Source organism: Streptomyces sp. NPDC005202, from assembly GCF_040608235.1.
Lineage (GTDB): Bacteria > Actinomycetota > Actinomycetes > Streptomycetales > Streptomycetaceae > Streptomyces.
Genome location: NZ_JBEXHW010000001.1, coordinates 701,895 through 784,532, shown reverse-complemented (window position 1 = coordinate 784,532; position 82,638 = coordinate 701,895). Strand labels below are relative to the sequence as shown.

Sequence of the window (82,638 nt, the reverse complement as noted above, 5' to 3'; positions counted from 1 at the left end):
TGTTGGAAGCGTGAGAACTCCCATCATCCCAGGTCAGCAGGCACCTCTTCTCGTCTCCCCCCAAAAAAGTGCACCCGTCACGCGGTGGATCGAGGCTGAGGCGGCCGCCTGCTGCGTTCTTCGGGGCGCGCTTCCCGCGCGGCTGCTCTTACGCGCTTCGCGCACGGCTGCTCTCCGTTCCATGCTTCCGGCAGACGGACGTCCGCCCCGCGGCGCCGACGCAGGCCGTACGCCGCCGCTGACCTCCTCCTCGACGTGCGCCCGCGCGCTTCGCCCGCCGGATCGTGCGCCCTGCCTCGAGGGGCCGGCCCCGCGATAGTGGCCGTTCGTCCACGATCGGGGAGGCCATCGGTGGGGAAGAGACGCGGGCGAAGGGGCGAGGCGGACCGGCCCGAGGTGTCGGAGTCGGAGCGGCTGCTCTTCGGCGGCGCGCTGCGCTACGACATGGGCTGGAACCAGCACCGGTAGGCGTTCGTGGAACTGAACTTCCGCGGCATGGTGACGCGGCTGCCCGGACTGCTTGCCTCAGCTTCCGGCTCGCCTGGCAGGCCGACCGGCGCGCCGCGCGGACCGTGCTGGACGCCGAGGCGGGCCGGGGCGCCACGCAGGCGGTGAGCCTGCTCGCGGTGAACAGCGTGCTGGGCCGGGTGATCGCAGGCGGCGCCCTGGAGGACCGGCTGCGCGGCGCCGTCCCCGCGCTGGTCACCATGGCGGCGGTGATGCTGGTCGGCGCGCTGCTGCGGGCCGCGTCGACGGGTACGCGACGGGCCGCCTGGAGCCCAAGGTGGAGGGTGGCGACCGAGCTGTACCTGGAGCGGGCGGCGGCGGTGGAACTGGCCGCGATCGAGGACCACGCCTTCCACAAGTTGCTGGACACCGCGCAGTACGGCGCCTCCTCCGCCCGCCGGATGATCCAGTACGGCACGCGCGTGGTGAACGCGATGATCTCACTGGTCGCCGCGGCGGGCGTGCTCACCGTGCTGCACCCGGTACTGCTCCCGCTGCTGGTGACGATGACGCTGCCGAGCGCGTGGAGCGCGCTGACGAACGCCCGGCGCCGCTACGAGTCCTTCCACACCTGGGTGCAGCACGCCCGCGCGGGACACCTGCTCAGCGGTCTGCTCACCGAGCCTGCGGCCGCCCCGGAGATCCGCGTCCACGGCGTGGGCCCGTTCCTGCTGCGCCACTACCGGGCGATGTCGGAGACCGCGGAGGCGGAGTAGGCCCGGCTGTCCCGGCTCGTGGCCATTACGGGCCCGTTCGCGGCGGCCTGGACGGGCCTGGCGACCGTGGCGACGTACGCGACGCTCGGCGGGCTGCTGCTGGCCGGGGCGATGGCGCTGTCCGTGGCCGGGACGGCGGTGATCGCGATCCGCACCGGCTCCGCGAGCCTGGACACCCTCGTCCTGGAGGTCAACTCGCTCCACGAGGAGGCGCTCTTCGTGGGCGATCTGCACCGCCTGTACGGCGAGGCGGCCGAACGGGCGATCCCGGCCGGCGGGGAGCCGCTGCCGCAGGACCCGCGCGAGATCCGTTTCGAGAGCGTCACCTTCAGCTATCCGGGTGACTCGGCCCGTCCCGCCCTCAACGACGTGACCCTCACCATCCCGCTGGGCCGGATCGTGGCGCTCGTCGGCGAGAACGGCTCCGGCAAGACGACCCTGGTCAAGCTGCTCGCCGGGCTGTACACCCCGGACCGGGGCCGGATCCTGTGGGACGGCGTCGACGCGGCGAGAGCGGACCGGCACGCGCTCGCCGAGCGCATCGCGATGGTGGCGCAGGACTTCAAGCGCTGGCCGTTCACGGCGCGGGTCAACGTCGCGGTCGGCCGTTCGTCGGAGCCCCTCACCGAGGAGCGGGGCTGGCCACCGCGGTCGCCGAGGCGGGCGCGCAGGACGTGGTCGCGGACCTGCCGCGGGGCCTGGACACCCTGCTGGCGCGCAACTTCAGCGGCGGGCACGAGCTGTCCGGGGGCCAGTGGCAACGGCTCGGGTTCGCACGGGCCGCCTACCGGCGCGGCCGCATCCTGATCGTGGACGAGCAGACGGCGGCGCTCGACGCCCGCGCCGAGCTGGAGGTCTTCGAGCGGATCCGGGGGCTGGCCGGCAGCGGCCAGACGGTCGTCCTGATCACCCACCGGCTGGCGTCCGTGCGCCACGCCGACCTGGTGCACGTCCTAGACCAGGGCCGGCTCGTGGAGTCCGGCACGCCCGACGAGCTGCTGGCCACCGGCGGCCTCTACGCGGAGCTGTACGCGCTCCAGGCGGAGCAGTTCACGGCGAAGGTGCCCGCCCCGGAGACGGGCTGACCTTCCACGTCACGCAGCCGCGTCACTGCCGCTGTCGCCACCGCGGACGATCACCAGGAACGTGTCCGTCGCGAGATCCATCACGACCTCCGCGGGCAGGCCCTCCAGACGTCGCGCATGCGCGAACTCCTCCGCCGGCCACGACCCGCGCGGCCCGCCGGCGGGAAAGCGCTCGAGCACCGTTCGCCCGTTCACCCTGCACCTCCATGTAGCGCTGTACTCGTAGAGTTAAACGCCAACCAGGAGGTGAACGCCTCGGCAAGTGACAATACTGAGACGTAGTTGACACGCGTTCAACGCCGAGCGTGATAAGTACGTCACATTTTCCCACATTCCGATCACATTCCGCGTCAACCTGCCTACACCGCGCGTTCACTCCTCGTACTCGTCGTGGTACCGGATCCGCTCACTGCCCGCAGGGGCCCCGAGAGCCGACGCACGCCCCTTGGGTTCCTCCCACTCCTCCTGCCGCCCGAGCGCCGTCAGGTCCAGCAGGCTGGTGGTGGAGCCGAGACCGTCGAGGCCGCGTTCGTACGTCGAGTAGGTGTGGAAGACGCGGTCCCGCTCCCGCAGGAAGCAGCTGAGGCCCGGCCGCTCGACGAGCTCCCCGTCGCACTCCAGGGTCACCTCGAAGTCGCGGTTGAAGTCGCTGCCCGAAGAGGAGTACCAGGGCACTGCCCAGCCCATCCGCGCCTTGAACGGCAGGAGTTTCGTGTACGGCGCCCGGGACACGGCCGCGAACGAGGTGCCGCAGGCATGAAGATGGGCGAGATGCCCGATTTGATCGAGGAACGCGGAGCAACTGCGGCAGCCCGCGCACCACTCGGGCGCGAACATGAAGTGATAGACGACGAGCTGACTGCGCCCCTCGAAGAGGTCCGGCAGCGTGGCCTTGCCGTCGCCTCCCTCGAAGACATACTCCGTGTCGACCTCGACCATGGGCAGCCTGCGCCGCTCCGCGTTGAGCGCGTCACGCGCGCGCGTGGCCGCCTTCTCCTTGACCAGTAACTCCTCGCGCGCCGCGCGCCACTGTTCACGCGAGACGATCTCCGGCAGCGACATGGGCCCCTCCTGTGCGACGGTCCGTTCCAGGTGGTGACCGGCGGGAGGGAAGGAACTCACCGCGGAGTCACGAGAATTTTTCAGTACGTCACCGCGAGGGTGACCAGGCCGCGGGCGCGCAGGGAGGGCCGCCACCGCGGCTCACCCTCCGCGAGCGCCAGGTCCGGCACGTCGTGGGGGTGGTCGATGACGCCGTCCGCGGGATCCACGGGCCCGACCCTGAATTGGGCCTGTCAGGCCTGAAGAGGCCCGTCAGGTCTGAAGAGGGCCCGTCAGGTGTCGTACTCCTGGATGCGCCGGCCGTGGCTGCGGTCGACGAGCGCGGGCAGCCGCTCCCCCAGCTCCCGTACGACGGCGGGCACGTCGATCGTCAGCAGCTCGCGGTCGCGCATGAGGATCCGTCCGTCGACGATGGTGGTGCGGACGTCGGAGGCCCGGGCGCTGTGCACGAGGGTGGCGGCGAGGTCGTGGACGGGCTGGGTGTGCGGTCCGGTGAGGTCGACGAGGACGAGGTCGGCCCGGCGCCCGGGGCGATGCTGCCGACGCTCTCGCCCAGGCCGACCGCGCGGGCGCTCTGAAGAGTGGCGTGGTGCATGGCCTGACGGGAGGTCAGCCAACGGGGGTCGCCCTCGGTGGACTTCTGGATCAGGGAGGTCAGCGCCATCGCCTCGCACACGTCGAGGGAGTTGTTGGAGGCGGCGCCGCCCTTGCGAGCCCGACGGGGATACCGAGGGCGGTGAGGGCCCGGACGGGTGTGGTGGTGGGCCAGGCGAACTTGAGGTAGCCGCGGGGCGCGGTGGCGACGGCCGTACGACCGCCCGCTCGCCGCAGCACGGGCAGGTCGCGCTCGACGATGCCGGTGCCGTGGGCGATGAGCAGGTCGGTGTCGAGGAGCCCGGTGCGCTCCAGGACGTCGATGGGGGTGCGGCCGTGCCGGGCGAGGCTGATGTCGGTCTGGCCGCGGTTCTCGGCGGCGTGGATGTGCACGGGCAGTCCGTGTCGCGGGCGAGCTCGGCGGTGGCGGCGAGGTCGGCGTCGGTCACGGTGTAGGGAGCGTGCGGGGCGAGGGCGGTGGTGATGCGGCCGCCTGCGCCGCCGCGCCGCCGCAGCGCGAACTCCAGGGACTTCTCCCGCCCTTGAGGCCCCTGCGAGGAGAAGAAGGCCTCGCCGAAATGGGCCCGGATCCCGCACTCGGCGACGACGGCGGCGACGGCCTCCATGGCGAAGTAGTGGTCGGCGAAGCAGGTGACGCCCCCGCGGATCATCTCGGCGCAGGCGAGCCGGGCGCCCAACTCCACGTCCCTCTCGGTGAGGTTGGACTCGATCGGCCAGACGACGTCGTTGAACCACTCCTCGGTGGGCAGGTCCTCGGCCACCCCGCGCAGCGCGACCATCGGCGCATGGGTGTGACAGTTGATCAGACCGGGCAGGGCGACCTGGCCGCGGGCGTCGATCCGCTCGGCGGCGGGGAGGTCGGCGGCGGCGTCGGCACGGGTGACGCAGACCACGGCACCGTCCCGTACGACGACGGCCGCGTTCTCCCGGAACCCGATCCGCTTTTGATCGTCGTGCACGAGGACGGTGCATCCGGTGATGATGAGATCGGCGGGAGCGTGGCCCTCGGGAGACTGGCTCATCGCGCCAACGTACGACGCCGTCGTCGTACGGCGTGAGCCGAACCGCGCATCCCGTCGCGGCTCTGTCGCAGAGCGGGCCGGACGAGCACGCTGGCCTCACCACCGCCCGCCTTGGTGACGCCGACGGGTTTCCTGCCGCCGGACGACACCGGCGAAGCGCGCGTCCTGCGGGCGGTGATCGAGCAGGCCGACCTGCTCTGGGAGAGAAGCCGACACCTCCCCGGGTGCTCCACTCCTGCGGCAGCTGAGCCCGCCCCCGCTTCCTCAGGTGTGACCACCCACCTGCCGCACGGCGCGACCGAGCAGCGTCTCGGCCTCCGTGACCGCCCGGGTCAAGGTCGCGGGAGACGCCGTCAGACCGCTGAGGATCCCGTCGACCTCCCGCAGCCCCGCTCGGGCGATGAGGCCCTTGTCGTTGGTGGTCCACTCCCCTCGCGCGGCCAGCACCGCGTGCGCCGTCTGGGTCGCGGCGACGGCGATCGCACCCGCGACCAGGGTGAGGGATCCCTTCGGGGCATGGCCCGCCTTCGCATACGCGAGGGTGGCGGTGGCCGGACCGTACCAGCGCTCCGGCGCGGTCCGGCGCAGCTCCGGCGGGTAGGCGGCGGGCCGGCGCAGCTCCCCCCGCAGCACGCGGTTGATCGCGAGCTCCGCGACGACCAGGTAGCTGGGAATCCCGGCGAGATGGAAGAGCAGCGGCTCGATCCGGAAACGTCCCTCCTCCGCCTCGGCCCACTCGTGCTCGACGACGTCGAGATCCCGGTAGTGCACGTCGACACCGCGCCCGTCGATCGTCAGCCAGGCACCGCCGTTGAACACCCCGCCGCCCCACCCCCCGAGTTCGGAGACCTCGCCCTCCCAACCGAGGGCGCGAAGGTCGGCGGGGTCGAAGCGGCCGCGGTAGTAGACGGCCAGGTCCCAGTCGCTGTCGGGTCCGTGGGTGCCCTGGGCCCGCGAGCCGCCGAGGGCCACGGCCCGGACCCCGGGGAGGGCGGCGAGCCGGTCGGCGGTGGTGTCGAGGAAGGTCCGGTCGGAGAGGGACGGCACGGCTGCGGCTCCAGCGGGTCCGGTTGTGGGGGCGCTGGGAGCCTATGACTGCTCCGCCGGCGCCGCGACGAAATATTCGGATGCGTCCGCGACAGCGGACCCGGATGATCGGGAAGTTGCCCGCGTCCGTCCCAGGAGCCCGCATGATCCAGCGTGTCACCGTCCCCGGTCTCTTCCCGCCGCCCACGTACTCCCACGCCTCGGTCGTCGAGGCCGGGACGAAGCTGGCGTTTCTCGCTGGGTCCGTTCCGCTGACGCCGGCGGGAAACTGGTCGGTGAGGGCGATCCGGTGCGGCAGGCCGAGCAGGTGATCGCCCATCTGGAGGAGCAACTGCGGTCGGTCGGGGGCGACTTGGCGCATGTCGTGTCGACCGATGTGTACGTTGTGAGCAGTGAGCCCGCGGTGCTGTCCGCCGTCTGGGCCGTCGTCGAGGCGTCCGGGCTCAGTGCCGGGCCCCATGCGTCGACGTGGATCGGCGTGGCCTGCCTCGGCTACACGGGGCAGTTGGTGGAGATCACGGCGACGGCCGTCGTTCCGGAGGGGGCAACCTCGTGAGGGCGAGACAACGGTCACGCTGCGTCGGGCGGACGGCGCAGATGCCGGTGCCGCGGCCGATGTCTGGCTGCGGTCCTTCGCCGTCACGCTGCCCACCGTCGTTCGACCTCGCTCCGACGACGAGGTGCGGGACTACATCCGTGACGTGGTGGTGCCGTTGCAGGAGACCTGGGTCGCCGAGGCGGCGGACGGCGGCGGGATCGTGGGCGTGATGGTGCTTGACGGCGATCTGTTGTCCCAGCTCTACCTCGACCCCGACTGGCGCGGGCGCGGCATCGGCGACCGCTTCGTCGCGCTGGCCAAGGAGCGCAGTCCGCAGGGGCTCGCCCTGTGGACCTTCCAGGTCAACAAGCCCGCCCGCCGCTTCTACGAGCGGCACGGTTTCGTCGCCGTCGAGTACACGGACGGCAGCGGGAACGCGGAGCGAGAGCCGGATGCGCGGTATGTGTGGCGGCCGTGAGTCCCGTACCGGCGGCCCGGTGTCGGACTCGGACGGTCACCCCGCCGGACGCCCCCACTCCCGCCGCTTCGGCAACGGCTTTGCATAGCTGCCCGCCCGGCTGGTCGTCAGCCCCAGCGCCACCAGCGATTCCGCGAGCTTGATCCCCGCCGCCACCCCGTCGACGACCGGAATCCCCAGTTTCTCCCCCACCGCCCGCTGCAACCCCGTCATGCCGGCGCAGCCCAGAACCAGCACCTCCGCCCCGGCCTCCCGCGCCCGCTCGGCGGCCGCCAGGAACGCAGCCTCCGTGCGCTCGCTGTCACCGAGGTCGAGCACGCCGATGCCCGTGCCGACCACGGCGACGCAGTTCCGCCCCACCCCGGCGGTCTCCAGGCTGTCCTCGATCTGCCCGCACGACCGCTCCACCGTGGTGACGACCCCGTACCGCCGCCCCAGCAGGCATGCGAGATGCGCCGCGGCCTCCGTGATGTCGACGACCGGTACGTCCACCAGCTCCCGGACGCCTTCCCGCCCGTGCTCCCCGAACCCTGCCATGACCACGGCGTCGTACGGCGGCCCGGCGTACGTCCGCAGCGTGTCGAGGACGGCCGCCGCCGACAGGTAGCTGTCGAGCCAGCCCTCCGCGGACTCCGGGCCCCAGGCAGGGGTCAGCCCGGTCACGGTGGTGCCCGGAGCTGCGGCGGCCCGGGCACCTCGTACGATCTCCTCGGTCATCTCCTGCGTGGTGTTGCAGTTGGTGACGATGATCCGCACTCCGCTCAGACCTCCACGGGCTCGGGAACCGACCGGTCACTCCGGCACAGCGTCGCGTACAGCCCGGCCGCCAGTGCCGTTCCGAAGAACCACGAGTACGGGGCCACGTCGCTGAACGTCTTCACCAACGCGAGCACCGCCGCGACCGCCGCCGAGGGCAGGAACGCCCACAGTGCCTTGGGGTTGACGCCCTTGCGGTAGTGGTAGCGGGAGTCAGGCCGGGCGTTGAAGAGTTCGTCGACGTCGACGCGGCCACGCTTCACCCAGTAGTAGTCGACCATGATCACGCCGAACAGCGGGCCCAGGAAGGCGCCGAGGCCCCCGAGGAAGTAGTTGACGACCGTCGGGTTCGAGAAGAGGTTCCACGGCGTCACCACCAGCGCGGCCACCGTGCTGATCATGCCGCCGACCTTGAAGGTGATCTTCTGCGGCCAGACGTTGGCGAGGTCGTACGCCGGGGAGACGAAGTTGGCGACGATGTTGACGCCCATGGTGGCGACGGCGAAGGTCAGCGCGCCCACGACCAGCACCCAGGTGTTGCCGATCTCGGCGACGAGGTAGGCGGGGTCGGTGATCTCCTTGCCGAACACCTCGTAGGCACCCGCCGTGACGACGACCGACACGATCACGAAGGCCGTCGAGTTGATGGGCAGGCCCCAGAAGTTGCCGCGCCGGACAGTCTTGTAGTCGGGCGCGAAGCGGGAGAAGTCGCAGAAGTTGAGCATCAGCGTGCCGTAGGTGGCCAGCACCAGGCCGATCGCGCCGAACCACTGCCGCCACTGCTCGCCGACGGAGACCGGGTGCGGGGTCGTGGTGAGCGAGATGGTCCAGTCGGCCTTGGCCAGGACCCAGACCGCGAGCGCGATCATCACCAGCCAGATGGCGGGACCGCAGAAGTCCTGGAACTTCCGGACGGACTCCATGCCCCGGCTGATGATCAGTGCCTGGACCAGCCACAGGGCGATGAAGGACACCCACCCCAGCGCGTCCAGCCCCAGGAAGGAACTGTGCGTCCAGGAGTTCAGGCCCGGCCAGGCGGCCAGCAGCATCACGTTGACCGCGACGGAGGCGAGATAGGTCTGAATGCCGTACCACATGATGGCGATGACGGCCCTGATCAGCGCCGGGATGTTGGCACCCCAGACGCCGAAGGCGATGCGGCTGACGACCGGGAAGGGGACGCCGGTGCGCTGGCCGATGCGGCCCATCATGTTCATCCCGAGATAGATGATCACGAAGCCGACCAGCAGGGAGGTGAAGATCTGCCAGACGTTCATGCCGAGGAAGAGCAGTCCGGCGGCGAAGGTGTAGTTGCCGAGGTTGTGGACGTCGGACATCCACATCGCGAAGAGGTCGAAGACCTTCCAGCTGCGCTTCTGCGCAGGCGCGAGGTCATCGTTGGTGAGCCGGGGGTCGGGGACGAACGCGGCTGTGCCGGTGGCTTCGGCACGGTTGGCGAGGGACACGGGGGCCTCCCTGGACGAGGGGACGAAGGGGCCTTGCCGTACGGGCTCGGGTGCGGTTGCGGGCGGTTGCGGGCGTGTGGATACGGATGTGGGTCGCGACTGCGAGCGCGTTTGGTATACCAAACTGCGGCCATGGTGCCCCCGTCAAGACTTCCGACCGATATCCGTGCCGTTACGGCTCCGTAAAAGCCCCCTCGCGTCGGCGAAGATGGCTCCATGGCGAAGATCGAACTCCTCGGCGCGGTGCGCGAGCGGGTCCTGGCGACCCTGAGGCAGGACATCATCGCGGGCCGTCTGCGCCCCGGCGACCGGCTGGTGGAGCGGGAGCTGGCCGAGCGCTTCGGGGTCTCTCGCGTCCCGGTCCGGGAGGCGATCCGGGCCCTGGTCGCCGAGGGCTTCGTCCTCTTCGAGACCCCGCGCCGTACCGTCGTCCGCCGGCTCACCCCGACCGACGTCAAGGAACTCTTCGAGCTGCGCGAGGCGTTGGAGGTGTACGCGGCCGGGCTGGCCGCGTCACGGGCGACCGAGGAGGCCCTGGCCGAGCTGCGGGAGCTGCTTCAGGGCGCGGCGCGGGTCACCGAGGCCGGAGACGCCGAGACGATCACCGACATCAACACCCGCTTCCACGACCGCATCCTGGCCATGGCGGGCAACAGCCTGCTGATCTCGGTCATGGAACCGGTCGACGGCCGCCTGCGCTGGCTCACCCGGCAGAACGAGGAGTGGCCCCAACTTCTCATCGAGCACCGGGAGTTGTATGAGGCGATCGCCTCCGGCGACCCGGACCGGGCCCGTGCCCGCGCCCTCAGCCACGTGCAGGCCAACTACCGGTCGACGGTCCGGCATCTGTTCGGAGAAACCGGGGAGGCCCACCTCCCCTAGCTCCGGGCGTACTTGTCCGTCGCCGCCACCAGCGCCCCCACGACGCCCGGCGCTCCCGCGTCGTGCCCGGCCTCGTCGACCACGACCAACTCGCTGCCGGGCCAGGCGTGGTGGAGCCGCCAGACGATGCCGAGGAGGTTGCCGAAGTCGAGGCTGCCCTGGACGAGGGTGCCGGGAATGTCCTTGAGCAGGGGGGCGTCGCGGAGTACCACGCCCTCGTCATTGCCCTCGCCGAGGAAGTGGTCGTTGCCGAAGTAGTGCGTGACGGTGCGGGCGAAGCCCATGCGGAACACCGGGTCCTCGAAGCGCTCGACCGAGCGCGGCGGGGCGGGGATCGTCGCCGTCTCCCAATCTGTCCAGGCACGTGCCGCCCGCTCCCGCACCGCCGGGTCGAGCGACTCCATCAGCCGGTTGTACGCCGCCGCGAGGTTCCCGCCGCGCTCGCCCTCGGGCAGCTCGGCGAGGAACCGCTCGAAGGCCTCCGGGAAGATCCTCCCCACTCCCCTGGTCAGCAGGGTCACCTCGGGATTCGAGCCGGTGGCGACACCCGTCAGCACCAGCTCGGAGACGACACCGGGATGCGTCTCGGCGTACCGCAGCCCGAGCACCGACCCCCACGACACGCCCCACACCAGCCACCGCTCGATGCCCAGGTGCCGCCGCAGCAGCTCCAGGTCGGCCATCACATGCGCGGTCGTGTTGACGCTCATGTCGGTGTCGTACGCGCTCGCGTGCGGTGTGGAGCGCCCGCAGCCGCGCTGGTCGAGGAGCACGATCCGGTACGCGGCGAAGTCGCAGTAGCGCCGGTAGCGCGGGGTGCAGCCGGAGCCCGGCCCGCCGTGCAGCATCACCGCGGGCTTGCCGTGCGGATTTCCGCAGGTCTCCCAGTAGACGCGGTTGCCGTCGCCGACGTCGAGCATGCCGTGGTCGTAGGGTTCGATCTCCGGATACAGGCCCACCGGGGCACCGTAACCGGCGTACGACAGCTCCGTCGCCTCATTCTTGAAGATGCCGGTGCGGCGTGGGCGAAGGCGGGCCGAGGCCGGGGCACCGCCCAGCCCGCCTCAGCGAAGGCCGGCAGCGCCGCCTGCCAGCCGAAGGCGCCGAGGACCACCACCGCGCGCAGCGTGGGCCGCAGCAGCTTCAGCTCCTGCACCAGCCAGGGCCGACAGGTGTCGCGTTCCCCGGGCGTCGGCTTGTTGGCGGGCGGGGCGCAGTGCACGGGCGAGGTGACACGGACACCGTACAGTTCCATGCCGTCGTCGGAGGAGACGGAGGTGGGCTGCGAGGCGAGGCCCACGTCGTACAGCGCCTCGTACAGCACGTCGCCGGAGCGGTCGCCGGTGAACATGCGGCCGGTGCGGTTGCCGCCATGCGCGGCGGGGGCGAGTCCTACGATCAGCAGCCGGGCATCAGACGGCCCGAAGCCCGGCACCGGGCGGCCCCAGTACGTCCAGTCGGCGAAGGCGGCGCGCTTGGTGCGGGCCACCTCCTCGCGCCAGGCGACCAGACGCGGGCAGGCCCGGCAGTCCGCGATCCGCCGGTCGAGGGCGCCGAGGCTGCTGGTGTCCATGCCTCCACCGTATGCCGACGTGATGCCACCGCCGCGTGCCCGGTGAATGCCGCCCCCCAGCGCCACGAACACACAGATCGGCATCGAGAGAATGGCCACAGCTCCGCCCACAGCCCTGGGATGGCGGTGGCTGAGCGCCGTCGGACGGGGTGGCTGAGCACCGTAGGACGGGGATGGCTGAGCACGCACCGGCGGACGGAGGGCTGAGCACAGGCGGACGGGGGCTGAGCACCGGCCTGAAAATTCGCCGGGTTCGGCCAGTCCGGGGGACTAAGGTCGAGGACATGGCTTTGGAAGGTGACGAGGAGAAGGCCGGACAGCACTCCGACGAGGCAAGGACCGGCGACGGGACTGCTGCACAGGCCGTGGATCCGAAGGTCGCCGCCGCTGTGGCTGCCGCCGAGGCGGCCGCTCCCGCGAGCGGTGAGACCGTGCGGATCGACAGCTGGATCTGGTCGGTGCGCCTGGTCAAGACCCGCTCCATCGGCTCCGCCGCCTGCCGGGGCGGGCACGTCCGCATCAACGGCGAGCGGGTGAAGCCCGCCCACTCCGTGCGCGTCGGCGACGAGGTGCGCCTGCGGCACGAGGGCCGGGAGCGGATCGTCGTCGTGAAGCGCCTGATCCGCAAGCGCGTCGGCGCCCCCGTGGCCGCCCAGTGCTACATCGACAACTCCCCGCCGCCCCCGCCCCGCGAGGCCGTCGCCCCCCTCGGCATCCGCGACCGTGGCGCGGGCCGCCCCACCAAGCGGGACCGCCGCGAGCTCGAACGTCTGCAGGGCCTGGGCGGCCGCCCCGACGAACGGTGACGCCCCCACCGACCAGCCTCATGACACGCGCGACGGTGACGGCCCACAGCCCAGCCGCGGGACATTCGCGGCGGTGTCGCCCAGCAGCCCCGTAAGACACGGCGACGGTAACGGCCCAGCCGCCCGGCCACGGAACACGGCGGTGACGTCCGGTTCGGGCCCCGCGGCCCGCCGGGGCGTCACCGCCGCAGGTCGTCACCGCCGCCGGTCGTCACCGACCGGACGGTCATGCGGCCGCCACCGACGTCCGTGCGGCCGCTACCGACGTTTATGCGCGTGCGGCCGCTACCGACGTTCATGCGGCCGCCGCCGGACGGTCGTACGGTCACCCCCGTCGCCGTACCAGGCGCAGCAACTCCCCGTTGTGGCCCCGCCGGGCCCAGGCGATGAGGGCGAGCGGCACGATCAGGATGAGCGGTGTCGCGGCGTACTGTCCGTCGAAGACGGTGAGCTGGACGATGAACGCCCCCACCATCAGCGCGCTCAGCGCCATCGCCGCCACCGACTGCAGCACCGGGATCAGCAACGCCACGGCTCCGGCAAGTTCCAGGGCGCCGATGGTGTACATGCCCGTACTGCCCCAGCCGATCTTGTCGAAGGACTCGACGGCCGACGGGTGCGCGATCAGCTTGGGCAGCGCGCTCGCGATCCCGTAGAAAAGGGCGAGCAGCACCTGCACGGCGCGCAGTGCGATACGGGCGCGGCGGCCACGGGCGGACGCGGCGGGGGCAACCGGCGGGACGGAAGCAGTGGTCTCGGACATGGGGGTCTCCTGTGGGAAGCGGTCCCTGTTGCTGTCACAGAGGTAGACCGGCCCTCGCCGTGGAACTCATCGCCGACCGGCGGATTTCTACGCCTCCCCCTACTCCCTACTCCATCGGCACCACCCTCACCCAGGTCCCGTCCTGCGTCAGATACCTGTCCACTTTCAGCCCCGCCTCCGCCAGCGCCTCCTCGAACTGTTCCCTCGTCAGCGGCCGGGTAAGGAACGTCTGCGTCCAGGTCGCGTCCGGGAACACGTACTCCGCGCGCACCGAGTTAACCCCGTCCCCGACCGGCTCGGCCGACACGATCCGGACGGCGAAGCCACGAGGGTCGATCCGCTCGCGCGGCAGATTCGTGTGATAGTCCGCTCCCTCCCGCTGGATCAGCACGCAGCCGCCCTCAGCGACGTGCCGGGCGCAGGTGCGCAGCAGGCCTCGCCGCACCTCGACGTCGCCGGCGTGCACGAGGAACGACGCGAGCATCACGACGTCGAAGGTCTCCCCCAGGTCCAGGTGCTCGATCGGGCTGCATATCGTCCGCGCCCCATGCACCCGCTCCAGCATCTCCGGGGATTCGTCCACCGCCGTGACCGTGAAGCCGCGCTCCAGCAGCGGGTGGGTCACGCGGCCCACGCCGCAACCGAGCTCCAGGACGTGCGCACCGGCGGGCACGGCCGCGGCGATGATGTCCGGCTCGTTTCCGACGGGCAGCCGCGAGTACAGCTCGACCGCGCAACCGTCCGGCGTGATCGCCCCCGGTCCCGTCCCCTGATACCTCGCACGCCATTTCAGCTTCATGCCCGTCCAACGGCCCGCGTCCGCACGGCCGTTCCCACCCGGGACCGGTTCACCCGTCCGAGTGAGGATCGAGCGAAGACGACGGATGGGGACGGGGGTGGATGGGCGGGGGGAGGACGGGGGCGGGTGAGGACTGGTGAGCACTGGTGAGGACGGATTAGGACGGATTAGGACGGATGGGGACGGGCGGGGACGGGTGAGGACTGGTGAGGACGGATGGGAGGGCCGCCCGCCGCAGGTCAGTCCGGGGCCCTCCCCGGCCTACAGCGGGAACCAGCCGTGCCCGATGTACCAGTGGCCCCCGGCCCGCAGGTGATCTCCGACGGCCCGCTCCACGGAGGTGCGCCGGGGGAGGTTCTCCACCGGCAGGTCGGGATCGCCGAAGACGAACCGGACCGGTTCGGTGTCGGCTGGTTCGGTCTCCTCGCGGGCGACCCGGAAGCGCTCCTGGAACCGGACGATGTTGGACTCCCCCGGCAGATACCGCCGCAGCTGTGGGTCGAGCAGCCAGGAGTGGCAGAGAGCGGCCTCGTACCGCTCTTCCGGAAAGTGCCGGGCGAAGAAGTCCCGCGCCAGCTTCACGGACCGGTCGCAGGCGCCCGGCGACAAGGGCCCGAGGAAGTCGGGGACATGCAGGTTGAGGCAGCGGGCGCCCGGTGCCACGTCCAGCCCGGCCGTCGCGAGCAGTGGCGCCGTGCGCTCCTGGACCCGCGCCCGCTCGAACTGCAGCCGTCCCAGCTGGTAGAGCTCACCACGGAAGTGATGGACGAGCCACTGCGCGGCCTTCACCCCCGTGCTGCCGTACCGCCGGCGGTGCGCCGCCATGTTGCGTCCGAAGTCGGCGAGGGTACGCCGGGACACGTCGGCCGGAATGCCGCGCTCGCGGTGGTACGCGCGCGTGTACGGCAGCGCCGCGACGAAGACGTACAGGGCGAAGCTGCGGCCGAGCGCCGCCGGGGCCTCGGCGACCCGCTCGCCGAGCCGGGGCCCGGCACCGATCTCCCCGATGTCCCGCACCAGCTCCTCGACGCACTCCTCCAGGAGCCGCACGGCACCGTAGTCCGCCGTCAATGTCCGCCTGAGCCCCACCAGTTCGTTGATGTCCTCGTGGGGTACTGCGAGATCGAGCAGCACCTCGGGCAGCTCGTCGGCGTCAGGCAGCACGGCACGGTCCCCCCTTGGTGAACGTCCTCATCGAAGAGTACGTTGCAAGGAGGAGTAGTGATCGGCGATGCGTACGGGCAGTGAACCGACAACCGCGCGCAGTGCTCTGCGGGCGCGGTTCTGGCTGAGCGTGTGGGGGCTGATCTGGGCGCTCTTCGGTACGGTCGTGTTCGCGCTGGTCGGGCGGCCCGGGTGGGCGGCCGCCTGCGGACTGCTGTGGCTGGTGATCACCATCGACTTGGCGGTGATCGTCAGGCACCTACGGCAGGGCCCGCACTACCAGCCGGGCCGCGACGTCCCGCCGTACTGGCCACCGGAGCACCGAAAGCCGTAGACGGGGCCTCCTTCGCACGTCACCCCCGGCCGGGGCAGGCACTCAGGACTCGAAACCCCCGGCGGAGGCAGGCACTCAGGACTCGAAGCGCGCCCGCTTCAGGTACTGCGGGTTCGGATCCAGCGCGGCCGCCAGCCGGAAGTGGCGCCTGGCCTGGTCGGGGCGGCCCTGGCGCTCGTAGGTGCGGCCGAGCGCGAAGTGCGCGAACGCGTTGTCCGGCTCGCGCTCCAGGACGATGCTGAACTCCAGCTCGGCGGGTCGCAGTTGCGCGGCCGCGAAGAAGGCACGCGCACGCAGCAGGCGGGCGGCCGTGTTCTCCGGGTGCGCGGCGATGACCCCGTCGAGCAGCTTCACCGCGCCCCGCGGGTCCCGTGCGGCGAGCAGCTGCTCGGCGGCACGGAAGTGGATGACGTGCGTCTCCGGAGTACGTCCGGTCGAACCGCTGGTTTCGGGCACGGCAGAGTCCTTCCCTCACTGGGCGGATTCAACGCGCCGCGGGGGCACGGCTATTCCTGGCACAAGGACTCCCTTCCCGGCTCCGGCGGGGCGCAGCCATTCAAGGCCCCGGCCGGCGGCGGGCAGCTATGCCCGAGGCGCCCTGCGCGGCTCCTGGGCTCTGCGGACGAGCTCGGCCCAGACCTCCTTCACCCGCCGCCCGAGCTGGTCCAGCGGTACGTCGTTGTCGATGACGATGTCCGCGATCTCCAGGCGCTGCTCGCGTGTCGCCTGCGCGGCCATGCGCGCGCGTGCGTCCTCCTCGGTCATCCCGCGCAGCCGTACGAGCCGGTCGAGTTGGGTCTCGGGACTGGCGTCGACGACGATCACGAGGTCGTAGAGCGGTGCGAGGCCGTTCTCGGCGAGGAGCGGAACGTCGTGGACCACGACCGCGTCGTCGGGGGCGGCCGTTTCGAGTTCGCGGGAGCGGGCGCCCACCAGGGGATGCACGATCGAGTTGAGGACGGCCAGCTTCTCCGGCTCGGCGAAGACGATGGAGCCCAGCTTGGGCCGGTCCAGGCTGCCGTCCTCGGCGAGCACCTCCGGCCCGAAGGCCTCGACGACCGCCGCGAGGCCGGGCGTACCCGGGGCGACCACCTCGCGCGCGATGCGGTCGGCGTCGATCAGCACGGCCCCGCACTCGGCGAGCAGCCGCGACACCTCACTCTTGCCGGCTCCGATGCCGCCGGTCAGGCCCACGGACAGCATGACCGCGCCTCCACCTCACGAACCCCCGCCGGCGCGGGGACGGCTTGCCGACTCCGGTACCTCCGGTCACACCCACCGGGCCACCTCCGCGTCAGCGGAGACCGGCGGGGCGCGGCCGTCCGGCAGCCTATCGGATCAGTTGTCCCCTTCTCGCTCCGCCAGGAACCGTTCGAATTCGCGGCCGATCTCGTCCGCCGACGGGATCTCGACGGGCTCGGCAAGCATGTTGCCCCTGGTCTCCGCGCCCGCGGCGGCGTCGTACTGGTGCTCCAGGCCCTGGACGAGGGCCGTGAGTTCCTCGTCGCCCTCCCGGATCTGCCGGTCGATCTCCGTCTGCGTGCGGTGGGCGTCGGTGCGCAGGGAGTGGGCGATGCCCGGGAGGACCAGGCCGGTGGCCGCCGTGATGGCCTCCAGGACGGTCAGTGCCGCGTCCGGGTACGGGGAGCGGGCGATGTAGTGCGGGACGTGCGCGGCGACGCCCAGGACGTCGTGTCCGGCCTCCATCAGGCGGTACTCGAGGAGCGCCTCGGCGCTGCCGGGTACCTGCGCTTCCTCGAACGGGCTGCGGTGGCCCGGTACCAGGTCGGTGCGGTTGCCGTGCGGGGTCAGACCCACCGGGCGCGTGTGCGGAACGCCCATGGGGATGCCGTGGAAGTTGACCGACAGGCGTACGCCGAGCCGCTCGACGATCTGCCGTACGGCGGCGGCGAAGCGTTCCCACTCCACGTCGGGCTCGGGGCCGGACAGCAGCAGGAAGGGCGCGCCCGTGGCGTCCTGGACGAGGCGCACCTGGATGCCGGGCTCCTCGTATCCGGTCCAGCGGTCGCGCTGGAACGTCAGCAGCGGGCGCCGGGCGCGGTAGTCCACGAGCCGGTCGTGGTCGAAACGGGCGACGACCTGATGGGGCAGCGAGTCGAGGAGCCGGTCGACGATCTGGTCGCCGGTCTCACCCGCGTCGATGTATCCGTCGAAGTGGTAGAGCATGACAAGGCCGGCCGACTCCTGGGCGAGCGCCATGTCGACGACGGCCAGGCCCTTCGGTTCCCATGCGTACAAACCCTGCGGATCAAGCACTGTGACCGCTCCTCCTCGTGTTCGTAGTGAACAACGAGGTGCAAGGCGCGGGCATTCCCAACCCACGTCCTTTCACAGCCTCTTACTGGCTCAAAGGGCTCGGCACGCGCGCGTGCCGGGTGATCGCCGCGACGGGAACCTTGACGCGCTCATGCCCCTCACCTACCGTCCCTGAGGAACGCGTCGTTCACATCCCCGCCTTTGATTCATATATACGAACACTAGCGGCGCTCGACAACCGGGACACAGGAGGGCACCCCCCATGCGCAGGCGTACCCGCACGCTGCTCACCTCCCTGCTCACCGCGACCACGGCCACCGGCGGCCTGGTCCTGACGTCCACCGCGGCCCCGGCCGCGTCGGCGACCGGCGCCTCGGTGATCGAGGTCACCACCGCCGCACAGCTCAAGTCGGCCGTTGCCGCGGCCTCCCCCGGCGACACCATCCACCTGGCCGACGGCACGTACACCGGCAACTTCAAGGCGACCAGGGCGGGCACCTCCAGCGCCCGCATCACGCTCGTCGGCTCGTCGAAGGCGGTGCTCACCGCGAGCGGCGGCTACGGCCTGCACCTGAACGGGGCGTCGTACTGGACGGTCAGCGGGCTAACCGTGACCGGCGGCCAGAAGGGCATCATGGTCGACTCCGCGAAGGGCGTGGTGGTGGACGGCGTGAGCGTGCACGGCCTGGACATGGAGGGCGTGCACTTCCGCAACTCCAGCACGGACGGCGTGATCAGGAACTCGCGGATCTACGACACCGGGAACGACGGCCGGGTTTCATGGGCGAGGGCGTGTACGTGGGGACCGCGAACACGCTCTCCGACCGGAGCGACAACATCCAGATCCTCAACAACACCATCGGGCCCGACGTCGGGGGTGAGAACGTCGACATCAAGGAGGGCACGACCGGGGCGCGGATCGTCGGCAACACCTTCGACGGCAGCGGCCTCACCGGCGCCAACTATGACGACTCCTGGGTCGACGTGAAGGGCAACGACGTCCTCGTCGAGAACAACACCGGCAAGAACACCACGAACGACGGCTACCAGACCCACACCCAGCAGTCCGGCTGGGGCTGCGGCACGGTGTTCAAGGGCAACAAGTCGACTCTCACCGGCGCGACCGGCTCCAGCCGGCTGGCCATCGCCGTCACGAACTACAGCTCCGGCTGCAGGACCACGGTGTACAGCAGCAACACGGTGACGGGCGGCAAGGGCCTGACGAACATCACGGTGACGCCGTAGCGGAAATCCCCGAACGCCACAGCGGCCCGCATCCCGGCAAGGGATGCGGGCCGCTGTTATCGGCTAACGCCTGGCGGCGAGCATTCAGCTCTGGCCGCCAGCCAGCTTCTCGCGCAGGGCCGCCAGCGCCTCGTCCGACGCCAGGGCGCCGGAGTTGTCGCCGCCCTCGGAGGAGTACGAACCGCCGGACGCGGCTGGAGCGGCGGCCTCGCCACCCTCGGCAGCGGCAGCGGCGTCCGCCTCGCGGGACTTGATGACCTGCTGCTGGTGCGCCTCGAAGCGGGCCTGCGCCTCGGCGTACTGGCGCTCCCACTCCTCGCGCTGCTTCTCGTAGCCCGGCAGCCAGTCGTTGGTCTCCGGGTCGAAGCCCTCGGGGTAGATGTAGTTGCCCTGGTCGTCGTAGGACGCGGCCATGCCGTACAGGGTCGGGTCGAACTCGACCGACGCCGGGTCGGTACCGAAGGACTCGTTGGCCTGCTTGAGGGACAGCGAGATCCGGCGACGCTCCAGGTCGATGTCGATGACCTTGACGAAGATCTCGTCGTTGACCTGGACGACCTGCTCCGGGATCTCCACGTGGCGCTCGGCCAGCTCGGAGATGTGGACCAGACCCTCGATGCCCTCGTCCACGCGGACGAACGCACCGAACGGAACCAGCTTCGTGACCTTGCCGGGCACGACCTGGCCGATCTGGTGGGTGCGGGCGAACTGCTGCCACGGGTCTTCCTGGGTCGCCTTCAGCGACAGGGAGACACGCTCACGGTCCATGTCGACGTCGAGGACCTCGACGGTGACCTCCTGGCCCACCTCGACGACCTCGGACGGGTGGTCGATGTGCTTCCAGGACAGCTCGGAGACGTGGACCAGACCGTCGACGCCACCCAGGTCCACGAAGGCACCGAAGTTGACGATCGAGGAGACCACACCGGAGCGGACCTGACCCTTCTGCAGGGTCGTGAGGAACGTCTGGCGGACCTCGGACTGGGTCTGCTCCAGCCAGGCACGGCGGGACAGGACCACGTTGTTGCGGTTCTTGTCCAGCTCGATGATCTTGGCCTCGAGCTCCTTGCCGACGTACGGCTGAAGGTCGCGGACACGGCGCATCTCGACCAGAGAGGCCGGGAGGAAGCCGCGGAGGCCGATGTCGAGGATGAGACCACCCTTGACGACCTCGATGACGGTACCGGTAACGATGCCGTCCTCTTCCTTGATCTTCTCGATGGTGCCCCAGGCACGCTCGTACTGGGCGCGCTTCTTCGAGAGGATCAGGCGGCCTTCCTTGTCCTCCTTCTGGAGAACCAGGGCCTCGATCTCGTCGCCGACGGCGACGACCTCGTTCGGGTCGACGTCGTGCTTGATCGAGAGCTCGCGGCTCGGGATGACACCTTCGGTCTTGTAACCGATGTCGAGCAGGACCTCGTCCCGGTCGACCTTCACGATGACGCCGTCGACGATGTCGCCGTCGTTGAAGTACTTGATCGTCTCGTCGATCGCTGCGAGGAATGCTTCCTCGTTACCGATGTCGTTGACCGCTACCTGGGGGGTGGTTGCGGTGGTCTCGGTGCTGCTCGTCATGTGGAAAAGGGCTCCGGTACGGACATTGAAGTCGTAGGTACTGCTCACGCTGGAGCCCGTTTCGCTCTGCAGAAGCCGGACAGCCAAGGAAGCGCCGAACCGGAGCCGTGCCCTTGCGGGGCACTCCCGGGTCGACGCCTCGACAACCGAGGGGACATACAACAGATGCGAGCGCAGCCTGCTACGTCTGAGGTGCGCAGGCCCGCAGCGCAACTTGTAGCATACGGGGGCAGCCGAGCAGGGTCAATGCGCGAAGGCGCACACCCGGGGCGGATCGCCGCATACCCGGCACAAAACCTGTCTCTCAAGGCCACGCGGACCCCAGGCCGCCCCTGTGGCGACACCACCGGGGCGGGTTGGACGGAAGAGTACGACGAGGGAGCCGATCATCCAAGAGCCCGAACCGTTCGAGCCGGAAGCCACCCGACGTGAGGTCGGTGTCACGGAGAGCGCCCGGGCCAACCGGGGCTGGTGGGACCGGAACGCGGACGAGTACCAGACCGAGCACGGTACGTTCCTCGGCGACGACCGTTTCGTATGGGGCCCCGAGGGCCTGGACGAGGTGGAGGCGGAGCTGCTCGGCCCGTTGAAGGAGCTGAAGGGCAAGGACGTCCTGGAGATCGGCGCCGGTGCGGCGCAGTGCTCGCGCTGGCTGGCCGGGCAGGGGGCGCGCCCGGTTGCCCTGGACCTCTCCCACCGCCAGCTCCAGCACGCGCTGCGCATAGGCGGCTCCTTCCCGCTCGTCCAGGCGGACGCGGCCGCGCTGCCCTTCGCGGACGGCGCTTTCGACCTGGCGTGCTCGGCGTACGGAGCGCTGCCGTTCGTCGCCGACCCGCGGCTGGTGCTGCGGGAGGTGCACCGGGTGCTGCGGCCCGGCGGACGCTTCGTCTTCTCCGTGACGCATCCGATCCGCTGGGCGTTCCCCGACGAGCCCGGACCGGAGGGTCTGAGCGTCTCCGGCTCCTACTTCGACCGCACACCGTACGTGGAGCAGGACGAGGACGGCCGCGCGGTGTACGTGGAGCACCACCGGACGCTGGGCGACCGGGTGCGCGACGTCGTGGCGTCGGGCTTCCATCTGCTGGACCTGGTCGAGCCGGAGTGGCCGGCTTGGAACACCTCCGAGTGGGGCGGCTGGTCGCCACTGCGCGGGAACCTGATCCCCGGGACGGCGATCTTCGTCTGCGAACGGGACTGAGCGGCGGGCACACACGGGTGAAGCCTCTTGGGACGGAGCGGGCGGCACACGCGCGTGAAGGCTCTGGCTTGGGTACGCGCGCGTGACGCCTTGCTCGACGGGCGTACGACACTGAAGGGCGTGATCCGTTACGACGCCCTGGACAGCCTGCCCGTGCGCGGCGCCCTGCCCGCCCTGAACGACGCCCTCGAGGGCCACGGCACCGCCGTGCTGGTGGCGCCGCCCGGCACCGGCAAGACGACACTGGTGCCGCTGGCCCTGGCCGGGCTGCTGGGCGGGGGGCCGGCGCGGCGGGTGGTGGTGGCCGAGCCGCGGCGGATCGCGGCGCGGGCGGCGGCGCGGCGGATGGCGTGGCTGCTGGGTGAGAAGGTCGGCGAGAGCGTCGGCTACACCGTGCGCGGGGAGCGGGTCGTCGGGCGGCACGAGCGTGTGGAGGTCGTCACGACCGGTGTGCTGTTGCAGCGGCTGCAGCGGGACCAGGAGCTGGCGGGCGTCGACGTGGTCGTGCTCGACGAGTGTCACGAGCGGCATCTGGACGCCGACACCGTGGCCGCGTTCCTGTGGGACGTACGGGAGACGCTGCGGCCGGAGCTGCGGTTGGTGGCGGCCTCGGCGACCACCGACGCGGAGGGCTGGGCGCGGTTGCTCGGTGGGGCTCCGGTGGTCGAGGCGGAGGGTGCCTCGTACCCGGTGGAGGTGGTGTGGGCACCGCCGGTACGTCCCGTACGGCCGCCGCACGGGATGCGCGTGGATCCGGCGCTGCTGGCGCACGTGGCGTCGGTGGTGCGGCGGGCGCTGGCCGAGCGGGCGGGGGACGTGCTGTGTTTCCTGCCGGGCGTCGGTGAGATCTCGCGGGTCGCCGGGCAGTTGGGGGATCTCGGCGACGTGGAGGTGCTGCAGGTGCACGGGCGGGCGCCGGCGGCCGTGCAGGACGCGGTGCTGGCGCCCGGGGAACGACGCCGGGTCGTCCTTGCCACCTCCGTGGCCGAGTCCTCGGTGACGGTTCCCGGGGTGCGGGTGGTCGTGGACTCCGGGCTGGCGCGGGAGCCGCGGGTGGACCATGCGCGGGGGCTGAGCGCGCTGACGACGGTACGGGCCTCGCAGGCGGCCGGACGGCAGCGGGCGGGGCGCGCCGGGCGTGAGGGGCCGGGTGTGGTGTACCGGTGCTGGGCGGAGGCCGAGGACGCGCGTCTGCCGCGGTTCCCGGCACCGGAGATCAAGGTGGCCGACCTGACGTCGTTCGCTCTGCAGGCTGCCTGCTGGGGCGATCCTGACGCCTCCGGGCTGGCGTTGCTGGATCCGCCTCCGGGTGGGGCGATGGCGGCGGCGCGTGCTGTTCTGGCGGCGGTGGGGGCGGTGGACTCCGTCGGCAGGGTCACGGAACGGGGGGTACGTCTGGCTCGGCTGGGGGTGCACCCTCGGCTGGGGCGGGCCTTGCTCGATGCGGGTGCCTCCGGCGGGGCGGGCCGGGTTGCCGAGACTGTCGCACTGCTCAGTGAGGAGGCGCCGCGGGAGTACGGGGACGACTTGGCGTCGGCCTTGCGGGTTGTCCGGCGTGGGGGTGACGCCTACGTGGGGCGGTGGCGTGCGGAGGTTCGGCGGCTGCAGACCGTCGTCAGGGACATGTCCCACTCGCCCTCCCGTGGCTCCCTTTCGGCGGAGGCGGACGTCGAGTCGGCGGAGGCGGACGTCGAGGTCGGCTCCAGTGCCGTGGGTGGGCATGGGCCCCGTTTCCCGGCCCCGTCTGCCTCCGCCTCGAATTCGCCCGCGTCAGGCCCGTTCAGGGCGGGCGGTCGGGCGAGCACCGGGGAGGACGGCGTCGTCGGGCTTGTTGCCGCTCTCGCTTTTCCGGAGCGGGTCGCCAAGCTCGTCGGCGGGTCGTATCTCATGGTCTCCGGGACCCGGGCCGAGCTTGCGGAGGGGTCGGCTCTGCGGGGGGCGCCCTGGATTGCCGTCGCCGTGGCCGACCGGCCGATCGGCAAGGGGCACGCGCGGGTGCAGCTCGGGGCCGTCATCGACGAGGACGTCGCCCGGTTCGCGGCCGGGGCGCTGTACGAGGAGCGGGACGAGGTCCGGTGGGCGGACGGGGACGTCGTTGCACGGCATGTCGAGCGGCTCGGGGCCGTCGAGTTGGCGGTGCGGCCGCCGGCCGACCCCGACCCCGGTCTCGTACGTGACGCGCTCCTCGAAGGGCTTCGGCAGGAAGGATTCGGGCTGCTGCGGTGGTCCAAGGACGCCGAAGCACTGCGGCAGCGGCTGGCGTTTCTGCATCGGCACCTCGGGGAACCCTGGCCCGACGTCTCCGACGACGCGCTGCACGCGCGCGTGGAGGAGTGGTTGGAGCCCGAGCTCGGCCGGGCCGCGCGGCGTGGGGACCTGGCGCGGATCGACGCCGGGGAGGCGCTCGCCCGGCTGCTGCCCTGGGCCTCCGGTGACGCCGCCCGGCTGGACGAGCTCGCTCCGGAGCGGATCACCGTACCCAGTGGGTCCAGGATCCGGCTCGACTATGCGAATCCGGAGCAGCCGGTGCTCGCCGTGAAGTTGCAGGAGATGTTCGGACTGCAGGAGTCGCCTGTCGTCGCCGGAGTGCCCGTGCTCGTGCACCTGCTCTCTCCTGCCGGGCGACCCGCCGCCGTCACCGCCGACCTTGCCTCCTTCTGGAAGGACGGCTACAAGGGCGTGCGGGCCGAGCTGCGGGGGCGGTATCCGAAGCATCCATGGCCCGAGGACCCGGCGACCGCGGAACCGACCCGGCACACCAACGCCCGGCTCAGGCGCTGACCGGCTCCGGTTCCGTGCTCTGCGCCGGCGCCGGGCCGGCCGGGCGCCTGCTGCGCGCCTCCAGCCAGAGGGAGAGCGAGAGCAGCAGGGCCCCCAGCACGAGGAAGCCCCACGGCAGGTACGACGCCATCAGCAGGACCAGTTGGCGCCGGGACTTGACCAGGTTGACCGTGTGCCGGATGTAGTCCTCGCGCATCTTCACGTGGCCGGCGAACGCCGTCACCCTGTCCCGGCTGCCGAGCAGGGTGCTGCCGCGCAGTTCCTCCTTGTGGGTCTCCTCGCCGTAGACGGGGGCGCCGGTGACGGGCTCGACCCAGAACCTGCGGACCGTGGTGTACCAGCGCGTGGTGCCGGTCCTGGCGACCGACTCGGGGGTGATGCCCTTGACGGGCATGGCCTTGGGGAACGTGACCTTGGTCCAGGGGATGGTCTGCTCGAAGTAGTAGACGGTCAGTCCGCGGAAGTTCTGGGTGCCCCGATAGTGAATGGGGGCGGTGATGCGGGCCTGGGCGTCGAAGTACTCGTAGTCCCGCTTCTTGGTCAGGAACGGCCATTTGAACTCGATGCCCTGCCGCCGCACCGGGTCGCCGTCGACCATCTCGCCCGTGGCGTGGACCGGTTCCTGGGTGTGGGCGTCGAAGATGTAGCGCTCGGGGATCTTGGAGACCATTGTGCCGTCGGGGCCCCGGACGTAGGACAGGCCGTCCCAGACCACCACGTCCCGGCCCGCCGTCTTCTCGATCTTCTTCGAGGCCTCCACGTTGCCCTTGAGGGTCTGCACGATGGTGACGTTGGGGACCGTGCGTGCCTTCATGGTGCCGTAGTCGAGGAGGGTGGCGTTGTTCGCCTCCAGCACCATGTCCTGGTACTCGTTCGCGGGCACCTTGGCCAGGCGCGGGAAGGCGTACCAGCGCAGCAGCGGGGACAGCGCCGCGAAGAACACGGCGAAGGCGAGCAGGACCAGACTGGTCTTGCGGCGCATCTCGGCCTCCCTCCCGGACGGCGGTCAGGGGTGTGCGGGCACCGTCGTCAGCAGCGGCTCCGGGGACGTCCCGCCCTCCGGTGAGCCCATGGCGGTGATCGTCAGGATCAGGGCGAACGCGACGGCGAGACCGGTCGCGGCGGCGATCAGGGCGCGCATACGGCCTCCCGGCGGAGGGGAACGGGCTGGAGCTGATAGGTCGTCAGGTCCGGCACCGTAGCAACGGGCGGGCGAGATGAGAACACGTTGCACGCACAGACGAGGGCGCCTCTCCGCCGTCGGAGGCGGAGGGGCGCCCTGTGCGGTCGCGGTGCCTACGCGGAGGGGCTGGGCGACGGACTGGCCGAGGTGCCGGCCGCCGCGACCTTCAGTTCCACGGTCAGGGTGGCGCCGCCGGTGGTGTCGATGCGGAGCAGGAACGTGCCGGTGGCGTCGTCCGCGTACAGCTTCGGCAGCTTCAGCAGGCCCTTGGCGTCCGTCTGGAGGTCCTTCAGGGTCCGGACGGGCTTGCCGTCGGCGTCCTTGAAGTAGGGGCCCTTGTCGTTCTCGGTGGGGTCGTCGGCCGACTTGATGAGGGTGGCGGTAGCCGCGACCTTGTCCGCGACGGCGCCCTTGTAGGTGGCCTTGACCTCGACCTGGTCGGCGAACTCTCCGCCCGGGGTGCAGGTCAGCGGGGTGTCGCTGGTGCGGGTGAGGGTGTCGGCGGCGCGCGGGGTGACGGTGGCCGTGTAGTCGAGGCCGGCGAGCATACGGCCCACGACGAGGGCGCGGACGGTGAAGTCGCCCGTCTTCCCGCCCGCCTGGAGCGCGGGCGCGACGGCCACGCCCGAGCTGTCGGTGGCGACCGTGGCGACCTTCTCGCCGCCGGTGAAGGTGGCGTCGGTGTCGCCGACGATGGTGAACCGGATCCTGACCTTGCCGACGGCTCTGCCGGCCTTGGTCTCGGCGCGGGTGCTGATCTTCTGGGTGAAGGCGTCGCCGGCCATGGCGGTGAGCTTCGCGGTGCCCGCGTCCTCCAGGTGGTCCACCGTGTCGGTGCGAGTGGGAGGAGACGTCGGGGTCGGCGTGCCCGGTGTGGACGGCGGGGTCGGGCTGGGACTGGGACTCGTGGTGCCGCCGCCCGGCTTGGTGGGCTTGCCGGGCTTGGGGCTCGCCTTCGGCGTGGACGGCTTCGGCGACGGCTTGGGTTTCGCCCCGGCCGTGTCGTCGCTGCGGTCGGAGGGTAGCGTGCCGGTGCCGTCCGGGACCGAGTGGGTGCCCTTGCGGTAGTACTCCAGCCACGACAGGACCCTGTTCAGGTAGTCCTGCGAGTTGTTGTAGCTGAGGATCGCCCTGTTGAGGTCGGCCTGCACGGACAGGTCCCAGCCGTTGCGGCACAGGTAGTGGCCGGCGGCGAGGGCGGCGTCGTAGACGTTGTCGGGGTCCTTCTTGCCGTCGCCGTTGCCGTCACGGCCCGCCCACGCCCAGGTGGAGGGGATGAACTGCATGGGGCCGACCGCGCGGTCGTAGGTGCTGTCGCCGTCGTAGGCGCCGCCGTCGGTGTCGCCGATGTGGGCGAAGCCGTTGCCGTTGAGGACCGGGCCGAGGATCGGCGAGAGGGTGGTGCCGTTGGCATCGACACGGCCGCCGCGGGCCTGGCCCGACTCGACCTTGCCGATGGCGGCGAGGAGCTGCCAGGGCAGGTTGCAGCCCGGCTTGGAGGTCCGCAGCTCGGCCTCGGCCCTCTTGTAGGCGTCGAGGACGGTGGCGGGTATGCCTGCCTCGGCGGGACCCCGGGAGACCGGGGTATCGATGGTGGGCGACGGGCTGGGGCTGTTCAGCGGCGGCAGGTCCGTGTAGTACGGCGAGTTGCCGGTCGCGGTGCCGTCGGCGTTCGCATCGGGTACGGGCGTGGCACCGGTGGCGGCCTGTCTGCCGTGGTCGTCGACCGTCACCCCTGGAGCCTGGGAGGCGGAAAGGGCCGCGACCGCCGCTGCGGCCACGGCCGTGGTTGCCGCTCCTTTGCGCAGCCTCCTGCCGAAATGCGCCGCCATAGAGTGAACCCCTCCCGTGGACGCCCGAGCGTCCGTCTCTGTCTGTCCGTTCGCCCTGTTGTGACGGTTGACCCGTGGTGCTGGTTGCCCTCGTGGGGCTTTTCGGGTGGTCTGTTTCGCGCTTTTTCGCCCGTTCGACCCCATCGGCCGCCAGAGCGACCCAGGTGACCCTACGACAACTTCCTTTGCGCCGGGACCCGTTCGTGCCCGGTTTTCACCGGTTGGCCATGTGCGGTGGTGCGAGGTGCCGCGGGTTCGTATCCCGCATACTGAACGCCGGTGATCACCTCAGTCACCGGGCTCGGTCAACGTCCATCGGGGGGAGCCCAGTTGCCGTTCACTCTCAGCCATGCCGCGGCCGTGCTGCCCGCGGTGCGCGGTGACGGAACGGGGCGGGGCAGGCTGGTGCCGGCGGTCCTCGTGGCGGGTTCCTTCTCTCCCGACATGACCTACTACGCGGCGAGTGTGCTGCCCAGGGCGATGGAGTTCGGTACGGTCACGCACTCCTTCCGCGGGGTCTTCACGGTCGATGTGCTCGTCGCCTGGGTGCTGGTGGGCCTGTGGCTGCTGGTGCGCGAGCCGCTGGTGGCGCTGCTGCCGCGGGCCCGCCAGGGGCGGACGGCGGCACTGTCGCGCTGCGGGGCGCCACGCGCGCGCGTACGGCCGTCCTTGGCGCTGTGGTGGTACGTCTCCGCCGCGCTGGGCGCGCTGACGCATGTGGTGTGGGATGCGTTCACGCATCTCGACCGGTGGGGGATGCGGCTGTTTCCGGTCCTGGGCCGTCGGCTGGCGGGCACGCCGCTGTACTGGTACCTGCAGTACGGCGGTTCGGCGGTGGCGGCAGTGGTGATCGCCGGGTTCCTGATGTACGTGCTGCGGCGGGCGCCGGTGGGTGAGCCGGTGGGGGTTCCGTTGCTGTCGGGACGGGACCGGTGGTGGGCCGGGGCCGTGGTCGGGGGCTGCGCGCTGATGGGGGCGCTGCGGCGGGCCTCGGAGCGGTGGGTCCTGCGGGGGCCGGCGGCGCGGCCCTGGGAGCTGGTGCCGACGCTGTGCTTCGGAGCGGGCGCGGGGCTGGTGCTGGGGCTGCTGGTGTACGCCGTCGGGGTCAGGGTGTGGCGTCCGGCTCGGGTCCCTGGCGGTTCCGGCGGGGGTGCGGGTTCTGGCGGTTCCGGCGGGGGTGCGGGTCCTGGCAGTTCTGGCCGGGGTGCGGATCCTGGCAGTTCTGGCGGGGTCGGCGCGGAGGCGGGCCGCCCGGCCCGCCGGTGACGCTGGTCGCGGTCGAGACGAAGACGGTGACGGTGTGCACCCGGCCGGGCCGTGGGAGCCGGGTGAGGAGCAGCTCAAAACAGCCGCGGGCCAGGTCGGCCCACAGGCGCCGGGGGGTGTCTCGTCGCCGGGGGTGAGTCGGCGGCGGAGGTCGGCTGCGGTGCGGCGCAGGGTCGTCGCGAGGTCGGTGAGGATGCGGGCAGTGCTCGCGTCGGCCGCGAAGACCGGGACCGGCGGGGGCGGCGCGGAGGGGGCCACGTCGGCGTCTGCCTGGGCCACCTCCGGCCGGTGGTTGAGTATGCGTATACCCATGCCCGCATCTTGGCGGGCCGGGGTAGCCGGGGCTTTTCTGCGGGGGCCACGTGAGTGACGGGCCTCTGGGGCTGGCGGCGGCTTTTCTGCCGGGGCCACGCGCATGACAAGCCCCCGGACCTGGCGGCGGCTTTTCTGCCGGGGCCACGCGCATGACAAGCCCCCGGACCTGGCGGCGGCTTTTCTACGGGGCCACGCGCATGACAAGCCCCCGGCTCCTGGCGGCGGCTTTTCTACGGGGCCACGCGAGTGACAGACGCACCGGGGGCTGAGTGGAGGCTGTGCCGGCGGTTCGGTGGGTCGGGCTCCGGCCGGTTCGGCACCTCCCCCACGGTCTTGAGGGCGTGAGGGGCCCCCAGCCGCGCCGCAGGGGTTGCTCGCCGTTGCGGTGGAGACAATCGGTGCTGGTCGGCGCGGTGGGCGGCGTGCTACGGCGGGAGGGCTCCTGGAGCGACCGGCGCCGACAGGAACCCTCCGCCGCGCACCGTCGGAGGCTAGTGCGCTGCCGACTCCCAGTCCGGGCCCACGCCCACCGAGACGTCCAGGGGGGCCCTGAGGTGGACCGCGTTGGACATTTCGCGGCGGACGATCTCCTCGGCTGCCGCTCGCTCGCCGGGGGCGATTTCCAGGACGATTTCGTCGTGGACCTGAAGGAGCATGCGGGACTTGAGGCCGGCCTCGCGCAGGGCCCGGTCCACGTTCAGCATGGCGATCTTGACGATGTCCGCCGCCGTGCCCTGGATCGGTGCGTTGAGGGCCATCCGCTCGGCCATCTCGCGGCGCTGGCGGTTGTCGCTGTTCAGGTCGGGCAGGTAGCGACGGCGACCGAACAGGGTTTCGGTGTAGCCGGTGGCCCGCGCCTCGTCGACCACCCGGCGCAGGTAGTCCCGTACGCCGCCGAAGCGCTCGAAGTACGCGTCCATCAGGGCCCGCGCCTCGGCCGCCTCGATGTTCAGCTGCTGGGACAGGCCGAAGGCCGACAGCCCGTACGCCAGGCCGTACGACATCGCCTTGATCTTGCGGCGCATCTCCGCGTCCACCGCGGAGGGGTCGACCCCGAACACCTGCGAGGCCGCCGTCGTGTGCAGGTCCTCGCCGGAGGTGAACGCCTCGATCAGGCCCGCGTCCTCGGAGAGGTGGGCCATCACGCGCAGCTCGATCTGGCTGTAGTCCGCCGTCATCAACGACTCGAAGCCCTCGCCGACCACGAAGCCGCGGCGGATCGCCCGGCCCTCGTCGGTGCGGACCGGGATGTTCTGCAGGTTCGGGTCCGTCGACGACAGGCGGCCGGTTGCGGCGACCGTCTGATTGAACGTGGTGTGGATCCGGCCGTCCGCCGCGATGGTCTTGATCAGGCCCTCGACGGTGACGCGCAGCTTCGCCTGCTCGCGGTGGCGGAGCATGATCACCGGCAGCTCGTTGTCCGTCTGCGTGGCCAGCCACGCCAGGGCGTCGGCGTCGGTCGTGTATCCGGTCTTCGTCTTCTTCGTCTTCGGCAGGGCCAGCTCGCCGAAGAGGACCTCCTGGAGCTGCTTGGGCGAGCCGAGGTTGAACTCGTGCCCGGCCGCCGCGTGCGCCTCCTTCACGGCCTGCTGCACCGCGCCCGCGAACATCTGTTCCATGGCTTCCAGGTGCGACCGGTCGGCGGCGATGCCGTGCCGCTCCATGCGGGCCAGCAGGGCCGAGGTGGGCAGCTCCACGTCGCGCAGCAGCTCGGCGGCGCCGACATCCCGGAGACGGGCCTCGAAGGCCTCGCCCAGGTCGAGGATCGCGCGGGCCTGGATCATCAGGGCCTCGGCCTCGGCACCGTCGTCCGCGCCGAAGGCCAGCTGGCCGTCGGCCGCGGCGGCGGGGGCCAGCTCCCGGTGCAGGTACTCCAGAGACAGCGCGTCCAGGTCGAAGGAGCGGCGGCCCGGCTTGACCAGGTAGGCGGCGAGCGCGGTGTCCATGGTGACGCCCTCGACGCTCCAGCCGTGCTCGGCGAAGACCCGCATCGCTGCCTTGGCGTTGTGGAAGACCTTCGGCCTGGCCGGGTCGGCGAGCCAGGCCGCGAACGCGGTCTCGTCGGCCTCGTCCAGCTGGGACGGGTCGAACCAGGCGGCCGCCCCGCTGGGCGCGGCGAGCGCGACCTCGGCGACCGAGCCCGTGCCCAGCGCCCAGGCGTCGACCGTGGCGACACCGAGGGCCTGCGTACCGTGCTCGGCGAGCCACGGGGCCAGCTCGCCGGTGCCGAGCACCGTGCCGTCCAGCTCCACGCCGTCCGCCGCGATCGGGGTCGTCTCGGCCTCCTCGGCGCCCGGGTCGACGGCGAAGAGCCGCTCGCGCAGCGAGGGGTTGCGGATCTCCAAGGTGTCCAGGACCATCGCGACGGCCTTGCGGTCGTACGGAGCGCGCGCGAGGTCGGTGACCGACTTCGGCAGCTTCACGTTCCGCTCCAGCTCGGTGAGCCGTCGGTTGAGCTTGACCGCCTCCAGGTGGTCGCGCAGGTTCTGCCCGGCCTTGCCCTTGACCTCGTCGGCGCGCTCGACCAGCTCGGCGAACGAACCGAACTGGTTGATCCACTTCGCGGCCGTCTTCTCGCCGACGCCGGGGATGCCCGGGAGGTTGTCGGAGGGGTCGCCGCGCAGCGCCGCGAAGTCCGGGTACTGCGCCGGCGTCAACCCGTACTTCTCGACGACCTTCTCCGGGGTGAACCGGGTCAGCTCGGAGACGCCCTTCGTGGGGTACAGCACCGTCGTGTGCTCGGAGACCAGCTGGAAGGAGTCGCGGTCGCCGGTGACGATCAGCACCTCGAAGCCCTCGGCCTCGGCCTGGGTGGCGAGGGTGGCGATGACGTCGTCCGCCTCGTACCCCTCGACGGCGAAGCGCGGGGCGTGCATCGCGTCGAGCAGCTCGCCGATCAGCTCGACCTGGCCCTTGAACTCGTCGGGGGCCTTGGAGCGGTTCGCCTTGTACTCGGTGAACTCCTCGGAGCGCCAGGTCTTGCGGGAGACGTCGAACGCCACCGCGAAGTGCGTGGGCGCCTCGTCACGCAGGGTGTTGGCCAGCATCGACGCGAAGCCGTAGATCGCGTTCGTCGGCTGGCCCGTCGCGGTCGTGAAGTTCTCCGCGGGCAGCGCGAAGAACGCGCGGTAGGCCAGCGAATGCCCGTCCATGAGCATCAGCCGGGGACGGTCGCCGCCGGGTGTCTTGTCGGTCGTCTTCGATGCTGTTTCTGCCACGACCCCGATCCTGCCACGAGCCACTGACAGTCGGACCCGGCCTCTGCCGACGACCACCCTCCGTGCTGGGAGGCAGCGGCCACGGGGGGTGCCGATCGGTTGGGCCGGACCGCGCCGTCGGGGTCCGGCCCAGCCGGACCGCGCTGTCGTGGTCGCCCGCCGTCGCGGCCGGGAAGTTGTGCGGCGACGCAGAGTTGACCGTCCGCACGCATGCTGCCGCTGTCCGCCAGGCCCGGGCGGGATCATTGTCACTGCCACGTGCGAGGATCGGAGACGTACTTCACACACGCAGTCGAAGGGGAGCGCGCGCGATGGCCACGAAGCCGCCCAAGGGTGATCCGGTTCAGGACGCGCCGCAGGTCGCCGAGCCGAAACACGCTGCGGCGGGGCTGCCCGCCATCGGGCACACACTGCGGATCGCCCAGCAGCAGATGGGCGTGAAGCGCACCGTGCTGACGCTGCTGCACGTCAACCAGAAGGACGGCTTCGACTGCCCGGGCTGCGCCTGGCCGGAGCCGGACCACCGGCACAAGGCGGAGTTCTGCGAGAACGGCGCGAAGGCGGTCGCCGAGGAGGCCACCCTGCGCCGGGTCACCCCGGAGTTCTTCGCCGCGCACTCCGTTACCGACCTCGCCACCCGCAGCGGCTACTGGCTGGGCCAGCAGGGGCGGCTGACGCACCCCATGTATCTCCCCGAAGGGGGAGATCACTACGAGCCGGTCACCTGGGAGCGCGCCTTCGACATCATCGCCGAGGAGATCGCAGCCCTCGGCTCCCCCGACGAGGCCGTCTTCTACACCTCCGGCCGCACCAGCAACGAGGCCGCGTTCCTCTACCAGCTGTTCGCGCGGGAGCTCGGCACCAACAACCTGCCGGACTGCTCGAACATGTGCCACGAGTCGTCGGGCTCGGCCCTGTCCGAGACGATCGGCATCGGCAAGGGCAGCGTCCTGCTCGAGGACCTCTACAAGGCAGACCTGATCATCGTCGCCGGCCAGAACCCCGGCACCAACCACCCCCGCATGCTCTCCGCCCTGGAGAAGGCCAAGGCGAACGGCGCGCAGATCATCAGCGTCAACCCGCTGCCCGAGGCGGGCCTGGAGTGCTTCAAGAACCCGCAGACCCCTCAGGGCGTCCTCAGGGGCGCCGCCCTGACCGACCTGTTCCTGCAGATCCGCATCGGCGGCGACCAGGCCCTCTTCCGCCTCCTCAACAAGCTGATCATCGAGACGGAGGGCGCCGTCGACGAGGACTTCGTCCGCGAACACACCCACGGCTACGAGGAGTTCGCCAAGGCCGCCCGCGCCGCCGACTGGGACGAGACGCTCACCGCGACCGGGCTCACACGCGAGCAGATCGACCGCGCACTGAAGATGATCCTCGCCTCGCAGCGCACCATCGTGTGCTGGGCGATGGGCCTGACCCAGCACAAGCACGCCGTGCCCACCATCCGCGAGCTGGTCAACTTCCTCCTCCTGCGCGGCAACATCGGCCGCCCGGGCGCGGGCGTGTGCCCGGTGCGCGGTCACTCGAACGTGCAGGGCGACCGCACCATGGGCATCTTCGAACGCCCCGCCCCGGCTTTCCTGGACGCCCTGGAGAAGGAGTTCGGCTTCGCCCCGCCGCGCGAGCACGGCTACGACGTCGTCCGGGCCATCCGCGCGCTGCGCGACGGCGAGGCGAAGATCTTCTTCGCGATGGGCGGCAACTTCGTCTCCGCCTCCCCCGACACGGAGGTCACCGAGGCGGCCATGCGGCGGGCCCGGCTGACCGTGCACGTGTCGACCAAGCTCAACCGCTCGCACGTCGTCACGGGCGCGCGTGCCCTGATCCTGCCGACGCTCGGCCGCACCGAGCGGGACCTGCAGGTCGGCCCGGACGGGAAAAGGACAGCGCAGTTCGTCACGGTCGAGGACTCCATGGGCATGGTGCACGCCTCCCGCGGCCGCCTGGAGCCCGCGAGTCCGCACCTGCTGTCCGAGCCGGCCATCGTCTGCCGCCTGGCGCGCCGCGTGCTCGGCGAGGACAGCAAGGTGCCGTGGGAGGAGTTCGAGAAGGACTACGCCACGATCCGCGACCGCATCGCGCGCGTGATCCCCGGCTTCGAGGATTTCAACGCGCGCGTGGCCCGCCCCGGCGGCTTCGCGCTGCCGCACGCTCCCCGCGACGAGCGCCGCTTCCCGACGGCGACCGGCAAGGCCAACTTCACCGCCGCGCCGGTCGAGTACCCGGAGCTGCCCGAGGGGCGGCTGCTGCTGCAGACGCTGCGCTCGCACGACCAGTACAACACCACGATCTACGGACTCGACGACCGCTACCGCGGCATCAAGAACGGCCGCCGGGTGGTGCTGGTCAACCCCGAGGACGCGCGAGCCCTGGGGCTCGCCCACGGGTCGTACGTGGATCTCGTCAGCGAGTGGCGGGACGGGGTGGAGCGAAGGGCGGCCGGGTTCCGGGTCGTGCATTATCCGACGGCGCGGGGCTGCGCGGCCGCGTACTACCCGGAGACCAACGTCCTGGTTCCGCTGGACGCCACCGCCGACACCAGCAACACCCCGGCCAGCAAGTCCGTCGTCGTGCGTCTGGAACAATCGGCGACCGACTGAGCGTTTGCTCAGTCGAGCGCGACTGATCACGACGAACGGAGCAGGACCCGATGGGCGAGCAGCAGCACGTGAAGTTCCCGCAAGAGGTCATCGACGAGTACGCCGCGCTCGGCGTGGACCTGCAGGCTCTCTTCTCCGCAGGGCATCTCGGGACGCGGATGGGCGTGCAGATTCTTGAGGCGTCGGCGGAGCGGGTCGTCGGCACGATGCCGGTGGAGGGGAACACCCAGCCCTACGGGTTGCTGCACGGGGGCGCTTCCGCCGTGCTGGCCGAGACGCTGGGGTCCGTGGGGTCCATGCTGCACGGGGGGATCTCGAAGCTCGCGGTGGGCGTAGACCTGAACTGCACGCATCATCGGGGGGTGCGCTCCGGGCTGGTGACGGGGGTTGCCACGCCCGTACACCGGGGGCGGTCCACGGCCACGTACGAGATTGTGATCAGTGACGAGGAGGGGCGGCGGGTGTGCAGTGCACGGTTGACCTGCATGCTGCGTGACGTGACGCCCCGGGACGCAGGACAGGTCGGCACCGCCGGCTGACGCCGAGGGGGCAGCGCCTGCGGGGTGCCGCTGCGACGACCGGCGCCCGGCCGCCGGAACTGCCCGCGGCTGCACAGGACTCACCGCCGCCTTCCCCGCCCCTGCCCCCTCCCCCTACCGTTTCCCCATGAGGCTGCGGCCATGAGTGAGACCGGTCCTGTAGAACCCGTCAACTCCTCTGCAGGCGCAGGAAGTTACGAGATCATCGGCGTAGACGCCCGCGCCTGAGTGATCGCTGGTACGCACTGTCGTCCCGCACGCGGCGGACCGTTCTCGCCGGGACCGCCGCCCTCGCCGCCGCCGGCGCCGTCCTCCTGCCGCAGGCCCTGACAACCGACCGCCACCAGCCGCCCGCGCCCGCCCCCTGGCCCTGGAACGTCACTGCATGGCGGTACGTCGGGCTCGCCCAGCCCCTCGGCTCCCGTGCCACCAGCGGCGCCTTCCGCTTCGCGGTCTTTGTCGACAGCGGTCCGCCGGTCACCCAGAACGTCACCGGCGCCGCCTTCTCCGGGCTCACCGCCCGTGCCACCCCCGATCCGGTCTTCACCGTACGTACGGGGACAACTCGCAAGATCACCGTGGAAATAACCGTATCCGACTGTTTGGGACTGCCCCTGAATGCGGACCTGCCCTTTCTCGACGTAACGCTGCGTAACACGCGCGCAATACAGCACCACAGTTTCATCTTCGGCAGCGCGTACTCCCGGGACCTTTCCGCGCTCCTTCACGGCGCCTGCGACGGGGCTTCCGCCCGGCCGGGCCCACGGCCAAGCGGAAGTGCGAGTTCTCAAAATGTGGACTGAGGGGAAATTCCGCCAAACCGACCGAGAGTCCCCGGCGTCGAGGCTTCCCAACCAGCACGTCATAACAAGAAAGTCACAAGCGAGCTCGTGGCGATGCCCATGCCCACAGACCGGGCTTAGAGTCACGGCCAGTCACCGCTCCATCGGGAGTTCGGTACCAGCGCAGCACCTGCCGTCCCCCCACAGGGGCCGACGTGCCTGCTGAAAGGACTGATTGTGCGACAGCGTTCTTTGGTGATACTTACCTCCGTTCTCACCACCGGAGCTCTGACTCTCACCGCCTGCGGCTCCCGCGACAACAAGAGCGGCGACAGCGGGTCCGGCACCACGCTGACGATCGGTGTCGACGCCCCGCTGTCCGGCGAGAACTCCACCACCGGTCTCGGCATCCAGTACGGCGTCCAGATCGCCGTGGACGACGCCAACAAGAACAACTGGGTGCCCGGTGTCAAATTCAAGGTCAAGGCCCTGGACGACAAGGCGCAGCCCGCCACCGGCCAGTCCAACGCCACGGCCCTCGTCGGCGACAGCACCGTCGTCGGCGCCGTCGGCCCGCTGAACTCGGGCGTCGCCCAGTCGATGCAGCAGGTGTTCAACTCGGCCAACATGGTCGAGATCTCCCCGTCGAACACCAACCCCGAGCTGACCCAGGGCAAGAACTGGCAGACCACCAAGACGCGGCCGTACAAGTCGTACTTCCGCACCGCCACCACCGACGCCCTGCAGGGCGGCTTCGCGGCCGACTACGCCTACAACGGCCTCAAGAAGAAGAAGGCCTTCGTCGTTGACGACAAGCAGACCTACGGCGCCGGCCTGGCGAAGATCTTCAACTCCTCCTTCACCAAGCTCGGTGGCAAGGTGGCCGGCACCGACCACGTGAACACCGGCGACAAGGACTTCGGCTCCCTCGTCACCAAGATCAAGAACTCGGGCGCCGACATCCTCTACTACGGCGGCCAGTACGACGAGTCCGCGCTGATCACCAAGCAGCTCAAGGACGCCGGCGTCAAGATCCCGCTGTTCGGCGGCGACGGCATGTTCGCCTCCACCTACATCGAGACCGCCGGCAAGGCCTCCGAGGGCGACCTCGCCACCTCCGTCGGCGTCCCCGCGGACACCCTGCCCGCGGCCAAGCAGTTCATCCAGACGTACAAGTCCAAGGGCTACAAGGGCGACTACGCGGCCTACGGCGCATACGCCTACGACGCCGCCACCGCCATCATCAAGGCCGTGAAGGCCGTCAAGGACGCCAACGGCGGCAAGCTCCCCGGCGACATCAAGACGGACCTGCGGAGCAAGGTCGTCGACGAGGTCCAGAAGTCCAACTTCCAGGGCATCACCGGCAAGGTCTCCTTCGACCAGTACGGCGACACCCAGAACAAGCAGCTGACGGTCTACCAGGTCGAAAACGGCAAGTGGAAGGCTGTGAAGACCGGCACCTTCAACGGCTGATCCCCAGCCACCAGCACACCGCAGCACGGGCCGCGCGGAAGGAGGACCCCGACCGCGTGGCCCGTTTCCACACCCCATTCCGCACACCAGTGCACACGACCACCAGCGACATGGAGGCCACGCGGTGAACACCCTGCCGCAGCAGCTGGCCAACGGGCTGCTCCTAGGCTCGATGTACGGGCTGATCGCCATCGGCTACACGATGGTGTACGGCATCGTCCAGCTCATCAACTTCGCACACGGCGAGATCTTCATGACCGGCGCGTTCGGCGCGCTCACGGTCTACTTCTACATCCTCCCCGACGGCACCACGATGTGGGCGGCGGTGCCCCTGATGCTGGTCGGCGGCGGGATCGTCGCCGTCCTCGTAGCGGTAGGAGCGGAACGATTCGCCTACCGGCCACTGCGGCAAGCGCCGCGGCTGGCCCCCCTCATCACGGCCATCGGCCTCTCCCTGGCCCTCCAGGAGGTCGTCCGCAACTTCTACCCCGGCGCCGACAAGGCCCGCTCCTTCCCGAGCCTCGACACCACCCACGACATCGGCTCCGTCACCATCAAGGACGCCGACATCTTCCTGATCGTCGCCGCCGTCGTCTGCATGTCCACTCTCGCCTGGTTCGTCCGCAAGAGCCGCACCGGCCGCGCCATGCAGGCCACCGCGCAGGACCCCGACACCGCGCAGCTCATGGGCATCGACACCAACCGCATCATCGTCATCGCCTTCGCCATCGGCGGATTCTTCGCCGCCGTCGCAGCCCTGTCGTACGGCCTCAAGTACGGAAACATCGACTACCGCATGGGCTTCCTGATGGGCCTCAAGGCGTTCACCGCGGCCGTCCTCGGCGGCATCGGCAACATCTACGGCGCCATGCTCGGCGGCATCGTCCTCGGCATCGCCGAGACCCTCGCCTCCGCCTACATCGACGAGATCCCCGGCATGCAGCAGCTCGGCGGCCAGAGCTGGGCCAACGTCTGGGCCTTCTGTCTCCTCATCCTCGTGCTCCTCTTCAGGCCCCAGGGCCTGCTCGGCGAGCGCGTCGCGGACAGGGCGTGATCACATGACCGAGACGACCAAGACCCCCGCCACCCCACCCGCCAACGCCGTCCCCGCGCCCGCGCCGCGCGGCCTGCTTCCGCTCCCCCTGGCAGCGGCCCGCGCCCTCCTCCTCGCCGGCGGCACAGCCACCGCGGCGTCCACCTTCCTCGCCTGGACCTGGACATCCAAGTTCCCTGGCGACCTCACGGTCACCGGCTACCCCGGCGGCCTGCAGTGGCTCACCTTCACCGCCGGTGTCCTCACCGCCCTCCTCACCCTCGCCTCCTACGGCATCCGCGGCCTCGGCTGGCTCCTGCCCGCTCGCAACAACGCCCCGCTCTTCCTCACCGCCCTCGGCGGCTTCGGGGTCACCTGGTACACGATCATCTCGATCAGCGCCGAACTCGGCGGCCTCGCCAACCTCGAGCCGGGCGGCTGGGTCGCCGCCGTCGCCTCCGTCGTGCCCGTCATCGGCGCCCTCGCCCTCCCCGAGGAGAGCGCCGGCAAGACCAAGGAAACCCTCAAGGCGTACATCGCCAAGCCCGAGAACATCCCCGCCCCGCACACCGCGCCGGGCTGGGTCCAGCGACTCGTCATCACCGCCGTCACCCTCATCGGCCTCGGCGTCTTCACCTACGGCATCGACACCGAGTACGGCGAGCTCTTCATCGGCTACCTCATCGTCGTCATCTTCGCCGTCTGGGCCCTGCACACCGCCGGCCTCCTCGACCGGTTCTCCCGCCTCGTCGCCGCCAACCGCAGCTTCACGCTCGCCATGGGCTTCGTCGCGGCCATCCTCTTCCCCTTCACCCAGACCGACGACCACTACGCCAACATCGGCGTCAACATCCTCATCTTCGGCACCGTCGCCCTGGGCCTGAACATCGTCGTCGGCCTCGCCGGCCTCCTCGACCTCGGCTACGTCGCCTTCCTCGGCGTCGGCGCCTACACCGCCGCCCTGGTCTCCGGCTCCGAGTTCTCCAAGTTCTCCGGCGTCCAATTCCCCTTCTGGGCCGCCGCTCTCACCGGCGCCGCCGCCTCGCTCGTCTTCGGCGTCCTCATCGGCGCCCCGACCCTGCGACTGCGCGGCGACTACCTCGCCATCGTCACCCTCGGCTTCGGAGAGATCTTCCGTATCGCCGTCAACAACATGGACGGCGTCTCCGGCCCCGACATCACCAACGGCCCCAACGGCATCCCGTCCATCCCCGACCTGAACTTCTTCGGATTCAACTTCGGGGAGCCGCACGACCTCGGCGGCTTCACCATCGGCCGCTTCGCCAACTACTACCTCCTGATGGTCCTCGTCATGGCCATCGTCGTCATGGTCTACACCCGCGCCGCCGACTCCCGGATCGGCCGCTCCTGGATCGCCATCCGCGAGGACGAGACCGCCGCCACCGCCATGGGCATCAACGGCTTCCGCGTCAAGCTCATCGCCTTCGCCCTCGGCGCCACGCTGGCCGGCCTCGCCGGCACCGTCAGCGCCCACGTCACCTACAGCGTCGTGCCCAACCCGTACCAGTTCGCCGGCGCCGCACCGCCCAACTCGGCGTTCCTCCTCGCCGCCGTCGTCCTCGGCGGCATGGGCACCGTCGCCGGCCCGCTCCTCGGCGCCGCCCTGCTCTACCTCCTGCCCGAGAAGCTCGTCTTCCTCCAGGACAAGTCGCTCCTCGCCTTCGGCATCGCGCTCATCCTCCTGATGCGCTTCCGCCCCGAGGGCATCATCGCCAACCGCCGCCGCCAACTCGAATTCCACGAGACCGGCCAACTCGATGTACCAGAACAGACGACGCTGACCGACGAACCGGCCGTCACCAAGGCGGGGGCGTAAAGAACCATGACCACACCCGTACTCGAAGCCCGCGACGTCACCATGCGCTTCGGCGGCCTCACCGCCGTCCGCTCCGTCGACTTCACGGTCAACAGCGGCGAGATCGTCGGCCTCATCGGCCCCAACGGCGCCGGCAAGACCACCTTCTTCAACTGCCTGACGGGACTGTACGTCCCGACCGAGGGCACAGTCTCGTACAAGGGCCAGGTCCTGCCGCCGAAACCGCACCTGGTGACGAAGGCCGGCATCGCCCGCACCTTCCAGAACATCCGGCTCTTCGCCAACATGACGGTCCTCGAGAACGTCCTCGTCGGCCGCCACACCCGCACCAAGGAAGGCCTCTGGTCCGCCCTGCTGCGCGGCCCCGGCTTCAAGAAGGCCGAGAAAGCCAGCGAGGAACGGGCCATGGAACTCCTGGAGTTCATCGGCCTCGCCCACAAGCGGGACCACCTGGCGAGAAACCTTCCCTACGGCGAACAGCGCAAGCTCGAAATCGCGCGAGCGCTGGCCAGCGAACCCGGCCTGCTCCTGCTGGACGAACCCACGGCCGGCATGAACCCCCAGGAGACCCGGACCACCGAAGAACTGGTCTTCGCCATCCGCGACAAGGGCATCTCCGTCCTCGTGATCGAGCACGACATGCGGTTCATCTTCAACCTCTGCGACCGCGTCGCCGTCCTCGTCCAAGGCGAAAAACTCATCGAAGGCACCTCCGACGTCGTCCAGGCCGACGAACGCGTCATCGCCGCCTACCTCGGAGAGCCCTTCGAAGGCGACCCCGGCGAGGCCGAAGCCGCAGAGATCGCGGCCGCAGAGGTCGCCGCCGCGGAGAACGGCAACGCCGAACCCGAAACGGCCGAACCCGAAACGGCCGAATCCGGGACCGCCGAAACCGAAACGGCCGAAACCGGGACCGCCGAAACCAGGGCCGCAGCAGCACCCGCAGACGCGGAGAGCACCACCAGCACCAAGGGAGAAGCCCAGTGACCGCACTGCTCGAGGTCGAGGACCTCAGGGTCGCCTACGGCAAGATCGAAGCCGTCAAAGGCATCTCCTTCAGCGTCGAAGCAGGCCAGGTCGTCACCCTCATCGGCACCAACGGCGCCGGCAAGACCACAACCCTGCGCACCCTCTCGGGCCTGCTGAAGCCCACCGCCGGCAAGATCACCTTCGACGGCAAGCCGCTCAACGGCGTCGCCGCCCACAAGATCGTCTCCCTCGGACTCGCCCACTCCCCCGAGGGCCGGCACATCTTCCCCCGCCTCACCATCGCCGAGAACCTCCAGCTCGGCGCATTCCTCCGCAAGGACAAGGCGGGCATCGAAAAAGACATCCAGCGCGCCTACGACCTCTTCCCCATCCTCGGAGAACGCAGGAAGCAGGCCGCCGGCACCCTCTCGGGCGGCGAGCAGCAGATGCTCGCCATGGGCCGGGCCCTGATGTCCCAGCCCAAGCTGCTCATGCTCGACGAACCCTCGATGGGCCTCTCCCCGATCATGATGCAGAAGATCATGTCGACCATCGCCGAGCTCAAGTCCCAGGGCACCACCATCCTGCTCGTCGAACAGAACGCCCAGGCGGCGCTCTCCCTCGCCGACCAGGGACATGTCATGGAGGTCGGCAACATCGTCCTCTCCGGGACCGGGCAGGACCTGCTGCACGACGAGTCGGTACGGAAGGCGTACCTGGGCGAGGACTAGGTCCCTCATCTCGGATACGGACACGACGAGGCCCGCGCCGCTCATGGAGGGGACGCGGGCCTCGTCATACGTGGCATACGCGCGGTGGTGCTCAGCCCTTGTCAGCCTTCGGGCCCTTCGCAGCCTTCTTCTCCTCGCTGTCCTGAATGACCGCCTCCGCGACCTGCTGCATGGACATGCGGCGGTCCATCGACGTCTTCTGGATCCAGCGGAACGCGGCCGGCTCGGTCAGCCCGTACTCCGTCTGCAGGATCGACTTGGCCCGGTCAACAAGCTTCCGGGTCTTCAGCCGCTGAGTGAGGTCCGCGACCTCCTTCTCCAGTTCCTTCAGCTCCGTGAAGCGCGAGACGGCCATCTCGATCGCCGGAACGACGTCGCTCTTGCTGAACGGCTTCACCAGATACGCCATCGCACCGGCATCCCGGGCCCGTTCCACGAGGTCGCGCTGCGAGAAGGCGGTCAGCATCAGCACCGGGGCAATTCGCTCCTCGGCGATCTTCTCCGCCGCCGAGATGCCGTCGAGCTTCGGCATCTTCACGTCGAGAATGACCAGGTCCGGCTTGTGCTCACGGGCCAGCTCCACGGCCTGCTCACCGTCACCGGCCTCACCGACGACCGTGTACCCCTCCTCCTCCAGCATCTCTTTGAGGTCCAGCCGGATCAACGCCTCGTCCTCGGCGATGACGACACGGGTCGTCAGCGGAGGCACGTGCGACTTGTCGTCGTCGGACACGTCTGCGGGCTGGGGCGACTCGGCGGTCACGGGGGCGCTCCTTGTTCCGGGGCAGGCAAGTACTGCTCCCAAGAGCCTACCCAGCTGCGGTATGGTGGACGGGCAACGGGTCGGGGTAAACCTTCGATTCGTTGGGCCCCGGTAGTCCAATTGGCAGCAGACAATGGTCTCAAACACCATACAGTGTGGGTTCGAGTCCCACCCGGGGCACTTTTCCTTTGATTCCAAGGTCACTATCGGCAAGCGGATGTCCACATTCTCGTGAACATCCGCTTTTTGTGCGCATCGTCGCGATCAGTGACGCAGAGTGGCCGCATGAACTTCCATGGCACTGACGTGCGACAGAAGGCCCTCACCCTGCTACGCGACGGCACGAAGAACGCCGACGTGGCCCGGGAACTCAACGTGCCGCTGGGGGACAGTCGGCTACTGGAAGCACATGGACCGGGCGAAACGCGGGGAGTGTCCCGGCAGGCACGGCCCGAAGTGCCCCCGATGCGACGGGCGGAAGCTCGACGAGCCCGCGTACAGCTATTTGCTGGGTCTCTATCTCGGCGATGGCCACATCAGCCACTACTTCGAGCACCGCGTGCCCAACCTCATGATCACGTGTACGGAATCGTGGCCCGGCCTCATCGACGAGTGTGAGCAGGCTATGCGCGTCTTCCCCGACAACTCCGTGTGCCATGTCCGCAAGACCGGCTGCCGCAACGTGAAGGTCTACTCCAAACACCTGCACTGTCTGTTCCCCCAGCACGGCCCCGGCAAGAAGCACGAGCGCCTCATCGTCCTGGAGCCCTGGCAGCAGGAAATCGTCGATGCTCACCCCTGGGATTTCATCCGCGGCCTCATCCACTCGGACGGCTGCCGTATCACCAACTGGACGACTCGCCTCGTCGGCGGTGAGCGCAAGCGCTACGAATACCCCCGGTACTTCTTCACCAACACCTCGACCGACATCGTCCGGCTCTTCACGGACACCCTCGACAAGGTCGGCATCGAGTGGAAGCCGCTCAACCAGAGCCGTACCGCCGTGACCATTTCCGTTGCCCGCAAATCCTCCGTAGCCCTGCTGGACACCCACGTAGGCCCCAAGCGTTGAAAGGGCCCCCTCGCCACCGAGGGGCCCTACCCGAACCGAACCGCGTCCTACTTGGGCGTATCGTCCTCACCGATGTGGTGCACCCGCACCATGTTGGTCGAGCCGGGCACCCCGGGAGGGGAGCCCGCCGTGATCACCACGGTGTCGCCCCGCTCGCAGCGGCCGTACTTCAGCAGGAGCTCGTCGACCTGGTCGACCATCGCGTCGGTCGAGTCCACGTGCGGGCCCAGGAACGTCTCCACGCCCCACGTCATGCTGAGCTGGGAGCGCGTCGCCGGCTCGGGGGTGAAGGCGAGGAGGGGGATCGGGGAGCGGTAGCGGGAGAGGCGGCGGGCGGTGTCGCCCGACTGGGTGAAGGCGACCAGGAACTTCGCGCCGAGGAAGTCGCCCATTTCCGCCGCGGCCCTGGCGACCGCGCCGCCCTGGGTGCGGGGTTTGTTGCTTTCGGTGAGTGGGGGCAGGCCCTTGGCGAGGATGTCCTCCTCCGCCGCCTCGACGATGCGGGACATTGTCCGGACAGTCTCGACGGGGTACTTGCCGACGCTGGTCTCGCCCGACAGCATCACCGCGTCCGTGCCGTCGATCACCGCGTTGGCCACGTCGCTCGCCTCCGCCCTGGTCGGGCGGGAGTTGTCGATCATGGAGTCGAGCATTTGGGTGGCGACGATCACCGGCTTGGCGTTGCGCTTGGCGAGTTTGATGGCGCGCTTCTGGACGATGGGCACCTGTTCGAGCGGCATTTCCACGCCCAGGTCGCCGCGCGCGACCATGATGCCGTCGAAGGCGGCGACGATGTCGTTGATCGCGTCGACGGCCTGGGGTTTCTCGATCTTGGCGATGACGGGGAGGCGGCGGCCGTCGTCGTCCATGATGCGGTGGACGTCCTTGATGTCGCGGCCGCTGCGGACGAACGAGAGCGCGATGACGTCGAAGCCGGTGCGCAGCGCCCAGCGCAGGTCTTCCTCGTCCTTCTTGGAGAGGGCGGGGACCGACACCGCGACGCCGGGCAGGTTCAGGCCCTTGTGGTCGGAGACCATGCCGCCTTCGACGACCGTGGTGTGGACGCGGGGGCCGTCCACGGCGGTGACGTCCAGGCAGACTTTCCCGTCGTCGACGAGGATGCGTTCGCCGGGGGTGACGTCATCGGCGAGGCCGGTGTGGGTGGTTCCGCAGGTCTGGCGGTCGCCTTCGATGCCCTCTTCGACGGTGATGGTGAAGGTGTCGCCGCGTTCAAGGAGTACGGGTCCTTCGCGGAAGCGGCCGAGACGGATCTTCGGACCTTGAAGGTCGGCGAGGATTCCTACGCTGCGGCCGGTCTCGTCGGCTGCTTTGCGTACGCGCTGGTAGCGCTCCTCGTGTTCGGCGTAGCTGCCGTGGCTGAGGTTGAATCGGGCGACGTCCATTCCGGCCTCGACCAGTGCCTTGATCTGGTCGTACGAGTCGGTGGCGGGCCCCAGAGTACAGACGATCTTTGCTCGGCGCATGAAGTGAGCCTAGGCCTTACCGGTCGGTAGAGAATTGGTGCTGCGTGACTACTCAACAACCTTTGGGTAAAGGACGATTGACAACTGTTGAATTGTGCGGCGGCGTGCTCCGATGAGCATTAGAGGTGTCCGCATGCATTTCTCGGCCGGCGCATTGTCGGTCGGGGCATTTACAGGCGAGGTGGTGTCATGGTGAAGCGCGCGTTGACCTGTGCGTAGACGTGTTGCTTCTGGGGTTCGAGGTCGAGGGGGGCTGCCGTGTCCTCGGCTTCCGTCCCGTAGGCGGCCATGGGCCGCATGCGGCCGGCGGTCCGCTGGTAGGGCTCGGCGTTCTCGGCGCCTGTGTCGGCGAGCTCCACGAGTGCCGCGAGCGTGGTGCCGAGCGCTTCGGCGTACTCCCGTGCGCGCTGGACGGCCTCGCGTACTGCTTGCTGCCGCGCGTCCCTGTGGACGGGTGAGTCGGGGCGGAGGGCCCACCAGGGGCCGTCGACCCGGGTCAGCTCCAAGTCGGCGAGGCGTGTGGTCAGTTCGCCGAGTGCTGTGAAGTCGGAGAGTTCGGCGGTCACGTGCACCTGGCCGTGGTAGCTGCGGACGCGTTCGCCGCGGCCGCGCTGGGTCAGTTCGGGGGTGATGGAGAAGTGGCCGGTTTCCAGGCGCTCCACTGATGAGCCGTAGGACTTCACGAGGTCGAGGACGGCCGCATTGCGTCGGGTGAGGTCGTCGAGGGCGGAGCGGCGGTCCTTGCCGCGGGCGCTGACGGTGATGCCGATGCGGGCGATTTCGGGGTCGATTTCGAGGTGGGCTTCGCCGCGGACGGCGATGCGGGGGGCGTCGGGGGTGCCGTAGGGGACGGCGGGCCGGGGTTCCTCCGAGGCGGGTGAGGTCATACGTCCCACTCTGTCACCGGTGACCGGTTTTCCGCTCCTGCTGGTCACCAGATCGAAACCTGCGGGGTCTGTTGCGGCTCGTCATGACCAGGTCAGAATCTACGCGCGTCATTGACCTTTTCGCGAGGGGAACCAGACATGCCGTTGAACCGCCGGAAGTTCCTGAGGAAGTCCGCCGTGACCGGGGCGGGGGTCGCACTGGCCGGCGCGGCGGCGGCTCCGGCGGCGCAGGCCGCGGAGGCGAAGAAGCCCGCGAAGCCGGCCAAGCGGTACTCCCTGACCGTCATGGGCACGACCGACCTGCACGGGCGCGTCTTCAACTGGGACTACTTCAAGGACGCGGAGTACTCCGACAAGGCGGGCAACGCTCAGGGCCTGGCGCGGATCTCGACGCTGGTGAACCAGGTCCGCGAGGAGAAGGGCCGGTGCAACACGCTGCTGCTGGACGCGGGCGACACGATCCAGGGCACCCCGCTGACGTACTACTACGCGAAGGTGGACCCGATCACCGCCAAGGGTGGTCCGGTGCATCCGATGGCGCAGGCGATGAACGCGATCGGGTACGACGCGGCGGCGCTGGGCAACCACGAGTTCAACTACGGCATCGAGACGCTGCGGAGGTTCGAGGCGCAGTGCCACTTCCCGCTGCTGGGCGCGAACGCGCTGGACGCGAAGACGTTGAAGCCGGCCTTCCCGCCGTACTTCATCAAGAAGTTCCACGTGCCGGGCGCCCCGCCGGTGAAGGTCGCCGTCCTCGGTCTGACCAACCCGGGGATCGCGATCTGGGACAAGGCGTACGTTCAGGGGAAGCTGACCTTCCCAGGTCTGGAGGAGCAGGCCGCGAAGTGGGTGCCGAAGCTGCGCTCGATGGGTGCGGACGTGGTCGTGGTGTCGGCGCACTCGGGTACCTCCGGTACCTCGTCGTACGGTGACCAGCTGCCGTACGTGGAGGACGCGGCCGCGAACGTCGCCAGGCAGGTGCCGGGCATCGACGCGATCCTGGTGGGTCACGCGCACCTGGAGATCCCGGAGCTGAAGGTCACCAACGAGCACACCGGCAAGACGGTCGTGCTGTCGGAGCCGCTGTGCTACGCCGAGCGGCTCACCCTCTTCGACATCGAGCTGGTGTTCGCCAAGGGCCGGTGGGAGGTCGAGTCGGTCTCCGCCTCGCTGCGCAACTCGAACACCGTCGCGGACGACCCGAGGATCACCAGGCTGCTGACGGACGAGCATGCGCAGGTCGTGAAGTACGTCAACCAGGTCGTCGGCACCGCGACCCAGACCCTGACGACGGTCGAGGCCCGCTACAAGGACGCCCCGATCATCGACCTGATCACCAAGGTGCAGGAGGACGTGGTGAAGGCCGCGCTGGCGGGCACCGAGTACGCCTCGCTGCCGGTGATCGCGCAGGCCTCCCCGTTCTCCCGGACTTCACAGATCCCGGCCGGCGATGTGACGATCCGGGACCTGTCGAGCCTGTACGTGTACGACAACACGCTGGTCGCCAAGCTGATGACGGGCGCGCAGATCCGGGCGTACCTGGAGTACTCGGCGGAGTACTTCGTGCAGACGGCGGCCGACGCGGCGGTCGACGTGGAGAAGCTGACGAACGCGAACGGCCGCCCGGACTACAACTACGACTACGTGTCGGGCCTGGCGTACGACATCGACATCGCCCAGCCGGCCGGTTCGCGGATCAGGAACCTGACGTACAACGGTGCGGCGCTGGACGACGCGCAGCAGTTCGTGCTGGCGGTGAACAACTACCGTGCCAACGGCGGCGGTGCCTTCCCGTATGTCGCCTCGGCCAAGGAGCTGTGGTCGGAGTCGACGGAGATCCGTACCCGGATCGCGGAGTGGGTGACCGCGAAGGGTGTGCTGGACCCGAAGAACTTCGCGTCGGTGGACTGGAGGCTGACGCGGAACGGCACGCCGGTGTTCTAGGGGTCAGCGGTGACGGGTCGACGGCGTCGGCGAGGGTTTCTTCGCCTCGGCGTCGTCGACCTGGTTCGCGGTGCTCTCACCGCAGGTCGACGAGTGGGGTGAGTGTCTTCACCTGCCGGTTGGGCTGTGGCTCGAGTCCGAAGGTGGTGAAGGCCGTGCGGGTGGGCAGCGGGTAGGGCTCCTTGCCGGTGAGGGAGTTGAGGATGGTGGCGCTGCGCCAGGCGGCGAGGCCGAGGTCGGGGGCGCCGACGCCGTGGGTGTGGAGTTCGGCGTTCTGGACGTAGACGTGGCAGCCGGTGGTGGTGACGGACGGGTCGAGGACGAGGCGGAACTGTTCGTCGATGCGGGGGCGTTCGCTGTTGTCGCGACGCAGGTAGGGGTCGAGGCCGGCGAGGAGGCGGGTGAGGGGGCGTTCGCGGTAGCCGGTGGCGAGGACGACGGCGTCGGTGGTGAGACGGGTGCGGGTGCCCTGCTGGACGTGTTCGAGGTGGAGTTCGACCCTGGTGGTGGCGACGCGTCCGGCGGTACGGACGTGGACGCCGGGGGTGAGGACGGCGTCGGGCCAGCCGCCGTGCAGGGTGCGGCGGTAGAGCTCGTCGCGGATGGCAGCGATGGTGTCGGCGTCGATGCCCTTGTGGAGTTGCCACTGGGAGGTGACGAGCTGGTCGCGGACGGGTTCGGCGAGGGCGTGGAAGTAGCGGGTGTAGTCGGGGGTGAAGTGCTCCAGGCCGAGTTTTGAGTACTCCATGGGGGCGAAGGCTTCGGTGCGGCCGATCCAGTGGATCTTCTCCCGGCCGGCGGGGCGGTGGCGGAGCAGGTCGAGGAAGACCTCGGCGCCGGACTGTCCGGAGCCGACGACGGTGATGTGGTCGGCGGCCAGGAAGGCGTCGCGGTGGTCGAGGTAGCGGGCGGCGTGGACGACGGGGGCGCCGGGGGCCTCGAGGAGGGGTCTGAGCGGGTCGGGGACGTAGGGTTCGGTGCCGACGCCGAGGACGATGTTCTTCGTGCAGGTGCAGCCGCGGGCTTCGGCTTCGCCGTCGGCGTCGAGCTGGGTGAAGTCGACTTCGAATACGTCGCGTTCGGGGTTCCAGCGGACGGCGTCGACCTGGTGTCCGAAGTGCAGTGCGGGGAGGTTCTCGGACACCCAGCGGCAGTAGGCGTCGTACTCGGCACGCTGGATGTGGAAGCGTTCGGCGAAGTAGAAGGGGAAGAGCCGGTCGCGGGCCTTGAGGTAGTTGAGGAAGGTCCAGTCACTGGCGGGGTCGGCGAGGGTGACCAGGTCGGCGAGGAAGGGGACCTGGATGGTCGCGCCGTCGATGAGCAGGCCGGGGTGCCAGTCGAAGCCGGGGCGCTGTTCGTAGAAGACGGTGTCGAGTTCGGTGAGCGGGTGGGCGAGGGCGGCGAGGGAGAGGTTGAACGGTCCGATGCCGATGCCGACCAGGTCGCGGGGTGCTCCGGGTGCCTGGCGTGGGGGGTGGGGGGTCGGGCTCATCGGGGGGTGCTTCCTTCCACCAGTTTCAGGAGGGCGGCCAGGTCGTCGGGCCGGGTGTCGGGGTTGAGGAGGGTGGCCTTGAGCCAGAGCCGGTCGTCGAGGCGGGCGCGGCCGAGGACGGCGCAGCCTTCGGTGAGGAGTTTGCGGCGTACGGCGGCGACGGCGGCGTCGGGGGCGCCCGCGGGCCGGAAGAGGACCGTGCTGATGGTGGGCCGGTCGTAGAGCTCGAAGCCGGGGTGGTGGCGGATGAGGTCGGCGAACTCGCGGGCCACGGCGCAGACCTGGTCGACGAGGGCGCCGAGGCCGGAGCGGCCGAGGGTCTTGAGGGTGACGGCGATCTTGAGGATGTCGGGGCGGCGGGTGGTGCGCAGGGAGCGTCCGAGGAGGTCGGGAAGGCCTGCTTCGGTGTCGTCGTCGGCGTTGAGGTAGTCGGCGCGCTGGTGCAGGACGGCGAGGTCGCGGGGGTGACGGACGGCGAGGAGGCCGGCGGCGACCGGCTGCCAGCCGAGTTTGTGCAGGTCGAGGGTGACGGTGTGGGCGGCTTCGAGGCCGGTGAGCTTGTCGCGGTGCCGGTCGCTGAACAGCAGGCCTCCGCCGTGGGCGGCGTCGATGTGGAGGCGGGCGCCGTGGGCGGCGCACAGTCCGGCGATCTCGGGGAGCGGGTCGATGAGGCCGGCGTCGGTGGTGCCGGCGGTGGCGGCCACGACGAGGGAGCCGCGCGGACCGGAGATGTCGGTGAGGGCCTCGTGGAGGGCGGCGAGGTCGATGGTGCCGGCGGGGGCGGGGACGATCACGGGTTCGGGCAGGCCGAGCAGCCAGGCGGCGCGGGGCAGTGAGTGGTGGGCGTTGGTGCCGCAGACGAGGCGGACACCGCCGCGGTGGGCCTCGCGGGCGAGGAGCAGGGCGAGCTGGTTGGACTCGGTGCCGCCGGTGGTGACGACGGAGTCGGCCAGGCCTGTCTCGAGGGCGAGTTCGCGGGTGACGAGGGCTTCGAGTTCGGAGGCGGCGGGGGCCTGGTCCCAGGAGTCGAGGGAGGGGTTGAGGGCGCTTGCGGCGAGGTCGGCGGCGGTGGCGACGGCGAGGGGCGGGCAGTGCAGGTGGGCGGCGCACAGCGGGTCGGCGGGGTCGGCGGCGCCTTCGGCGAGGGCGTGGACGAGTTTGCGCAGGGCGTCCGGATCGCCCTGGTCGGGCAGGACGTCGCCCACCGCGTCCCGCATCCGGGCGGCGACCGCGTCGGGTCCGCCCGCGGGCAGTGGTCCCCCGCGTGCGCGCCGGCCGCTGTCCAGGGCGTCGAGCACCGTGTCGAGCAGGGGCCGCAGGGCGCCGGGGCCTTCGGGACCCGAGGCGAGGGGCGGAGTACTCATCGGCTGTCCTCCGGGGCGCGGGGCAGGGACTTCCACTGTGTACGCAGGGGGGTCCGACGCGCCCGGAAAGCTCAACGATCGGAACCCGAAAGGGGGTACTGCCGTGCGGGGAAAACGTGTTGGGGCACGCGCGAAGCGGGGACAGCTTCGGACGGATGGTGGATGCGTGGATGATCGACGTGCCCGGTGCACGGGTGAGGGTCCGGGAGCCCGCTCCTGAGGACGAGGCTGCGCTGCTGGCCCTGTTCGAGGCGGGTGAGGACTGGTTCGTGGCGGCGACGGGGCTGCCGTCGGCGCCGGGTGATGTGCAGAGCCTGTTCCATTCGCTGCCGGAGGGGGCGAGCCCGGAGGACAAGGTGCTCCTGGTCGTGGAACGGGACGACGGGGCCGTGGTGGGTCTGGTGGACGCCGTGCGGGACCATCCGGAGCCGGGTGCCGTGGAGGTGGGGATGTTCCTGCTGGCGCCCGAGGCGCCAGGTCGCGGTGTGGGGCGGGCGGTGGCTGAGGCGCTGCTGGCGCGTGCGGAGGGCGTGACGCGGGTGACGGCGACCGTCCCGCCCGGCTGGGAGCCGGGGAACGCTTCCTGCAGCGGCTCGGTTTCGCCGTGGAGGAGCCGTCGGCGGTGGGCACCGAGGTCGGCAACCGGCGGGCGGGGCCGCGTGAAGGGGCGGTGCGGCGGGCGGAGTTGCGGTTCGGCCCGCACCGCTGAGGACCACCCGCGGTACCGCTGGTGTGCCGGCTCGGCTCCGGAAGTCGTCCGCGTGGTCGATGGCCTGGATGTTCAGGAACAGCTCGGTCGCCCCTTGAAACGAGGCGGCCGGGTCGTCGGGATGGAACCGCACCAGCTCGGCCTGCTCAGGCAGGGCGGCCCGCCGCGGGTCGCGGGTCCGCGCCCGCACGGGCCGCCCTGCGGCGACGAGGCGGTCGACGAGGGCACGGCCGACGTTGCCGGTCGCGCCGGTCACGACGATCACGGGTTGCCTCCCGGAGCTGGGGCTGATCGTCCTTGGCCGCTCGAGCCCAGGAAGAACGATCGGCCTACCGCATCGTCGTCAGGGACCAGCCGTGCCCTACGTCCCGCCCCCCTACGCCTGCCTCACCCGCAGCGCCCGTGCCAGGTCGTCGAGTTGGTCGACGAGCTTGCGGCGCAGGGCGGGGATCGGGTTGGCGTCGCGCAGGCAGGCCTCGCCGAGGCGCAGGTTCTCGGCGTCGACGGCGTGGGCGGGGAAGGCCCAGCGGCCGGCGGCATCGGCGATGGCGGGCCCGCGGCGGGCGGCGACGGCGACCGCGTCCGGGTAGTAGCGCTGCACGTACGGCCGGACCAGGTCGGCCTGTTCGGGCTGCCAGAAGCCCTGGGCGGTGGCGGTGAACAGGTAGTTGGAGAGGTCGTCCGTGGCGAACATCGCCTCCCAGGCGCGGCGCTTGGCCTCCTCGTCGGGCAGGGCGGCGCGGCAGCGGGCGGCGCCCTCCTGGCCGGTGGCGCTCGGGTCGCGCTCCAGCTCGGCGGCGATGGCGGCCTCGTCGGTGGCGCCGAGGACGGCGAGGCGGGACAGGACGCGCCAGCGCAGCTCGGGGTCGAGTTCGGGGCCGCCGGGCACGGTGCCGTCGGCGAGCCACGCGGCGATGGTGTCGGGGTGGACGGCGACGTCGATGAAGTGGCGTACGGCGATCAGGCGCAGGCCGGGGTTGTCGCCGTCCTCGGTGCGGCGGATCAGGTCGCGGCACAGGGCGGCGAGGGTGGCGAGGGCGGCGGGCCGCTCCTCGGGCTTCAGGTAGCGGTCGGTGACGTGGGCGCGGGCGAAGGCGAGGACGCCCTCGACGACGGCGAGGTCGGTCTCGCGCGGCAGGTGGGCGCGGGCGGTCTCCAGGTAGGCGGAGGCGGGCAGTTCGCCGTCGCGGACGGCGTCGCGCAGGGCGTTCCACACGACCGCGCGGGTGAGCGGCTCGGGCAGGCCGGACAGCCCTGCGCGGAGGGTCTGGAAGGACGCGGGGTCGAAGCGGACCTTGGCGTAGGTGAGGTCGCCGTCGTTGAGCAGGAGCAGCGCGGGGCGCTTGCCGATGGGCAGGCCGTCGGTCTGCGGTACGTCCAGGTCGAGGCGTTCGCGCAGGACGAGGTGTCCCTCGTCGGCGAGGTCCTGGTCGTACAGGCCGACGGCGATGCGGTGCGGGCGGCTGCCGTCGCGTTCGACGGTGAGGGTGCAGGCGCCGTTGCCGCCGGGGGTGAGGCGCGGGGTGAGGGTGTCGACGCCGGTGGTGCGCAGCCAGGCGTCGGCCCAGGCGTGCACGTCGCGGTCGGTGGCGGCGGCGAGGGAGTCGATGAAGTCGGACAGGGTGGCGTTGGCGAACTTGTGGCGTGCGAAGTGGGTGTTGATGCCGGCGAGGAAGTCCTTCTCGCCGAGCCAGGTCACCAGCTGGCGCAGGGCGGAGGCGCCCTTGGCGTAGGAGATGCCGTCGAAGTTGAGCAGGGCGGAGGCGGTGTCGTCGACGGCCTCGGGCGCGACGGGGTGGGTGGACGGGCGCTGGTCGGCGTCGTAGCCCCAGGCCTTGCGGGCGACGCCGAAGTCGGTCCACGTGTCGGTGAAGCGGGTCGCCTCGGTGAGGGTCTGGTAGCCCATGTACTCGGCGAAGGACTCGTTCAGCCAGATGTCGTCCCACCACTTGAGGGTGACGAGGTCGCCGAACCACATGTGGGCCATCTCGTGGGCGATGACCATGGCGCGGGTCTGCCGCTCGGTGTCGGTGACGGCGGAGCGGTAGACGAACTCGTCGCGGAAGGTGACCAGGCCCGGGTTCTCCATGGCGCCGGCGTTGAACTCGGGGACGAAAGCCTGGTCGTAGGAGTCGAAGGGGTAGGGCTCCTCGAACTTCTCGTGGTAGCGGTCGAAGCACGCGCGCGTGACGTCGAGGATCTCGTCGGCGTCCGCGTCGAGGTGGGGGGCGAGCGAGCGGCGGCAGTGGATGCCGAAGGGCAGGCCGCGGTGCTCGGTGCGCACGGTGTGCCAGGGGCCGGCGGCGACGGCGACGAGGTAGGTGGAGATCCGCGGGGTGGGCGCGGCCTGCCAGCGGCCGTTGCCGAGGTGGTCGGTGATGCCGTTGGCGAGGACGGTCCAGCCCTCGGGGGCCTTGACGGACAGGTCGAAGACGGCCTTGAGGTCGGGCTGGTCGAAGGCGGCGAAGACGCGCTGCACGTCGTCCATGAACAGCTGTGTGTAGACGTAGGTCTCGCCGTCGGTGGGGTCGGTGAAGCGGTGCATGCCCTCGCCGGTGCGGGAGTAGCGCATGGAGGCGTCGATGCGCAGCTCGTGCTCGCCGGGGGTGAGGCCCTTCAGGGGCAGGCGGTTCTCGTCCAGGCTCTCCGGGTCGAGGGGCTGTCCGTCGAGGGTGGCGGAGCGCAGCTCGGCGGGCTTGAGCTCGACGAACGTGTCCGTGACGTCCTGGCCGGCGCGCACGGTGAACCGGATGACGGTCAGGGAGTCGAAGGTCTCGTCCCCGGCGGTCAGATCGAGTTCGATCGTGTAGCGGTGGACGTCGAGGAGCTGGGCACGGGTCTGCGCTTCGTCGCGCGTGAGTACGGACATGAACGCCATGCTGCCTGATGCCACTGACAGGGCACGAGGGGGTTTCGGTGGCGCGGGCTGGGTGCGGTCCTGCGCGGGCGCCGCCCGGTGGGCGTCGCGCTGCAGGGGCACCCGTGCGCCGGGGTGGGGCAGGGCGGGCAGGGCGGGCAGGGCGGGTGCCCGGCGGGTTCGGCGTGGTCGTCCACCCGAGCGCGCATTGCGCACACCTCCTCCACGAGCGCCTGGTGGTGTCGGTGGGCGTCGTAGAGGTGGCGGACCTTGGTGCGCAGCACCGAGGCGCTAACCGATGCGCCCGCCGGCTGACGGAAAGTGTCCGCCGTCTGACGGAAAGCGCTCGTCGGCTGACGGGCGGTGCACGGCGCAGCATGCCCCGCCCCCGCCCCGGTGACCCGCCCGGTGCGGATCGGCCGAGGTCAGGTCGTCGCCGGTGCCGCGCCGTTGCCGGCGTCCTCGGCGATGCGCTCGTGGTGGCGGATCACCTCGGCGATAATGAAATTCAGGAACTTCTCAGCGAACCCCGGGTCCAGCTTGGCGTCCTCGGCGAGGGCGCGCAGCCGCTCGATCTGACGGGCCTCGCGGGCCGGGTCGGCGGGCGGCAGCTGGTGGGCGGCCTTGAGGTGGCCGACCTGTTGGGTGCACTTGAACCGCTCGGCGAGCATGTGGACGACGGCCGCGTCGATGTTGTCGATGCTGTCGCGCAGCCGCGCGAGCTCCTTGCGGACGGCGGGGTCGACGTCACCGGTACCGGTGCTGCTGGTGGTCATGGGCGTCAACCCTACGGGGTGTGCGGGCGTTCGATCATGGGTGGACGGTCGGAACCGAGTATCCCGTTGCTCCAGGCGTCGGGGATGGCGCGGCCTGCTGGGCGCGGCCGCCTTCGAGGAGCTGGGCGGGGACCCGGGGCCTGCTGCGCCACGAGGTGACCGTCCCCGGGCCGCGGCAGCTGTTCCCGCTGGAGGTGCGCGGGCCCGTGGGATCTCGCGGTGGTGTACGTCGGCGGTGAGCGAGGTGGGGGCGCCACTTGCCCGGGGACGGCGCCGCGGGTCAATACAGCTGGCGGGTCAAATACCGCTGGCGGGTCAAATACCGCTGGCGGGCCACTACAGCCAGCGGGTCACTGCAGCTAGAGGGCGGCCGCCGCGCGAGCTATGTCGCTCGCGAAGGTGTCGACCTGGGTGTAGATGCCGGGCACGCCGGGGCGGGCGCAGCCGCGCCCCAGCTGACGATGCCGACCTCGGTCCAGGCGCCGGAGTCGTCCTTGCGGAGCATGGGGCCGCCGGAGTCGCCGGAGCAGGTGTCGACGCCGCCGCGCCGGTACCCGGCGCAGATCTCGTCCTTGGGGACCAGCCGGTTGCCGTAGTGCCGCTTGCACACGCTGTCGCTGACGTGAGGGAGGACGGCCTTGCGCAGTTTCGTCGTACCGGTGTGGGCGCTCTCGGTGCTGCCCCAGCCGGCTACGGTGAACATGCCGCGGTTGTAGCGGGAGCTGGTGGCGATCTCGAGTGTGGGCAGGTCGAGCGGCCGGGCGAGCTTGATCAGCGCCCAGTCCCTGCCTTTGTGGTGATAGCCGGGGGCCTGCTTGACCTTGGTCGACTTCACCTTGATCGCGGCGGAGGAGCCGAGGTCGGTGACGCCGGCGGTCACGGTGATCCCGCTGGTGCTGCCGGAGCCGTGGACGCAGTGCGGTCGCCGCGGTCAGGACGACGTCCTTCTGGTACAGGGCCCCGCCGCAGCCCATGGAGAGGTGGACGATGAACGGGAACTCGTTCTGCGCGGCGGGCGTTCCTCCCACGACGGGCGCGGGAGCGGCCTGGGCACCGGCGGGCTGGAGGCTTGCGACCGCGAGGGCGACTGCAGTAGCCGCCGCGGCTCTTCCGACCGGGGACAGAGGGCTTCATCCGGGCTCCGCGGCTCAACCTACGTCCTTTCGTGGGGGGTTGGGCGGTCGGAGTATGAAGATCGGGCCGTGCGCATGACAACGACGGATCTCACGCCCCGACCGGGAACTGGGCCAGCGAAAATCCGCTCACGTCCGCATAGAGTGGTAGGGAGTTCAGGGCGTCTTTGGGGGTACGGGCGTGGCGAACGACGGACCGGTCGAGCACGGCTACCCACATCTGGAGACGGTGCGCTCCGCGATCACCGCGCTCTACAAGCGGCTGTCGTACGACACCGTCCAGACGTTCGCGACCAGTGTGGCCCCCGCCGACGTGGCCTTCTGCGACACCGACGACCTGCATCTGGGCGCGCAGCGCGTGGCCCGTGAACTGGTGCGCCACTACCGGCTGCCGGAAGCCCGTCTGATCGTCAGCTTCCGCGAGATGACGCACGCGGCGAACGTCGAACTGGCGGCGGGCCCCGAGTACTTCGTCGAGCTGAACGACCGCTTCCGCACCCATCGGCGGGACATCGGCGCGGCCCTCGCCCATGAGGTGATGCACGTCTATCTGCACCGCCTGGGTCTCTCCCTCCCCGGCACCCGCGACAACGAGATCCTCACGGACACCGCGGCGACGTACCTGGGCGCGGGCTGGCTCCTGCTGGACGCATTCCGGGAGGACGGGGCGTCCTCGCAGAAGCTCGGCTACCTGACCCCGGAGGAGTTCGGCTACGTCCTGGCCAAGCGTGCGCTGGTGTTCGGCGAGGACCCCTCGACGTGGTTCACCAGCCCACAGGCGTACGAGGCGTACGTCAAGGGCATGGCCCAGGCCCGCCGGGACGAGCAGCAGCAGCCGCTGACGGCGGCCGGCTGGGCGGGCCGCCGCCGCTACGCCCGCGACCGACGGCACGCCCAGGACCACGCACCTCTCGCCCAGCCGGGCGTGCCCTACTCCTTCACGCCGGCCGTCCGTGGTCCGCTCCGGGTGTCGTTTCCCTGCCCGACCTGTCACCAGCGGATCAGGGTGGAGGTGCGGGGCCGGGTGCGGGCGCGGTGCGGGCTCTGCCGGACGGTGCTGGAGTGCGACACGTAGGGCAACGGTCACCGGGCGCAGGAAATGCAGCCCCTCTGGGGGTACCCCCTGCTCGAAGCAGCTTGGGGCAGTTCGAGGAGAGGAGCGGGGGTCCAGGAGGGCGGAGCCCCCTCGGGGGCAGTGCGGGACCCCTCAGAGCCCCGCACCCAGGGTCACCCACGGCCCTGCCCTCACTCGTGCTCGGCCACCGCCCGCCGCGGCAGCGCCCCGCACAGGCCGGCGCAGATCACGAACCCCGCCGTCACCCAGGGCATCGCCGTGGTCAGGGCGTGGGTCAGACCGTGGGAGGTGTGGCCGAAGAACACCGTGCCGATCACCGCCGCACCCAGCGCGCCGCCGAACTGCTGGGCCGTGGAGAAGATCCCCGACGCCCCGCCCGCCAACTCACCGGGCACCGCGGACAGCACCACATTGACCAGCGGCACCACCAGGAAGCCCAGCCCGGCCCCGGCGATCACCAGCCCCGGCACCAGCGGCCACGCCCCCGTGTGAGCGGCGGAGGAGTCGGTGACCGCCGCCCAGATCCAGCAGAAGCCGCCGGCCATCATCAGCGCCCCGGCGCCGAGCACGAGGCGGCCGTACTTCACGGCGAGACCGTCGGCGGCGGGCGCGGTCAGGAAGCTCCCGGCCGAGAACGCCACCGTCAGCACACCGGCCTGCGCGGGCGAGTAGCCCTCGCCCGCCTGCAGCCAGAGAGCGAAGACCAGGAAGAAGCCCTGCATGCCGACGGAGAACAGCAGCTGCACCAGGACGCCCACCGAGAACGCCGGCAGCCGGAACGCCCGCGCCGGCAGCAGCGGCACCGTGCCGGGCGTACGGCGCCGCGCCTCGTACACCCCGAGCCCGGCGATCGCCAGCACCCCGGCGGCGAGGCAGGTCCAGCCCCACAGCGGCCAGCCGTTCTGCCGGCCCTGCACCAGCGGCAGCACGACCGCCACCAGCCCGGCGGCCAGCACCAGGCTGCCGAGCACGTCGGGACGCCCGGCGGACCGCTCCTTCGTCGACGGCACCAGCAGCAGCCCGGCCACGAAGGTCCCGACGGCGACGGGCACGTTGACGAGGAACACCGACCGCCAGCCCCAGCCGAACAGGTCGGCGTCGGTCAGCAGCCCGCCGAGCAGCAGGCCGATCGCGGAGGCGAACCCGGCGACGGCGCCGTACATCCCGAAGGCCGCTCCCCGATCCTTGCCCCGGAACAACGTGCGGAAAGAGCCCAGCACCTGCGGCATCAGCACCGCGGCCAGCACGCCCTGCACGGCCCGGGCGGCGATGAGCTGCCCCGGTGAGCCGGCGATCCCGCAGCCCAGGCTCGCCAGCCCGAAGCCCGCGGTGCCGGCAAGGAACAGTCCCCGGCGTCCGAAGCGGTCCCCGAGGTGACCGGAGACGATCAGCGTGGCCGCGAAGCCCAGCAGGTAGGCGGAGACCAGCCACTGCAGGTCGCTCGCCGAGGCGTGCAGGTCACGGCCGATGGACGGGATCGCCACGTTGACGATCGTCACGTCCAGCAGGTCCATCAGCGCCGCGATCATCATCACGACGGCGGCCGCCCAGCGACGGGGGTACGGCTCCGCCGCGGTGGGCGGGGGTGTGGTGAGGGTCGTGGACATGATGACTCCCTGGTGGGCAGGGGCCGTTGCTCGGCCTCGATTTATTTCGTTCGACCTAACGAAAGACTTGCATCGACCCAGGCGTGACCGCAAGTCCTTAGTTCGGTTGAACGAAATATTTGTTAGCCTGGATCCATGACCAGCGAAGAGACAGCGGACGACAAGCGGCGGGCCGAGACGCTGGAGCGGCTGATGACCGTGGGCCGGGAGCACAGCGGGGTCACCGTGATGTTCCACTCGGCGATCGCCGCGAAGCAGGGGCTGAACGCCACGGAGGAAAAGACCCTCGACCTCCTGGAGCGGCACGGTCCGCTCACCGCCAAGGACCTCGCCCGGCTGACCGGCCTGGCCCCCGCCTCCGTCACCGGTCTCATCGACCGCCTGGAGACCAAGGGCTTCGCCCGCCGGGTCAAGCACCCCACCGACAAGCGCCGGGTGCTCGTGGAGCTGAACCGGGACAAGATCGGGGAACTCGCCGTGTTCTTCGAGGACTGGGCGCGCGACGTCGTCGAGGGATGCGAGGCGTTCAGCACGGAGGAGTTGGAGACGGTGATCCGCTTCCTGTCGGTCATGACCGAGCGGCAGCGCAAGGCGGCGGCACGCCTTTCGGGCTGACGCCCAGGGGAGTGCGTACGGCCTCTACCCACGTACGGTCTCCACGCCCCGCACGCCGCCCGCTTACGGTCTCCACGCCCCGCACGCCGCCCGCGTACGCCCTCTACCCGCGTACGGTCCTAGAGGCCCAAACGCGGCCCGTTTTGGTCTCCACGCCCCCCGTACGCCGCGGCGTAGGCAGCACGCATTACGCCCCGTACACCGCCCCGGGCACCTCCGCCTCCGCCAGCAGCTTCAGCGCCGCCTCTCCCGCCTCGGCCGGGGTCCACCGCGCTCCCTTGTCGGCCGTGGGGCCGGGGCGCCAGCCCTCCATGACGGTGATACGGCCGGCCTCCGCCTCGAAGACGCGGCCGCTCACCCCGGCGCTCGCCGGGGAGCCGAGCCACACCACCAGGGGGGAGACGTTCTCGGGGGCCATGGCGTCGAAGCCGGAGGCCGGGGCCGCCATGGTTTCGGCGAAGGCGCGTTCCGTCATCCGCGTACGGGTGACGCTGCCGATCATCACCACGGCGCCCCTGGCCCGTTTCAGGTGCTCGTACGCGGCGAGCGAGGCGGTCAGCGGGGTGAGGAGGTTGAGCTCGACGACGCGGGCGTGCCGCTCGGGTTCGGCGTCCGTGAGCAGCCGGTAGGGGGTGCCGCCCGCGTTGTTGACGAGGACGTCGAGGCGGGGCAGGGCGTGGAAGAAGTCCCGCACGGCCGCCGGATCGCGCAGGTCGAGGGGCTCGAACTCCGCGCCCGCCACCGGGACTTCGGGCGGGCGGCGGGCACACGTCACGACGTCGGCGCCCGCTTCGACGAAGGCCCTCGCGATCCCGGCTCCGACCCCCCGGGTGCCGCCCGTGACGACGACCGTCCGGCCGCTCAGCGGCGGGGAATGCGAGTTATCCACAGGGCCTCCCGCTCGGATCCTCCGGCTGCTAGCTTCGAAGCACCTCGCACCTAACAAATGTTTGGTGGAAAGGCAGTTGAGTGGAAGGTAGCTGATGCGCCCATGGGTGTCTCCACCTCGTCCGCGGAAAAAGGGATTTCCGTCGTCACGGTCGACTTTCCACCGGTCAACGCGCTGCCGGTGAGCGGCTGGTTCACCCTGGCCGACGCGGTGCGGTCGGCGGGCCGCGACCGGGAGGTCCGATGCGTCGTGCTGGCCGCCGAGGGCCGCGGGTTCAACGCGGGCGTGGACATCAAGGAGATACAGGCGGACAGCCGGACCGCCCTGATCGGCGCCAACCAGGGCTGCGCCGCGGCCTTCACCGCGGTCTACGAGTGCGAGGTGCCCGTCGTGGCGGCGGTGCACGGCTTCTGCCTGGGCGGCGGCATCGGCCTGGTGGGCAACGCGGACGCGATCGTGGCGAGCGACGACGCGACCTTCGGCCTGCCCGAGCTGGACCGGGGCGCGCTGGGCGCGGCCACGCACCTGTCCCGGCTGGTCCCCCAGCACCTGATGCGCGCCCTGTAATACACCGCGCGCACGGTGACGGCGGCCGAGCTGCACGCGCACGGCTCGGTGTGGCAGGTGGTACCCAAAAGCGAACTGCGGGCGGCGGCCCTGGAGTTGGCCCGCGAAATCGCCGCCAAGGACGGCGAGCTGATCCGTTTGGCCAAGGACGCCCTCAACGGCATCGATCCGGTGGACGTGCACCGCAGCTACCGCTTCGAGCAGGGCTTCACCTTCGAGGCGGGGCTCAGTGGCGTGGCCGACCGGGTCCGCAGCGCCTTCGGGAAGGACGGTGGCTGAGTGAGCGACAAGACGATGACGGCCGACGCGGTCGTCTCCCGGCTGCGCAGCGGGATGACCCTGGGCATCGGCGGCTGGGGCTCGCGCCGCAAACCGATGGCCCTGGTCAGAGCACTCCTGCGGTCCGGCATCACCGACCTCACGATCGTCTCGTACGGCGGCCCGGACGTCGGCATGCTGGCGGCGGCCGGACGCATCCGGAAGCTGGTCACGGCCTTCGTCACCCTCGACTCGATCCCCCTCGAACCCCACTACCGCGCGGCGCGCGAGCACGGCGCGCTGAAGCTGACGGAGATCGACGAGGCGATGTTCCTGTGGGGGCTGCACGCGGCGGCGAACCGGCTGCCCTTCCTGCCGGTCAGGGCGGGGCTCGGCTCGGACATCATGCGGGTCAACCCCGGACTGCGCACGGTCACCTCACCGTACGACGACGGAGAGACGTTCGTGGCGATGCCGGCCCTGCGGATGGACGCGGCCCTGGTACACGTCAACCGCGCCGACCGGCTGGGCAACGGGCAGTATCTGGGCCCGGACCCGTACTTCGACGACCTGTTCTGCGAGGCGGCGGACGAGGCGTACGTCTCCTGCGAACGCGTCGTGGACACGGCCGAGCTGACCAAGGAGGCCGCCTTGCAGACCCTGCTGGTCAAACGACACACGGTGACCGGCGTGGTCGAGGCCCCCAACGGCGCGCACTTCACCTCCTGCGCCCCGTACTACGGGCGTGACGAAGCCTTCCAGAAGCAGTACGCAACCAGGCCCTGGCCCGAGTTCGCCGAGCGGTTCCTGGCCCGGGACGAGCAGGCGTACCAGTTTGCCGCGCAGGCATGGCACAGGGAGCGGTCATGAGCGAAGCGACGCCTGCCCCTCCTCCCCGGCCCACCTGCACACCCCTTCCCCCACCGGCAGATGGTCCGCGACGGCCTGACGCTGCGGCACGGAAAGGAGCTGCCCTGGAGTCAGGTGCTGCTCGCCGCCAACACGCCGATGCTGCTGAAGTCCGCGATGGTGGATGGCCGTACGGACCTCGGGGTGATGGCTGCCGGGCAGGTCGCCGGGGTGATCGACGACCTGCCGTCGTGCGCGGAGCTGGTGGAGCGGATCATGACGGAGGCGGAGGAGGTGCTGAAGTCCCTGGAGGGGCTCGCAGCCGGCCGCTGATCAGGCATACCCCCTCAGAGCCGTTCGATGATCGTCACGTTGGCCTGGCCGCCACCCTCGCACATCGTCTGCAGCCCGAACCGGCCGCCGGTGCGCTCCAGTTCGTGCAGCAGGGTCGTCATGAGCTTGGCGCCCGTCGCACCGAGCGGGTGGCCGAGGGCGATCGCGCCGCCGTTGACGTTGACCTTGTCCGGGTCCGCGCCCGTCTCCTTCAGCCAGGCGAGGACGACGGGGGCGAAAGCCTCGTTGATCTCGACGAGGTCGATGTCGTCGATCGTCAGACCGGTCTTCTTCAGGGCGTGCGCCGTGGCCGGGATCGGGGCCGTCAGCATGCGGATGGGGTCCTCGCCGCGCACCGACAGGTGGTGCACGCGCGCCCGCGGCCGCAGCCCGTGCTCGAGCACCGCCCGCTCCGAGGCGAGCAGCAGGGCGGCGGCGCCATCGGACACCTGGGAGGAGCAGGCGGCGGTGATGGTGCCGCCGTCGATGACCGGCTTCAGCGCCGCCATCTTCTCCAGCGAGGTGTCCCGCCGCGGGCCCTCGTCGATCGCGACGTTGCCATAGGGGACGATCTCCCGCTCGAAGCGTCCCTCGTCGATGGCGCGCAGTGCCCGCCGGTGGGACGTGAGGGCGTACTCCTCCTGGTCCTGCCGGCTGATGCCCCACTTCGCGGCGATCATCTCGGCGCCGGCGAACTGGTTCACCGGCCGGTCCCCGTACCGCGCCCGCCAGCCCTCGCTGCCCGCGAAAGGGCCCTCGGTGAAGCCCAGCGGCTCGGCGGCCTGCCGGGTGGCGAAGGCGATGGGGATCTGCGACATGTTCTGCACGCCGCCCGCCACCACGAGATCCTGTGTCCCGGACAGCACGCCCTGGGCCGCGAAGTGCACGGCCTGCTGCGAGGAGCCGCACTGCCGGTCGACGGTGACGCCCGGCACCTCCTCGGGCAGCCCGGCCGCCAGCCAGCAGGTTCGCGCGATGTCCCCGGCCTGCGGCCCCACCGCGTCCAGGCAGCCGAAGACGACGTCCTCGACGGCGGCCGGGTCGACCCCGGCCCGTTCGATCAGCGCCTTGAGCACATGGGCGCCCAGGTCGGCCGGGTGGACTTCGCTGAGTCCTCCCCCGCGCCGCCCGACGGGCGTGCGGACCGCTTCGACGATGTAGGCCTCGGCCATGGCAACTCCCTGAAGGGAAAGGGGCTATTCACGTACGGCGATCCCGTCCAGGACCATCGACAGGTACTGCCGGGCGATCTCCTCCGGGCTGTGCTGTCCGCCGGGCCGGTACCAGGACGCGGCGACCCACACGGTGTCGCGCACGAACCGGTAGGTGAGCCGGACGTCGAGGTCGGCCCGGAAGACCCGGGCGGCGACCCCGCGCTCCAGCGTGGACAGCCACGCCTTCTCGAACTTGCGCTGTGACTCGGCGAGGAACGCGAACCGTTCCTGCGCGACCAGGTGCTTGGCTTCCTTCTGGTAGATCGCGACGGCGGCGCGGTGCCGGTCGATCTCCCGGAACGACTCGGTGACCAGCGCCTCCAGCGTCTCCCGCGGCCCCAGTCCGGCGTCCAGAACGGTGCCGTAGCCGTCCCAGAGCTCGTCGAGGAAGGTGCGCAGGATCTCCTCCAGCATCGACTCCTTGGAGTCGAAGTGGTAGTAGAGGCTGCCCGCGAGCATGCCCGCGTGGTCCGCGATCCTGCGTACGGTGGTGGCGTTGTAGCCCTGCTCGGCGAAGACCTCGGCGGCGGTGCGCAGGAGTTCGTGGCGGCGGTCCGGAGCGACGGCAGCCGCGGGCTTCTTCGTGGCGGTCACCTGGGGCTTCTTCTTGGTCGGCACGGGTCCATTGTGGTCCTAGGGATGCCGGCTGCTGACGGCGACGACCTCTCCGGTCATGTACGAGGAGTAGCCGGACGCAAGGAAGACGATCACGTTGGCAACCTCCCAGGGCTCGGCGTACCGCCCGAAGGCCTCCCGCCGCGTCAGCTCCTCCAGTACGTCGGGCGACGTCACCCTCACGAGGTGCGGGTGCAGGGCGAGGCTGGGCGAGACCGCGTTGACGCGTACCCCGTACTCCGCCGCCTCGATCGCGGCGCACCGGGTCAGCGCCATCACCCCGCCTTCGCGGCGGCGTAGTGCGCCTGACCGGCCTGGGCGCGCCAGCCCGCGACGGAGGCGTTGTTGACGATCACCCCGCCTGCCCGGTGCTCGCGGAAGAGCCGCAGCGCGGCCCGGGTGCACCGGAAGGTGCCGTTCAGCGTCACGTCGAGCACCTTCGACCACTGCTCGTCGGTCATGTCGGCGAGGTCGGCGGTGCCTCCCAGGCCGGCGTTGTTGACGACGACGTCCAATCGTCCGTGTGCGCGCACCGCCGCCTCGAAGAGCGCCTGCACCTGGGGCTCGTCGGTGACGTCGCACGGCTGCGCGGCGACCGACGCCGCGCCGAACCCCCCTGCCAGCTCGGCTTCGTACTCCTTGAGGCGCCGCACGTGCGCGTCGCTGATCAGCACGCGCGCGCCCTCCTCGAGGAACCGGCGCGCGGTCGCCCCGCCGATCCCCGCGCCCGCCGCCGCGGTGATGACGGCCGTCCGTCCGCTGAGCAGCCCGTGTCCGGGGACGTACGCCGGACCCTCGACGTCTGTCATGGGCTCACGCTAACCTACCAAACACTTGTTAGGGAAGGAGGGCGACCGTGGACCTCACCCACTCCCCCGCCGACGAGGCCTTCCGCGCCGAGGCCCGCGCCTGGCTGGCGGCCCATGTGCCGCCCGAGCCGTTGCCTTCCCTGGAGACCGAGGAGGGCTTCGCGGCACACCGCGGGTGGGAGGCCGAACTGGCCGCGGACCGCTGGTCGGTGGTGTCCTGGCCCGAGCGGTTCGGCGGGCGGGACGCCGGGCTGCTGCGGTGGCTGGTGTTCGAGGAGGAGTACCACGCGGCGGGCGCCCCGGGCCGGGTGAGCCAGAACGGCATCAGCCTGCTCGCGCCGGCCCTCTTCGAGCATGGCACCGAGGAACAGCGGTCCCGCGTGCTGCCGGCCATGGCCACCGGCGAGGTGATCTGGGCGCAGGCCTGGTCCGAGCCCGAGGCCGGCTCCGACCTGGCCGCCCTGAGGTCCAGGGCAGTGCGAACGGACGGCGGCTGGCGGTTGAGCGGGCAGAAGACCTGGTCGTCGCGCGCGGCCTTCGCCGACCGCGCGTTCGGCCTGTTCCGCAGCGACCCGGAGGCGCCGAAGCCCCACCAGGGGCTCATCCATCTGATGTTCGACCTGCGGGCGCCGGGGGTCACCGTCCGCCCGATCGGCCGCCTCGACGGAAAGCCCGCGTTCGCCGAACTCTTTCTGGACGAGGTGTTCGTGCCGGACGAGGACGTCATCGGCGAGCCCGGCCAAGGCTGGCGGGTCGCGATGTCCACGGCCGGCAACGAGCGCGGGCTCACGCTCCGCTCCCCCGGCCGCTTCCTGGCCGCCGCGGACCGCCTGCGGAGACTCTGGCAGGCGCAGGGGGGCCGGAGCACGCGCGGGACCGGGTGGCCGACGCACTGATCGGTGCCCGCGCCTACCAGCTCTTCGCCTACGCCCACGCCTCGCGCTTCCTCGAGGGGGAGCCGATCGGCCCGGAGTCCAGCCTGAACAAGGTCTTCTGGTCCGAGTACGACATCGCGCTGCACGAGACGGCGCTCGATCTCCTCGGCGAGGACGGGGAGTTGGCGGACGCTGCCTGGGCGGAGGGAGACGTCTTCGCGCTCGCCGGCCCCATCTACGCGGGCACGAACGAGATCCAGCGCGACATCGTCGCCGAGCGACTGCTCGGCCTGCCGAAGGGACGCCGCTGATGCGCTTCCTCCTCGACGCCGAACAGCGCGCGTTCGCCGGTTCGCTGGATGCGATGCTGACGGCGGCGGACACCCCCTCGGTCGTACGGAACTGGAGCCGCGGTGAGCATGCGGGCGGGCGCTGTGGTCCCGTCTCGCCGAGGCGGGGGTGTTCGCGCTGGCGGTTCCGGAGGCCTACGAGGGGGTCGGCCTTCGGCCCGTCGAACTCGCCGTCGCCTTCGTGGAGTTGGGGCGGCACGCGGTGCCCGGCCCCTTGGTGGAGACGGTCGCGGCGGCCGCGCTGCTTGCCGGACTGGACGACACCGGCCCGGCCGCACGCCTGCTGCCCGCGCTGGCCTCGGGCAAGTCGGCGGCAACGCTGGCCACGGGGTCGTACGCACTGGACGCGGACGCGGCGGACGTCCGGCTGACGGTGTCGGGGCCAGGGTCGGGCGGGCCGGGCCGACCGGCGGAACTGCGTCTGGCTCCCGCGCCCGGCGGCCCCCTCCGCCCTTCCCTCGACCCCGCCCGCCGGCTCTTTGCCACCCCGCGCGGCGGTGAGCTCCTCACCGGCGGTGCGCAGGTCGCCGCGGTCGCCGCGCACGCGCTGACCTGGGCGCGCCTCGCCACCGCGGCCCAGGCGCTCGGCGTGGGTCTGGCGCTGCTCGACCGGACGGTCGCCCACGTCAGGCAGCGCGCCCAGTTCGGCGTGCCCATCGGCTCCTTCCAGGCCGTCAAGCACCGCCTGGCCGACGCCAAGGTCGCCCTGGAGTTCGCGCGCCCCCTGTTGTTCGGCGCCGCGCTGACGATGAGTCCGGCCGACGTCGCCGCCGCGAAGGCCGGCGCCTGCGAGGCGGCGTACGCCACCGCCCGTACGGCGCTCCAGTTGCACGGCGCGATCGGCTACACCGCGGAGTACGACCTCTCGCTGTGGCTGACCAAGGCCCGTGCTCTGCGAACCGCCTGGGGCACACCGCGCGAGTGCCGGACCCTGGTCCTCAGTGCCGGTGGTCCCCGCCGCTGAGCTCCCGGCGCGTAGATCCTGAGCCGCCCGTCGGCCCAGTCGGCGAGCTTCTCGCCCTTGGCGGGCTCTCCCCGGCGCCCCGGACTCGCCTGTCCCACCCGCCCGTTCACCGATCATGCGCCGTCAGCCATGCGCCGCCTCCCCGTCGGATCCTCCTCAGGGTGACACGGCGCTACGGCCAAGCCAACGGGGCGGGCGATCGGGCCTGCCTGACGATGCCCTGCGCCCGCGCGGCCACCAGCCACTTCGGGAACTCGCCCACCAGACGGTCGTACAACTTGGCATCGGACACCGCCCGCGGGTCCGCCCCCGCATGGAAGAAGGCGGCATTGCCGACGACCCGCTTGTCGGACACCGCCAACTCGTCGAGTCCGCACAGGAAGTCGAACTGACGGCTGTCCGGGTCGCCGAAGCCGATGAACTGCCAGAACAGCGGGAGCTTCGCCGCCTTGCACAGGTAGCGTTCCGCGGCGGGCTTGCTGGTCGACCCGCCGTCGGACTGGAAGACGACGAGGGCGGGGTCCGTGGCGCCGCTGTCGAGGTAGTGGTCGATGACGGCGTCCATCGCCAGGTGGTAGTTGGTGCCGAAGCCGAGTTCGGGCCGTGGACGTGGGGCACCAAGGCTCGCGACGACTTCGAGCGGCTGACGGCAGACCTCGCGTCCGGCGCGTTCGGCGACCCCGGGGACGTGCTGGTCCTGTGGGAGATCTCCCGCCTCAGCCGCGAGACCGGCAAGGGCGTCGCCCTCGTCGACCTGTGCGAGGCGCGCGGGTACCTGATCCACATCACGTCGTACGAGCGGACCTATGACCCCCGTCGCTACAACGACCGCCACGAGCTGATCACCGGCATCGCCGACGCCGAACGCGAGGCCCGGCGCCTGTCGGACCGTACGCTGCGAGGTGTGAACTCCCAGCTGTCCAAGGGCGCCCCGCACGGCAAGATCCCGTTCGGGTACCGCCGCACCTACGAGCTGATCGACGGACGTCCGCGCCCGGTGTCGCAGGAGCCGGACCCCGTAGAGGCGCCGCTGGTCCAAGAGCTGTTCCGGCGGGTGCTCGGAGGTCCCGACAAGGCCCCTGAGTCCATCCGGTCCGTCGCCATGGGCTGGAAGCGGCGCGGCGTCGTCAACCGTCAGGGGGGCGTGACGTTCTCGCCGCAGAACCTGCGGCACATGCTGATGCGCAAGGCGTACATCGGCATCCGCGTGCACGGGGGCACCGAGCGTCCCGGCAACTGAAACCCGATCATCAACCGGGGGACCTTCGAGGCCGTTCAGCGGCTGCCGGCCGACCCGTCCCGGAAGATCCACACGAGCCGCGCCGTGCGGTACGCCCTCACCGGCACGCAGCGGTGCGATGTCTGCGGCGGCCGCATGACCGTCGCCAAGGGCGGCAACCGCCAGATCCGCCCCGTGTACGTCTGTTACGCATACGCCCACGTGAGGAACGACAAAGCGGAGGCTGACCGGGCTCTCATCGGCGACCTGGAGGCCGACGCGCCGCAATTGGGCGTCATCCTGGCGTACCTGTCCGCGCCCCACCGGATCGCGCGCCTGAGCCAGCGTCCGGCGGTTGGCCCGGAGGAGAAGCTGCTGCGGGCCGAACTAGCGCGGCTCCGTGGCGAGCTGGAGGAGCTGGAGCAGGCCCCGGCGCCCAAGACGGCGCGCGCCCGGATCGCGCGGACCAACGACATCGACGAGATGGAGACGGAGATCGCCGCCCTGGAGGCGAAGCTGTCCGCGCTCGCCGCTCCGGACCCGCTGGCGGGCATCCTGCCCACCGACCCGGAGGCCGACCTGGTGGCCTGGTGGAAGGCGGCCGACGTGCAGCAGCAGCGCGCGGTCGCGGCCCTGCTGCTCACACCGGAGCTGCTGGGACAGGTCCGGGTCACCCGGGTCACCGACAGCGCATCCGACGCCGTACAGGACCGGCTGAGGTGGGTGACGGCCTGACCCCCACCCGCACACGACGACGCCCGGCCGGGCAGCATCACCGGCCGGGCGTCGAGCTGTTGGGGCGGCTACTCCTCCAGGGCGCGGTGGATCAGCACCCGGGTTAGGATCGCCGTCGCCACCGGGTCCGGCCGCACCAGGTCGGCGTGCGCACCGTGCGCCCAGATGTCCCAGCCCGGGCCGCTGTTGCCCATCTCGTGCCCCAGGTAGACCGCGTCGTCCGGATCGGTGATCACCTCGTCGCAGTACCGGCACACGCGGGCCGTGCTCACTGGTGCGCTCCGTCCAGGTTTTCCACGTGATCGCACAGGGCGTTGACCGACCGGGCGAGCCGCTGTGCGTGCGCCACGGCTGCGGGCAGCGTCCGGCCGGGCTCCAGCCCGAGCCGCATGCGGGCCTCGCCGACGCACGCCAGCGCGCACGCCTTGGGCACGTCGTCGTCCGGCAGGCCCCGGGTGGCGTCCTCCACCGCCGGGACGAGCAGCATCATGTGCCCCCGCAGGGTGAGCGTCAGGGTCTCCAGCTCACCGGTCGTGGGCAGTTCGGCATCCTCCGCCAGCAGCAGCCGCGCGCTGCCCCGCATCGTCTCCAGGTCCAGTGGCAGGCGGTCTGCACCGGTCGGCGGGCGGGCTGTACGTTGCGTCATGTCGTCGCTCCCTCGAAGCGTCGGCCACTCCCCGGGACGGTGTCCGCCGTCGCCGGGGTCTGTGCCGTTCACCAAACCGCCCGAGTGGATCTCCGGGAGGCGCCGGGTAGGGGGCCTGAAGGGGGCCTAGCCTTAGTACTTGAGGGGGCCGGCGATGCAGACCACGGAACGCAAGAGGCAGTTCGGCCAGTACCTTGCCCGGCTGCGCCGGGATGCCCGGCTGTCACAGCGGCAGCTCGCCGACCGGCTGTGCGCCGCGTCCGGCGTGGCCTCCGTGACCCGCAACGAGGTGGGCCGGTGGGAGCAGGGGCGCCGGGTGCCGGATGCGTGGCTGCCCGCGCTGGCGGCCGTGCTGGGTGTTCCGCTCGGCATCCTGGAACGGGCCGCAGCGTGGGCCCGAGGAGAGGCCGAGGGGCGGCTTCCGGGAGCGTTCGCCACCTTGGCTGAGCTGTTGCCCGCGGGGGATTCTCTGGAGCGTTTCACGGGCGCTCAGGGCCGCCGCATCGGCGCCTCCACCGTGGCCTCCCTCACCGCCCGGGTGCACGGGCTCCGGCTGGCGGACGACGTGCTGGCCGGGGGTGACCTCATCGGCCCGGCGTTCCGGGAGCTGTCGGGCGCCATCCGGCTGCACCGCGAGTCCGCCTACGACGAGGCCACCGGCCGCGCGCTGCTGGTCCAGATCGGGGAGCTGGCGCAGATCGCCGGGTGGATCGCCTCCGACGCCGGGGAGCACGCGCAGGCCGAACAGGCATACCGGCTGGGCATCACTGCGGCCCGGCAGGCCGGAGACGGCGCCCTGGTGGCCAACCTCGCCGGGTCGCTCGCGTATCAACACGCCAACACCGGTCGCGAGTTGGACGGGGTCGACCTCGCCCAGGCCGCCCTGGAGGAGGCCGGGCCCTCCGCCCCGCCCAAGACCCGTGCGCTCTTCTTCGATCGCGTGGCCTGGACGCACGCGAAGGCGGGCCGGGCGCACGCGCAGGACGCCGTGCGCGCCCTCGGCGAGGCGCACGAAGCCCTGACCGAGGACGGCGCCGACGAGGCGCCGCAGTGGGCGTACTGGGTCAGCCGGGAGGAACTGGAGGTGATGGACGCGCGGGTCTACACCGAGCTGCACCGCCCGCTGAGGACTGTCCCGCTGCTGTCCCGTGTCCTGTCCCGCTACGACGCCACCCGCGCCCGGGAACTGGCCCTGTACCTGTCCTGGCTCGCCGTCGCCTACGCGGACGCCAACGAGCCGGAGGAGGCCGCCGCGACCGCTGTCCGGATGTTCGAGCTGTCCGCCGACGTCGCGTCCGACCGGACATCGGAGCGCGGCCGGGTGGTCCTGTCCCGGCTGGCCGAGTACGACGACGTGCCCGAGGTGCGGGCCGTGCTGGCGGAGCATGCGCCGGGCTGACACCTGGAGGCCACCAGCCCGGCCCGGGACAGCCGTACGCCGTCCGTGAAGCCCTCCCGGCGGCAGTACGGCCTGGAGGCCGCCGCCGCCCGGCTCAAGGCCCTGGAGGGCGCAGCCTTCGCCCCGCCGGAGCCCCTGCCCCCGCTGGCGGTCGCGGCCACGAATGAAAGGCCATGGGTACTTGTCCGTGGAGAAGAACACCACCGGCACCCGTCCGTCGTCGTCGAGGTGCGCGGACAGCCCCAGCACCCGGTCGGCGAGCGCCTGCACGCTGCCGTCCTTGTAGTACGGCTTCATGGACCTTGTAGTACGGCTTCATGGACGTAGTACGGCTTCATGGACGTAGTACGGCTTCATGGACGTAGTACGGCTTCATGGACCCTGAGTGGTCGACCACGAGGTGGACGGCGGCTCTCAGCCCATCCAGCCCGTGCTTCTGCAACGACACCCCAGCGCTCTTGTACAGGCTGACCAGCGCGGGCGCGGTCTCCTCGACCTTGCTCAGACTGATCGCGGCCATGGCCGTCTCCCCCTTCGATCAAGGACTGGGAGGCCGAGGCTACGTCATACGGTCTTGCGGACAAGCGGCGGCGCCTGCCCCATCGTCCGGTCGGGGACTGGCGGGCAGGCGCCGTCGGTGTTCCGTACGCCTTTGTACGGGACGTCTGTGAGCGACCGTCAGGCCACCGGGGCCATCAGGTCATACGGGGGGCGTCAGACCATCAGCGCACGGTCCGTCGGGCGGATCGGGGCCGGCAGGTCGCTGGCACCGGTGAGGTAGCGGTCGACGGCGCGGGCCGCCGAGCGGCCCTCGGCGATCGCCCACACGATGAGGGACTGGCCGCGGCCGGCGTCACCGGCGACGAACACGCCGGGCACGTTGGTCTGGAAGTCGGCGTCGCGGGCGATGTTGCCGCGCGCGTCGAGCTCCAGGCCGAGCTGCTCGACCAGGCCGTTCTCCTGGTCGGTGCCGGTGAAGCCCATGGCGAGGGTGACCAGCTGGGCGGGGATCTTGCGCTCGGTGCCCGGCTTCGGCATCAGCTTGCCGTCCACGAACTCGACCTCGGTCATGTGCAGCCACTGGACGTTGCCGTCCTCGTCGCCCTCGAAGTGGGTGGTGGAGACGGAGTAGATCCGCTCGCCGCCCTCCTCGTGCGCCGAGGTGACCTTGTACAGCATCGGGAAGGTCGGCCACGGCTGGGTCACCGGATTCCGCTCGTCACCGGGCCGCGGCATGATCTCCAGCTGCGTGACGGAGGCCGCGCCCTGGCGGTGGGCGGTGCCCACGCAGTCCGCGCCCGTGTCACCGCCGCCGATCACGACGACGTGCTTGCCCTCGGCCGAGATCGGGGGGGTGACGTAGTCGCCCTCCTGGACCTTGTTGGCCAGCGGCAGGTACTCCATGGCCTGGTGGATGCCCTTGAGCTCGCGGCCCGGGACCGGCAGGTCGCGCGCGGTGGTCGCACCGGCGGCGATCACGATCGCGTCGTACCGCTTGCGCAGGTCCGTCGCCTTCAGATCGCGGCCGATCTCGATGCCGGTGCGGAAGCGGGTGCCCTCCGCGCGCATCTGCTCGATACGGCGGTTGATGTGCCGCTTCTCCATCTTGAACTCGGGGATGCCGTAGCGGAGGAGACCGCCGATGCGGTCCGCCCGCTCGTACACGGCGACGGTGTGGCCGGCCCGCGTGAGCTGCTGGGCGGCGGCCAGGCCCGCCGGGCCCGAGCCGATGACGGCGACCGTCTTGCCGGACAGGCGCTCGGGGATCTGCGGGGCGACGTCACCGGTCTCCCACGCCTTGTCGATGATGGAGACCTCGACGTTCTTGATGGTGACCGGCGGCTGGTTGATGCCGAGCACGCACGCCGACTCGCACGGCGCCGGGCAGAGGCGGCCGGTGAACTCCGGGAAGTTGTTCGTCGCGTGCAGGCGCTCGGAGGCGGCCGCCCAGTCCTCGCGGTAGGCGTAGTCGTTCCACTCGGGGATCAGGTTCCCGAGCGGACAGCCGTTGTGACAGAAGGGGATGCCACAGTCCATGCACCGGCTGGCCTGCTTGCTGATGATGGGCAGCAGCGAGCCGAGGAGGTAGACCTCGTTCCAGTCCTTGACGCGCTCCTCGACCGGCCGGGACTTGGCGACCTCGCGGCCGTGGTTCAAAAAGCCCTTCGGGTCAGCCATTGATCGCCGCCTCCATCATCTTCTCGGTGATCTCGGTCTCGGACAGACCGGCTCGCTCGGCGGCGTCCTTGGCGGCGAGCACTGCCTTGTACGTGCTGGGGATGATCTTGCTGAAGCGGTTCACTGCGGTGTCCCAGTCGGCCAGCAGCTTCTCGGCGACCGTGGAGCCCGTCTCCTCCTGGTGACGGCGCACCACGTCGTGCAGCCACTGCTTGTCCGTCTCGTCCAGCTCCTCGATGGACTCCAGGTTGCCGGCGTTGACGTTGTCGCGGTCGAGGTCGATGACGTACGCGATACCGCCGGACATGCCGGCCGCGAAGTTGCGGCCCGTCTCGCCGAGGACCACCGCGTGACCGCCGGTCATGTACTCGCAGCCGTGGTCGCCCACGCCCTCGGAGACGACCAGCGCGCCGGAGTTGCGGACGCAGAAGCGCTCGCCGACCGTGCCGCGCAGGAACATCTCGCCGCTGGTCGCGCCGTAGGCGAGGGTGTTGCCCGCGATGACGCTGTACTCGGCGAGGTGGTCGGCCGCGCGGTCGGGGCGCACGATGATCCGGCCGCCGGAGAGGCCCTTGCCGACATAGTCGTTGGCGTCGCCCTCCAGGCGCAACGTGACACCGCGCGGAATGAAGGCGCCGAACGACTGGCCGGCGGAGCCGGTGAAGGTGATGTCGATGGTGTCGTCGGGCAGGCCCGCACCGCCGAACTTCTTCGTCACCTCGTGGCCGAGCATGGTGCCGACCGTGCGGTTGATGTTGCGGATCGCGACCTGGGCGCGCACCGGCTGGGCGTCGGTGGCGGAGTCCGCGGCCAGGGCGTCGGCGGCGAGCCTGATCAGCTCGTTGTCGAGCGCCTTCTCCAGGCCGTGGTCCTGGGCGACGACCTGGTGGCGCGCCGCGCCCTCGGGCAGCTCGGGCACGTGGAACAGCGGCTCCAGGTCCAGGCCCTGCGCCTTCCAGTGGTTCACGGCACGGGTGACGTCGAGGACCTCGGCGTGACCGACGGCCTCCTCGATGGAGCGGAAGCCCAGCTCGGCGAGGAGCTCGCGGACCTCCTCGGCGATGAACTGGAAGAAGTTGACGACGTGCTCGGCCTTGCCGGCGAAGCGCTCGCGCAGCACCGGGTTCTGCGTGGCGATGCCGACCGGACAGGTGTCCAGGTGGCACACGCGCATCATCACGCAGCCGGAGACGACCAGCGGAGCGGTCGCGAAACCGAACTCCTCGGCGCCGAGCAGCGCGGCGATGACGACGTCACGGCCGGTCTTCAGCTGACCGTCGGTCTGCACGACGATGCGGTCGCGCAGGCCGTTGAGCAGCAGGGTCTGCTGGGTCTCGGCGAGGCCGAGCTCCCAGGGACCGCCGGCGTGCTTCAGCGACGTCAGCGGGGAGGCGCCCGTGCCGCCGTCGTGGCCGGAGATCAGGACGACGTCCGCGTGCGCCTTGGAGACACCGGCCGCGACCGTGCCGACGCCGACCTCGGAGACCAGCTTCACGTGGACGCGGGCCTGCGGGTTGGCGTTCTTCAGGTCGTGGATCAGCTGCGCCAGGTCCTCGATGGAGTAGATGTCGTGGTGCGGCGGCGGGGAGATGAGCCCCACGCCCGGCGTCGAGTACCGGGTCTTCGCCACCCACGGGTACACCTTGTGACCGGGCAGCTGGCCGCCCTCGCCGGGCTTGGCGCCCTGCGCCATCTTGATCTGGATGTCGTCGGCGTTGACCAGGTACTCGGAGGTGACGCCGAAGCGGCCGGAGGCGACCTGCTTGACGGCCGACCGGCGCGCCGGGTCGTACAGGCGCTCCGGGTCCTCGCCGCCCTCACCGGTGTTGGACTTGCCGCCCAGCTGGTTCATGGCGATGGCGAGCGTCTCGTGCGCCTCCTGGGAGATGGAGCCGTACGACATGGCGCCCGTCGAGAACCGCTTGACGATCGAGGAGACCGGCTCGACCTCCTCGATCGGGATCGGCTTCCGGTCGGACTTGAAGCCGAACAGGCCGCGCAGCGTCATCAGGCGCTCGGACTGCTCGTTCACGCGGGCCGTGTACTTCTTGAAGATGTCGTAGCGGCCAGTGCGCGTGGAGTGCTGCAGGCGGAAGACCGTCTCCGGGTCGAACAGGTGCGGCTCGCCCTCGCGGCGCCACTGGTACTCGCCGCCTATCTCCAGTGCACGGTGCGCCGGGGCGATGCCGGAGGCGGGGTACGCCTTGGCGTGCCGGGCGGCGACCTCCTTGGCGATGACGTCGATGCCGACGCCGCCGATCTTGGTGGCGGTGCCGTTGAAGTACTTGTCGACGAAGGCCTCGTCGAGACCGACGGCCTCGAAGACCTGGGCGCCACGGTAGGAGGCGACCGTGGAGATGCCCATCTTGGACATGACCTTCAGCACGCCCTTGCCGAGCGCGTGGATCAGGTTGCGGATGGCCTTCTCGGGCTCGATGTCCGGCAGGAAGGTTCCGGCGCGGACCAGGTCCTCGACGGACTCCATCGCCAGGTACGGGTTGACGGCCGCGGCGCCGTAGCCGATGAGCAGGGCGACGTGGTGGACCTCACGGACGTCACCGGCCTCGACCAGCAGGCCCACCTGGGTGCGCTGCTTGGTGCGGATGAGGTGGTGGTGGACGGCCGCGGTGAGCAGCAGCGACGGGATCGGCGCGTGCTCGGCGTCCGAGTGGCGGTCCGACAGGACGATCAGGCGGGCGCCGTTCTCGATGGCCGCGTCGGCCTCGGCGCAGATCTCCTCGATGCGCGCGGCCAGCGCCTCACCGCCGCCGCTGACCCGGTACAGGCCGGACAGGGTCGCGGCCTTGAAGCCGGGCATGTCGCCGTCGGCGTTGATGTGGATGAGCTTGGCCAGCTCGTCGTTGTCGATGACCGGGAAGGGCAGCACGACGCTGCGGCTCGCCGCCGCGGTCGGCTCCAGCAGGTTGCCCTGCGGGCCCAGCGACGAGCGCAGGGAGGTGACCAGCTCCTCGCGGATCGCGTCCAGCGGCGGGTTGGTGACCTGCGCGAACAGCTGGGTGAAGTAGTCGAAGAGCAGGCGCGGACGCTCCGACAGCGCGGCGATCGGCGAGTCGGTGCCCATCGAACCGATCGGCTCGGCGCCGGTCTTGGCCATCGGCGCCAGGATGACGCGCAGCTCCTCCTCGGTGTAGCCGAAGGTCTGCTGGCGGCGGGTGACCGAGGCGTGGGTGTGCACGATGTGCTCGCGCTCGGGCAGGTCGCCCAGTTCGATCTCGCCGGCCTCCAGCCACTCGGCGTACGGCTGCTCGGCGGCGAGCTGCGCCTTGATCTCGTCGTCCTCGATGATGCGGTGCTCGGCGATGTCGACGAGGAACATCTTGCCGGGCTGCAGCCGGCCCTTGCGGACGACCTTCGCGGGGTCGATGTCCAGGACGCCGACCTCGGAGCCGAGGACCACGAGTCCGTCGTCGGTGACCCAGTAGCGGCCGGGACGCAGACCGTTGCGGTCGAGCACCGCGCCGACCTGGGTGCCGTCGGTGAAGGTGACGCAGGCCGGGCCGTCCCAGGGCTCCATCATCGTGGAGTGGAACTGGTAGAAGGCGCGCCGGGCCGGGTCCATGGAGTCGTGGTTCTCCCACGCCTCCGGGATCATCATCAGCACGGAGTGCGGGAGCGAGCGGCCGCCGAGGTGGAGCAGCTCGAGCACCTCGTCGAAGGACGCGGAGTCGGAGGCGTCCGGCGTACAGATCGGGAAGATCCGCTCCAGCCTGTCCTTGTCGCCGAAGAGGTCGGAGACCAGCTGGGACTCGCGGGCGACCATCCAGTTGCGGTTGCCCTTGACGGTGTTGATCTCGCCGTTGTGCGCGACGAAGCGGTACGGGTGGGCGAGAGGCCACGACGGAAACGTGTTCGTCGAGAACCGCGAGTGGACCAGGGCGATGGCCGAGGCGAAGCGGCGGTCGGACAGGTCCGGGAAGAAGGGCTCCAGCTGGCCGGTGGTCAGCATGCCCTTGTAGACGATCGTGCGGGCCGACAGCGACGGGAAGTAGACGCCGGCCTCGCGCTCGGCGCGCTTGCGCAGCACGAAGGCCTTGCGGTCGAGGTCGATGCCCTTGCTGGCGCCGTCGGTGACGAACAGCTGGCGGAAGAAGGGCATCGTGGAGCGTGCGGTGGCGCCGAGGAGTTCGGGGGCGACCGGCACCTCACGCCAGCCGAGGACGGTCAGGCCCTCGTCGGCCGCGATCGTCTCGATCTGTGAGACAGCGTCCTCGGTGCCCTCCTCCGGCAGGAAGGCAATGCCGACGGCGTAGGCGCCGACCTCGGGCAGGTCGAATCCGGCCACCTCGCGGAAGAAGGCGTCGGGCACCTGGGACAGCAGGCCCGCACCGTCACCGGAGTCGGGCTCGGAGCCGGTGGCACCGCGGTGCTCGAGGTTGCGCAGAACCGTGAGCGCCTGCTCGACCAGCGCATGGCTCGCCTCACCGGTGAGGGTGGCCACGAAGCCGACACCGCAGGCGTCGTGCTCGTTGCGGGGGTCGTACATACCCTGCGCAGCAGGGCGAGCATCCATGAACGACCAGTTCTGGCCATTCGCGGAATGCTGGGACGGCTGGCGCGGCGTACGCATCGGCTCTCCCGTCGTCGTCATGTGGCTGGGGGTCCTCCCAGGCTGTTCAGGCTCTGGGGGCAAGTGCCGAGGGACGACGTTGGCCCTCTGCGTGAGTGCAAAATTTCGTGCAGGTTACATGATGGAGCGGTTCTCGGGAACCGGATAAACCGTTCCAACATGCGGACACCGCGGGCCGCGGCGGGGGTCCCGCGCCCGGCGGTGGAAGCTATGGGGACCGAGGCGGACAGATCAATGTCCCTCGGCCCGAAAAGGACGGGGAGGCGTCGTCGCCCACCCCGCGGCTGCGCGGCAGGCCTCATTGCCCACAGCGCTTACGGCTCATGCCCGGTGGTCATGCAGTCGAAACCAGCGGGTAACGGCTACTTATGCGGCCCAACGCATAAGTTCCGGCCACGTCATCCTACGGCCGTTCCGAACAGGCTGCCCAGGGCGTACGTCACACCGGCCGCGGCACCACCCAGGGCAAGCTGCCGCAAACCGCTGAACCACCAGGTCCGCGCCGTCACCTTGGCCACCACCGCACCGCAGGCGAACAGTCCGAAGAGGGCGAGCAGCACGGCCGGCCACAGCGCCGCTGCACCGAGCAGGTACGGCAGCACGGGCAGCAGCGCGCCCAGCGCGAACGAGCCGAAGGACGACACCGCGGCGACCAGCGGCGAGGGCAGGTCACCGGGGTCGATGCCCAGCTCCTCGCGGGCGTGAATCTCCAGGGCCTGCTCGGGGTCCTTCGACAGTTGCCGGGCCACTTCCCGGGCCAGCTCCGGCTCGACGCCCCGCGCCATGTACAGGGCGGCGAGCTCCTCCTCCTCGTCCTGCGGGTGCTTTCTCAGCTCCCGCCGCTCCACGTCGAGTTCGGCCTCGACAAGCTCGCGCTGCGAGGCGACGGAGGTGTACTCGCCGGCCGCCATGGAGAAGGCGCCGGCGGCGAGGCCCGCGAGCCCGGTGAGGACAATCGTCCGCTGGCCCACCGAGCCGCCCGCGACACCGGTCATCAGGGCCAGGTTGGAGACCAGGCCGTCCATCGCGCCGAAGACCGCGGGGCGCAGCCAACCGCCGTTCACGTCGCGGTGCGTGTGGTTGTCGCGGTGCGCCTCGTGAAGCGTCGCTACGGTGTCGATGACGGCCATGACGGTCCCCCAGGGAGCTTAGGCAAAGCTAACTTTGGATGAGTTCTACTTTTCGACAAGACCGAATTTACGCCTGAAATTTTGCTCCCGCCAGCAAGGAAAGGCTGGGCTAACCTGCGGCTTTACCTCGTTTCGCTCATCCGTGATCAGCTCTGCGCAGATGTCGTACGGGTGATGCTGAGGCTTGTGCGGCTGCACTGAACACTGCGCCGGGGACAGTTCCGCAAAGGGGTTCCGTGCCCGGTACGGCGCCCTGAGAGGAGAGCCCGCGATGGGATCGACCGCCGGCGTCCCGCCGCCCCCGCTCCGCGAACGGGCCCGCGGCGCGCTGCTCGGCCTCGCCGTCGGAGACGCCCTCGGAGCGCCCGCGGAGAACCTGAAGCCGTCCGAGATCCGCGCCCGCTGGGGCCGCATCACTGGCTATGTCACCGAGCACCCGTCCGGCACGGACGACACCGAGTACGCCATCTTCTCCGGCCTCCTGCTGGCCCGGCACGGGTCCGCGCTCACCCCGGCCCACGTGGAGACGGCCTGGCACGAATGGATCGCCGACCGCGCCGAGGGCCCGTTCCGCGGCGCCGGCTTCAGCGAGCGGGGCACGCTGGAGAACCTGCGCCGGGGTCTGGCCGCCCCCATCTCCGCACAGCACCGGCACGCCTGGAGCGACGGCCTGGCGATGCGGGCCGCGCCCTTCGGGGTGTTCGCCGCCGGACGCCCCGTCGAAGCGGCCCGCCTGGTGGCGATCGACGGCTCGGTCAGCCATGAGGGCGAGGGCATCCACGGCGGCCGGGCGGTGGCGGCCGGGGTCGCCGCGGCGATGGCGGGCGCGCCCCCCGTCGCCGTCGTGGCGGCCGGCCTCGCCGTCGTCCCCGACGACTCCTGGACGGCCCGCTCCCTGCGCCGGGCCACGGCCGTCGCCCACCTCGGCGAGCGCGCGGTCCGCTCCGCCGTGGTCATCGGCGGCTACCCGTGGACCGACCTGGCTCCCGAGGCGGTCGCCCTCGCCTTCGGCGCGTACGCGGCCGCCGACGGCGACTTCAGAGACGCGGTCCTCACTGCCGTGAACATGGGCCGCGACGCCGACACCACGGCAGCGGTGGCGGGCGCCCTGGCAGGGGCGACCCAGGGGGTGTCCGCCATCCCGCAGGAGTGGGCGGCGGCCATCGGACCGGCGCGGGGGAGTTGTCTGCCGTCGATGGCGGGGCACCACGTGCTGGACGTGGCGGATCTGCTGGTGGCCGAGGGGACCGCAGCTGCCGAGCGCTCGGTACGGCAGGACGATCTCGTACGGCAGGACGATCTCGTACGCCAAGACGATCTCGTACGCCAAGACGATCTCGTACGCCAAGACGATCTCGTACGCCAGGACGCACGCCCCGCTCCCGACCCCGCCGCCTACGTCCTCGCCGACAAGGAGGAGGTGCGGTCGTGACGCGCCGGGTCGAGGGACTGCTGCTGGGGCTGGCCGCGGGGGACGCCGCCGGCTGGCCCGCCGCCCGGCACCGGGCCGCCCGGATGCCCGAGTGGACCCGCCGCCTCACCCGCGAGCTGGACACCTTCGCCGAGCAGAACGCGACGACCACGCTCCCCGTCCCCATCGCGCTCAACCAGCCCCCCGAGCCGCTGCGCCTCGGCCCCTCCGACGACGCCGAGTGGGCGGTGTTCGCGGCGGAGGCCCTGCTGCGGGCCGGGGACGACGGCGCGCTCGGCGACCTCAGCCGGGAGCGCCGCGCGCGGGCCGCGATCGACCTGACCTGGAACGCCGTGGCCAGTGAGGTCGCGGCAGCAGCCGAGCGCGCCCCCGAGGTGGAGTCGGCGGTGCTGCCGTTGCGCGCCCGCATCTCCGTCCGGGCCGGCCTCGGCAACCTCGCCACCGGACTGCGACCGCCCGCCACCGGCCACGACAACCCGCACTACTTCGACGACGCGGCCTGCGTACGGGCCTGCGTGCTGGCCGTGGCCCACCCGGGCGACCCTCGACGCGCCGCCGACCTGGCCGAGTTCGACGCCCGCTACACCCAGGACGGCGACGGCGTGCACGGCGCCCGCGCTATGGCGGCGGCGCTCGCGCCGGCCCTCGTCGGAGCGGAGGTCGAGGCCTGTGTCACGGCCGCGCTCGCCGAACTGCCGGAGGAGACGGAGATCGGGCGCAACGCCCGGCACGCGCTGCGGCTCGCCCGGGACGGCGAGGGCGCCTTCGCGCTCGTCCCGCTGCTGGAGCACCAGATCGTCGACCACGTCTACAGCTACGGCATCGCCGCCGCCGAGACCGTCCCGGTCGCCCTCGCCCTCGCCGCCGCGGCACACGGCCGGATCGCGGAGGCGGTGCCCGCGGCGGCCTGCCTGTCCCGGGTCGCCGACTCGGCCCCGGCGCTGGTGGGTGCCCTGACCGGCGCGCTGGGCGGCGGCGAGGCGATCCCGGCGTCCTGGCGGGACGCCTGCCGCACCCTGTCGGGCTGCGTGCTGCCCCGCCTCACGGGCACGGACCTGGTGGAACTCGCCGAACTCCTGGAAGCCGCACAACCGGCCCTTCCAGGAGGATGATTCGGGGCATGACGCCCAAAGGAGAAGAAAGCCGAGGAGCGGGCCGGGCAGCCGCCGAAGCCGAGAGCCACACGGCCGCCGGAGCCGAGAGCCACACGGCAAACGGAGCCCAGAGCCACACGGCCGCCGAAGCCGAGAGCCACACGGCAAACGGAGCCCAGAGCCACACGGCCGCCGAAGCCGAGAGCCACACGGCAAACGGAGCCCAGAGCCACACGGCCGCCG

58 protein-coding genes, 1 tRNA gene and 16 pseudogenes are annotated in these 82,638 nt (G+C 70.8%); 33 read left to right on the top strand and 42 right to left on the bottom strand.

What is annotated here, in order from left to right:
- Nucleotides 1-495 precede the first annotated feature (495 nt).
- Nucleotides 496-2,308, top strand: a pseudogene (locus ABZV31_RS03660) (ABC transporter ATP-binding protein).
- A gap of 9 nt (nt 2,309-2,317) precedes the next feature.
- Here the strand turns inward: ABZV31_RS03660 and ABZV31_RS03655 are convergent.
- The 5 genes and pseudogenes from ABZV31_RS03655 to ABZV31_RS03635 form a co-directional block, all read right to left on the bottom strand.
- Nucleotides 2,318-2,503: a hypothetical protein gene (locus ABZV31_RS03655; protein ID WP_355887500.1), complete on the bottom strand. Its 186-nt coding sequence runs from the start codon at nt 2,501-2,503 to the stop codon at nt 2,318-2,320.
- A gap of 177 nt (nt 2,504-2,680) precedes the next feature.
- A complete protein-coding gene (locus ABZV31_RS03650) occupies nt 2,681-3,370 on the bottom strand; it encodes a DUF899 domain-containing protein (protein WP_355887498.1) in 690 nt (229 codons plus the stop codon).
- Between the two features lie 80 nt (nt 3,371-3,450).
- On the bottom strand, nt 3,451-3,579 hold the full coding sequence (locus ABZV31_RS03645; RefSeq protein ID WP_355887495.1) for a hypothetical protein: 129 nt from the start codon (nt 3,577-3,579) through the stop codon (nt 3,451-3,453).
- A gap of 63 nt (nt 3,580-3,642) precedes the next feature.
- Nucleotides 3,643-5,007 (bottom strand): annotated as a pseudogene (locus ABZV31_RS03640) (amidohydrolase).
- A 264-nt stretch (nt 5,008-5,271) separates the two neighbouring features.
- Nucleotides 5,272-6,054, bottom strand: a complete 783-nt coding sequence (locus tag ABZV31_RS03635; RefSeq protein WP_355887492.1) for a nucleotidyltransferase domain-containing protein — start codon at nt 6,052-6,054, stop codon at nt 5,272-5,274.
- A gap of 143 nt (nt 6,055-6,197) precedes the next feature.
- Between ABZV31_RS03635 and ABZV31_RS03630 the strand changes: the two are divergent.
- Together ABZV31_RS03630 and ABZV31_RS03625 are read left to right on the top strand one after the other, a co-directional pair.
- Nucleotides 6,198-6,610: pseudogene (locus ABZV31_RS03630) on the top strand (RidA family protein).
- 19 nt (nt 6,611-6,629) lie between these two features.
- Nucleotides 6,630-7,070: a GNAT family N-acetyltransferase gene (locus ABZV31_RS03625; RefSeq protein WP_355887604.1), complete on the top strand. Its 441-nt coding sequence runs from the start codon at nt 6,630-6,632 to the stop codon at nt 7,068-7,070.
- Nucleotides 7,071-7,106: 36 nt separating this feature from the next.
- Here ABZV31_RS03625 and ABZV31_RS03620 read toward each other — a convergent pair whose 3' ends face one another.
- Both ABZV31_RS03620 and ABZV31_RS03615 read right to left on the bottom strand, forming a co-directional pair.
- Nucleotides 7,107-7,826 (bottom strand): aspartate/glutamate racemase family protein, encoded by a 720-nt coding sequence (locus ABZV31_RS03620; protein ID WP_355887489.1) that lies wholly within the window; start codon nt 7,824-7,826, stop codon nt 7,107-7,109.
- 5 nt (nt 7,827-7,831) lie between these two features.
- Nucleotides 7,832-9,292, bottom strand: coding sequence for an NCS1 family nucleobase:cation symporter-1 (locus ABZV31_RS03615; protein ID WP_355887488.1), 1,461 nt, complete (start codon nt 9,290-9,292; stop codon nt 7,832-7,834).
- 216 nt (nt 9,293-9,508) lie between these two features.
- Between ABZV31_RS03615 and ABZV31_RS03610 the strand changes: the two genes are divergently transcribed.
- Nucleotides 9,509-10,174, top strand: coding sequence for a GntR family transcriptional regulator (locus tag ABZV31_RS03610; protein ID WP_355887485.1), 666 nt, complete (start codon nt 9,509-9,511; stop codon nt 10,172-10,174).
- Here the strand turns inward: ABZV31_RS03610 and pip are convergent.
- Complete coding sequence (gene pip / locus ABZV31_RS03605) at nt 10,171-11,133, bottom strand: prolyl aminopeptidase (RefSeq protein ID WP_355887483.1); 963 nt, start codon at nt 11,131-11,133, stop codon at nt 10,171-10,173. The genes ABZV31_RS03610 and pip overlap by 4 nt on opposite strands.
- Nucleotides 11,022-11,747 (bottom strand): uracil-DNA glycosylase, encoded by a 726-nt coding sequence (locus tag ABZV31_RS03600; RefSeq protein WP_355887480.1) that lies wholly within the window; start codon nt 11,745-11,747, stop codon nt 11,022-11,024. Before ABZV31_RS03600 ends, pip begins: the two co-directional genes overlap by 112 nt.
- 284 nt (nt 11,748-12,031) lie before the next feature.
- Here ABZV31_RS03600 and ABZV31_RS03595 point away from each other — a divergent pair, with 284 nt between their 5' ends.
- Nucleotides 12,032-12,553 carry an RNA-binding S4 domain-containing protein gene (locus ABZV31_RS03595; RefSeq protein ID WP_355887478.1) on the top strand — a complete coding sequence of 174 codons (522 nt, stop codon included), beginning with the start codon at nt 12,032-12,034 and terminating at the stop codon, nt 12,551-12,553.
- Nucleotides 12,554-12,732: 179 nt separating this feature from the next.
- On the opposite strand, the gene ABZV31_RS03590 is transcribed toward ABZV31_RS03595, so the two are convergent.
- From ABZV31_RS03590 to ABZV31_RS03575, 4 genes are all read right to left on the bottom strand, one after another.
- Nucleotides 12,733-12,882 (bottom strand): hypothetical protein, encoded by a 150-nt coding sequence (locus tag ABZV31_RS03590; protein ID WP_355887476.1) that lies wholly within the window; start codon nt 12,880-12,882, stop codon nt 12,733-12,735.
- Nucleotides 12,879-13,316, bottom strand: coding sequence for a DoxX family protein (locus ABZV31_RS03585; RefSeq protein ID WP_355887473.1), 438 nt, complete (start codon nt 13,314-13,316; stop codon nt 12,879-12,881). Before ABZV31_RS03585 ends, ABZV31_RS03590 begins: the two co-directional genes overlap by 4 nt.
- Before the next feature lie 106 nt (nt 13,317-13,422).
- The gene (locus ABZV31_RS03580; protein ID WP_355887470.1) at nt 13,423-14,115 is read right to left on the bottom strand and encodes a class I SAM-dependent methyltransferase; all 693 of its coding nucleotides are present in this window, start codon (nt 14,113-14,115) and stop codon (nt 13,423-13,425) included.
- Nucleotides 14,116-14,376: 261 nt separating this feature from the next.
- Complete coding sequence (locus ABZV31_RS03575; protein ID WP_355887468.1) at nt 14,377-15,279, bottom strand: acyltransferase domain-containing protein; 903 nt, start codon at nt 15,277-15,279, stop codon at nt 14,377-14,379.
- A 67-nt stretch (nt 15,280-15,346) separates the two neighbouring features.
- Here ABZV31_RS03575 and ABZV31_RS03570 point away from each other — a divergent pair, with 67 nt between their 5' ends.
- On the top strand, nt 15,347-15,613 hold the full coding sequence (locus ABZV31_RS03570; protein ID WP_355887466.1) for a DUF6343 family protein: 267 nt from the start codon (nt 15,347-15,349) through the stop codon (nt 15,611-15,613).
- A gap of 75 nt (nt 15,614-15,688) precedes the next feature.
- Here the strand turns inward: ABZV31_RS03570 and ABZV31_RS03565 are convergent, their stop codons facing one another.
- From ABZV31_RS03565 to ABZV31_RS03555, 3 genes are all read right to left on the bottom strand, one after another.
- Nucleotides 15,689-16,069 carry a tetratricopeptide repeat protein gene (locus ABZV31_RS03565; RefSeq protein WP_355887464.1) on the bottom strand — a complete coding sequence of 127 codons (381 nt, stop codon included), beginning with the start codon at nt 16,067-16,069 and terminating at the stop codon, nt 15,689-15,691.
- 126 nt (nt 16,070-16,195) lie between these two features.
- Complete coding sequence (coaE, locus tag ABZV31_RS03560) at nt 16,196-16,816, bottom strand: dephospho-CoA kinase (RefSeq protein WP_355887462.1); 621 nt, start codon at nt 16,814-16,816, stop codon at nt 16,196-16,198.
- A 135-nt stretch (nt 16,817-16,951) separates the two neighbouring features.
- On the bottom strand, nt 16,952-17,890 hold the full coding sequence (locus ABZV31_RS03555; protein WP_355887461.1) for a PAC2 family protein: 939 nt from the start codon (nt 17,888-17,890) through the stop codon (nt 16,952-16,954).
- Between the two features lie 262 nt (nt 17,891-18,152).
- Here ABZV31_RS03555 and ABZV31_RS03550 point away from each other — a divergent pair.
- Nucleotides 18,153-19,135, top strand: a pseudogene (locus ABZV31_RS03550) (right-handed parallel beta-helix repeat-containing protein).
- An 84-nt stretch (nt 19,136-19,219) separates the two neighbouring features.
- Here ABZV31_RS03550 and rpsA read toward each other — a convergent pair.
- A complete protein-coding gene (gene rpsA, locus ABZV31_RS03545) occupies nt 19,220-20,710 on the bottom strand; it encodes a 30S ribosomal protein S1 (protein WP_355887458.1) in 1,491 nt (496 codons plus the stop codon).
- A 334-nt stretch (nt 20,711-21,044) separates the two neighbouring features.
- On the opposite strand from rpsA, the gene ABZV31_RS03540 reads away from it, so the two are divergent.
- Both ABZV31_RS03540 and ABZV31_RS03535 read left to right on the top strand, forming a co-directional pair.
- Nucleotides 21,045-21,908: a class I SAM-dependent methyltransferase gene (locus ABZV31_RS03540; protein ID WP_355887455.1), complete on the top strand. Its 864-nt coding sequence runs from the start codon at nt 21,045-21,047 to the stop codon at nt 21,906-21,908.
- Nucleotides 21,909-22,028: 120 nt separating this feature from the next.
- Nucleotides 22,029-24,689: an ATP-dependent helicase C-terminal domain-containing protein gene (locus tag ABZV31_RS03535; protein ID WP_355887452.1), complete on the top strand. Its 2,661-nt coding sequence runs from the start codon at nt 22,029-22,031 to the stop codon at nt 24,687-24,689.
- Here ABZV31_RS03535 and ABZV31_RS03530 read toward each other — a convergent pair.
- The 3 genes from ABZV31_RS03530 to ABZV31_RS03520 all read right to left on the bottom strand — a co-directional run bounded on the left by ABZV31_RS03530 (nt 24,679) and on the right by ABZV31_RS03520 (nt 27,704).
- On the bottom strand, nt 24,679-25,671 hold the full coding sequence (locus tag ABZV31_RS03530) for a DUF3068 domain-containing protein (protein WP_355887449.1): 993 nt from the start codon (nt 25,669-25,671) through the stop codon (nt 24,679-24,681). The genes ABZV31_RS03535 and ABZV31_RS03530 overlap by 11 nt on opposite strands.
- A gap of 24 nt (nt 25,672-25,695) precedes the next feature.
- Nucleotides 25,696-25,830 (bottom strand): SPW_0924 family protein, encoded by a 135-nt coding sequence (locus ABZV31_RS03525; RefSeq protein WP_355887446.1) that lies wholly within the window; start codon nt 25,828-25,830, stop codon nt 25,696-25,698.
- Between the two features lie 155 nt (nt 25,831-25,985).
- Nucleotides 25,986-27,704, bottom strand: coding sequence for a lytic transglycosylase domain-containing protein (locus ABZV31_RS03520; protein WP_355887443.1), 1,719 nt, complete (start codon nt 27,702-27,704; stop codon nt 25,986-25,988).
- Nucleotides 27,705-28,034: 330 nt separating this feature from the next.
- Between ABZV31_RS03520 and ABZV31_RS03515 the strand changes: the two genes are divergently transcribed.
- Nucleotides 28,035-28,970: a DUF4184 family protein gene (locus ABZV31_RS03515; RefSeq protein WP_355887440.1), complete on the top strand. Its 936-nt coding sequence runs from the start codon at nt 28,035-28,037 to the stop codon at nt 28,968-28,970.
- Nucleotides 28,971-29,776: 806 nt separating this feature from the next.
- Here the strand turns inward: ABZV31_RS03515 and polA are convergent.
- Nucleotides 29,777-32,503: a DNA polymerase I gene (gene polA, locus ABZV31_RS03510; protein ID WP_355887439.1), complete on the bottom strand. Its 2,727-nt coding sequence runs from the start codon at nt 32,501-32,503 to the stop codon at nt 29,777-29,779.
- Nucleotides 32,504-32,814: 311 nt separating this feature from the next.
- On the opposite strand from polA, the gene ABZV31_RS03505 reads away from it, so the two are divergent.
- The 7 genes from ABZV31_RS03505 (at nt 32,815) to ABZV31_RS03475 (ending at nt 42,473) form a co-directional block, all read left to right on the top strand.
- Nucleotides 32,815-35,109 carry an FdhF/YdeP family oxidoreductase gene (locus ABZV31_RS03505; protein WP_355887437.1) on the top strand — a complete coding sequence of 765 codons (2,295 nt, stop codon included), beginning with the start codon at nt 32,815-32,817 and terminating at the stop codon, nt 35,107-35,109.
- Between the two features lie 50 nt (nt 35,110-35,159).
- Nucleotides 35,160-35,648 carry a hotdog fold thioesterase gene (locus tag ABZV31_RS03500; protein ID WP_355887434.1) on the top strand — a complete coding sequence of 163 codons (489 nt, stop codon included), beginning with the start codon at nt 35,160-35,162 and terminating at the stop codon, nt 35,646-35,648.
- 1,034 nt (nt 35,649-36,682) lie between these two features.
- Nucleotides 36,683-37,903 carry a branched-chain amino acid ABC transporter substrate-binding protein gene (locus ABZV31_RS03495; RefSeq protein WP_355887601.1) on the top strand — a complete coding sequence of 407 codons (1,221 nt, stop codon included), beginning with the start codon at nt 36,683-36,685 and terminating at the stop codon, nt 37,901-37,903.
- Between the two features lie 124 nt (nt 37,904-38,027).
- A complete protein-coding gene (locus ABZV31_RS03490) occupies nt 38,028-38,957 on the top strand; it encodes a branched-chain amino acid ABC transporter permease (RefSeq protein ID WP_355887431.1) in 930 nt (309 codons plus the stop codon).
- Nucleotides 38,958-38,961: 4 nt separating this feature from the next.
- Nucleotides 38,962-40,773: a branched-chain amino acid ABC transporter permease gene (locus ABZV31_RS03485; protein WP_355887429.1), complete on the top strand. Its 1,812-nt coding sequence runs from the start codon at nt 38,962-38,964 to the stop codon at nt 40,771-40,773.
- Between the two features lie 6 nt (nt 40,774-40,779).
- Nucleotides 40,780-41,760 (top strand): ABC transporter ATP-binding protein, encoded by a 981-nt coding sequence (locus ABZV31_RS03480; RefSeq protein ID WP_355887426.1) that lies wholly within the window; start codon nt 40,780-40,782, stop codon nt 41,758-41,760.
- The gene (locus tag ABZV31_RS03475) at nt 41,757-42,473 is read left to right on the top strand and encodes an ABC transporter ATP-binding protein (RefSeq protein ID WP_355887424.1); all 717 of its coding nucleotides are present in this window, start codon (nt 41,757-41,759) and stop codon (nt 42,471-42,473) included. The genes ABZV31_RS03480 and ABZV31_RS03475 overlap by 4 nt, the downstream gene beginning before the upstream one ends.
- Before the next feature lie 91 nt (nt 42,474-42,564).
- Here ABZV31_RS03475 and ABZV31_RS03470 read toward each other — a convergent pair whose 3' ends face one another.
- Nucleotides 42,565-43,236, bottom strand: coding sequence for a response regulator (locus tag ABZV31_RS03470; RefSeq protein WP_355887421.1), 672 nt, complete (start codon nt 43,234-43,236; stop codon nt 42,565-42,567).
- Nucleotides 43,237-43,341: 105 nt separating this feature from the next.
- Between ABZV31_RS03470 and ABZV31_RS03465 the strand changes: the two genes are divergently transcribed.
- Together ABZV31_RS03465 and ABZV31_RS03460 are read left to right on the top strand one after the other, a co-directional pair.
- Nucleotides 43,342-43,416: transfer RNA gene (locus tag ABZV31_RS03465), tRNA-Leu, on the top strand.
- Between the two features lie 105 nt (nt 43,417-43,521).
- A pseudogene (locus ABZV31_RS03460) lies at nt 43,522-44,308 on the top strand (helix-turn-helix domain-containing protein).
- Nucleotides 44,309-44,355: 47 nt separating this feature from the next.
- Here ABZV31_RS03460 and pyk read toward each other — a convergent pair.
- Both pyk and ABZV31_RS03450 read right to left on the bottom strand, forming a co-directional pair.
- Nucleotides 44,356-45,792: a pyruvate kinase gene (pyk, locus tag ABZV31_RS03455; RefSeq protein ID WP_355887418.1), complete on the bottom strand. Its 1,437-nt coding sequence runs from the start codon at nt 45,790-45,792 to the stop codon at nt 44,356-44,358.
- A 170-nt stretch (nt 45,793-45,962) separates the two neighbouring features.
- Nucleotides 45,963-46,679, bottom strand: coding sequence for an SIMPL domain-containing protein (locus ABZV31_RS03450; protein ID WP_355887415.1), 717 nt, complete (start codon nt 46,677-46,679; stop codon nt 45,963-45,965).
- A 138-nt stretch (nt 46,680-46,817) separates the two neighbouring features.
- On the opposite strand from ABZV31_RS03450, the gene ABZV31_RS03445 reads away from it, so the two are divergent.
- On the top strand, nt 46,818-48,623 hold the full coding sequence (locus ABZV31_RS03445) for a 5'-nucleotidase C-terminal domain-containing protein (protein ID WP_355887412.1): 1,806 nt from the start codon (nt 46,818-46,820) through the stop codon (nt 48,621-48,623).
- Between the two features lie 76 nt (nt 48,624-48,699).
- Here ABZV31_RS03445 and ABZV31_RS03440 read toward each other — a convergent pair whose 3' ends face one another.
- Both ABZV31_RS03440 and ABZV31_RS03435 read right to left on the bottom strand, forming a co-directional pair.
- Entirely contained in the window at nt 48,700-50,115 is a 1,416-nt protein-coding gene (locus tag ABZV31_RS03440) for a SidA/IucD/PvdA family monooxygenase (protein WP_355887409.1), read from the bottom strand.
- Entirely contained in the window at nt 50,112-51,479 is a 1,368-nt protein-coding gene (locus ABZV31_RS03435) for an aminotransferase class V-fold PLP-dependent enzyme (RefSeq protein WP_355887406.1), read from the bottom strand. The genes ABZV31_RS03440 and ABZV31_RS03435 overlap by 4 nt, the downstream gene beginning before the upstream one ends.
- 155 nt (nt 51,480-51,634) lie before the next feature.
- Here ABZV31_RS03435 and ABZV31_RS03430 point away from each other — a divergent pair.
- Nucleotides 51,635-52,021: pseudogene (locus ABZV31_RS03430) on the top strand (GNAT family N-acetyltransferase); the annotation flags it as partial.
- Between the two features lie 228 nt (nt 52,022-52,249).
- Here ABZV31_RS03430 and ABZV31_RS03425 read toward each other — a convergent pair.
- The 4 genes and pseudogenes from ABZV31_RS03425 to ABZV31_RS03410 form a co-directional block, all read right to left on the bottom strand.
- Nucleotides 52,250-52,453, bottom strand: a pseudogene (locus ABZV31_RS03425) (NAD(P)H-binding protein); the annotation flags it as partial.
- A 111-nt stretch (nt 52,454-52,564) separates the two neighbouring features.
- Nucleotides 52,565-55,057: an aminopeptidase N gene (gene pepN / locus ABZV31_RS03420; RefSeq protein ID WP_355887404.1), complete on the bottom strand. Its 2,493-nt coding sequence runs from the start codon at nt 55,055-55,057 to the stop codon at nt 52,565-52,567.
- 413 nt (nt 55,058-55,470) lie between these two features.
- Nucleotides 55,471-55,821, bottom strand: coding sequence for a chorismate mutase (locus ABZV31_RS03415; protein ID WP_355887401.1), 351 nt, complete (start codon nt 55,819-55,821; stop codon nt 55,471-55,473).
- A gap of 359 nt (nt 55,822-56,180) precedes the next feature.
- Nucleotides 56,181-56,945, bottom strand: a pseudogene (locus ABZV31_RS03410) (serine protease).
- A gap of 190 nt (nt 56,946-57,135) precedes the next feature.
- On the opposite strand from ABZV31_RS03410, the gene ABZV31_RS03405 reads away from it, so the two are divergent.
- Entirely contained in the window at nt 57,136-58,029 is an 894-nt protein-coding gene (locus tag ABZV31_RS03405) for a hypothetical protein (RefSeq protein WP_355887399.1), read from the top strand.
- 170 nt (nt 58,030-58,199) lie between these two features.
- Here ABZV31_RS03405 and ABZV31_RS03400 read toward each other — a convergent pair whose 3' ends face one another.
- Complete coding sequence (locus tag ABZV31_RS03400; RefSeq protein WP_355887396.1) at nt 58,200-59,636, bottom strand: MFS transporter; 1,437 nt, start codon at nt 59,634-59,636, stop codon at nt 58,200-58,202.
- A gap of 135 nt (nt 59,637-59,771) precedes the next feature.
- Here ABZV31_RS03400 and ABZV31_RS03395 point away from each other — a divergent pair, with 135 nt between their 5' ends.
- Nucleotides 59,772-60,251, top strand: a complete 480-nt coding sequence (locus ABZV31_RS03395; RefSeq protein WP_355887393.1) for a MarR family transcriptional regulator — start codon at nt 59,772-59,774, stop codon at nt 60,249-60,251.
- 187 nt (nt 60,252-60,438) lie between these two features.
- Here ABZV31_RS03395 and ABZV31_RS03390 read toward each other — a convergent pair whose 3' ends face one another.
- Nucleotides 60,439-61,140: an SDR family NAD(P)-dependent oxidoreductase gene (locus tag ABZV31_RS03390; protein WP_355887390.1), complete on the bottom strand. Its 702-nt coding sequence runs from the start codon at nt 61,138-61,140 to the stop codon at nt 60,439-60,441.
- A 102-nt stretch (nt 61,141-61,242) separates the two neighbouring features.
- On the opposite strand from ABZV31_RS03390, the pseudogene ABZV31_RS03385 reads away from it, so the two are divergent.
- The 3 genes and pseudogenes from ABZV31_RS03385 to ABZV31_RS03375 form a co-directional block, all read left to right on the top strand.
- A pseudogene (locus tag ABZV31_RS03385) lies at nt 61,243-61,986 on the top strand (enoyl-CoA hydratase family protein).
- Nucleotides 61,987-62,835, top strand: coding sequence for a CoA-transferase (locus ABZV31_RS03380; protein ID WP_355887387.1), 849 nt, complete (start codon nt 61,987-61,989; stop codon nt 62,833-62,835).
- A gap of 54 nt (nt 62,836-62,889) precedes the next feature.
- Nucleotides 62,890-63,147 (top strand): annotated as a pseudogene (locus ABZV31_RS03375) (nitronate monooxygenase); the annotation flags it as partial.
- Nucleotides 63,148-63,161: 14 nt separating this feature from the next.
- Here the strand turns inward: ABZV31_RS03375 and ABZV31_RS03370 are convergent.
- The 3 genes and pseudogenes from ABZV31_RS03370 to ABZV31_RS03360 form a co-directional block, all read right to left on the bottom strand.
- Nucleotides 63,162-64,319 carry an acetyl-CoA C-acetyltransferase gene (locus tag ABZV31_RS03370; protein WP_355887384.1) on the bottom strand — a complete coding sequence of 386 codons (1,158 nt, stop codon included), beginning with the start codon at nt 64,317-64,319 and terminating at the stop codon, nt 63,162-63,164.
- Nucleotides 64,320-64,343: 24 nt separating this feature from the next.
- Entirely contained in the window at nt 64,344-64,979 is a 636-nt protein-coding gene (locus tag ABZV31_RS03365) for a TetR/AcrR family transcriptional regulator (RefSeq protein ID WP_355887381.1), read from the bottom strand.
- 15 nt (nt 64,980-64,994) lie between these two features.
- A pseudogene (locus ABZV31_RS03360) lies at nt 64,995-65,785 on the bottom strand (SDR family oxidoreductase).
- Between the two features lie 47 nt (nt 65,786-65,832).
- Between ABZV31_RS03360 and ABZV31_RS03355 the strand changes: the two are divergent.
- Nucleotides 65,833-66,971: pseudogene (locus tag ABZV31_RS03355) on the top strand (acyl-CoA dehydrogenase family protein).
- Nucleotides 66,971-67,974, top strand: a pseudogene (locus ABZV31_RS03350) (acyl-CoA dehydrogenase family protein). Before ABZV31_RS03355 ends, ABZV31_RS03350 begins: the two co-directional pseudogenes overlap by 1 nt.
- A 172-nt stretch (nt 67,975-68,146) precedes the next feature.
- Here ABZV31_RS03350 and ABZV31_RS03345 read toward each other — a convergent pair.
- Nucleotides 68,147-68,557: pseudogene (locus tag ABZV31_RS03345) on the bottom strand (VWA domain-containing protein); the annotation flags it as partial.
- On the opposite strand from ABZV31_RS03345, the gene ABZV31_RS03340 reads away from it, so the two are divergent.
- Both ABZV31_RS03340 and ABZV31_RS03335 read left to right on the top strand, forming a co-directional pair.
- Nucleotides 68,519-69,214 (top strand): recombinase family protein, encoded by a 696-nt coding sequence (locus ABZV31_RS03340; RefSeq protein WP_355887378.1) that lies wholly within the window; start codon nt 68,519-68,521, stop codon nt 69,212-69,214. The pseudogene ABZV31_RS03345 and the gene ABZV31_RS03340 overlap by 39 nt on opposite strands.
- 84 nt (nt 69,215-69,298) lie before the next feature.
- Nucleotides 69,299-69,928, top strand: a complete 630-nt coding sequence (locus ABZV31_RS03335; RefSeq protein ID WP_355887375.1) for a zinc ribbon domain-containing protein — start codon at nt 69,299-69,301, stop codon at nt 69,926-69,928.
- 68 nt (nt 69,929-69,996) lie between these two features.
- On the opposite strand, the gene ABZV31_RS03330 is transcribed toward ABZV31_RS03335, so the two are convergent.
- Together ABZV31_RS03330 and ABZV31_RS03325 are read right to left on the bottom strand one after the other, a co-directional pair.
- Nucleotides 69,997-70,200 (bottom strand): hypothetical protein, encoded by a 204-nt coding sequence (locus tag ABZV31_RS03330; protein ID WP_355887372.1) that lies wholly within the window; start codon nt 70,198-70,200, stop codon nt 69,997-69,999.
- A complete protein-coding gene (locus tag ABZV31_RS03325) occupies nt 70,197-70,574 on the bottom strand; it encodes a DUF6415 family natural product biosynthesis protein (protein ID WP_355887369.1) in 378 nt (125 codons plus the stop codon). Before ABZV31_RS03325 ends, ABZV31_RS03330 begins: the two co-directional genes overlap by 4 nt.
- A gap of 154 nt (nt 70,575-70,728) precedes the next feature.
- On the opposite strand from ABZV31_RS03325, the gene ABZV31_RS03320 reads away from it, so the two are divergent.
- Complete coding sequence (locus ABZV31_RS03320; protein WP_355887367.1) at nt 70,729-71,973, top strand: helix-turn-helix transcriptional regulator; 1,245 nt, start codon at nt 70,729-70,731, stop codon at nt 71,971-71,973.
- A 183-nt stretch (nt 71,974-72,156) separates the two neighbouring features.
- On the opposite strand, the pseudogene ABZV31_RS03315 reads toward ABZV31_RS03320, so the two are convergent.
- From ABZV31_RS03315 to ABZV31_RS03300, 4 genes and pseudogenes are all read right to left on the bottom strand, one after another.
- Nucleotides 72,157-72,493, bottom strand: a pseudogene (locus tag ABZV31_RS03315) (VWA domain-containing protein); the annotation flags it as partial.
- 194 nt (nt 72,494-72,687) lie between these two features.
- The gene (locus tag ABZV31_RS03310) at nt 72,688-74,151 is read right to left on the bottom strand and encodes a glutamate synthase subunit beta (protein ID WP_355887364.1); all 1,464 of its coding nucleotides are present in this window, start codon (nt 74,149-74,151) and stop codon (nt 72,688-72,690) included.
- Entirely contained in the window at nt 74,144-78,655 is a 4,512-nt protein-coding gene (gene gltB / locus ABZV31_RS03305; protein WP_355887598.1) for a glutamate synthase large subunit, read from the bottom strand. Before gltB ends, ABZV31_RS03310 begins: the two co-directional genes overlap by 8 nt.
- Before the next feature lie 482 nt (nt 78,656-79,137).
- Nucleotides 79,138-79,869, bottom strand: a complete 732-nt coding sequence (locus ABZV31_RS03300) for a VIT1/CCC1 transporter family protein (protein ID WP_355887361.1) — start codon at nt 79,867-79,869, stop codon at nt 79,138-79,140.
- A 271-nt stretch (nt 79,870-80,140) separates the two neighbouring features.
- On the opposite strand from ABZV31_RS03300, the pseudogene ABZV31_RS03295 reads away from it, so the two are divergent.
- Nucleotides 80,141-81,106, top strand: a pseudogene (locus tag ABZV31_RS03295) (ADP-ribosylglycohydrolase family protein); the annotation flags it as partial.
- The gene (locus ABZV31_RS03290) at nt 81,019-82,413 is read left to right on the top strand and encodes an ADP-ribosylglycohydrolase family protein (protein ID WP_355887358.1); all 1,395 of its coding nucleotides are present in this window, start codon (nt 81,019-81,021) and stop codon (nt 82,411-82,413) included. The pseudogene ABZV31_RS03295 and the gene ABZV31_RS03290, both read left to right, overlap by 88 nt.
- Nucleotides 82,414-82,638: the final 225 nt, after the last annotated feature.

What these genes read in the sequence shown, in the direction of transcription:
- pyk (WP_355887418.1), bottom strand. Translation starts at nt 45,792, where the DNA reads ATGCGCCGAGCAAAGATCGTCTGTACTCTGGGGCCCGCCACCGACTCG.
- ABZV31_RS03525 (WP_355887446.1), bottom strand. Translation starts at nt 25,830, where the DNA reads ATGCGCGCCCTGATCGCCGCCGCGACCGGTCTCGCCGTCGCGTTCGCC.
- ABZV31_RS03570 (WP_355887466.1), top strand. Translation starts at nt 15,347, where the DNA reads ATGCGTACGGGCAGTGAACCGACAACCGCGCGCAGTGCTCTGCGGGCG.
- ABZV31_RS03580 (WP_355887470.1), bottom strand. Translation starts at nt 14,115, where the DNA reads ATGAAGCTGAAATGGCGTGCGAGGTATCAGGGGACGGGACCGGGGGCG.
- ABZV31_RS03320 (WP_355887367.1), top strand. Translation starts at nt 70,729, where the DNA reads ATGCAGACCACGGAACGCAAGAGGCAGTTCGGCCAGTACCTTGCCCGG.
- ABZV31_RS03650 (WP_355887498.1), bottom strand. Translation starts at nt 3,370, where the DNA reads ATGTCGCTGCCGGAGATCGTCTCGCGTGAACAGTGGCGCGCGGCGCGC.
- ABZV31_RS03485 (WP_355887429.1), top strand. Translation starts at nt 38,962, where the DNA reads ATGACCGAGACGACCAAGACCCCCGCCACCCCACCCGCCAACGCCGTC.
- ABZV31_RS03450 (WP_355887415.1), bottom strand. Translation starts at nt 46,679, where the DNA reads ATGACCTCACCCGCCTCGGAGGAACCCCGGCCCGCCGTCCCCTACGGC.
- ABZV31_RS03500 (WP_355887434.1), top strand. Translation starts at nt 35,160, where the DNA reads ATGGGCGAGCAGCAGCACGTGAAGTTCCCGCAAGAGGTCATCGACGAG.
- ABZV31_RS03595 (WP_355887478.1), top strand. Translation starts at nt 12,032, where the DNA reads ATGGCTTTGGAAGGTGACGAGGAGAAGGCCGGACAGCACTCCGACGAG.
- ABZV31_RS03310 (WP_355887364.1), bottom strand. Translation starts at nt 74,151, where the DNA reads ATGGCTGACCCGAAGGGCTTTTTGAACCACGGCCGCGAGGTCGCCAAG.
- ABZV31_RS03600 (WP_355887480.1), bottom strand. Translation starts at nt 11,747, where the DNA reads ATGGACACCAGCAGCCTCGGCGCCCTCGACCGGCGGATCGCGGACTGC.
- rpsA (WP_355887458.1), bottom strand. Translation starts at nt 20,710, where the DNA reads ATGACGAGCAGCACCGAGACCACCGCAACCACCCCCCAGGTAGCGGTC.
- ABZV31_RS03530 (WP_355887449.1), bottom strand. Translation starts at nt 25,671, where the DNA reads ATGCGCCGCAAGACCAGTCTGGTCCTGCTCGCCTTCGCCGTGTTCTTC.
- coaE (WP_355887462.1), bottom strand. Translation starts at nt 16,816, where the DNA reads ATGCTGTCCGTGGGCCTGACCGGCGGCATCGGAGCCGGCAAGAGTGAG.
- ABZV31_RS03395 (WP_355887393.1), top strand. Translation starts at nt 59,772, where the DNA reads ATGACCAGCGAAGAGACAGCGGACGACAAGCGGCGGGCCGAGACGCTG.
- ABZV31_RS03370 (WP_355887384.1), bottom strand. Translation starts at nt 64,319, where the DNA reads ATGGCCGAGGCCTACATCGTCGAAGCGGTCCGCACGCCCGTCGGGCGG.
- ABZV31_RS03505 (WP_355887437.1), top strand. Translation starts at nt 32,815, where the DNA reads ATGGCCACGAAGCCGCCCAAGGGTGATCCGGTTCAGGACGCGCCGCAG.
- ABZV31_RS03480 (WP_355887426.1), top strand. Translation starts at nt 40,780, where the DNA reads ATGACCACACCCGTACTCGAAGCCCGCGACGTCACCATGCGCTTCGGC.
- ABZV31_RS03520 (WP_355887443.1), bottom strand. Translation starts at nt 27,704, where the DNA reads ATGGCGGCGCATTTCGGCAGGAGGCTGCGCAAAGGAGCGGCAACCACG.
- ABZV31_RS03585 (WP_355887473.1), bottom strand. Translation starts at nt 13,316, where the DNA reads ATGTCCGAGACCACTGCTTCCGTCCCGCCGGTTGCCCCCGCCGCGTCC.
- ABZV31_RS03400 (WP_355887396.1), bottom strand. Translation starts at nt 59,636, where the DNA reads ATGTCCACGACCCTCACCACACCCCCGCCCACCGCGGCGGAGCCGTAC.
- gltB (WP_355887598.1), bottom strand. Translation starts at nt 78,655, where the DNA reads ATGTACGACCCCCGCAACGAGCACGACGCCTGCGGTGTCGGCTTCGTG.
- ABZV31_RS03610 (WP_355887485.1), top strand. Translation starts at nt 9,509, where the DNA reads ATGGCGAAGATCGAACTCCTCGGCGCGGTGCGCGAGCGGGTCCTGGCG.
- ABZV31_RS03325 (WP_355887369.1), bottom strand. Translation starts at nt 70,574, where the DNA reads ATGACGCAACGTACAGCCCGCCCGCCGACCGGTGCAGACCGCCTGCCA.
- pepN (WP_355887404.1), bottom strand. Translation starts at nt 55,057, where the DNA reads ATGTCCGTACTCACGCGCGACGAAGCGCAGACCCGTGCCCAGCTCCTC.
- ABZV31_RS03300 (WP_355887361.1), bottom strand. Translation starts at nt 79,869, where the DNA reads ATGGCCGTCATCGACACCGTAGCGACGCTTCACGAGGCGCACCGCGAC.
- ABZV31_RS03445 (WP_355887412.1), top strand. Translation starts at nt 46,818, where the DNA reads ATGCCGTTGAACCGCCGGAAGTTCCTGAGGAAGTCCGCCGTGACCGGG.
- ABZV31_RS03440 (WP_355887409.1), bottom strand. Translation starts at nt 50,115, where the DNA reads ATGAGCCCGACCCCCCACCCCCCACGCCAGGCACCCGGAGCACCCCGC.
- ABZV31_RS03435 (WP_355887406.1), bottom strand. Translation starts at nt 51,479, where the DNA reads ATGAGTACTCCGCCCCTCGCCTCGGGTCCCGAAGGCCCCGGCGCCCTG.
- ABZV31_RS03415 (WP_355887401.1), bottom strand. Translation starts at nt 55,821, where the DNA reads ATGACCACCAGCAGCACCGGTACCGGTGACGTCGACCCCGCCGTCCGC.